We start from the raw sequence: 113,280 nt of genomic DNA, 5'->3' as shown, positions 1-113,280 counted from the left end.
GTTAGCGTCAAGCCCGGCGACTGGCAACTGGCGCGAACTGGCGCATTTGCGCCCGCGCGACCGGCAACGAGAAAGCCCGCCTGCCCCGCCCGGCACCACACGACCCGGCGCGGCACAAGGCTTCGAACAAGAGACTCCTCATGAACGCACTCGAACACCAGCTCCAATACCCGTTCGGCGACACCATGCCTGAGCCCGGCACCAGACAGGAAGTCGCCCCCGGTGTCTACTGGCTGCGCATGCCGCTGCCGTTCGCGCTCGACCATATCAACCTGTGGCTGCTGCGCGACCGCGTGGACGGGCGCGACGGCTGGACCATCATCGACTGCGGCATTACCAACGACACCATCAAGGCGCACTGGGAAACCATCTTCGCCAACGAGCTGGAAGGGCTGCCGGTGGTGCGCGTTCTGGTGACCCACAGCCACCCTGACCATGTCGGCCTGGCGCACTGGCTGTGCAAGCGCTTCGGCGTGCGGTTGTGGATGAGCCTGGGCGACTACATGAGCGCGCGCGTGATGGGCACCGGCACCGGCGCCGGTTCCAGCGCCGGCGGCGAGGCGGCCGCCGCGCACTTCGCGCTGCATGGCCTGACCGATCCCGACAGCCAGGAAAAGCTGCGCGCGCGCAAGACCTACTACCCGTCGCTGGTGCCCGACCTGCCGGCGCAGTACCGCCGCCTGATGGAAGGCGACACGGTGCGGATCGGCACCGACGCGGCCACCTCGGGCTGGCGCGTGATCACCGGCTTCGGCCATTCGCCCGAGCACGTGGCGCTGTACAACGAAGCGACCAACGTGCTGGTGTCCGGCGACATGGTGTTGCCGCGCATCTCGACCAATGTCAGCGTGTTCGACATGGAGCCGGAAGGCAATTCGCTGCAGCTCTATCTCGACTCGCTCGGCCGCTACGAGCCGCTGCCGCAGGACGTGCTGATCCTGCCTTCGCACGGCCGTCCGTTCCGCAACCTGCATACCCGCATCATGCAGTTGCGCGAGCACCACGCCGACCGCCTGGCCGAAACGCTGGAGGCCTGTCGCGAGAAGCCGTGCTGCGCGCACGATATCGTCAGCGTGATCTTCAAGCGCCAGTTCGACATCCACCAGATGACCTTCGCCATGGGCGAGTCGCTGGCGCACCTGCACTGCCTGTGGCACCGCGGCGAACTGGTGCGGCAGCTGGATGACGACGGCGTGTACCGCTTCCGCGCGGGCTGATATTTGCCGACTGAAAACGCCTGCTAGTTGGCGGCCGCCAGTGCCGCCATGTAGCGCACGCCGTCCACCGCGCGGCTGCCATACCACGACAGCATCTCGCCGTCGACCAGCAGCACCGGCTTGCCGAGCTGGCGCTCGAGCGCGTCGGCGTGGTCTTCGGTGAAGCGATAGGGCTCGGTCGACAACAGCACCAATTCGAGCTCGCGCACCAGCGCATCGCTCCAGCGGAAAGTGGGATAGCGTTCGCCGGGTGCATTGGGGCGGCTGCAGTCGCCGCCCGCGCACGCCTGCACGAGGCCCGCGTCGCCCGGCCAGGTCTGCCAGTTGGCCAGCGCCAGCATGCGGCTGATATAGGTGTCGCGCGACACCGTCATCCACGGATCCTGCCAGATCGCGTACAGCACGCGGCGCGCCGGCCAGGCACGCGCGCGGATGGCCTCCAGCTCGGCCCGCAAGGCCGCGCACAGCGATTCGGCCTCGGTATGGCGGCCAAAAATGCCGCCCAGCAGCCGGTACAGCGGCAGGTTGTCTTCCGGCGCGCACGGATGCGTGACGATCACGTTGGGCACGAAGGCGCGGATCTCGTCGACGGTCTCGCGCCGGTTCTCGTCGATATTGACCACCACGTGCGTGGGCGCCAGCTCGCGCAGCCGCGCCACCCTGACGTCCTTGGTGCCGCCGACCTTGGGCACCGCGCGCACGGCCGGTTCCGGATGGATGCAGAAGCCGGTGCGCGCCACCATCTGCGCCCCCAGCCCGAGCGCGAACAGCAGTTCGGTCACCGACGGCACCAGCGAGGCGATGCGCACCTCGCCGCATGCGGCAGCGTGCTGCTGGCCGATGGCATCGGTCCACATCGTCAGGGCTCCTCGCTTTCCCCGCGCCGCGGCTTGCGCGGCGCGCCGGTCGCCAGCATGTCGTACAGCCAGCGCGGCATCACATGCATCAGCGCCGCCACCACGCCCATCTGCCACGGGATCACGCGGAAGCGCCGGCCGCCGGCGATCACGCGCGCGGCCTTGCGCGCGAACACGTCGGCATCGGTCAGGAACGGCATCCGGTACGGGTTCTTCGCGGTCATCGGCGTGCGGATATAGCCCGGCGCGATCGTGACCACGCGGATGCCAAGCGGGCGCTGCTCCAGCCGCAGGCTTTCCAGCAGCTTGATCACGGCCGACTTCGATGCGCTGTACGCACCGGCACCCGGCAGCCCGCGCACGCCGGCAACGCTGGCGATACCGACCAGCGTGCCGCGCCGGCCGCCGGGGCCGGGTTCGCGCTGCTGCATCGCGTGCAGGAACGGCTGGAACGTGGTCAGCACGCCGAACCAGTTGGTGTCCATCACCTGCTGGAACGCATCCAGGTCCTCGCGTTCGCTGGCGACGGTGCCGACCGAGACGCCGGCATTGGCGATCACCACGTCGGGACAGCCGAAATGGCCGAGGAAGTCTTCCGCCGCGCGCGCCATCGCGTCGGCATCGCGCACATCCGCGCCATAGATGCGCACCGCGCCGGGGTTGGGCAGCGTCGCCACGAATTCGCGCAGCGCATCCTCGCGCCGGGCTACCAGGCCGAGGATGGCGCCCTGCGACGCGTATTCGCGCGCCAGCGCCTGTCCGAGCCCGCTGGAGGCGCCGGTAAGAAAGACTTTGAGGGGACGCATGGAGGCAGTCGCAAATGAAAAAACGGCTGGTACAGCATACCAGCCGTTTGGCAATCCACAGGCCCTGGCAATCCTGCCTGTGTGCCCCCTCTCCCGCAAGCGGGAGAGGGGAGAAAACCGGCGGCTCAAGAAAGGCCGCCAGTCACATTTACATCTTCTTCGCCTTCACCTGCTCCACCAGGTAATCCATCGCCTGGATCGCGCCCTGCTTGTTGCCGGTGATTGACGGCGAGGTCACGTACTTGCCCTGCACCACCACGGTCGGCACGCCGTCGATCTTGTAGGCGTCGGCGATCTTGTTGGCGCGTTGCGCGTTGGTGGTCACCGTGAACGAGTTATACGCGTCCAGGAAGGCCTTGCGGTCGATGCCGTTCTTGGCCATGAAGTCGGCGATCTCGTTGCTGTCGAGCAGGCGCTTGCGCTCGGTGTGGATGGCGTTGAAAACCTTCATGTTCATGGCGTCGAGCTTGCCGATGGCTTCGAGCGCATAGAAGATCTTGGTGTGCGGCAGCAGGTCGTCGCGGAAGGCGACCGGCACGCGCTTGAACACGACATTGTTGCCCTGCTTCTTGACCCAGGCTTCCAGGTCGGGCTCGAAGTCGAAGCAGTGCGGGCAGCCGTACCAGAAGAACTCGGTGACCTCGATCTTGCCCGGGGTGACCGGCTGCGGGGCCTTCAGGACCTGGTATTCCTTGCCCTCGGTGGGCGCAGCCTGGGACGGCGCGGACATCAGCAGGCCGCCCACGGCGGCGAACATGGCGAACAGTGCGGCGAGTTTCTTCATCTTGGTGCGGCCTTGCGGTTGGGTCGATGAGCATATGACCGCGGCGGCGGCGTCCGGTTCAGCCCGGGCGCCGGCCGCGGCGGTGACAAGGGTGTTGCGTTGGTTACGGCGTATTTATGACGCTTTCGTGGCCGGGTGTGCCCCGCCCAGGCGCATAACGCCTGAGCCGGGTCTCCAGCTGACTGTCACTGCTTGGTGAAGCGGATCACGGACGCCTCGAAGCCCTGCGACTGCAGCCGATCGCGCGTCTTGTTCATGTCTTCGATGCGGTTGTACGGGCCCATGCGCACGCGGTACATCTTGACGCCGTTGACGTCGCGCTCGGTGATCCGGGCCTCGAAGCCCTGCATCGCCAGGTTGGCCTTCTGGCGGTCGGCGTCGTCAGCCGAGCGGAATGCGCCCACCTGCAGCAGGTAGCCCACCTTGTTGGCGTCGGCCTGGGCGATCTCGGCGATCGGGTCGGACACCGGCTTCTCGGCCGGCTTGGTGGCGACAGGCTTGTCGGCCGGCTTTTCAACCGGCTTTTCAACGGGCTTCTCCGCCGGGCGGGTGACCGCCACGGGGGGCTGGCCGTTCTGGTGCCCGTTCTGCAACCCAGGCTGGCTCGGCTGGGTGCTCGGCTTGGGCTCCGGCTCGGGCGCCTGGCCCACCGGCTTGGCCGGCGTCTTGCTCCACAGCGGCTTGTTCGGGTCGGTTGGGCCCTGGTCGGCACGCTGCGCCGGCGGCGGCAGCTGGCTGGCGACATTGCCCGGCTCGCTCGGCCGCGGCGCGCTCTTCTGCTGGAACGGCGTCGGCGACTTGGTGATGTAGAGGGCGACCACCACGGCGATGGCCAGCCCGACGATCAGCCCGAGCACAAGGCCCAGGAACGTCCCGCCGCGCTGCTGGCTGCGGCGGGCCTTGCGCGCATCGCGCTTGCGTTGCTGTTGCATGAAGTCCTCTTAGGTGATGCCGGGATTATAGGGCCACCGCCGGGCGGCCCTGTAGGTCCCGCTGAGCGCCCCGCTGAGCGTCCGGCTGAACGCCCTGTCGAGCGTCCGACTGAACGCCCATCGATTACATGCGGCGCGGTGCCGACACGCCGATCACCGCCAGGCCGTTGCGCAGCACCTGGCGCGTCGCGGCCAGCAGCGCCAGCCGGGCGCGCTTGACCGCCTCGTCGTCGACCAGCACGCGGTCGGCATTGTAGAAGGCGTGGAAATCGCCGGCCAGGTCGCGCAGGTAGAAGGCGACCGCATGCGGCGCCAGCTCGGAGGCAGCGGCCGACAGCATGTCGGGGAACTCGGCCAGGCGGCGGCCCAGGGCCTGCGCCTGGGCGCCGGCCTCGGGGCCGGTCACGGCAGACAGGTCGGCGCCGGCCAGTTCGGGCAGGCGGCCTTCCCAGTCGGCGCCACCCCACGACTCGAAGATCGAGCAGATGCGGGCGTGGGCGTATTGCACGTAGTACACCGGGTTCTCGTCATTCTGCTTGAGCGCCAGGTCGACGTCGAACACGAACTCGGTATCGGCCTTGCGCGACAGCAGGAAGAAGCGCACCGCGTCGCGGCCGCGGGTGAAGTGCGCGGGCCAGTCGGCAACGCCGGCTTCCAGGCAGCCGCGGATGGTCTCGCAGGTGTCATCCTGGCCGTTGGACCATTCGATCAGGTCGCGCACGGTGACGTACGAGCCGGCGCGCTTGGAGATCTTGACCTCCTCGCCGTTCTTCATCACGGTGACCATCTTGTGCAGCACGTAGTCGGGGTAGCCCTTGGGGATATCCATGTCCAGGCCCTGCAGGCCGGCGCGCACGCGCGCGATGGTGCCGTGGTGGTCGCTGCCCTGCACGTTGATGACCTTGGTAAAGCCGCGCTCCCACTTGGTGGTGTGGTAGGCCACGTCCGGCACGAAGTACGTGTAGGTGCCGTCGGTCTTCTTCATGACGCGGTCCTTGTCGTCGCCTTCGTCGGTGGTACGCAGCCACAGCGCGCCTTCGCTCTCGTAGGTCTTGCCCTTGGCGACCAGCGACTGCACCGCGGCTTCCACGCGGCCGTCGCTGTACAGCGACGACTCCAGGTAGTAGCGGTCGAACTTGACGCCGAAGGCCTGCAGGTCGATGTCCTGCTCGTTGCGCAGGTAGGTCACGGCGAACTTGCGGATCGAATCGATATCCTCGACGTTGCCCGACGCGGTCACCGGCTCGCCGTCGGAGGCGCTGACGGTCTTTCCGGCGAGGAAGTCGGCGGCGATGTCGGCGATGTAGTCGCCGTTGTAGGCCGACTCGGGCCAGCTGGCATCGCCCGGCTTCAGGCCGCGCGCGCGCGCCTGCACCGACAGAGCCAGGGTCTGGATCTGCACGCCGGCGTCGTTGTAGTAGAACTCGCGGTGGACATGGAAGCCCTGCCACGACAGCAGGTTGGCGAGCGCGTCGCCCAGCGCCGCCTGGCGGCCGTGGCCCACGTGCAGCGGCCCGGTCGGGTTGGCCGAGACGAACTCGACCAGCACCTGGCCATGCACGCCGCGCTCGCGCGCGCCGTAGTGGTCGCCCTCGGCCAGCACCGCGCGCAGCACGTCGGCCTTGGCGGCGGCGGTCAGGCGCAGGTTGATGAAGCCGGGACCGGCGATCTCCATGGCCTCGACCAGGCCCTGCGCGCGCGCATCGGCCTGCACCGCGGCGACGATGCGCTGCGCCAGCTCGCGCGGATTGCTCTTGAGCGCGCGCGCGACCTGCATGGCGACGTTGCAGGCGAGGTCGCCGTGGGCGGCCGCCTTGGGCCGCTCGAAAGTGACGGCGGGCAGGGCGGCATCGGCCGGGGCGAGCGCACGCACGGCATCGGTGAACGCGGCGGCGAGATTGGAGGTCTGAACAGGCAGCATGGATGTCGGAAGCCCTGTGGGCAAGTATTCAGGCGCCGCGTAAATGCGGCACCAGCGTGCGGCACCAACGCCCGAAGCGGCATGTGACGGCAAAGGTACGCCGCGCCGCTCAACAGGCATTGAAACAGGCATTGGAATCGGGAACGCGGAATTTTATCAGGTGCTATGCTGACATCATGCGCGAAGATGGCCCCGGGCCACAATCCATGCGGCGTCCCGCGCCGGGGAACGCCGTGCCCTGCATGTCCGGAAAAGGAAACCACACCATGCTGATCACCTTCAAATCCCACGCTGCGCAAGACCTGATCATGATGAAGGATCTGGCCATCACGCTGCTGGGCATCATCGGCAAGCGTCTCGGGGAACGAGGGGTGATCACCGTCGAAGAACTGCCACGCGCGATTCAGAAGCTGGAAGCGGCAGTGGCCGACGCACGCCGCAGCCATCCGGCCGACACGGCCGTGGAAGGCAAGTCCGAAGCCGACGAGGACGAGGACGAGCCGCTGCACCTGGGGCAGCGCGCCTATCCTTTCCTGGACATGCTGCGCGCCTCGCAGCGGGAAGGGACCAACGTCCTGTGGGGCGTGTAGCCCGAAGGCAGGTCAGCCCCGGGCGCGCCGCGGCATGCGCGGCGCGCACAAAAAAACGCCCGGCACCGAGTTGGGTTGCCGGGCTTCCGGACGAGGGCGCCGGAAAGGGGGGAATGCTTTCCGGGGCCCCGCTGCGCGGGGCCCGGTGCCGCCAGGCCTACTCTTCTTCGTGGTGGCGGCCGTTGGCCAGCAGCAGACCGAGCAGCGCACCGATGGCAGCGGCGATCGCCACTGCCTTGAGCGGCGATTCGACGACCCGCTGGCGCGAGTGTTCGACCGCACCGTCCATCCGTTCGCGGGCGCGCATCATGCCGTCGGTGGTCTGGTCGCGCAGCCGGTGCGCCATCTCGCTGGCACGGTCGCGCAGCCGCTGGCCGGCACGCAGGCTCTCGGCCGAGCCTTCGCGCGCCAGCACTTCGATGGTGTGCTCCAGCTGGGCGATCAGCCCCTTGACCTCGCCGGAAAGCGGGGCGGCGGCGTCGCGGGAGTCGCGCGCGGCGTGCTTGATATGGCGGATGGCGCTGTCGGCACTATCGGACAAGTGATTCAGTTCCTTCCGGACTTTGGGGTTCTGGGTCAACATGGGGTCTCCTCAGATTGCGATTGGCACAGGAGCCGGCGCCGGCCGGCGCTATCGCCTGCGGACCAGTCCCATCACCGCGGCCACCAGTGCCACGACCAGGAAGATGAAGAACAGGATCTTGGCGATTTCCACGGCGCCGGCAGCGATACCGCCGAAGCCGAAGATCGCCGCGATCAGGGCGATGACAAAAAATACGAGTGCATAGTGCAGCATGGCTAGGCTCCCGAAGATGGCTGACCGGGCCGGCACAGGCCCGGGGCCCAAGTGAAGACTTGCGCCACAAGGTGCAAGCTCATAGCCTCATCGTAGGAAGACAGCCGCCGCGCCAATACCGACAGCGAGCCGATTCCGCTGTCAGCCGAGTCCTACACCATGGCAGTACGGGTGCGGCACGTCCGACGCATCAAGGTTGACCCATGCGGATCGATGTGATTCCATGAGCGCTCCCTGGCGCCGCACGGGCAAGCAGCGCACCCCAACCACAGGAAATCTGCCCCCATGTTCAAGCAGTCATTTCTTCCTCATACGCTGTTGCTCGCGGGCGGCATCGTGCTGACGCTGGCGGTGCTGGTGGCGTCGGAGACCGGCAATATCCGCCTGCGCGAGAGTTATACCGACGTGATCCGCTCGCAGCGCGTGCAGACCGAGCTGGCCGCGCTCAACGGCGAGCTGGTCAACGCCGAGGCTGGCCAGCGCGGCTTCCTGCTGACGGGCAAGGAAAGCTACCTCGAGCCCTACTACAAGGGGCTGCCGCGCATCGCCGAGCTGATGGCGCAGATCCGCGCGGACTATGCCAACGACCCGGAGGGGCTGAAGATGTTCGGCGACACCTCCAAGCTGATCAACAGCAAGCTCAACGAGATGGCGCTGACGCTGGTCTACGGCAAGCGCGACCTGGAAGTGGCGCTGGACCTGGTCCGCACCGACTACGGCAAGCAAACCATGGACAACGCGCGCCGCGGGCTCGACCAGTTGCAGGCGCGCGAGGCGGGCTCGGTCTCGCACCGGCTGGAAGGCGCCGAGAACGATGTGCAGCTGTCGCGCTATGGCATCGGCCTGCTGACCGCGATCAACATCATTCTTCTGCTCGCGGTCGGCGTGGGCCACGCCAAGCGCCTGTCCATGGCCGAGGCGGTGCGCGCCCAGCTGGAAGAGGAAAGCGCCAAGCTGGACCGCAAGGTGCGTGCGCGCACGCGCCAGCTGTCGGCGCTGGCGGGCCACCTCCAGCGCGTCACCGAAGACGAGAAGACCCGGCTGGCGCGCGAGCTGCACGACGAGCTGGGCGCGATCCTGACCGCCATCAAGCTCGACCTGCACTGGGTGCGGCGCCAGATCCAGGAGGCGCATCCGCAAGGCGCCGATCGCCTCACGCGTGTGATGCTGCACGTCGACCAGGGCATCCAGATCAAGCGCCGCCTGATCGAGGACCTGCGCCCCACCGTGCTGCTCAACCTCGGCCTGCGCGCCGCGGTGTGCCAGCTGGTGGAGGAAGTCGGCGCGCGCAACGGCTGGGAAACCGACGTCAGCGTGCCCGAGGACCTGCCGGCGCTGCGCGACGAAGCCGCGATCGCGCTGTACCGGATCGTGCAGGAGTCGCTGACCAACGCCAGCAAATACTCCGAGGCCAAGCGCGTCGAGGTCTGCCTGGCGTGCCGCGGCGAGCTGCTGACGCTGACCGTGCGCGACGACGGCAAGGGCCTGCCGCCTGACTTCGACGCCGGCAGCACCGCCGGCCACCACGGCCTGCTGGGCATGGAGCAGCGCGTCACCGCGCTGGGCGGCAGCATGCAGATCGACTCGTCGGCACACGCGGGCGTGCGCATCCACATCGAGGTGCCGCTGACGGCATCGGTGCTGGCGCCGGCGGAAGAGCCCGAAGGCGAGGAGCCTGCGCGCGCCTGATGCGTGCTGCCTGAGGGGTGCTGTGCTGGCCTGAGGGGGGCCTGGAGGATCAGGACGACATCGCAGCGTGTTCCTCGATCACGCGGAACACCTGTTCCAGCTCCAGCGACTTGTCGAAGAAATAATCGGCGCCCGCCGCGGCGCACTGGCTGCGGTACATCTGCACCTGGGCGTGGTTGGTATAGACAATGCGCACGGTGTCGGTGCCTTTGCGCTGCATTGCACGCAGCACGTTGATGCCGTTGCCCTGGCGCAGCTGCAGGTCGACGATCGCGACGTCGTACTTGCCGGCATCAAGCAGGCGCAGGGCCATGGCTTCGGTGTCGGCCCAGTCCACATTCTCGATAAACGGGAAATCCTTCAGATATTCGAGCAGCATGCCTCGCAGGACCGCCGAGTCTTCGATCAGCAGTATGCTCAGCGCCCGGTAGGAAGTGTTCGAAGCCTGCTCCGACATGTTCTGGTTTGCGGGCCCGGTCCGGTGCGATCCGACCGCAGGCCGCGATGCGGCCCGCGGCGTGCCGCTACTCGACCAGGCCGTTCTTGATGGCGTAGTAAGTCAGGTCCGCGTTGGTCTTCATGCCCATTTTCTCCAGGATGCGGGAACGATAGGTACTGACGGTCTTGACGCTGAGAAACAACTCGTCGGCGATCACCGACACCGACTGCCCGCGCGAGAGCTTGCAGAAGATCTGGAACTCGCGCTCGGACAGCATCTGGTGCACCGGCTGCTCGGTCGGCTTGTCGAGCCCGCCGATCAGGAGGTCGGCCACCGTGGCGCTGACATAGCGACGTCCCTGCGCCACCGTGCGGATGGCCTTGACGAGATCATCGGGCGCGCTTTCCTTGGTCAGGTAGCCGGAAGCGCCGGCGCGGATCAGGTTGATGGCGTACTGGTCCTCGGGGTAAGTGGACAGGATCAGCACCGGCAAATCAGGCTTGCGTTGCCGGATCAGCTTGAGCACGTCGATGCCGTTGCGGTCTGGCATCGAGATATCCAGTACCAGCACATCGAATTCGGCGTCGCGCAGCTGAGCCATGACTTCGTCGCCGCTGGCGGCTTCGCCAGTGACCTGGATATCGGGCTCGTCGGAAATGAACTGTCGCAGCCCGGCACGCACAATCTCGTGATCGTCAGCGATCAGGACGCGGATCATGTGGGGCTCCACGGGTTGAACGGACCGGCACATTGCCCGGTGCAGTCGGGTGCAGGCGGAACCGCTTGCGTTGCTGTCATTGTAGTGCCGGCCGGGCGCGCGGGCTGTCGGTGTCAGGCTGACATGACGCGCGGCCACAACGCGTAGAGCGCACATGGAGGGTCCCGTGGCTCAACGGTACGAGGCATGGCGTACAAAAGCAAAGCGGGACGGCCTGGAGTCCGTCCCGCTTTGCTGCGGCGCGTCAGGCCCTGTGAATCTCGGGGCCTGCGCGCCAGTGCCGGCTGGCGGCGAGCTTACTGCACCTTGGCGCCCGCCTCGGCGCCCGCGCCGACGCTGGCATCTGCCTTGGACTTCTTGGCCGACTTGGTGGTGTGCTTGTCGTGCTTGGCCTTGCTGCCGGCTTCGGCCTTGGCATCGGCCGACTTGCTGGCACCCTTCTCGACCGCCGCGCCGGCGGTGGACAGCCCCTTGTCAGCTGCAGTGCCCGCTGCCGACATGCCCTTGTCGGTTGCCGCGCCCGCGGTCGACAGGCCCTTCTCGGCGGCGCTGGTGGCGCCGGTGGCCGCGCTACCCGCGGTATTCAACGCACCCTGCGTAGCGGCAGAGGGCGCCGGGGCGGTTACCGATGCGCCGACGTCGGCCTTAGCGCCGGCGCCCACACCAGTACCTTGTGCCATGGCCAGCGAGGAAGCGGCGGCGATCGACAGGGCGGACAGGGAGAGCAGCAGTTTCTTCATGGACAGACTCCTTTCAGGATGCCCCGCGGCGAAACATTCGTCGCGGTGTTCACGCGCTGGTGTTTGCGTGAATCGAGCCCTCAGTCTAGGGAGCGCACCGGCGCCGGTCTGTGAGGGATTGAAAGGCTCTGTAAGGAGTTGTGAGGCGCCGGATACGCCGCCGCAGCCGGGTCGGCAAGCCCTCGTGCAAGGAAATTCCCTGTGGCATCAACGGGCTGGCGGCAGGGTCGCGCGGCTTTGGCCGGCGCCCTGCCGTCGCAACCCGTTACAGGTTGGGCGCGAGCGCGCGCTCCAGCGTGGCGCGCTCTTCATGCCGGCGCGACACCATGTCGTCGAGCTGGTCCTGGCCGATCTTGCCGATGGTGAAGTAGGTCGACTCGGGATGCGCCAGGTAGAAGCCGCTGACCGAAGCGGCCGGCGTCATCGCCAGCGACTCGGTGATGCCCATGCCGATCTCGGCCGCGTCGAGGAACTGGAACATCGGGCCCTTGACGGTGTGCTCGGGGCAGGCGGGATAGCCGGGCGCCGGGCGTATGCCGCGGTACGACTCGGCGATCAGTTGTTCGTTGGAGAGCTGCTCGGCCGCGTCGTAGCCCCACAGGTCCTTGCGCACGCGCTCGTGCAGGCATTCGGCGAAGGCTTCGGCGAGGCGGTCGGCCAGCGCCTTCAGCATGATCGCGCTGTAGTCGTCGTGGTCGGCCTCGAACTGGGCTTCCTTCTTGTCGACGCCCAGGCCCGCGGTGACGGCGAACATGCCGACGTAGTCGGCGATGCCGCTGTCCCTGGGCGCGACAAAGTCCGCCAGGCAGCGGTTGGGCCGGCGCACGCCATCGACCACCGGGCGCTCGCTCTGCTGGCGCACGTTGTGCCAGGTCAGCGCGACCTTGCTGCGGGTCTCGTCGGTGTAGATCTCGATATCGTCGTCGTTGACGGTATTGGCCGGCAGCAGCGCGATCACGCCGTTGGCGCTCAGCCAGCGGCCCTGGATCAGGCGCGACAGCATCGCCTTGCCGTCCGAGAACACCTTGCGCGCCGACTCGCCCACGATCTCGTCATTGAGGATGTCGGGGAATTTGCCGGCGAGGTCCCAGGTCTGGAAGAACGGGCCCCAGTCGATGTAGTTGGCCAGCTCCGCCAGGTCGTAGTTGCGGAACACGCGGCGGCCGACGAACTTCGGCCTCGGCGGCACGTAGCCGTTCCAGTCGATCGGCGTCTTGTTGGCGCGCGCCTGCGCCAATGTCACCATCGGTGTCGCCTTCTTGTTGGCGTGCTGGGTGCGGATGCGGTCGTAGTCGGTCTTCAGCTCGTCCAGGTACTTAGCCGCCCCTTCATCGGACAGCAGGCTCGACGCCACGCTGACCGAGCGCGAGGCGTCCGGCACGTACACCACCGGCCCTTCGTAGTTGGGCGCGATCTTCACCGCGGTATGCACGCGCGAAGTGGTGGCGCCGCCGATCAGCAGCGGGATCTTCTTCACGCGGAAGTAGTCGTCGCGCTGCATCTCCGACGCGACGTAGGCCATTTCTTCCAGCGACGGCGTGATCAGCCCCGACAGGCCGACGATGTCCGCGCCCTCGACCTTGGCCTTCGCCAGGATCTCGTTGCACGGCACCATCACGCCCATGTTGACCACTTCGAAGTTATTGCACTGGAGCACCACCGACACGATGTTCTTGCCGATGTCGTGCACATCGCCCTTCACGGTGGCGATCACGATCTTGCCGCGCGCGCGCACATCGCCGCCGGCCTCGGCCAGCAGGCGCTTTTCTTCCTCGATGAAGGGCAGCAGGTGCGCTACCGCCTGCTTCATCACGCGCGCGCTCTTGACCACCTGCGGCAGGAACATCTTGCCGGCGCCGAACAGGTCGCCGACGATGTTCATGCCATCCATCAGCGGGCCTTCGATCACCTCGATCGGGCGGCCGCCGCGCGCTTCTACCTGCTGGCGGACTTCCTCGGTGTCTTCGACGATAAAGGTGGTGATGCCATGCACCAGCGCGTGCGCCAGGCGTTCGCCCACCGGCACCGGCTGCTCGGGCGTGCCGCGCCAGGCCAGGTTTTCTTCCTTCTTCGCGCCGCCGCCCTTGTAGCGGTCGGCGATTTCCAGCAGACGATCGGTGGAATCCTCGCGGCGGTTCAGCACCACGTCTTCCACGCGCTCGCGCAACTCGGGATCGAGCTGGTCATACACGCCGAGCTGCCCGGCGTTGACGATGCCCATGTCCATGCCCGCGCCGATCGCGTGATACAGGAACACGGTGTGGATCGCCTCGCGCACCACGTCGTTGCCGCGGAACGAGAACGACACGTTGGAGACGCCGCCGCTGACCTTGGCGTACGGCAGGTTCTGCTTGATCCAGCGCGTGGCCTCAATGAAGTCCACCGCGTAATTGTTGTGCTCCTCGATGCCGGTCGCGACCGCGAAGATGTTCGGGTCGAAGATGATGTCTTCCGGCGGGAAGCCGACTTCATTGACCAGGATGTCGTAGCTGCGCTTGCAGATCTCGGTCTTGCGCGCGAAGGTATCGGCCTGGCCCTTCTCGTCGAAGGCCATCACCACGCTGGCCGCGCCGTAGCGGCGGATCAGCTCGGCGTGGTGGCGGAACTGCTCCTCGCCTTCCTTCAGCGAGATCGAGTTCACCACCGGCTTGCCCTGCACGCACTGCAGGCCGGCCTCGATCACGTCCCACTTGGACGAGTCGAGCATGATCGGCACGCGCGCGATGTCCGGTTCGGAGGCGATCAGGTTCAGGAAGCGAACCATGGCGGCCTTCGAGTCCAGCATGGCCTCGTCCATGTTGATGTCGATGATCTGCGCGCCGTTCTCGACCTGCTGGCGGGCCACCGCCAGCGCCTCGTCGAACTGGCCGTTCAGGATCATCCGCGCGAAGGCCTTGGAGCCGGTCACGTTGGTGCGCTCGCCGACGTTGACGAACAGCGTGTCGTCGTCGATGGTAAAGGGCTCGAGGCCGGACAGGCGCATCGGGCGCGGGGGCAGTTTGTTCTCGCTCATGTTCTCGGGCTCCGGCTCAGGCGGCGTCGCGGTACTGGCCGGGCCAGGTGCGGGGTTTCTTGTCGGCCACGCGCTGGGCGATGGCGGCGATGTGCTCGGGCGTGGTGCCGCAGCAGCCGCCCACCAGGTTCACCAGCCCGGAAGCGGCGAACTCCTCCACCAGCGATGACGTGACTTCCGGCGTTTCGTCGAAACCCGTATCGCTCATGGGGTTCGGCAAACCCGCGTTCGGGTAGCACGACACCGCGGCGTCGCAGATCTTGGCCAGCTCGGCGATATACGGGCGCATCAGCGTGGCGCCCAGCGCGCAGTTCAGGCCGAAGGTGACCGGCCGGGCGTGGCGCAGGCTGTTCCAGAATGCCTCCACGGTCTGTCCGGACAGGATGCGGCCCGAGGCATCGGTCACGGTGCCGGAGATCATCACCGGCACGCGTTCGCCGGTGTCCTCGAACAGCTGGTCGATCGCGAACAGCGCGGCCTTGGCATTGAGCGTGTCGAAGATGGTCTCGACCAGGAACACGTCGGCACCGCCTTCGAGCAGCGCCTTGCCCTGCTCGTAGTAGGACTGGCGCAGCTCCTCGAAGGTGACGTTGCGCGCGCCGGGGTCGTTCACGTCGGGCGAGATGCTGGCGGTCTTGGGCGTCGGGCCGAAGGCACCGGCGACGAAGCGCGGCTTGTCGGGCGTGCTGTACTTGTCGCAGGCGGCGCGCGCCAGGCGCGCGGCCTCGACGTTCATCTCGTACGCCAGCTCCGCCATCTTGTAGTCTTCCTGCGCCACGCGGGTGGCGCCGAACGTATTGGTCTCGATCAGGTCGGCACCCGCGGCAAGGTATTGCTCGTGGATCTCGCTGATGACCTGCGGGCGCGTCAGCAGCAGCAGTTCGTTGTTGCCCTTCACGTCCACCTTGTGTTCGGCGAAGCGCTCGCCGCGGTAGTCGGCCTCGGTCAGCTTGTAGCGCTGGATCATGGTGCCCATGGCGCCATCCAGGATCAGGATGCGTTCTTGCAGCAGCCGGGGCAGTTCGGCGGCCCGGGTATAGGGGCGCGGTGCAGCCGCGCGGGATTCAGGGGCACTCATGGCGGGGAACTCTGGAAAGGCGGCCGGCGCGATCTCGATCGGCGGCGGGCGCTGCTGTGGCCGATGGCCAAAGAAGTGCGATTTTATCAGGTGTATCAAGGCCTTGCGGTTGCCTGTCGGGTCGATGGCCGCCTACACTGAGAGGCGTAACCGTCACCATTCCGGCCATTCCGCGTCCTTTGTCCCCGCCGACCATGCAACACCTGTCCCCTGCCGACGCCAACGACTTGCTGGCGCAATCGCCCGACACGCTGTTCATCGACTGCCGCAGCGAGATGGAATACCTCTTCGTCGGCCATCCCAGGGGTGCGCATAACGTCCCCTGGAACGACGGCCCGGACTGGGAGGTCAATCCGCATTTCGTACAGATGGTGAAGAAGCTGGCCGGGCATGTGTCGGCGCGGCCGGTACTGCTGATCTGCCGCAGCGGCAACCGTTCGACGGCGGCGGCTCGGGCGCTGGAGGGCGCGGGCTTTGCCAACGTCTACAACGTGTTGCACGGTTTCGAGGGCGACCTCGACGGCCAGCGCCACCGCAATACGCTCAACGGCTGGCGCCACGACGGGTTGCCCTGGGAGCAGTACTGAACAGCCAGCCACGCAATAAAAACGCCCGCCGAGGCGGGCGCGATGCCAATGCCGCCGGCCGCGGCCGGCGGCCATGGAAAGCCGCTCAGTGCATGACCAGAGGATGCGTCATCACGTTATCAAACTTGGCGAGGAAGTCATCGACCTCTTCGACGGATGGCTCGCTCTCGATCAGGCGCTTGACGTCAGCGCGAAAGCTTTCAGCCAGATGCCCGCCAAGGAAAATCTCGCGCTTCAGGTTCTTGTCGACGATTTCATAGCCGCCGAATTCGAGCGGCGCTTGCTCGACATCCGCACCGAACTCGACGATGCAGTAATTGTCGCTGTTGTAGATCATTTGCATGGCACACCTCCTGGGCGTCATGGTTGGGCGGCATGCCCTTGTGATTCTTGCCTCGTCGATGTTGCCGTGAGGGGGGCGCCGCGGCTTTACCTTCAAACTTGGGGTGACCCGCGCGAAATCAAGGCGTTACAGGATTTAGCCGGTCACTGCGTTGCCACGTCATTGCTGCCTGCATAGATTGGGCATCGTCCTTTGCAACAAGTTTCTTGAGCCAGGCGCATCAGTGTGTTGCCTGTCACGGAACGTCGCACTGGCCGCCGCACGCCGCATTGCCAAGGAACGCGTCCAGCGCCGCGTGGAAGCGTTCGGGCTGCTCCACGTGCACCAGGTGCGCCGCCTGCGGCATCACTTCCAGCCGGGCGCCTCGGATGGCGGCCGCAATGCTCTGCGCCATCGCCACGGTCGCGCCCTGATCGTTCTCTCCTGCTACTACCAGCGTAGGACAATGGATGCGGGAAAGCGCGCCGGCGAGATCGAAAGCCATGATTGCCTCGGCCACGCCCACGTAGCCGCGCACCGGCGTGGCCACCAGCATGGCGTGGATGCGCGCGACCTCATCGGGATGCGCGGCGCGGAATTCCGGCGTCAGCCAGCGCTCCAGCGTGGCATGGGCCATTCCGACCATGCCATGGGCCTCGGCCTGGCCGATGCGGTTGTGCCACATCGGGTGGGCTTCCATCGGGGTCTGGCTGTTGGTGGCGACCAGCGCCAGCGACAGCAGCCGTTCCGGATGGCGCAGCCCCAGCGTCTGCCCGATCATGCCGCCGACCGAAATTCCGCAGAAATGGGCCTGCGGGATTTCCAGCGAGTCCATCACCGCGATCACGTCGTCGGCCAGCCGCGTCATGGTATAGGGCCCGAGCGGCGCCTCGCTGCCGCCATGCCCGCGCAGGTCGGGGCGCACCACGCGGTAGCGCGACGCCAGGTGGGCGGCGGTCTGGTCCCACAGCGCATGGCTGGCGGCCAGTGCATGGGCCAGGACCACCCAAGGTCCGTCGGTGCCGTCGATGCGCACGTAAAGCTCGGCGCCGTCGGCATGGACGCGGTGCGTTTCGGCGGGTGGCGTGGCAACAGTCATGGCTGGGCTCCTGTCAGTAAGAATGCGCCAAACGCGGTGGCGTTGACCCGGGCGAGGCATTTTTTAACGATTGTTGACATTCGCCCGGGCGGTTACCGGTGCTCGACGCGGGCCGCGGCCCGCGGCTATTGCCCGCCGTTGCCGCGGTACACGAGCTCGATCTGGGTGCCGTCGGGCTCGGTCTGGCGCAGCCGCACCGGCATCCAGCCCAGCGATTCCGCGAGCCATAGCTCGACCCGGCGACGGTCATTGGCACGGCGCGGCAGCCGCACGAAGTGCTTCGCACGTATCACGCCATTGCCCGTGTCGAATTCCTCTTCTCCAACATACTGCACTTGCATCGGTTCCACATTGCGCGTATCCGCCACTTGGAACGTTTCCGTCACACCGGGCGTGACATAGCGTTGCGGATTACCACGCACCAGGCCGACCAGCTGGAGGAAGACACTGAAGCGATCCTGGGCGCCGGGCGGGAATGGCGACTGCGCGCCGTTGCGAAGCGTGGCAATGCCGGCGGCGGTGTCGAAGCGTGATGACTCGGCCTTGTTGCGCCGGTGCTCTTCGTAGCGTTCCGGCAACAGTCCCTGTTCGGACAGCGCCCCGCCGCTCTGGAACGCGAAGCGGAACCACAGCACCCGCGTTTCCACCGCGAGGCGGTAGCGGCGCCCGTCGTGCTCCCAGCGGATCAGGCCATCGGGGTTCTGCACACCGTTGACGAAGCTGGCGTAGTGATACGTGGCGGGCGGCGGCGCGCTGTAGACGACGCCGTCGACACCGCCCTGCGGACCGCCGGAAGGCGCCGGCGCGGGCGCGGCAGGTGGTACCGGCGCCGCTCCGGTGCCGCCGGGACCCGTCGCCATCTCGGCCGGGCCTTGCGGGCTGGTCGCCAACGGCGGGGCCGGCGGTTCAGGTTCGGGCTGGGGCGCCGGGACCGGCGCCGCGGGCTTCTGGCGCGGCTGCGGCGCGGGGCGCGGCCGCGGCGGGGCCGTTGGCTTGGGCGGCGGCAGCAGGATCGCCTCCAGCGAAGGTGTGTTGCTGACGTCGAGCGGGATCAGCGGCCCCGGCATGCGCAGGAATCCCACCACGGCGAGCACGTGCACCAGCACCACCAGCGCGACCACGATCACCCAGCGCCGGCGGCGCCAGACGGGGGAATCCGCGCCCGGGCGGGCGCGAGGACTAGGGCTGGCCGGTTTCTCCGGCCGGGGTGGCGGCACCAAGGTAGCCGAGTTCCGATGAGAGCTGTTGGGCGATATCGCGTACGCGACGATCCATCGTACCGCCCCATTCTGCATCGAACAGGCTCTGCGCGCCCAGTACGATTAACCCCATGGCGAGGTGGCCGTTGGCATCGAACACCGGCATCGAGAACGCATTGATGCCGGGCAGCACACCGCCGAGCGTGCGCGCGGCGCCATGCACGCGGACTTCGGCGCAGATCGCGTCGTATTCGGCCAGCGACGCCGGCATGTCCGGCACGGCGCCGTTGCCGCGCGCGCCCAGCTCGCGCTCGATCAGCGGCAGGGTCTGCTTGCGCGGCAGGTAGGCGCCGTAGAGCCGCCCGGTTGCGGAGTTGAGCATCGGCATCACGTCGCCCAGGCGCAGGCTCACGGTGACCGGGTGGCTGGATTCCTCCCAGTGCACGATGGTCGGGCCGTGGTTGCCCCACACGGCGATGCCGGCGGTCAGGTCCATCTCGTCGCGCAGCTGCGACAGGATCGGCCGCGCCTTCTTCACCGGATCGAGCCGGTTGAGGCCGGCCAGGCCCAGCTGCAGCGCGAACGGGCCCAGGTCGTAGCGGCCGCTGACCGGGTCTTGCGCCACCGCGCCCAGCCGCATGAAGCTGACCAGGTAGCGGTGCGCCTTGGCCGGGTTCATGCCGGCAGCGGCGGCGAGGTCGCGCAGCATCATTGCGCGCGGCGACGCCGCGAGAGCCTGGAGCAGCTTGAAGCCCACTTCGATGGACTGGATGCCGGAGCGCAGCTTGGCGTCGTCTTCTTCGTTTTCAGCAATGCGTGACATGGCCGGCGGCAGGAGGATCGGCGCCCGGAGACCGGGCAAGTTCGTAGGTGAATTTACTATAGCGAAATCGATTTACCAATTTTTAAGCCATCGGTAGACTTCCTTCGCAACAGACCCGGCGGCGCACGTGTCGATGCCTGCCAAGCCGGGCCCCTTTTTAACACGGAGACTACCGATGCGCCCCCTGCGTCCCTTCTTTGGGCGTCGCCATGCCCATTTCATGTTCGCCGCCATGGCAGCCGCCGGCGCCCTGTTCACCGCCAGCGCGCCCGCGCACGCCGATGACTGGCCCGCCCAGCCGATCCGCTGGGTCGTGCCTTACCCGGCCGGCGGCGGCACGGACGTGGTGGCACGCACCGTCGCGCAGGCAATCACGCCGGGGCTGGGCAAGCAAGTGGTGATCGACAACCGCCCGGGTGCGGCCACCATCGTCGGCGCCGATGCCGTCGCGCACGCCAAGCCCGATGGCTACACCGTGCTGACCGCCGACACCGCCACGCTCGCCGCCAATCCGTCGCTGTACAAGAAGCTGCCGTACAACCCCGAGAAGGACTTCGTCTATATCGGCCAGCTGGCGCGTTTCCCGCTGGTGCTGGTAGCCACCCCCAAGTTCCCGGCACACACGCTGAAGGAAGTCATCGAGTACGCGCAGAAGAACCCCGGCAAGGTCAACTTCGCCTCGCCCGGTGCAGGCAGCCCGCACCACCTGGCCATGGAGCTGTTCATGGACCAGGCCAAGGTCAAGATGACGCACGTGCCCTACAAGGGCGCGGCGCCGGCGGTGCAGGACCTGCTTGCCGGCCAGGTCGACCTGATGTTCCTGGACCTGGCCTCGGGCCAGCAGAACGTGAGCGCCGGCAAGCTGCGCGCGCTGGGCGTAGCCACGCCCAGGCGGCTGGCCGTGCTGCCCGGCGTGCCGACAGTGGCCGAAGGCGGCGTGAGCAACTTCGAGGCCTACGCCTGGCAGGGCATGGTGGCGCCGGCGGGCACGCCCAAGGCAGTGGTCACGCGGCTGAACGCCGAGCTGGTCAAGGCGCTGAAGTCGCCCGAGGTGCAGAAGAGGCTGGAAGGCGTCGGGGTCGAGGCGGTGTCGAGCACGCCTGAAGAATTCGCAGCCTACGCGCGCGCCGAAGCCGACCGCTGGGGCAGGCTGATCAAGGCCAAGGGCATCACGGTCGACTAAGCCCTCCGCACAGGGGCGCGCAGCGCGGCGCGGTAGACTAGCGGGCGCTGCGTCCGCCGCGCGGACGCCCCGCTTTCTACCGCATCGCATCTCATGAAACTCGCAACCCTGAAGGACGGTTCGCGCGACGGCCAGCTGGCGGTCGTGTCGCGCGACCTGAAGCAAGCCCACTTCGCCACCGACATCGCCGGCAAGCTGCAGACCGTGCTGGATGACTGGCACTTCTACGCGCCGCAGCTGCAGGACCTGTACGAGGCGCTCAACGCCGGCCGCGCGCGCCATCCGTTCGCATTCCATCCCAAGGACTGCATGGCGCCGCTGCCGCGCGCCTACCAGTGGGCCGATGGCTCGGCCTACGTCAACCACGTCGAGCTGGTGCGCAAGGCGCGCGGCGCCGAAATGCCGCCCGAGTTCTGGACCGACCCGCTGATGTACCAGGGCGGATCGGACGACTTCCTCGGCCCGCAGGACGACATCGTGTGCGCCAGCGAAGCCTTCGGCATCGACTTCGAGGCCGAGGTCGCGGTCATCACCGGCGACGTGAAGATGGGCGCCACGCCCGAGCAGGCCGGCGACGCCATCCGCCTGGTGCTGCTGGCCAACGACGTCTCGCTGCGCAACCTGATCCCGGCCGAGCTGGGCAAGGGCTTCGGCTTCTTCCAGAGCAAGCCGGCCACCGCCTTCTCGCCGGTCGCCGTCACGCCCGACGAGCTGGGCGAAGCCTGGCGCGAGCGCAAGGTGCACCTGCCAATGACGGTGCACTGGAACAGCAAGAAGGTGGGCCAGCCCGACTGCGGCACCGACATGGTGTTCGACTTCGGCCAGCTGATCGCGCATGTCTGCAAGACGCGCAACGTGCGCGCCGGCAGCATCGTCGGCTCGGGCACGATTTCCAATGTCGACCGCAAGAAGGGCTACTGCTGCATCGCCGAGAAACGCATGCTGGAGACCATCGACGATGGCAAGCCGAGTACCGAATTCATGAAGTTCGGCGACGCGGTCAAGATCGAGATGTTCGACGCGCAGGGACATTCGGTGTTCGGCGCGATCGACCAGCTGGTGGCCGCGCCCTGAGCCGGCCGCGCCTGTCGGCAACGGTCCGCCGGATGTGCATATAATTTACCGACCGATCGGTTGGTAAATCCACGATGCACCCGGCGCGGCTGCGCCACTTACCTGACAGGCCACCCATGACTGCCCCCAACGACGCGTCTTCCACTGAACTTTCCGAACGCTACGCGCGCTACCGCGCACTGACGCTGCGCCGCCACGGCCCGATCCTCGAGATCATCATGGGCGCGGCGCAGTCGGCCAACCAGAAGCTGGCCACCGCAGACGCCAGCATGCACCGCGAGCTGGCCGAGATCTGGCGCGACGTCTCCGCCGATCCCGACATCCGCGTGGCGCTGATCCGCGGCGAAGGCAAGGGCTTCTCCGCGGGCGGCGACCTGGCGCTGGTGGAAGACATGGCCAACGATTTCGAGACCCGCACGCGCGTGTGGCACGAAGCGCGCGATCTGGTCTACAACGTCATCAACTGCGACAAGCCGGTGGTCTCGGCGATGCACGGCCCGGCCGTTGGCGCCGGTCTGGTGGCGGGGCTGCTGGCCGATATCTCGATCGCCGCGAAGACCGCGCGCATCGTCGACGGCCATACCCGGCTGGGCGTAGCGGCGGGCGACCATGCCGCGATCGTGTGGCCGCTGCTGTGCGGAATGGCCAAGGCCAAGTACTATCTGATGCTGTGCGAGTCGGTCAGCGGCGAAGAGGCCGAGCGGATCGGCCTGGTCTCGCTGGCGGTGGAAGAGGACGAACTGGTGACGCGCGCCTTCGAGGTGGCCAACCGGCTGGCGGCGGGGTCGCAGACAGCGATCCGCTGGACCAAGTACGCCCTCAACAACTGGCTGCGCATGGCCGGTCCCGCTTTCGATACCTCGCTGGCGCTCGAATTCATGGGCTTTGCCGGTCCCGACGTGCACGAAGGCATGGCGAGCCTGCGCCAGAAGCGGCCGCCACAATTCAGGTAACGACGACGCAGCCGCGCGGCCCGCATCCGGGCGCGGGGCTGCGCCGCACACGGAGCACGCGATCATGTTCGGACAGATTCCCGATTTCACCAACGGCTTCGACTTCATGCGCCGACTGTGGGGTGGCAGCGCCGGCATACCCGGCGGCCTGATGCCCGGGCTGCAGGCGATGACGCCGCCGATGGACCTGGACGACCTCGACAAGCGCATCGCCGACCTCAAGGCGGTGGAAAGCTGGCTGCAGTTGAACACCAACCTGCTGCGCACCACGATCCAGGGCCTGGAGGTGCAGCGCGCCACGCTGGTGGCGCTGCAGACCTTCGGCAACGCGCTCTCGCCCGACGCCATGCAGTCGGCAATGGAAAACGTGGCGCGTGCCGCCAATGCGCCCAGCGCGGCGCCGCCGCAGCGCGCTGGCGCCGACACCGGTACTGGCACCAGAGGGCTGCACGAAGAAGCGCACGCGGCGCAGCCTGGCGCCGAGCCGGAGCCGGCTCCCGAGCCGTCGGCCGAGGCAGCGCCAGACGCGGCACCCGAGGCCGCACCCAAGGCCGCGCTGTGGTGGGACCTGCTGCAGCATCAGTTCAACCAGATCGCCAGCAGTGCCGCCGCGGCCAGCATCGCGCCGTTCAACATGGGCGCCTTCGGTGCCGGCGGCATGCCGGCACAGCCGGGTGCCGCGCCGGACGCCGGTGCCATGCCCGCCGCCAAGGCCACGCCACGCAAGACCGCAGGCAACGGCAACGGCGCCAGGGCGAGTGCCACGGCAAAGAGCGGCGCCACGAGCGCGGCCAAGTCCGGGGCCAAATCCGCGGCCAAGCCCGCTGCGAAGAAGCCTGCGGCAAAGAAGCCCGCTGCCGGCAAGACGGCCGGCGCCACGCCCAACGGCAACAACGCAGGCAAGGACGGCAACGGCGGCAACGAATGACGGATCACCGCACCGCCTGACCTGTCGCTACGCCGCGCCCTCGCCATGCACCGCGATCCCTTGCCAGGACACCAGCCCGCCCCGCACAACGGCCGTAGCATCCCTGGCGCCCCTAACGGCCCCAATCCCGCCGCCACCGCACTGATCATGATGGGCGGCGGCGCGCGCGCCGCCTACCAGGCCGGCGTGCTGTGCGGGCTGGCGCGCATCGCCGCGCGACACGGCAAGGGGCATGGCGGGCTGCCGTTCGGCATCATCGCCGGCACCTCGGCTGGCGCGATCAACGGTGCCGGGCTGGCCGTCCAGGCCAGCGATTTCCAGGCCGCCACGCAAAGCCTGGGCGCGCTGTGGCACGGCATCCATGCCGACGACGTCTACCGCACCGATGTGCTGCGCGTGGGCGTGTCAGGGGCGCGCTGGCTGTCGACGCTGGCGCTGGGCTGGGCCACGCAGCGCAAGGCGCCGCGCGCGCTGTTCGACAACACGCCGCTGGGCAGCATGCTGGGCGAGCTGTTCGATCCCACGCGGGTGCAGGACAGCCTGGACAGCGGCGCGCTGCAAGCGTTCGCGGTCACCGCCCTGTCCTACAGCACCGGCCGCCACGTCACCTTCTACCAGTCGCACCACCGCATCCATCCGTGGCACCGCAGCCAGCGCATCGCGGTGCCGGCGCCGATCACGGTGGACCACCTGCTGGCCTCTGCGTCGATACCGTTCCTGTTCCCGTCGGTTCCGCTCGAGATCGACGGCCATCACGAGTGGTTCGGCGACGGCACCATGCGGCAGATGTCGCCGCTGTCGCCGGCGATCCACCTGGGCGCGTCACGCATCCTGGCGATCGGCGCGGCCTCGCGCCAGCGCTCGGGCTGGTTCGACACCGTGCCCGCCGGCGGCTACCCGTCGCTGGCGCAAGTGGGCGGCCAGGCGCTGGCCAGCATCTTCCTGGACGGCCTCAATGCCGACCTGGAGCGGCTGCTGCATATCAACCGTCTGCTGGCGCGCATGCCCGAGATCGCCGGCGACCGCGAAGGCTGGCGCCCGGTGCAGGTCATGACGATCGCGCCCAGCGAGCCGATCGAGGCGCTCGCCGCCGAACACCAGAAGCAGCTGCCGCGCACCGTGCGCGCGCTGCTGGCGCCGCTGGGCGGTACCGAGGCGCGCGGGGCCGCCTTCGCCAGCTACCTGCTGTTCGAGCCCGAGTTCACGCGGGCGCTGATGGCGCTGGGCGAGCGCGACGCCGAAGCGCAGGCCGCCGAACTGGCTGCGTTCCTGTACGGCATAGTGCCGGGTACCGCACCCGCCGCCATGCCGGAGAGCGCGGTCTCGCCCTGAGCGTCCGGCCCGCCAGGCGGCGTGGCTGGCACCTGGGCCGCCCGGCGCGCCGCTGATCGCCCGCAATATGCAGTTGGCTGCGCCAGACCTTCGCAAAAGTCGTTGCATTTGTCCCCATGCGCCCTAAAAAAGGAGAAGAGAATAATTCGCATCTGGTAGAATCTGCCCGTAATTTCAAAGGCTTACCATGCTCTACCCCGAACTGTTCAAATCGTTGGAAGCCGTCCGCTGGCACATGGACAAGGACATCCCCTGGGATAGCTTCGACGCCAGCCTGCTGACGGACGACCAGGCCAGGACCATTCGCATGAACGCGATCACGGAATGGTCCGCCCTGCCGGCGACCGAGATGTTCCTGCGCGACAACCGCCACGATTCCGACTTTTCGGCGTTCATGAGCATCTGGTTCTTCGAGGAGCAGAAGCACTCGCTGGTGCTGATGGAGTACCTGCGCCGCTTCCGCCCGGACCTGGTGCCGACCGAGGAAGAACTGCATGCCGTGCGCTTCGAGTTCGACCCGGCCCCGCCGCTGGAAACGCTGATGCTGCATTTCTGCGGCGAGATCCGCCTGAACCACTGGTACCGCCGCGCCGCCGAATGGCACTCGGAACCGGTGATCAAGCATATCTACCGCACCCTGTCGCAGGATGAAGCCCGCCACGGCGGCGCGTACCTGCGCTACATGAAGAAGTACCTGGCGCAATTCGGCGACAACGCGCGCGCCGCGTTCGCCAAGATCGGCGTGCTGATGGCATCGGCGCGCCGCACCGAAAAGCCGCTGCACCCGACCAACCTGCACGTCAACAAGGCGCTGTTCCCCAACGACACCGTGCAGTCGCGCCTGCCCGATCCGGACTGGCTGGAAAAATGGCTGGACGAGCAGATCCGCTTCGACGAAGGCTGGGAGAAGAAGGTCATCGAACGGATCCTGCACAATATGTCGCTGCTGTTCGAACGCACCTTTGAATCGGTGCAGGACCTGAACCGCTACCGCAAGGAACTGAACGCCCGCCTGCCCGGCGCCGGCGGCGCCCAGCCGGCACAGGCCTGATCCGGCGGCTCGCTGCCAGCCCCCGACAAAAACCCCGCTGCGGCGGGGTTTTTTTATTGATGCGCCAATGCCGCCAATTCCCGGATATCCGGTAGTCCGCACCGGCACCTGCCAGATTTCCGGGAAGGCCGGGTGGTATCCGGTTACTACATCGCAGGAAAATCCCCCGTTTATCCGGACGCACACACTCGCATTGGCCGTATTGCCAGTCGTGGCGCGCCATTTCGAAACTTCTTAATTCCGAAATAAAATACTTAAATCACTTGGCGCGATTATATTTCTAGCTTCATGTGTTATTGACGGGCCTTTAGTTATTAGCGCAAATCATTTTATAATGGACTGTAATTCCGATAACATCCCCCGAAAATCCGCCAGTCGCGGCTGGCGATTATCCACAGCGCTGCCCGGCCTCGCCGGCAGGGTGCCACAGGAATCCCCGGCGCGCCCTCGCCGCGCTCCCGCAATGTACGGGCATGAGGCCAGCGACGACGGCGCGCGGCAACGTCCTGGCAGGGGTAAAGATTGCGTCACATCGTGGCCGACGTCAGCCTGCTGTACCTGGGCGGCCGCGCCGGGGCGGCCCATGTCGACGCGGTACGCGAGGCACTGGTCTCGGTCATGCGCGGCATTGCCGCCGCCACGGTGCCGCTGCCCGCCAACGACGCGGCAGTGGCGTTGGTCGGGTAAGCAGCGCTGAACGGACGGCGAACCCCAGCGGACGGGGTACCATTCGGACAAGCGTGCCGGCGCCGCCAGCGCCGGCCTCCACCATCCGATCCCTGACCCATGTCCGTACCCGCCTTCGAATCCAAGCTGACTCCCGCCGACAACCCCGCCGAACTGGCTGCGCGCATCGCCGCGCTGCCGCGCCCGCTGGTGTTCACCAACGGCGTCTTCGATATCCTGCACCGCGGCCATGCCACCTACCTGGCGCAGGCGCGCGCGCTGGGCGCGAGCCTGGTGGTCGGCGTCAACAGCGATGCCTCGGTCAAGATGCTCGGCAAGGGCGACGATCGCCCGCTTAACCATGAATCCGACCGCATGGCGCTGCTGGCCGCGCTGGCGTCGGTCGACCTGGTGGCGATGTTCCGCGAGCAGACGCCGGTCGAGCTGATCCGGCTGGTGCGCCCCGACATCTACGTCAAGGGCGGCGACTATGACATCGATACGCTGGAGGAAACCCGGCTGGTGCGCAGCTGGGGCGGCCAGGCCTATGCCATCCCCTTCCTGCACGACCGCTCCACCACCAAGCTGCTGACCAAGGTGCGTCAGGCCGGCTGAGCCGTGCGCTCAGCCCTGGCGCCGGGCCACCGGCAAGGTGCCGCGCGGCGCGGCGTCGGCCGCAGACGGTGCAGCCGGCGGCAGCAGCTGCATGCGCTCGGCGCGCACCTGCTGCCCGAGCCGGTGCGGCTCGCGCGGCGTGCCGAACCATCCGCCCAACGGATTCGCGCCAAACAGGCCCGCCAGCGCGGCCACGAGCAAGACGTTGGCGAGCAACAGCGACAGCAGGGCGATGCGCAGCGGGGCGGACATGGAACGGCTGTGGAAGCGTGCGGGACGGCGTGGTGAGGGCGATGGCCGCTAGGCCTCGGCCGACGCCATCGCATGCAGGCCGAGCAGCACCAGATTATCGTGCATCTCGAAGGGCACCGCGAGCGCGCCGGCCAGCGCGCTGCGTGCGCCGCCAGACAGCAGGCAGCGCGTCGGCCCGCGTTCGCCGAGCGCGCGCCAGGTGCGTTCGATCGCGCCCGCCTGCGCGGCCAGGCAGCCGGCGGCAATGGCATCGTGGGTGTTGTCGGCCCAGCGCAGGTGCGCGCGGGCCACGGTGCCGGCCTCTTCCACCTGATCCACCTCCAGTGCCGGCAGCTGCGCGGTATTGCGCGCCAGCGTGCCCAGCATCAGCGCCAGCCCCGGCAGGATCAGGCCGCCCTCGAAGCGCGCGCGGCCATCCGCGCCGACGGTGACGATATCGAGCGTGGTCGCGGTGCCAGCGGTCACGACCAGCAGCGTGTCATGCGGCAGCCAGCGGTGCGCGCCGATGGCGCCGACCCAGCGGTCGACACCCAGCTGCGTGGGCTCGCGGTAGCCGTTGGCCAGGTTGCCATGCGCCGCGCTGCTGCGCACCCACTGCACCGTCGCACAGCCGCCGAAGGCGTCGGCCAGCGCCGCATCCACGGCGGCGGCGATCACCGGGCCGGCGACGTTGGTGATCCAGACCGCCGGCATGGGGCCGCTGCCGCGCAGCGCGCGCAGGTCGGCGGCCAGGGTCTTCAGCGCGTGTTCATCGGCATGCGCGACCGCGCCGCCATGCTGCCACGGCGTGGGCAAACCCGTCCCGGCCGGCAGCGGCGCGCCGGCCTCGCACCACGCCCACTTCAGGCGCGTGTTGCCGATGTCGATCAGCAGCTGCGGCACGCTCATGCGCCATCCTCCTGGCCCGGCGCGGGACGCAGCGACAGCTCGCCGCTGGCAATGGGCTCCAGTCCTGCTGGCGTTTCCAGCAGCAGCTGGCCGGCCTCGTCGACGCCGCGCGCCATGCCCTCTGCGATCACCTTGCCGTCGTGCAGCAGCCGCACCGGCTGGTCGCGGTAGGCATCGGCGGCGGACCAGCGCCGCGCCATCGGCCCGAAGCCATGGGCCAGGAACGCGGTGCGCATCGATGCCAGCCGCTCCAGCACCGCGGCCAGCACGCGCGCTGCGTCGCGGCTTGCGTCGAAGCCCGGCACGGCCTCGGCCACGCCGGCCAGCTCGCGGCCCAGCGCGGCTTCCATCTGCGCATCGCGCACCAGGTTCAGGCCGATGCCGATGACGGCCCAGATCCGGTTCTGCCCGGCGCGCACCGATTCGATCAGGATCCCGGCCAGCTTGCGGCCGTCGATCTGCAGGTCATTCGGCCATTTCAGGCGGACGCGGGCGCCCAGGCGCGCTTCGACATCGCCGAGCGCCTCGGCCAGCGCCAGCCCCACCGCCAGGCTCAGGCCGGTGAGTTGTGCCGGCGCCAGCGCGAGCGGCAGCGCCACCGAGAAGGTCATGCCCGCCTGTCCCTGCCACGGCCGTCCCAGGCGCCCGCGCCCGGCGGTCTGGCGGTAGGCCAGGCGCAGGCGGCCGGCATCCGACCAGGGTGCGTGGCGGCACGCGGCGGTCAGGTCGGCATTGGTCGAGCCGGTTTCTTCGACCAGTTCCAGCGTCCAGTCGTGCAGTGCCGGCGACAGCGCGGCACGCAGGGCGGCGGGGTCGATGCGCCAGGGAGCGGACGGGCCCGGTGCGGGCGGAAGAGAGCTGTCAGGGGCGTCTGGCATGGGAAGCTGCGCTGGTGGCAATCGGCGATGCAAAGGTGGTGCAAAGGTGGTGCAAAGGTGGTGCAAAGGTGGTGCAAAGGTGGTGCAAAGGTGGTGCAAAGGTGGTGCAAAGACTGGCAGGCATGGCGCCTGCCCGACTGCCGCATTGTAGCCGCGTCGCGCGCTTGCTCCGTGCCCGCCCCTGCCGTGCATGGCCGCGGTCGCGCCAGCCGGGCGGGTGGCTTAGAATCGGGACTCGGCCATCACATCGCTAGCCCTTGGAACGCCAGACGACGCCAGACTTCCATATCACGCGCGGGGACGGGACCGTCAGCGTCGCGCTGCGTGGCGACTGGACCGCGCTCGCGCTGGCCGGCTGCCACCAGGCACGCCATCTGCGCGCGCAGTTGCACGACCTGGCGCAGGAGCCGGAGCACGCGCAATGGTCGCTGGCCGAGGTGCAGCGGCTGGACCATATCGGCGGACAGCTGCTGTGGCAGGCGTGGGACGGCAAGATGCCGCAGCAGATCGAGGCCAGCGAGGGCCAGCGCCGTGTGTTCGAGCGCATCGCGGCGGTGCAGGACGAAGGCTGGAAGAAGCACATGGTGGACCGCTTCAACCCGGTGACGCTGTTTGGCGCCAACGTGCTGTCATTCGGCGTGCAGTTGTCCATCGGCATCACCATGCTCGGGCAGCTGGCGTTCGACCTGCTGCGCTTCGCGCGCATGCCGCAGCGCGGCCCCTGGCGCGAGGTCTCGGCCAACATCTACAACGTCGGCTACAAGGCGCTTGGCATCACCGCGCTGGTCGGGTTCCTGATCGGCATCGTGCTGTCGTACCTCTCGGCGAACCAGCTGCGCGTGTTCGGCGCCAGCACGTTTATCGTCAATATCCTCGGCATGGCGGTGATCCGCGAGCTCGGGCCGGTGCTGGCGGCGATCCTGATCGCGGGCCGGTCTGGCTCGGCCATCACCGCGCAGATCGGCGTGATGCGCGTCACCGAGGAACTCGATGCCATGCGCGTGATGGGAATCTCGCACGGCTTCCGGCTGATCATGCCGCGCGTGATCGCACTGGCCGTTTCGATGCCGCTGCTGGTGGCGTGGACCGACGTGATGGCGCTGGCCGGCGGCATGGTGGCAGCGCGCATGCAGCTCGGCATCAGCGCCGCGTTCTTCCTGCGCGAGCTGCCCGACGCGGTGCCGGTGGCCAACCTGTGGCTGGGGCTGGGCAAGGGCGTGGCGTTCGGCATCCTGATCGCGCTGACGGCGTGCCACTTCGGGCTGCGTATCAAGCCCAACACGCAAAGCCTGGGCGAAGGCACCACGGCGTCGGTGGTGACCTCCATCACCATCGTGATCCTGGCCGATGCGGTGTTTGCCATCCTGTTCAAGGACGTGGGGATATGAGCGCGCCAACGGAAGCGGCAGCGCCACCCGCGCCGGCGCAGCGTACCGCGGTGATCGAGGTGCGCAACCTGGTCAAGCGCTTCGGCAAGGCTGTGGTGCACGACCACGTCGACCTGGACGTATGGCGCGGCGAGGTGCTGTCGATCGTGGGCGGCTCGGGCAGCGGCAAGACCGTGCTGCTGCGCCAGATCGTGGGGCTGGAGCGGCCGACCTCTGGCTGCATCAAGGTGTTCGGCGAAGACCCGGCCAAATTGCGCCCGGCGCAGCTGCAGGCGCTGCGCAACCGCTGGGGACTGCAGTTCCAGCGCGGTGCGCTGTTCTCGGCGCTGTCGGTGATCGACAATATCGCGCTGCCGCTGCGCGAGCTGCGCGCGCTGCCGGACAATCTGATCTGCCGGGCAGCGCTGCTCAAGCTGCAGCTGGTGGGCCTGTCGGCGCGCGATGCGGACAAGATGCCGTCGGACCTGTCCGGCGGCATGATCAAGCGCGTGGCGCTGGCACGCGCGCTGTCACTGGAGCCGGAACTGCTGTTCCTGGACGAGCCCACCGCCGGACTGGACCCAATGGCGTCGGACGACTACGTCGCGCTGATCCGGGAACTTCGGCGCGAGCTGGGCCTCACGGTAGTGATGATCACGCACGACCTCGACACGCTGGTGGCGCTGTCCGACCGCGTCGCGGTGCTGGCCGACCACAAGGTCATCGTCGCCGCGCCGATCCCTGAAGTGGTCAAGGTGGACCACCCCTTCGTCCGCGAATATTTCCTGGGCGAACGCGCCCAGCGCGCCTTGCAGGCGCTGCCGCAGGCACGGCAACCCGCGGCGCCCCCCGGAGAAGCATGATGGAAAACAAGTCATACGCGTTCCTTGCCGGCGTGTTCACCATCGGCCTGGCCGTGCTGGTGCTGTTCGCGCTGTTCTGGTTCAGCAGCGACCACGCCGTGCGCGTGCCATACGACCTGATCACGCGTTCCACCGTCAACGGGCTCGGGCCGCAGGCGGACGTCAAGTACCGTGGGCTGGCGGTTGGCAAGGTAGAGTCGATCAAGTTCGATCCGCAGGTGCCGGGCCAGATCATCGTGCGCATCAGCGTCAACCAGGACACGCCGATCACGCGCACCACCTACGCCACGCTGGGCTTCCAGGGCGTGACCGGCATCGCCTACGTGCAGCTGGACGACACTGCCGCGCATGCAGGCGCCGAAGCCTCGCCGCCGCTTCGCACCTCGCCCAAGGCGGTGGCCCGCATCGCCATGCGCCCGGGCTTCTTCGAAGAGCTGGAAAAGCGCGGCGATACGCTGCTGACGCAGGCCGAAACGCTGATGGCCTCGCTCAACGACATGTTCCAGACCGCCAACCGCAATGAACTGATGGCCGCGATCCGCTCGGTGCGCAAGACCGCCGAGGATTACTCGAAGCTGTCGGACTCGCTGGCGCCGGCCGCCAGCCGCCTGCCGCGCGTGGCCGAGAACCTCAACGCCACGCTGGAATCGACGCGGCGCCTGACGCAGGAGCTGGCCAGCCCCAACGGCACGGTGCTGCGCACGGTCGACAGTGTCGGGCAGGACCTGCAGGGTGCGGCGGCGTCGGTGCAGACCGCGGCCGGCAACTTCAACCAGGAAACCTTGCCGCAGCTCAACGGTCTGGCGCGTGATGCCCGCCAGACCGCGCGCAGCTTCGAGCGTGCCGCCGGCCAGTTCAACGACAGCCCGACCAGCGTGCTGTTCGGTGCGCCGGCGCCCGCGCCGGGGCCAGGCGAGCCGGGCTTCAGCACGCCCTGATGTCACCGACGACGCGACGACGAAATAACGACGCCCCATCGCCATGCCAGAGAACGACAACTGCCGAGGCCTCGCCGTGATCCCTGCCACCGAGAATTCACGCCGGACCCGCCGCACCCGCACTGCCGCCACGCTGCTTGCGTTGGCCGGCGCCGCGCTGGTGCTGTCCGGCTGCGCGCTGTCGCGCGGCACGCCGACCGTCACGTATGACCTGGGGCCGTCCGCCGCCCTGGCCGGCACGGCGGGCAACGCTGCCAGCGCTGCGCCCGCGCCGCTGCCCAGGCTGCGCGTATCGCAGACCGACGGCCCCGACTGGCTCGAAGGCAATGCGCTCTACTATCGCCTGCTGTACGCGCAGGCGCAGCGGCTGCAACCCTATGCCACGCAGCGCTGGGTGATGTCGCCGACGCGCCTGTTCGACGAGCGCCTGCGCGAGTCGGTGTCGGCGCGCGGCGGGTTGGCCTGGTCCGGCGACACCAGCGTGCCGGGGCTGAAGGTCGACCTGCTGGCATTCGAGCAGGTATTCGACAGCGCCACCACCAGCCAGGGCGTAGTGCGGCTGCGCGCGACAGTGTTCCACCGCGGCCAGCTCGGCCAGCAGACCTTCGAGGTGCGCCGGCCCGCGCCCAGCGCCGACGGCGCCGGCGGGGTCAGGGCGCTGGCCGAAGCCAGCGACGCCGCCATCGCCGCGCTGCTCGACTGGACCGCCACGCTACCGCTAAAGTAAGACAGACAAGGAGATTTGCCATGGAGCCGGCTGCCCCGCCGCCCTCCGCACCGCCCCCGGCCCCAGCCACGCAACCGGTGGCGCAACCGGCGGCGGTATCGACCATGACCGAACCCTCCGGCCCGCAGTATTCGCCGCTGGCCCGCGTGGGGCTGCTTTGCTTCACGCTGCTGGTGGTGTATGCCAGCCTCTACCCGTTCTCCGGCTGGGTCGACAACGGCATCTCGCCGTTCGCCTTTGTCTCCGCGCCCAAGCCGCGCTATATCACCGACTTCGACCTGCTGACCAATATCATCGGCTATGTCCCTTTCGGGGCGCTGGTCGTGCTGTCGCTGCATCCGCGCATGTCGGGCGGGCGCGCGACGCTGGTGGCGCTGTGCGCCGGCGCCTTGCTGTCGGCCTGCATGGAAGCCTTCCAGACCTGGCTGCCGAACCGGATCTCGTCCAACATCGACCTGATCACCAACGCGCTGGGAGCGCTGCTGGGCGGCGCGGTGGTGGCGCCGTTCACGCATGCGCTGATCGACGACGGCCGGCTCACGCGGCTGCGCCATGCCTGGTTCGAGCCGCATGCCAGCTTTGCCATCATCCTGCTGATGCTGTGGCCGTTCGCGCAGATCTTCCCGCAGGAGCACCTGTTCGGCATGGGCGGCATCGTGCGCGAATGGCTGACCGATCCCGAATCCTGGCCGATGCAGGTGCTGCAGATGCTGTTCCCGCAGCTGGAGGCGTGGCAGGTCCACATCGGCCTGCGGCCCGAGGACATGCAGAGCGTGCAACTGCTGGAATCGCTGGTGACCGCCAGCAGCTGGGTCGGCACCGGCTTGTTTGCCTCGATCGCCATGCGCCGCAACGCGCCGATGCTGCGCATCCTGGCCGGCATGCTGGCTGCCGCGCTGCTGATCAAGGCCACCGCGGCTGAATTGCAGTTCCCCGCCGACAGCGCCTTCAACTGGCTGTCCGAAGGCGGCCGCTTCGCGCTGCTGACCAGCTCGCTGGTGCTGGCGCTGCTGCTGTACCTGCCGCGCTGGGTGCGCGCGGTGCTGGCAATGGTGGCGCTGCTCGCGCTGGTGGTGCTGACCAACGTGCTGCCGTCGAATCCTTACGCGTGGATTTCCGAGCAGGGCTGGCGCATGGGACGCTTCATCCACTTCAACAGCCTGGCGCAATGGCTGGGGTGGCTATGGCCGTTCCTGGCGTTCTGCTATGTGATCTGGCGCTTCGAGCAGGTCAGCCTGCGCCGCCATGCCATGAAGAAGGCCGCGGCGCGCCGCGAGTCAACGGCTGCCGGTACGCAGGAACCGTGACGAAGCCCCGCGCCGTCAGTTGCCGGCGCGGATGGCGATGCCCTCGGCGGTGAGCCGATCCCGGATGCGGCGCGCGAAGGCCAGCGCATGGGCACCGTCGCCGTGCAGGCAGACGGTCTCGGCCTGGATCGGCACCCAGGTGCCGTCGATCGCGCGCACGCGCTTTTCGCGCACCATGGTCAGCGTCTGGTTCAGCGCGACTTCCTCGTCCTCGTGCAGCGCGCCGGGCGTCCCGCGCCTGACCAGCGTGCCGTCGGGGTTGTAGCCGCGGTCGGCAAACACCTCCTGCTTGACGCGCAGTCCGGCCTCCCTGGCGATGTCGATCATGTGGCTGCCGGCCAGGCCGAAGAACACCAGGTCGGCATCGAAATCCCGCACCGCGCGCACGATGGCGCGCGCCAGCGCCGGGTCGCGCACGGCCTGGTTGTAGAGCGCGCCGTGCGGCTTGACGTGGTGCAGCTCGCCGCCCTGCGCGCGCACGATCGCCTCGAGCGCGCCGATCTGGTACAGCATGTCGGCATAGACCTCCTCGGGGTCGCGCCGCATCTCGGTGCGGCCGAAGTTCTCGCGGTCCGGATAGCTCGGATGCGCGCCGATGGCGACCCCATGCTCCAGCGCCCATTTCACCGTTTGCATCATGGTGGCGGCGTCGCCCGCGTGCCAGCCGCATGCCACGTTGGCGGAGCTGATCAGCGCCAGCAGCGCCTCGTCGTTGCCGCAGCCTTCGCCGAGGTCGGCGTTCAGGTCGATCTGCATTGCCATTCTCCTGAGCGGTGCGGTGAGGGTCCGCGGTGCCGCTCCTGTCGAGGTGTACAAGTACGCGCGGCCGGCTCAGGCCGCAGCTCGGGTCAGCGTGCGCCGGCGCGCGGCGATGGCCATGCCGTCGCCCTGCCATTGCAGCGCCTGGTCGATCTGGCGCAGGTAGCGGTCCAGCTCAGTCTGCGCGGCGGCGGCCTGTGCCAGCGTCACCGGCACGAAGCGCACGGCCGCGCCCAGCGGCACCTGCGCCAGCCGCCACAGGTCGGCGCCGATCACCACGCCGATCTTGGGATAGCCGCCGGTGGTCTGCGCATCGGCCATCAGCGCGATCGGCTGCCCGGCCGGCGGCACCTGCATCACGCCCGGCACCACGCCGTGCGAAAGCAGGTCGGCGCTGCGCTCGGCGCGGCGCGCCAGCGCGGGGCCATTCAGTCGCAAGCCCATGCGGTTGCTGTTGGGCGTGACGATCCAGTCGGACTGCCACAGGGCCTGCTGCGATTCCTTCTCGAAGTCTTCATACTCCGGCCCGGGCAGCATGCGCACCGCCGTGGCCTTGCCGTCGAGGTCGGCCGGCAACGCCCACGCCGGCGCCTGCACGCCAATCCAGTCGCCATCGGCTGGCAACCCCGCGCGCCCCACCGGCAACCGGTCGCCCTCCTGCAGCGCGCGACCGTCCAGCCCGCCAAAGGCGGCCTTCAGGTCGGTACTGCGCGAACCCATCACCGGCTCGACATCGATGCCGCCCGCCACGCACAAATAGGCATGCGTACCGCCACGCGCCGGCGGCAGCACCAGGATCTCGCCCGCGTGCACGTCGAAGGCATGCCAGGACCAGACCGGCGTCCCATCCAGCGTTGCGCCACACTCCGCGCCAGCCAGGGCAACGCGCATGTCCGCATGGAAGCGAACCGCGGCGCGTCCCAGCGTGAATTCAATGGCAGCGCACTCCGGCGCATTGCCCAGCAGCCGGTTGCCGACCGCCACGGCCAGCGTATCCATCGCCCCGCAACTGCCCACGCCGATACGGCGGAAGCCGGTACGGCCCAGGTCCTGCACCGAGGCGAGCGCGCCAGGTCGGATGATTTCGATCACGCGATGATTTCCTCGGCGACAAAGCGCACGGTATCGCCGGGCGCCAACAGGGACGGCGGATCGCGATCCGCGACGAAGAGTGCGATATCGGTGTGGCCGATCAGCTGCCAGCCGCCCGGCAACACTGCCGGATAGATGCCAGTCTGCTCGCCGCCGATGCCGACCGACCCGGCCGGCACCGCCACCCGCGGCTCGCGTCGGCGCGGCGTGGCCAGCTCGGGCACCAGCCCGCCCAGATAGGCAAAGCCAGGCTGGAAACCCAGGAAATAGACCACGTACTCGCCGGCGGCATGACGGTGCGCCACTTCACGCGGCGACAGCCCGGTATGCGCGGCCACATCGGCCAGGTCCGGCCCATGCCCGCCGCCGTAGCGCACCGGGATCTCGACCACCTTGCCGGTGGTGTTGCGCGCCTCGTTCGAGGCCCAGGCCTGCTTCAGGCTGCGCTCCAGCACCTCGACATCGGCACTGCCGTCGAAGATCACCGTCAGGTTGTTCATGCCCGGCACCACGTCGACCACGCCGCGCCATCCTTCGGCCCGCGCCGCCATCGCCCAGATACGGCGCTGGACCTCCAGCGATGCGGGGGGCGCCACGCTGTAGAGCAGCGCTTGTTCGGCGAGGCGGTGAATGGTGCAGGGGCTCATGGGATTCCTGGTAGCGCACTTTTTACCAGTGTAGGCTGGCAGCCGGGGGAATGCGATGCGGAAAACAGGCCTGCAAAGCAAAACGGCCGGGACTAGTCCCGGCCGCCTTGAAAACTCATGAACCTGATGCGGATCAGGCAAACCCCGCCTGATGCGCCTGCTGGTCTGCGTGGTACGAACTGCGCACCATCGCGCCCACGGCAGCGTGGGTGAAGCCCATCTTGTAAGCCTCTTCCTCGAACATCTTGAACGTATCCGGATGCACGTAGCGCAGCACCGGCAGGTGATGGTTCGACGGCGCCAGGTACTGGCCGATGGTCAGCATGTCGATGTCATGCGCGCGCATGTCGCGCATGACTTCCAGGATTTCCTCGTCGGTCTCGCCCAGGCCCACCATCAGGCCGGACTTGGTCGGCACGTCGGGGTTGCGGCGCTTGAATTCCTGCAGCAGCTTGAGCGAGTGCGCGTAGTCCGCGCCCGGTCGGGCCTGCTTGTACAGGCGCGGCACGGTTTCCATGTTGTGGTTCATCACGTCAGGCGGGCAGGCCTGCAGGATGTCCAGCGCCTTGTCCAGGCGGCCGCGGAAGTCGGGCACCAGCACTTCGATGCGGGTGTCGGGCGACAACTCGCGCGTCTGCGAGATGCAGTCGACATAGTGCTGGGCACCGCCGTCGCGCAGGTCGTCGCGGTCGACGCTGGTGATCACCACGTAGTTCAGCTTGAGCTGGGAAATGGTGCGTGCCAGGTTGCCGGGCTCGTTCACGTCCAGCGGATCCGGGCGGCCATGGCCGACGTCGCAGAACGGGCAGCGTCGCGTGCACTTGTCGCCCATGATCATGAAGGTCGCCGTGCCCTTGCCGAAGCATTCGCCGATATTTGGGCAGCTGGCTTCCTCGCACACCGTCACCAGGTTGTTGGCGCGCAGGATGTCCTTGATCTCGTAGAAACGCGAATTGCCGGTGGCGGCCTTCACGCGGATCCAGTCCGGCTTCTTGAGCTTTTCAGCCGGCACGATCTTGATGGGGATGCGTGCGGTCTTGTCGGCCGACTTCTGCTTGCGGGTCGGGTCGTACGCCTCCGCGGGGGACTGCGGGACTTCGCTGGAAGATGCGATCGGGGCGATCAGGGCGTCGCTCATACATTTCTCCGCACGCGCTCAGCGTGCATTTCGCTTTTGACTAGGAGGCCAGGGCCGGGTCGGCATTCACGTCGGCGGCTTCAGCCGCCAGCACGCGGGATTCGTGCGCTGCCAGCACTTCGCACAATGCAGCCGCCAGGCGCTGTGCGATGTCAGGTTGTCTTGCCGCGGTCACGGGCAACGGCGCGCCATCGGCATCCGCCACCGGGCAGGTGGCGCCCGCGGTAGCCATGTCGACCGTTTCCAGTCCGGCATAGCCGCAGGGGTTGATGCGCAGGAACGGCGACAGGTCCATCTGCACGTTGAGGCTGACGCCGTGGTAGCTGCAGCCGTTGCGGATCTTGAGGCCGAGCGCGGCAATCTTGGCGCCCTGGTGCGGCCCGTCGGACAGGTAGATGCCGGGGGCGCCGGGCTTGCGTTCGGCTGCGAGATTATACGCCGCGAGCGTGTCCAGCACTGCCTGCTCGATGGCATGAACCAGCTCGCGCACCATCAGGTGGCGGCGGCGCAAATCGAGCAACAGGTAAGCCACCACCTGGCCTGGACCGTGATAGGTGATCTGGCCGCCACGATCGATCTGCACCACGGGGATGTTGTCATCAGGCGACAGCAGGTGTGCGGGATCGCCCGCCTGGCCCAGCGTGTAGACCGGCGGGTGCTCGACCAGCCAGATCTGGTCAGGCGTCTCGGGGGAGCGTGCGGCGGTGAAAGCGCGCATCGCGTCGAAACACGGCTGATAGTTCTCGCGGCCGCGTTCGATGATCTGAATCGGATGCATGGCGAGAGTGTAACGAAAAGGGCCGGCTTGTGCCGGCCCTGCCCTGCCCTGCCCCGCCACTGTCAGCCTTGCGGTGCGGGGGAATCGTCGGCTGCGTCACGCGACCAGGCCAGGCGCAAGTGCGCGCGGCGCCGGTGTGACGCGGACAATGCCCCATCCGCTTCCACGTCGGCTTCAGGATGCGGCGGCCTGGTCCTGGTTAGGTGTCCATTCTGTGCCTCGAACCAGCCGGCGCAGGCTGCGGTACACCAGGTGCGGCACGTCGGCCAGCGCCAGCGCCGGACGGCGTGCTTCGGCGATCAGCGCCAGGCGTACCGGTTCCTGCGCGCGCGGGTCGATGCTGACCACCACCTCGTCGCCGGAGCGGAGCAACAGGCTGCCGCCACAACGCAGCCAGTAGTCCTCCGAATCGCCTTCGCGCGTCAGCCATACGTCCATGCCATTGGCTTTCTCGACATGCAGGCGCTGGGCGGCGTGTACCGACAGTGCGGTGACTTCGCCAGGATTCAGGGTGAACACGGTCGTTGTGAGCACGGTTTTCATCGAAGTTCTCCGTTCAGCCGGCCGGGGGCACTTGCGCCACGCTGTCGCTTATGGGCAACGAATCCACGAAAACTGGCCCGGCAAGGGGACCAGGCCAGTTAAATCCTGTGGAATACGCCGTTAAGTGAATCGCGACAGCGGGGGCCGGTGAAGGAATATTAGTGATTGCCCGGACACTATCAAAACGATATATTTTCTTTGTTCTTGTTAGTCAAACTCACATACACCCGACTTCACCGGAGGCAGCCATGGCCTGGAAGAGCGCCTGGGAAAAGGACCTGCCACGCGGCTGGCATCGCGAACTGCCGCGCCTGCCGGCACTGACCGCCCTGCGTGCGTTCGAGGCGGCGGCGCGCCATGAGAGCTTTTCGCGCGCGGCGACGGAGTTGTTTGTCACCCACGGCGCGGTCAGCCACCAGATCCGCGCGCTGGAAGACGAGCTCGGCCTGCCGCTGTTCGAGCGCCACGGCAAGCGCGTGGCGCTGACCCCTGCGGGCCGCGTCTACGCGGAGCGCGTGCGCGACGCGCTGCTGCAGATCGCCGATGCCACGCGCGTGCTGCAGGCCGGCAACCGCGACAAGCGGCTGACCATCAGCACCATGCCCTCGTTCGCCGCGCGCTGGCTCACACCGCGCATCGGCAGCTTTATCGAGCGCCATCCGGAGCTGGATGTCGAGTTGCTGTCGTCGAACACGCTGGTCAACTTTGCCCACGAGGAGGTCGATATCGCGCTGCGCATGGGCAGCGGCGACTATCCCGGCCTGTACGTGGAAAAGCTGCTCGACGACGTCTTCTTCCCGATGTGCAGCCCCGGCTTCAATGGCGGCCGGCTGCCGCAGAAGCCCGAGGAGATGGCCGGCCTGCCGCTGCTGCGCGGCGAGGGCGATCCGTGGAAGCCGTGGTTCGAGGCCGCCGGGCTGGACTGGCCCGAGCCGCGCAAGGGCCTGCTGATGGAAGATTCGTCGCTGCTGCTGCAGGCCGCGTCGGAGGGCCAGGGCATCGCGCTGATCCGCTCCTCGCTGGCCTACAACGACCTGCTGGCGGGGCGCGTGGTGCGGCTGTTCGATGTCAGCATCCCGTGTCCGTGGCTGCTGTACTTCGTGTGCGCGCCGGGGTCGCTGAACCTGCCCAAGGTGCAAGCCTTCCGCAGCTGGCTGATGCCGGAGATCGAGCGCTTCCGCGAGGTGCTGGCGCAGTGGGAGTGAGCTAGTCTCCGGCTTCGTCGGATTCGTTGGTTTCGCCAGCCTCGTCGGCGGGCGCTTCCGGCGCAGGCGCCGGGCGCCGTCCCGCGCGCGGGTGCGCCTTGTCGTAGACCCGCGCCAGGTGCTGGAAATCCAGTGCGGTATAGATCTGCGTGGTCGAAATGCTGGCATGCCCGAGCATCTCCTGCACCGCGCGCAGGTCGCCCGACGACTGCAGCACGTGCGTGGCGAACGAATGCCGCAGCATATGCGGATGCACGTCGGCCGGCACGCCGGCGCCCAGCGCCTGCTGCTTGAGCCGCAGCTGCACCGTGCGCATCGACAGCCGCTGCCCGCGCGGCCCCAGGAACAACGCGTGCGCATCTTCGGGCGCCGCGCCCGGACGCAGCAGCGTGTCGCGCACCGCGATCCAGGCGCGCAGCGCCTCGATGGCCTTGCTGCCGACCGGCACCGTGCGCCGGCGCGCGCCCTTGCCGGTCACCGTCACTTCCGCGCCAGCCAGGTCGAGCCAGCCGCTGGACCGGTAGCCGTCAACGTCGGCATAGCGCAGGTCCAGCTGCACCAGCTCCGACAGCCTCAGCCCGCTGGAATAGAACAGTTCATATACCGCACGGTCGCGCAGGGCCTGGCCATCCGTGCCGGCGGTGTGGGCAACCAGCGCCACCGCATGCTCGACCGACAGCGCCTTGGGCAGCGCATGGCCGGAGCGCGGCGCGCGCACGCCTTCGACCGGATTGACCGTCACGCCATGGCCATGCCGCGCCGCCCACTGGTAGAAGCCGCGCCACGCCGACAGCGTGCGGGCGATGCTGGTGCCGACCAGCCCGCTGCCGTGCAGCCGGGCGGCAAAGTTGCGGATATGGTGTGTCTGCAGCGCCAGCAACGCGACGCCGGGCGCGTAGCGCGCGGCATGCGCCTGCAGCACGCGCAGGTCGCGGCTATAGCTGGCAAGCGTATGGTCGGCCAGCTTGCGGCTGCCGCGCAGCCAGTCGAGATAGCGTACCACCAGCGGATCGGCCGGCGGATCGGCCGGCACGGACGCGCCGTCATCCGCCGGCGCGGGAGCGGGCTGGCGCGGCGGCCGGCGTGCGCTCACGGCATCGGCCTCAGTCGCGCAGGCGGTTCAGCGCGGCCCCGGCGACTTCGCCGATCTGCGCCAGGTAGGCGGTGCCCATGCCTTCATGGAAGCGGCGCGGGTCGGGTGATCCCAGCACCAGCAGGCCGAACGCGGCGCCCTGCACATCGGTGCCGGCCTCGGCAGCGCGCACCGGCACGCGCAGCGCCACCATCGCCAGCGAGACGATATCGTCGCGCTCCAGCAGCGCCGCCGCCTCGAAGCCGCCGTTGGCGCCGCAATACGGTGCGCGCAGGCCTTCGGCAAACAGGCGCATATCTTCGCTGGCGCCCTGCGCGACTTCCATGTGGGCGTACTGTCCGGACACGCTCCACAGCCTGAGCGCCACGGCCGGCACGTCGAACACCTGCTGCAGGCCGTCCTGCACGGCGTACGGCAGCGCGTGCGAATCGGCCTCGGCCAGCAGCCGCAGCTGCCAGTCGTGCAGGCGCTGCTGGGTGCGGTCGTTGTCGTGGCCATGGCGCACCAGGTCGGCCAGGCGCAGCTCCAGGCCCTTGTTCTTCTCGCGCAGGATTTCCATCTGGCGCTCCTGCAGCGACACGGCGCGGTGGCTGTGCGGGCTGGTCAGCTGCACGGCGGCCAGCAGCTCGGCGTGCTCTTCGAAGAATTCGGGGTGGCTCTGCAGGTAGGCGGCAACGTCTTGGGCGTTCATGGGGCTTGGACCGGTAGAGGAAGATTGGGTGGCAGTTTAGCAAAGGGGGGCGTCGCCCCCCCTTCCTGTGCCGCCCGCGCTACGTCTGGATCAACCGCTTCTGGCGCGAAATGCTCAGCAGGATACCGATGCCCGCCCCCAGCGTCACCAGCGCGGTGCCGCCATAACTCATCAGCGGCAGCGGCACGCCCACCACCGGCAGGATCCCGCTGACCATGCCCATGTTGACGAACGCATAGGTAAAGAAGATCAGCGTGATCGACCCCGCCAGCAGCCGCGAGAACAGCGTCGGCGCATTGGCTGCAATGAACAGGCCACGGAAGATCAGCAGCAGGTACAGCACCAGCAGCAGCGCATTGCCGATCAGGCCGAACTCCTCCGAGTAGACCGCGAAGATGAAGTCGGTGTGCTTCTCGGGAATGAATTCAAGATGGGTCTGCGTGCCCTTCAGGAAGCCCTTGCCCTCGACCCCGCCCGAGCCGATCGCGATGATCGACTGGATGGTGTGGAAGCCCTTGCCGAGCGGGTCGCTGGTCGGGTCAAGCAGCGTGCACACGCGGTGCTGCTGATAATCGTGCAGCACCGGCCAGTTTACGCCCGGCGCGCAAATGTCGTTCTGGAACGTGATCAGCAGCGTGATCGCCACCACCAGCAGGCCCATCAGCGGCAGGATCAGCTTCCACGACAGTCCGGCGAAGTAGATCACGTACAGGCCCGCCGCCATCACCAGCAGCGCGGTGCCCAGGTCAGGCTGCTTGGCGATCAGGCCGACCGGGATCAGCAGCAGCCCCAGCGCCACGATGAAGTCGAACCACCTGATCACGCCCTCGCGCTTCTGGAAGTACCACGCCAGCATCAGCGGCATCGAGATCTTCATGATCTCCGACGGCTGGATCACCATGCCGACATAGAGCCAGCGGCGCGCGCCCTTGCGGATCAGGCCAAACATGGCCACCGCGATCAGCAGCGCCACGCCGATCGTGTAGATCGGCACCGCCACGCGCATCAGCGTCTGCGTGGGCAGGTAGGCAATCACGAACATCACCACGTACGACAGCAGGATGTTGCGCAGCTGGTCTTCGACGCGGCCCGGCATGTCGATGGCGGCCGAGTACAGCGCGACGATGCCGGTGGCGAACAGCAGGAAGACGATCAGCGAAAGCGGCTTGTCAAAACCGGTCAGCGCGGTCTTGATCAGGGAGATGACGCGGCGGCGATCCATGCGCGTCTCCTTCAGCGGGTGGCGTCGGCACCGCTGGCCGCCTTGGCGGACACGGGCTTGACGCGAGGTTTGGGCGCGGGCGCCCTGGCGGGCTGCACGGCGGGGGCGGAGGCCGGCTGCGGCGCGGGCTTGCTATGGCCAAGGGCCTGCAGCATGCGCTGGTCCAGCGTCTCCACGGCCGAAGCTGGCGCGATTGCCCCGGCGTTCAGCGCGGCGGCGATGGCCTCCGGCGTCACCGGCTGCGCGCCGGAGGCCGCGGCCACGGCGCTGGCGGCGGCGCCGCTGGCGGGGGCGGCACCGGACGACATCACCGTGGCGCTGGCAATGCTGGCGGTCTGGCCGGTGGTGAACACGCTCGGCGTATCCACCGGCGGGCGGCCCGCCACGCGCTCGCCGGCCGGCGGCGCCATCGCCTCCAGCTCGGCCGGCCACTTGCCGGTCAGGTAGTAGTCCATCAGCTTGCGCGCGATCGGCGCGGCCACCGCGGCGCCGAAGCCGGCGTTCTCGACGATCAGCGCGATCGCGATCTTCGGCTGGTCAGCCGGCGCGAACGCGGTGTACAGCGAGTGGTCGCGCTTGTGCTCGGCCAGCGCATGGTGGTTGTACTTCTCGCCCTTGGACAGGCTGTAGGTCTGCGCCGTGCCGGTCTTGCCGGCCGATTCGTACGAGGCGCCGGCGAACACGCGCGCCGCGGTGCCGGAGTGCGTCACCGCCACCATGGCGCGCTTGATCACGTCGATGTCGGCCTGCTTGAGCGGGATCGTGTAGCTTTCCTTGGGCACCGTCAGCGTGCGCTTGCGTGTGACCGCGTCCTCGACCGCCTTGACCAGGTGAGGCTTCATCACCTTGCCGTTGTTGACGATCACCGAGGTGGCCTGCGCCAGCTGCAGGATGGTGAAGCTGTTGTAGCCCTGGCCGATGCCCAGCGAGATGGTCTCGCCGTCATACCACTTCTGCTGCTCGGGCTTGCGGTAGGCCTTGCGCTTCCACTCGGTCGACGGCAGGATGCCGCGGCTTTCGCCCTCGATGTCGATGCCGGTGATCTGGCCGAAGCCCAGCGGCTTCATGAAGTCATGGATGCCGTTGACGCCCATGTCGCGCGCCAGCGCGTAGTAGTAGGTGTCGCACGAATGCACGATCGACGCCTGCATGTCGACCCAGCCGTGCCCGCCCGGCTTGTCGTCGCGGAAGGTGTGGTTGCCCAGCGTGAAGAAGCCCGGATCCGACATGCCCCAGGCCGCGGTGCGCTTGCCCGTGGTCAGCGCCGCCAGCGCCATGAACGGCTTGTAGGTCGAGCCCGGCGGATACGTGCCGCGCAGCGGGCGGTTCAGCAGCGGCTTGTCGGGCGAGCCGTTGAGCTCGTTCCAGGTATTGGTATCGATGCCCTCGACGAACAGGTTGGGATCGAAGGTCGGCTTGGAAACGAACGCCAGGATATCGCCGGTGGCCGGCTCGATCGCCACCAGCGCGCCGCGACGGTCGCCATAGAGCGCCTCGGCCAGCTGCTGCAGGCGGATGTCCAGCGACAGGATCAGGTTGTTGCCCGGCGTGGCGGGCGAGGTCGACAGCGTGCGGATCGGGCGCCCGCCGGCGCTGACTTCCACTTCCTCGAAGCCGGTCAGGCCGTGCAGCTCGGTCTCGTAGCTCTGCTCCAGGCCGATCTTGCCGATGTAGTTGCTGCCCTTGTAGTTGTCGGCGTCCTTGCGCGGATCGTATTTGGCGCTGTCGGCGTCGTTGGCCTCGTCCATGGCCTCGATCCGCTCCTGGTCGCGCTGCGAGATGCGGCCCAGGTAGCCGATCACGTGCGAGGCCGACTCGCCCAGCGGGTACTGGCGGAACAACCGCGCGCGCACGTCCACGCCGGGGTAGCGGAAGCGCTGCGCGGAGAAGCGCGCCACTTCCGCATCGGTCAGCTGGCTGCGGATCGGCAGGCTTTCAAAGCTGCGCGACTCTTCCATCAGCCGCTTGAAGCGGCGCCGGTCGCGCGGCTGGATTTCCACCAGCCCCGACAGGCCCTCGATGGTGTTGTCCAGCGTATCGGTCAGCTTGGACGGCGTGATCTCCAGCGTGTAGGCCGAATAGTTGCGCGCCAGCACGATCCCGTTACGGTCCATGATGATGCCGCGATTGGGCTCGATCGGCGCCACCGAGATGCGGTTGTCCTCGGCCTTGGCCGAGTACTGGTCATGCTTGTACCACTGCAGCCACAAAAAGCGCGTGAACAGCAGGCCAAAGCAGATCACCGTGAACAGGGCCGCGGCCGCCACGCGGATGCGGAAGCGGCCGATTTCCAGTTCGACGTTGCGGATTTCGGTCATGGTACTGCGCGGGGCCTGTTAGGGATGAGTGGCGTCAAATCCGGGCGTCAGATCGGACGCGTCTCGTCGACATCGCTCGAACGGCGCTGCGGCGCCAGCAGCAGGCTGGTCGCCAGCGGCCACAGCAGCGCCTCGATCGCCGGCGCCAGCAGCAGCTGCCAGCCGGGCAGCGGCGCGCCCATCGCCAGGCGGATCAGCACCGGCACCGCGTGCGCGATGAACAGCAGCGGCAGCACGTGCAGCGCCTGGGTGTAGACCGTGAACCACAGCACGCGGCGGTGGATGGTGATGGCAAAGTAGGCCAGCAGCGTATAGGCCAGCGCATGCTCGCCCAGCAGGCGCGCGTCATGCACGTCCATCAGCAGGCCGAGCGCAAAGGCCACGCCCATGCCCACCTTGCGCGGCTGGTGGATGTTCCAGAACACCAGCACCAGCGCCACCATGTCGGGGATCCACAGCGTATCGCCCCACGGCATCAGGTTGAACAGGAACGCCAGCACGAAGCTGAGCGCGATAAACGCGGGATTGACCGGCCGCAGCAGGTATTGGGGGTTGGTCACCGTTGGCCCTCCTTGGCGTCCCTGGCCTCTTTGGCGGAAGGTGCCTTGGCCGCCGCGGCGCTGGCCGCGGCCGCGCGCGCGGCGGCGGACTTCGCGCCCTTGACCGGCGCCTCGGGCCTGGACTCGACGGTCTCGCGCGGCGGGATGGCAGAGTCGTAACGCACTACCAGCAGCTGACGGTGCGCGCGCACGCCGGCCACCGGCTCGCAGTAGATGCGCGAGAACGCGGTGTCGGCCTTGCGCTCGATATGGACGATCTTCGCCACCGGCAGCCCCGGCGGGTAGGTCCCGTCCAGCCCCGACGTCACCAGCAGGTCGCCCTGCTGCAGGTCGGCGGCGGCGGCCATGAAGCGCAGGTCCAGCTGGCCCGCGCGCGCGCCGCCGAAGGCCACGCTGCGCAGGCCGTTGCGCACCACCTGCACGGGGATCGCCTGGTCCTTGTCGGTCAGCAGCGTCACCTCGGACTGGAACGGCGACACGCGCGTGACCTGGCCCACCACGCCGCGCTCGTCGATCACGGGGTAGCCCGCGCGCAGGCCTTGCTGGCTGCCCTTGTCGATCACGATGCGCTGGCTGTAGGGGTCGCGCGCGTCATAGAGGATCTCGGCCGCCGTCACCGGCGTGGCCGATTGCCGGGCCAGCCCCAGCAGCTTGCGCAACTGGTTGTTCTCGGCCTCGAGCTGCGCCTGCCGCACCGAGGCCTCGGCCTGCTGCACGGCGTTCTCGCGCAGCTCGCGGTTCTCGGAGGCGAGGATGGCCGAAGACTGCGCGTAGTCGAACGCGGTGCGCAGCGCGTCGCGCGGCACCAGCACCAGGCGCTCGACCGGCATCAGCACGGTGGCGGCCACCTGCCGGCCCACGCTGAGCGCGTTGAAACGGGCGTCGACCACCAGCAGCGCCAGGGCGATGCCCACGTAGAGCACCAGCCTGGCGACAGCCGAGGAGCCTTGCTTGAAGAGCGGCGGAGGAGAGTAATCCATTTACCCGAACGCAGGCCGGTGCACGCATGCGAATGCCGCAAACACCGCGCCGCCCGCGGTGCCGCGCCCGGAGGGGGCACGGCGCCGCAGGGCGGCGGGCGTTGCCGGGGCGATCCCCCGGCCGATGCGGCGCCGCGACACAGCCCTGATCCAACGATCCGGCAGGCCGCGCATCGCCACGTGCAGTTCCTGGTGCTTACTCGTAGGAGAAGATGCTGCCCAACTTGTCCATGCGTTCCAGCGCCATGCCGGAGCCGCGCACCACGCAGGTCAGCGGGTCTTCGGCGACCAGCACCGGCAGGCCGGTTTCCTCGGCCAGCAGGCGGTCCAGGTCGCGCAGCAGCGCGCCGCCGCCGGTCAGCATCATGCCGCGCTCGGCGATGTCGGCGCCCAGTTCGGGCGGGGTCTGTTCCAGCGCGATCTTCACCGCCGACACGATCTGGTTCAGCGGATCGGTCAGGGCTTCCAGGATTTCGTTGGACGAAACGGTAAAGGCGCGCGGGATGCCCTCGGACAGGTTGCGGCCCTTGACTTCCATCTCGCGGACTTCGGAGCCCGGGAAGGCCGAGCCGATTTCCTTCTTGATCGCTTCGGCGGTCTGCTCGCCGATCAGCATGCCGTAGTTGCGGCGGATGTAGTTGACGATGGCCTCGTCGAACTTGTCGCCGCCGACGCGCACCGATCCCTTGTAGACCATGCCGCCCAGCGAGATGATGCCCACCTCGGTGGTGCCGCCGCCGATGTCCACCACCATCGAGCCCGACGGCTCCGACACCGGCAGGCCGGCGCCGATCGCGGCCGACATCGGCTCCTCGATCAGGTACACCTGGCTGGCACCGGCGCCCAGGGCCGATTCACGGATGGCGCGACGCTCGACCTGGGTCGAGCCGCACGGCACGCAGATGATGATGCGCGGGCTCGGACGCAGCAGCTTGCTGTCGTGCACCATCTTGATGAATTGCTTGAGCATCTGCTCGGTGACGGTGAAGTCGGCGATCACGCCGTCCTTCATCGGACGGATCGCTTCGATGTTGCCCGGCACCTTGCCCAGCATCTGCTTGGCTTCCTTGCCCACCGCCGTGATCGTCTTCTTGGCGTTGGGACCGCCTTCCTGGCGGATCGCGACGACCGAGGGCTCGTCCAGCACGATGCCCTTGTCGCGCATGTAGATCAGCGTGTTGGCGGTGCCGAGGTCGATCGCCAGGTCGTTGGAGAAGTAGCTGCGGAGAAATCCGAACATCAGGAATCCTGTCTGTGATGGTGTTCGCGGGTAGGCGAAGCGGCCGGCGCCGCGGGCGGCCCGGCCACGAAGTACTTGGGTGTTGAATACGGAACGGTTCTCGGCTTCCCGGCCCGCCCACGCTCCGGCGCAGGTGCCCGGCCGGGGTGCTGGATTGGAGTCGGGGTCGGCGCCGCTGCCGGCATGCCGCGCGGGCCAGCCCTACGGGAACCTTTGATTAGGCCTCGCGAAAAAGTTCGCGACAATGCGCACGAAAATGTGCAGGCACCGGCGCGTCAGGACCCGTTGAATTCGGGCTGTCGTGGCCGGTGGCAAAGGCCTAATCAGAGGACCCAGGTTCGCCCTTCGGGCACCTTCGGCCGCCAGGCACGGCGGGCCAGCCGGGGACCGGCTTGCGGCAAAGTGACGAAGGCGTTGCCAAAGGTCGGGAGCACGCAATGATACCTTATAATTCCTGCTGCTTCGGGCGTTTACGGCCTGAAAAACCCTGTAATTCCGACGACTCCGTTGCGCCGTTGCAGCGCTCCGGAGACGCCTTGTCCGACCGCGCGACGTCACCGCCGCACGGCCGGCCGCCGGCCGCTGCCGGCACCTCCGCATCCGAGCATCCGAACCACCACGCCATGGCCCTCGACCTATCCGACGTCAAGCGCATCGCCCACCTGGCCCGCATCGAAACCAGCGATGCCGAGGCCGAACAGACGCTTGCGCAGCTGAACAACTTTTTCTCGCTGGTCGAGCAGATGCAGGCGGTCGACACCACCGGCATCGAACCGCTGGCGCACCCGCTGTCGGCCGTCCGCGACATGGTGCAGCGCCTGCGCGACGACGCGGTCACCGAGAACGACCGCCGCGACGATTACCAGCGTCCCGCCCCGGCCACCGAGAACGGGCTGTACCTGGTGCCCAAGGTCATCGAGTGACCTGCGCCGGCCGCGCGCGTTGCCGAACCTGGCGAACCTCGCAGGGCCTTGCCGCGCCTGCCGCCCCAGCCAGTACGCCACCCCGAATGCCAACCCGACTGTCATGCCCTTTTCCGCTGATTCCGTAACCTCCCTGCGCCAGCTCGCCGACGCCCTGGCCGCGCGCACCGTCTCCGCCGAGGAACTCGCGCGCGAGTACCTGTCCCGCATCGAACAGGCCGCCGCGCTCAACGCCTTTATCCACGTCGACCCCGAGCGCACCCTGGCGCAGGCGCGCGCCGCCGACGAGCGCCGCGCGCGCGGCGAAGCCGCGCCGCTGACCGGCGTGCCGGTCGCGCACAAGGACGTGTTCGTCACCCGCGGCTGGCGCGCCACCGCCGGCTCGAAGATGCTGGGCAGCTACGAAAGCCCGTTCGACGCCACCGTGGTCGAACGCATGGCCGCCGCCGGCATGGTCACGCTGGGCAAGACCAACATGGACGAATTCGCGATGGGCTCGTCCAACGAGAACTCGCATTTCGGCCCGGTGCAGAACCCGTGGGACACCAGCCGCGTGCCCGGCGGCTCGTCGGGCGGCTCGGCCGCTGCCGTCGCCGCCGGCCTGGCGCCCGCCGCCACCGGCACCGACACCGGCGGCTCGATCCGCCAGCCGGCGTCGTTCTCGGGCATCACTGGCATCAAGCCGACCTACGGCCGCGTCTCGCGCTACGGCATGATCGCCTTCGCCTCGTCGCTGGACCAGGGCGGCCCGATGGCGCATTCGGCCGAGGACTGCGCGCTGCTGCTCAACGCCATGGCCGGCTTCGACCCCAGGGACTCGACCAGCATCCCGCCGGAGCAAGGCGGCGTGGACGAGGACTACACCCGCCTGCTGGGCCAGCCGCGCGCCGGCGCCAGCGCCGAGCGCCCGCTGGCGGGCCTGCGCATCGGCCTGCCGAAGGAGTACTTCGGCAAGGGCCTGTCGGCCGACGTCGAGCAGGCCGTGCGCGCCGCGCTGGCCGAGTATGAAAAGCTGGGCGCCACGCTGGTCGAGGTGACGCTGCCCAAGACCGAGCTGTCGATCCCGGTGTACTACGTGATCGCGCCGGCGGAGGCTTCGTCGAACCTGTCGCGCTTCGACGGCGTGCGCTACGGCCACCGCGCCGCCGAGTACCGCGACCTGCTCGACATGTACAAGAAGACCCGCGCCGAAGGCTTCGGCGCCGAGGTCAAGCGCCGCATCATGGTCGGCACGTACGTGCTGTCGCATGGCTACTACGACGCCTACTACCTGCAGGCGCAGAAGATCCGCCGCATCATCGCCGACGACTTCCAGCGCGCCTTCGCCCAGTGCGACGTGATCATGGGTCCGGTGGCGCCGACGGTGGCCTGGAAGCTGGGTGAGAAGACCTCGGACCCGGTGCAGATGTACCTGGCCGATATCTTCACGCTGTCGACCAGCCTGGCCGGCCTGCCCGGCATGAGCGTGCCGTGCGGCTTCGGCGATGGCAACATGCCGGTCGGCCTGCAACTGATCGGCAACTACTTCGACGAAGCGCGCCTGCTGCAGACCGCGCATGCGTTCCAGCAGGCGACCGACTGGCACCTGCGTCGCCCCGCCAAGGCCTGAACCATGACCCCGAACTTCCTCCGGCTGCTCGCCGCCCTGGTATTCGCCACGCTGGTGGCGGGCTGCATCCAGCTGCCGATCATCGGCAAGCCCACGCCCATCGCCAGCCGCGACATCGACCTGGCCGGCGACTGCCGCCGCACCGAGGAAGACGGCTTCCGCGAGGACGCCCAGCTGCGCGTCTCCGACAACACCGTGCAGCAGCTGTCGTGGAAGCTGTGGGTAGGCCGGCGCGGCTCCTGCACCTTCAACCTGGCGGACTTCCGCCAGGTTCAGAAGAAGCCGCATATCGAGCTGCGCGCCAACGACGGCAGCGGCTGCAAGCTGATGGTCTGGCAGGACCCGCGCCGCGTCACGCTGGCGCATGCCAACTGCCAGCAGCGCTGCACGCCCGGCATCTATGAACAGGCCTGGCCCGTGATGTTCGAGCCCGGCAGCGGCGGCTGCGCCGCCACGCGCTGATACCGCGACCGCCATGCCGCGCACACCCGCTTTCCGGCCCCAACCCGACAGCGCCATCCGCGCCGCGCGCCGCACTGCGGCAGCGGTGCTGGCGTTCGGCCTGGTTGCATGGTGGGGCGGCGCCGCGGCGCATACACCCGACCTGCCGGCGCCGGCGCTGGTGCAGCCGCCGCTGCTGTCGCCGGCCGGCGCGCTGGCGCCCGGCACGGTGACGCGCCAGGGAGCCGCGCCGGCAACGGCAGCCCCGAGCTCGGCTCCTGTGCCCGCGCAACGCGTGCTGCTGCGCGGCGACGCGGCCACGCCGGCGCTGACCGCCTACTGGTTCGTGCCGCGCGAAGGCGCCACGCCGCGTGCGCTGCCGGTAGTGGTGGCGCTGCATGGCTGCGGCGGCCTGCTGTCCCCGCACGATCCCATGGGCACTGTGGCCGCGGATTACGGCGCCGACGCCTCGGCGCTGCTGCAGCAGCGCTACCGCGAGTACGCCCAGTGGCTGACCGCGCGCGGCTACGCCGTGCTGATGCCGGACAGCTTCAGCGCCCGCGGCAAGCCGCATGGGATCTGCACCGAGCCGATCGACAACCGCGGCATCGACGACCGCACGCGCCGCGCCGATGCGCTGGCCGCATTGCGCTGGCTCGGCAGCCAGCCGGGCGTCGACCCCGCGCGCATCGTGCTGCTGGGCTGGTCCAACGGCGCGCAGGCGGTGCTGGCCACCGTCGACGCCAGCCGCCCGTGGCCGGCCGGCACGCCGCAGGTGGAACGCGCCGTTGCGTTCTATCCCGGCTGCAAGCGCGCGGTGCGCCAGCACGATTACCGGCTGCGCACGCCCATGCTGCTGATGATCGGCGGCGCAGACGACTGGACGCCCGCGACGCGCTGCGCCATGCTGCAGTCCGCCGTGCTGGCGCGCCAGCCCAACGCGCGCTTCCGGCTCGAGATCTTCCCCGGTGCCCATCACGGCTTTGACGGCACCAGCGAGCTGCATGTCCGCCACGACGTGCCCGCTGCCGGCAACGGCGGCGTCGTGCGCAAGGCGCGTGCGGTTACCGTCGGCGGCGACGCGGTGGCGCGCGCCGCGGCGCTCGCGCAGCTCGATTCCTGGCTCGCCAGCCCCGACCCTTGAGACCTCACCGAGACCGCACCGAGGCCACACCGGGGCCCGCAGCCAGACAGACCGAACCCGGGGCGGCACGCCGCCCCGCCGCAACAGACAGAACGAAAGAACCGAACAGGAATACCGCCATGCAATGGGAAGTGGTGATCGGCCTCGAAACACACGCGCAGCTTTCGACGGCCTCCAAGATTTTTTCCGGTACCTCCACCGCCTTCGGGGCCGAGGCCAATACGCAGGCCTCGCCGGTGGACCTGGCGCTGCCGGGCGTGCTGCCGGTGCTCAACAAGGGCGCAGTCGAGCGCGCCATCCAGTTCGGCCTGGCGATCGGCGCCACCATCGCTGCGCGCAGCATCTTCGCGCGCAAGAATTACTTCTACCCCGACCTGCCCAAGGGCTACCAGATCAGCCAGTATGAGATCCCCGTGGTCCAGGGCGGCACCATCACCATCCAGGTCGAAGGCAAGAAGGGCGAGGTCTACGAGAAGACCGTCAATCTCACGCGCGCGCACCTGGAAGAAGACGCGGGCAAGTCGCTGCACGAGGACTTTGCCGGCATGACCGGCATCGACTTGAATCGCGCCGGCACGCCGCTGCTCGAGATCGTCACCGAGCCCGACATGCGCAGCGCCGCCGAAGCGGTGGCCTATGCCAAGGCGCTGCACTCGCTGGTGGTGTGGCTGGGCATCTGCGACGGCAACATGCAGGAAGGCAGCTTCCGCTGCGACGCCAACGTGTCGGTGCGCCCGGTCGGACAGAAGGAATTCGGCACGCGCCGCGAGATCAAGAACCTGAACTCGTTCCGCTTCCTGCAGCAGGCCATCGAATACGAAGTGCAGTGGCAGATCGCCGAGATCGAGGACGGCCGCAAGATCCAGCAGGCCACCGTGCTGTTCGATCCGGACACCGGCGAGACCCGCGCGATGCGCACCAAGGAAGACGCGCACGATTACCGCTACTTCCCCGACCCGGACCTGATGCCGCTGGAGATCGAGCCGGCCTGGATCGAGCGCGTGCGCAATGCGCTGCCCGAGCTGCCGGCCGCGATGCAGGCGCGCTTCGTGTCGCAATACGGCCTGTCGGCGTACGACGCGACCACGCTGACCGCGACCAAGGCATTCGCTGCCTACTACGAGGCCGTGGTCACCGATGCCGGCGCCGCCAACGCCAAACCCGCCGCCAACTGGCTGATGGGCGACGTGTCGTCGCAGCTGAACCGCGAAGGCATCGCCATCGACGACGCACCGGTCAAGCCGGCGCAGCTGGCCAGGCTGCTGGCGCGCATCGCCGACGGCACGGTGTCGAACAACACCGCCAAGAAGGACGTGTTCCCGGCCATGTGGGCGGGCGAGCATGACGGCGATGCCGATGCCATCATCGCCGCCAAGGGCCTGAAGCAGATGTCGGACAGCGGCGAGCTGGAAAAGATCATCGACGACGTGCTGGCCGCCAATGCCAAGTCGGTGGAGGAATTCCGCTCGGGCAAGGAAAAGGCGTTCAACGCGCTGGTCGGCCAGGCGATGAAGGCGACCAAGGGCAAGGCCAATCCTGCGCAGGTCAACGAGCTGCTGCGCAAGAAGCTGGGCTGAGGCCCGAGGCTTTCGAGCACTCTCGGTTTGCTCCCTCTCCCGCTTGCGGGAGAGGGGCCGGGGGTGAGGGCCGGAGGGCCAAAGGCTGACGCCCGCGGGTTAAAACCGCAGGCCCCGCTTGTTGTGGTACCTAGCTAGCCCAACGCTCTCCCTATGAGGGGAAAGGGAGAACAACTTGCCTGGGCTAGCTCGGGCGGCTCTGGGGCACCCAAAACCGCCCTCCTCTTTATGGTGATTGGCAGTTCTTGCCTACATCCCCGCCCTTCCCTTCACCGTCTCCTCCAGCAGCGACCTCAGCTTCGCCAGCGCTCCGGGGTCTCCGCGTGCCGCGGAGCGCGCGTACCAGATCTTCGCCTGCTCGATATCCCGGTCGACCACGCCCGGCTCGCCGTGCTCATAGAAGCTGCCGACGATGTACTGCGCGCCACCATCGCCGGCACTCGCCGCACGGCGGTACCACGCAAACGCCTGCGCATAGTCGCGCGGCACGCCACGCCCGGTGAAGTAATTCGTCGCCAGCTCCATCTGCGCCTGCACGTGGCCGCCTTGCGCCGCGCGCTCATACCAGCGGTTCGCCTCTTCCAGCGATTTCGGCACCAGATCGCCGCGCTCGTAAAGATCACCCCAGGTGTATTGCGCATGGGTCATGCCGTTGTCGGCCGCCTTGCGCAGCCACACCAAGGCCTCTTGCGGCCGCGCGGCTGTGCCCTCGCCGCGCAGCAGCATCATCGCGTAATTGAATTGCGCGAGGCGGTTGCCCTGGTGCGCGGCGCTGGAGAAACCCTGCAAGGCCTGGTCGAAGCGGCCCGACTCGTAGGCGGCAACAGCGTCGCGTGTCTGCGCCTGCGCGGGAGCGGGCGGCTGGGGTGCGGCGGCAGCGGGCGGCAGGCACAGCCATGCGCAGAGGATGCCGGCCAGCACGGCGGCATGCGGGAAACGGGCTTTCGACATGGCGGACTCCGGGCGCGGCGCCTTCTTCGTTCCAGTGTAGGAGTCAGCGAGGGTGCCCGGTAGGCGGCAAACTATCGGCTCGAATAATCAAAAGCCAACAAAATTTTGATCAATCATTAGTCGCATCGATAAATCCACGGAAGATCATATCCATCCTGCGCGGTGCAGCCGCCGCCACAACAGTCCGCATGCCACCGCCGTCACGCCTATCACCGCCGGATAGGCGTAGTGGAATTGCAGCTCCGGCATGAAATCGAAGTTCATTCCGTACAAGCTGAACACCACCGTCGGGATCGCCAGGATCGCGCCCCAGCCGGCAAGCCGCTTGACCACCTCGTTCTGGCCCACCGTCACCAGCGCGAGGTTGACCTGCACCGCGGTGGTCAGCATTTCGCGGATCACGTCGAGCGTGCGCACCAGCCGGCTGGCGTGGTCCTCGATGTCGCGGAAGTAGGCGCGCAGTTCCTTCGGCACCAGTTCCTCGTGCAGCCGGATCAGCTGGCTGCACATGTCCTCCACCGGGCTGACCGCATTGCGCAGGCGCAGCACCTGGCGCTTGACCCGGTACAGGTTCTCGATCGCCTCGCGGTCGAACTCGTCGCGGAAGATGCCCTGCTCCAGGTCCTCCAGCGTGTCTTCCAGACGCGTGACGATCGGCATGTAGTGGTCGACGATGAAATCCATCAGCGCGTACAGCACATAACCCGGTCCGTTGGACAGGCCTCGCGGATCGCTTTCGCAGCGCTCGCGCACCGGGGTGTAGGCGCTGCTTGCGCCGTGGCGCACCGAGACCACGTAGTTGGGACCGACGAACAGGTGCGTCTCGCCGACCACCACTTCATCTTCGGCCAGTTGTGCCGTGTTGAGCACGACGAAGACCGAATCGCCGTAGGCCTCGAGCTTGGGCCGCTGGTGCGCATCGAGCGCGTCTTCCACCGCGAGGTCATGCAGGCCGAAGGCGAGCTGCACCTGGCGCAGCAGGGTCAGGTCTGGCTCATGCAGCCCGAGCCAGACAAAGGTGCCGGGCACGCCCAGCACCGCGGGGATCTCTTCCATGCCGACCGTGCCGAGCCGCTTGCCCTGCCGGTAGGCCACGCAATTGACGATGGCGCCCATGGAACCTCCTCTGCCAGATGGCGCAATCGTAACAAGGCTTTGCAAATTGCTACGGCGGTGCATGCCAGCGCTGCGTGCCACCCGTCACTCGGCGTCATCATCGCGAGCCGCGTGACGCACAACATCTTCGCAGATGGAACGCGCAGGGCACCTGATGCGGCTCGATCTCACGGAACGCGCCAATTGTTACAGTTACTGAGTAAGAGAACGTTAGAATGTGGCATTTCCACGGTCACCCGGCTATGTCCCAGAAGAAATCGCCACGTTTCGAGCTGCGCAGTGGCAACGTCGACGCCCTCCTTCTCGCCCTCCAGACCGCCGATATGGCAGCGCTGCGGGATGACCTCCTCTCCCGGTTCGAAGCCACTCCCGATTTCTTCTCCAACGACGTGATCGCACTGGACCTGCGCGCGCTCGAGGACGATCGCGAAGTCGCGCTCGGCACGGTGATCGAGACCCTTGCCACGCTCAAGGCACGCGCCATCGGCGTGGTGGCCCGCGCGGGCCAGCGCGAATGGGCCGAGCGCTTCGGCCTGCCGCTGCTCGACAGCCAGAGCCGCCGCGGCAGTGGGGCCGATCGTGGCGCCGAGGCCAGGGCCGCCGCCGAGGCGGAGCAGGCAGCCGCACAAGCCGCGGAACAAGCCGCCGCGCAAGCCGCTGCCGAGCAGGCCGCGCGCGAGGACGCCATCCGCGCCGCGGCGCAGGCCGCCACCGACGCCGCGGTCGCCGCCGCGGTGCGCCAGCACCAGACCCTGCTGATCGACAAGCCGCTGCGCTCGGGCCAGCAGGTCTACGCGCACGGCGACGTGGTGATCCTCGACGTGGTCAGCTATGGCGCCGAGGTCATCGCCGAAGGCAATATCCACATCTATGCCCCGCTGCGCGGCCGCGCGCTGGCGGGCGTCAAGGGCAACACCGGCGCGCGCATCTTCAGCACGTGCATGGAGCCCGAACTCATTTCCATCGCCGGCATCTACCGCACCGCGGAGCAGACGCTCCCGGCCGATGTGCTCGGCAAGACGGCCCAGGTGCGCCTGGCCGAAGAAAAACTGATCCTCGAGGCGCTGCGGCTCAAGTAACCGCACCGGCATCGGGGACCCCAATCAAGCAGCGCAAGCTTCAACCTAATTACTGGACCAAAGAGCCATGGCAAAAATCATCGTTGTGACCTCCGGCAAGGGAGGCGTCGGCAAGACCACCACCAGCGCCAGCTTTGCCGCCGGCCTGGCCCTGCGCGGCCACAAGACTGCCGTGATCGACTTCGACGTCGGCCTGCGCAACCTCGACCTGATCATGGGTTGCGAGCGCCGCGTGGTGTACGACCTGATCAACGTGGTGCAGGGCGAAGCCAACCTGCGTCAGGCGCTGATCAAGGACAAGAAGTGCGAGAACCTGTTCATCCTGCCGGCCTCGCAGACGCGCGACAAGGACGCGCTGACCAAGGAAGGCGTGGAGAAGGTCATCAACGGCCTGATCGAGATGGACTTCGAGTACATCGTTTGCGATTCGCCCGCGGGCATCGAGTCGGGTGCGCTGATGGCGATGTACTTTGCCGACGAGGCACTGATCGTCACCAACCCCGAAGTGTCGTCGGTGCGCGATTCGGACCGCATCCTCGGCATCTTGTCGTCCAAGACCAAGCGCGCCAGTGAGGGCGGCGACCCGATCAAGGAACACCTGCTGATCACCCGCTACAACCCCAAGCGCGTGCACGGCGGCGAGATGCTGTCGCTGACCGACATCCAGGAAATCCTGCGCATCAAGCTGATCGGCGTGGTGCCGGAATCGGAAGCCGTGCTGCACGCATCGAACCAGGGCACGCCCGCCATCCATCTGGAAGGCAGCGACGTGGCCGACGCCTATGGCGACGTGGTGGACCGCTTCCTCGGCAAGGACAAGCCGATGCGCTTCACCGACTACCAGAAGCCGGGGCTGTTCTCCCGCATCTTCGGCAACAAATAAACGGTCCGGAGGCACATCCCAATGTCGATCCTTTCCTTCCTGCTGGGGGAGAAGAAAAAGTCCGCGTCGGTCGCCAAGGAGCGGCTGCAGATCATCCTCGCCCACGAGCGCACCGGCCATTCCGCCCCCGCCGACTACCTGCCCGCGCTGCAGCGCGAGCTGGTGGCGGTGATTTCCAAGTACGTCAAGATCAGCGACCAGGACCTGCGCGTCAGCCTCGAGCGCCAGGACAACCTGGAAGTGCTCGAAGTCAAGATCGAGATCCCGCAAGGCTGATCGCGGCCGGCCCGCGACCGGTCGCGCCGGTCGCCCTAGCCCGCTCTCCATCTGTCCCGCTACAGGCCAGGGCGCAATGTCTGCGCCCTGGCCTGTCGTCTTTTGCGCTCCGCCGTAACGCGCCAGCCCAGTGACCAGGCCGCGTGGCGCCAGTTGCGCATCGCACCAAAGCTGGAATTTGTAGCGGCGCGACAACGGATTCGCACCAAAATCCTGCTTGAAAGCCGGGCCTGGCGGACATTTGTGTCCTTAGTGCTTACGTTTTGTTAAATTTTCGCCGGCGTTTACACGAAACGTAGACCTTCGTCCCTGCCGTGATCCGGCGGAGAACAGTACAAGACAGAAAAGGAGCACCATGAAGAAATCGGCCATCGTCCTCGCAGCCGGCAGCCTGTTGGCAGGTTCGGCATTCGCCCAGTCGTCCGTCACCCTGTACGGTATCGTTGACCAGAGCATTCGCTTCCAGACGAACTCGAGCGCCAACAACGACAACCTGTGGGAACTGACCAACGGCGCAGTGACCAACAGCCGCTGGGGCATCAAGGGCAGCGAAGCCCTGGGCAACAACCTGAAGGCGATCTTCCAGCTGGAAAACGGCTTCGATCCGGACACCGGCCGTGCCAACCAGGGTGGCCGCCTGTTCGGCCGTCAAGCCTATGTGGGCCTGTCGGGCGACTTCGGCACGATCAAGCTGGGCCGCCAGTACACCGAAGGCTTTAATTTCTTCGGCGACTACGATCCGCTGACCATCGGCAACTACACCAACAACGCCTGGCCGTTCTTCCTGACCAACTTCCGCAACGACAACGTCGTCAGCTACGGCGGCAAGTTCGGCGGCCTGGACGTTGGCGCCAGCTACGGCTTCGGCGAGCAGCCGGGCAGCATGAGCCAGAACCAGTACTGGGGCGCGCGCGCTGCTTACACCTACGGTCCGTTCGGCATCGGCGGCGTGTACCAGGAAGTCCGCAACACCACCGGCCAGAAGCAGCAGATGTGGGGCGCTGCCGGTAAGTACTCGATCGGCCCGGCAAAGATCTTCCTGGGCTACATCGGCGGCCAGGACCGCACTGGCTCGGTCGACGCTTCGCTGAACTTCACCGGTGGCGCGACGCAGAACCCGGTCCCGGCTGGCGGCAACTTCGCGGCTAACCCGCGCAAGGACACCATCGGCTACATCGGCATGACCTACCAGGCCACCCCGGCCCTGGCCCTGACCGGCGTGTTCTACGGCGACTACGTCGAGAACGTCAACGGCGTGAACGACAACAACGGCCGCCGCTACACCGGCGTGCTGCTGGCCGAGTACTCGCTGTCCAAGCGCACCCAGGTCTATGGCACCGTGGACTTCAACAAGGTCTCGGGCGGCACCATCACCGAAATGCCGGGCCGCAACAACCAGACCGGCGCTGCCGTCGGTATCCGCCACATCTTCTGATCGTCACCCGATCAGCAGTCCCTGGCGAAAGGCACCTTCGGGTGCCTTTTTTCATGGGCGCGCGCTGCCCTCATGCTGCAGCGCGCTCGATCCGTTCCAGCCGGTAGCCATGCGTGTAGACCGGCGTCAGCCGCAGCGCCTGCGACGCCTGCAGGCCGAGCTTGCTGCGCACGCGCGACACATGGGTATCGATGGTGCGCGACAGCGACGAGATCTCGCGCCCCCAGACCGCGGCGGTGATATGGTCGCGCGTGACAATGCGGCCTTCGTTGCGGAACAACAGCACGGCGAGGTCGAACTCCTTGGGCGTCAGGCAGACGGGATGCCCGTTGCACGTGGCCGTGCGCATGGCGCAGTCGAAGGCGTATTCGCCCAGCCGCAGCGGCGCGTGCGGCGATTGCACCGGGGGGTAGGCGCGCCGCAGCAGGCTTTCCACGCGGGCCGACAGTTCGGCGGGACGCACCGGCTTGACCATGTAGTCGTCGGCGCCGGCGGCGAGCGCGCTGATGATGTCCTGCTCGGCATCGCGCCCGCTGAGAAACATCACCGGCACGCGCCGGTCGAGATGCGTGCGCACCCATGCCAGCACCTCGCGCCCGGACAGGTCCGGCATCGACCAGTCGAGCAGCAACAGGTCGAAGCACGCGTTGCGCAGCGCCAGCAGCAGCTTGCGGCTTTCGGTGAAGGTCACGCATTCATGCCCGCCGCCGGCGATGATCCGGCGGATCATTGCCGCATCGGCGGGCGCGTCTTCTAGCGATGCAATCTTCTTTCCCATATGTGGTCTCCGGCGACGTTTGCCGGCCATGCAGCGCACCGTGGCTGCCGGCCGTAGCGGCTCATTTAAGACCGCGCGACCGGCGGGACGAATAGGAAAGACCTCAATTCGGGCTTTCAACAATCTTTTACTTCTTGCTTCAGCACCGTGCCCATAACATGGCTTCGCCGGGGTGCCGGGCAGCCGGTGCCGTGTGGCACAGCCATGTTTGCATCAGCGTTCCCGCATTCGCGCATTCCCGCATTCCTATTCCCTGCCCGCATTCTTTGCCGGCGGCACCGCCCCGGCAGGAGCCATGACCGTGAAGATTGCCTCGCTGCAGGCCGATCCGACCCTCGCCATCCGCATCGAACAGACCCTGCGCCTGAACGGCCACCAGTGCCGGCGCTACCTCAATGGCCGCACGCTGCTGGGCGCGCTGCACGCCGAGCCGTTCGACTTGCTCATCCTCGATTGCGAAACGCCGGGAATCCCGGCGCTGGACGTGCTGGCGTGGGTGCGGCGCTCGCTGGGCCATGACCTGCCGGTGATGCTGACCGGCGGCTCGAATGAAGTGGACTTTGTCGCGGCCTGCTTTGCGCAGGGCGCCGACAGCTACCTGCCGGGGCCGCTGCGGCTGGGCGAGCTGGCTGCGCGCGTGCAGGCGCTGCTGCGGCAAGCGCGGCTGTCCACGCAAGCCTGCGACGTGGCGCATGGCGCGTTCCGCTTCGCCCCCTCCGAGCGGCGTGCCTGGGTGCATGGCAGACCGGTGCCGCTGGCGCCGAAGGAGTTCGACCTGGCCGTGCTGCTGTTCCGGAATCTCGGCAGCGTGGTACCGCGCCAGACCATGGTCGACGAGGTGTGGCGCTACCACATCGAGCCGACCTCGCGCACGGTCGACAGCCATCTGTCGCGCGTACGCACCAAGCTGTCGCTGTGGCCGCACAACGGCGTGCGGCTGTCGTCGGTCTATGGGCTGGGGTGCCGGCTCGATACCGCCTGAGCCGGCCGTGGCCGGATCAGTCCGCCTTGATGCTCGCTTCCTTGACGATGCGTGCGTTCTCCGCGTACTCCTCGCGGATCGCCTTGCCGAATTGCGCCGCGGTGCCGCCGGTCGGCACCTCGCCGCCCTTGAGCAGGCGCTCGTGGACTTCCGGTTCGGCGAGTGCCTTGTTCAGCTCGGCATTCAGGCGGTCGATGATCGCCGTGGGAGTCTTGCCCGGCGCGAAGATGCCGAAGGTCGAAGTCAGGTTGGCCTTGGGGTAGCCCAGCTCCGCCAGCGTCGGCACCTGCGGCAGGCTTTCCAGGCGCCTGGGCGCGCCGACCGCCAGCGCGCGCAGGCGGCCGGCCTGCATATGCTGGGTCAGCGCCGGGCTGGCGTTGGTGCTCATCACCTCGAACTGGCCACCGAGCGCATCGTTCATCTGCTGGCCAGCGCCCTTGTACGGGATCAGCGTGATGTCGGCCTTCGACTTCTGCCTGATTTGTTCCAGCACTACATGGCCGACCGTACCCAGTCCCGAAGTCGCCCAGCGCACCGAGCCCGGCCTGGCAAGGGCGTGGCCGACCACGTCGGCGAAGCCCTTGCCGCTGAAGCCATTGGTGGCGATCACCAGCACCGGCGAGTACATCACGCTCATCACCGGTGCCACGTCCTTCTGCGGATCGTAGTTGACATGGCCGACATGCGGGTTCAGCGTCAGCGGGCTGGTCGAGGCGAAGCCGAGCGTATAGCCGTCCGGCGCCGCCTTGGCGACGGTGTCGATGCCAATGCTGCCGCCGGCGCCGGCCTTGTTCTCGACCACCACCGAGGTGCCCATCTGCGCCGACAGGCGCTCGCCGAGCGCGCGCGCCACGGTGTCGCTGATGCCGCCGGTGGGATAGGCGACGATCAGCCGGATCGGGCGGCTGGGGTAGTTGTCGGCGGCGGCTGCAGGCAGAGCGGCGGCCAGCAGGCCGGCGGCAACGGTGGCTGCCAGCAGGGTCGGGCGGAAGGGGAAGTCCATGGTGTCGGGAATACGGGGAGAGAGTCCGGGGCGCGCCTTCGCCGGGCAGAGCTGCCAGCCGGCGCGCGACAGCCGCAATCTTAGCCGATCGGTTGCGCGCTCAACAATGCTCAGCGCACCAGCGGGCGCTCCGGTACCCAGGAGACAAAGAGTTCGTTGGCGCGGTCATAGAGCCGCCAGACCGTGCCGCAGTCGCGGCAGGCAAAGGTCAGCATGCTGAACGGGACGCCCGCGGCGCTCTGGCTGACCAGCGGCGCGGTATTTCGCAGCGCCAGGCAAGCAGGCGGCTCACGCCGGCGTGGATCGGCGGCAAGCTCCAGGCAGCGTTCGCAGGCCGGCGTCGCGTTGGACGGCGTCGGGACAGGTTGGGAGGTGACCGGAGTCATCGGGGGCTGCGGGAGCATCGTGGGCACGGCGGACTTCATGCCCGCCATGATGCCGCAAAACGCCGGTTGGCAGCAGTCCGCCGCGGCCGCGGCGGTGCCCATGCACTCAGTTTGCCGCGCGCTGCCCCAGCCAGACACTCGCCAGCACCAGCAACGCCCCGACCGCCTGCACCGCGGTCAGCGCCTGCCCCAGCACCAGGAAGCCAAGCACGGTGGCGCTGACCGGGCTCAACAGGCCCAGCGCCGACACCGCCGACGACGGCATGCGCCCCACCCCGCGGAACCACAGCGCATAGGTCACGCCAGCGCCGACGATGCTCAGCCAGCCATAGCCCAGCCAGTTGGCCAGCGTGAAATGCCCGGGCAGCGGCTCCAGCGCCAGTGCGAACGGCAGCAGGAACAGGCCACCCGCGCACAGCTGCCACGCGGTCAGCACCAGCGGCGATTGCGGGGAGTGCGGCGGCTGCCAGCGCCGCGTCAGCACCGTGCCCACCGCCATCGATGCCGCACCCGCGGCCGCCGCGGCCACGCCGATGGCGTCGAGCCGCGCCGCCGGCCCCAGCACCAGCAGCGCCACCCCCAGCAACCCGCCCACGCCTGCCAGCCAGGCCGTGGTGCGGGGGCGCGCGCCCAGCCAGGCCCAGGCCAGCACCACCACGATCAGCGGCTGAATCGCGCCAACGGTGGCGGCCACGCCGCCGGGCAAGCGGTACGCGGCGATAAACAGCATCGCCTGGAAGAAGCCGATATTGAGCACGCCCAGCACCGCCGCCCGCCACCACCAACTGCCCGCAGGCAAGGTGCGGCCCCAGGCCAGCATCAGCAGCCCGGCCGGCAGCGCGCGGATCACGCCGGACAGCAGCGGCTGGCCCGGCGGCAGCCACTGGCTGGTGACGAGGTAGGTGCTGCCCCAGATCGCTGGCGCCAGGCCGGTGAGCAGGATGTCCCGCAGCGGCAGCCCGCCGGATGCGGGATACGCCGGAGCCGCAGAAGTTACGCCGGCAGAAGCGGTGGTAGAACCATTCGTCTTCATTTCAAGTTTCTTGATATCAAGATAAATCCACTTTACGAAGCAGATCGTTTGATGTCAAGATACTTCCGTCCCTGCCTGAATATGCCGATGCCAGCCCGCCGCAAACCCCAGCCACCCATCCCCGACGACTTGCCAGACCATGTCGACACCATCCTCGCCCAATGGGCGCGCGAACGCCCTGACCTGGATGCCTCGCCGATGGGCCTGATTGGCCGCGTGGGCCGGCTCAACCGGCATACCGGCAAGTCGATCGAGTCCGCGCTGGCGGAAACGGCGCTGCAGCCGTGGGAATTCGATGTCCTGGCGACGCTGCGGCGCTCCGGCCCGCCGTTTGCGCTGTCGCCGGGCGCGCTGATCGGCTCGCTGATGATCACGTCCGGCACCATGACCAACCGGCTCGATCACCTGGAGCGCGCGGGCCTGGTGCGCCGCCGCCCCAACCCGGACGACCGGCGCGGCCTGCTGGTGGAACTGACCGACGCCGGGCGCGAGCGCATCGATCATGCGGTGGCAGTACACGTCGAGAACGAGCACCGCCTGGTGGAGGCACTCAACACCACGGAACGAGCCCAGCTGGCCACATTGCTGCGGCGCTGGCTGCGCCAGTTCGAACCGCCGCCTGGCGACGGCGAGACCAGCGACGCCTGAGTTCTGGCTGCCCCGGAGCCCCCGGGAAGCCAGCCGTGTCAGGCGTGAGCGCGCTCGCGCAGGTCCGGCAGGAACACCGTCAGCAGCCCCAGCAGCGGCAGGTAGGCACAGTACTCATACACCGCGCGGATGCCATGCGTATCCGCCATCCCGCCCAGCACCGCGGCGCCAATGCCGCCCATGCCGAAGGCAAAGCCGAAGAACAGCCCCGACACCATGCCGACCTTGCCGGGGATCAGTTCCTGCGCGAACACCAGGATCGCCGAGAACGCCGAGGCCAGGATAAAGCCGATGATGAAGGTCAGCACCGTGGTCCAGGCCAGGCCCACGTGCGGCAGCAGCAGCGTGAACGGCGCCACGCCAAGGATCGATGCCCAGATCACGCGCTTGCGCCCGATGCGGTCGCCGATCGGACCGCCGAGGATGGTGCCCGCCGCCACCGCGAACAGGAACAGGAACAGGTGCAGCTGGGCGTTCTGCTGCGCCAGCCCGAAGCGCTCCATCAGGTAGAAGGTGTAGTACGAGGTCAGGCTGGCCATGTAGAAGTACTTGGAGAACACCAGCACCATCAGCACCAGCAACGCCCGCATCACCACGCGCGTCGGCACCGGGCTGGCCGCGGCGCCAGCGGCCTTGCGCTTGCGCGCGCCCTGCGCCAGCTGGCGCGCATACCAGCCGCCGATGCGCCACAGCACCACGATGCCCACCAGCGCCGCCAGCGAGAACCACGCCAGGCTGGCCTGCTGGTGCACGATCAGCGCCGCCAGCAGCGGCCCCATGGCACTCCCGCCGTTGCCGCCGACCTGGAAGATCGATTGCGCCAGCCCGTGCCGGCCTCCCGACGCCATGCGCGCGACGCGCGACGACTCGGGATGGAAGATCGACGAGCCGGTGCCGACCAGCGCCGCCGCCACCAGCAGCACGCCGTAGGTCGGCGCCACCGACAGCAGCAGCAGGCCGCCGAGCGTGAAGGCCATCGCCACCGCCAGCGAATGCGGCCTGGGATGCTTGTCGGTGTACAGGCCGACCACCGGCTGCAGCAGCGAGGCGGTGACCTGGTACGTCATGGTCAGCAGCCCGATCTGCGTGAAGCTCAGGTTAAAGCCACCCTTGAGCATCGGGTAGATCGCCAGGATCAACGACTGGATCATGTCGTTGAGGAAGTGGGCGAAGCTGATCGCCGACAGCACGCGGAAGCCGGTGCGTTCGGCCTGCGCCGGCGTGGTGGACGTGCTGGAAGCGGAGGCGCCGGACGGCGCGGAGTCGATGGTTGTGCTCATTGGCGGCTCTCGACAAACGGAAAGCGGCCAGCGGGGGCGCTGGCCAGACAGGACTGCGAGCCTGGATGCTAGCTGGCGCGCACGCGCCTGTCCTGCGAGAATGGGTCCGCAACCTTGGAGAAAAGGACATGCCGCGCGCCCCTCGTGCCCCCGACGACACCGCCCCGTCCGGTTCCACGGCCCGGCGGCGTGTCCGCGGTCTGCCGCTGCCCTCCGCCGCCACGCCGGGGGACACCTACAGCGATCCCCCGCGCTACGTCCGCTACGACCGCAGCCCGATGCCGGTCGCCGCGATGGCCGCGGACTACCTGCCCGGCGAAATGACCAGGCGGCACCAGCACCCGCATGCGCAGCTGATCCACGCAGTGCACGGCGTCATGGTGGTGGCCACCGACGAAGGCCAGTGGATCGTGCCGCCCACGCGCGGCATGTGGATGCCGGGCGGCACCATGCACTGGATCCGCATGGTCGGCCACGTGCAGATGCGCACCGCTTATATCCGACCGGATGCCGCGCCGGGCCTGCCGCAGCGCTGCACCGTGCTCGGCATCTCGCCACTGCTACGCGAGCTGATCCTGGCCGCGATTGATATCCCCCTGCCCTATGAACCGGATACGCGCGATGCGCGTTTGATGCGGCTGCTGCTCGATGAAGTCCTGCTGGTGCCATCGCTGCCGCTGCACCTGCCGCGCCCGATGGACGCGGGCCTGCGCCAGATCTGCGACGCGATCGTGCAAACACCGGACACCGCGCTGACACTGGCGGACTGGGGCGAAAAACTGGGTGTGGATCCCAAGACCATCCAGCGCCGCTTTGCGCGCGAGACTGGCATGACCTTCGGGCAATGGCGCCAGCAGGCGCGACTGCTGGCGGCGCTGGAAAAGCTGGCCGCGGGCAGCAAGGTGGTCGACGTGGCGCTGGACCTGGGCTACGACAGCCCCAGCGCGTTCGCGACGATGTTCAGGCGGCAATTCGGCGTGCCGCCGAGCGCGTTCTTCCGGTAGGAAACCGACCACTGGCGGCCGTCGTGAGGGCTCCCCTCTCCCGCGAAGTGGGAGAGGGATGGGGGTGAGGGCCGGAGCCTCCACGAACTGGGTCTCATCGTGCTTGCCATACGCACGCCCTCACCCCCGGCCCCTCTCCCGCGCGCGGGAGAGGGGGGAAAACCTTCTCCGCTCAACGCCCCAGATACCGCTCCACCAGCCGCGTCCAGTACGCCGCCCCCACTGTCAGGTTCTCGTCGTTGAAGTCGTAGCCCGCGTTGTGCAGCAGCGGCTGGTTGGCACCATTGCCCAGCCGCACGAAGCAGCCCGGACGCTGCTGCAGGTAATACGCAAAGTCCTCGCTGCCCGTGATGCGCGCGGCCTGCGACACCACCTTGTCGGCGCCGACCAGTTCCTCCGCCACCTGGCGCGCAAACTCGGTCTCGCGCTCGCTGTTCACCAGCACCGGATAACCGCGCACGTAGTCGACCTCCGCCACCGCGCCATAGCCCTCGGCCTGCGAAATCGCCAGCTGGCGGATGCGGTTTTCCAGCGAAGCGCGCACATCGGGGCTGAACGAACGCACGCTGATCTCCATGCGCGCGCTGTCCGGGATCACATTGGGTGCGTGGCCGGCGTGCAGCGTGCCGATGCTCACCACCGCAGCCTCGTTCGGGTCCACGAAGCGCGACACCACCGATTGCAGCGCCATCACCAGGCTGCCGGCCACCAGGATCGGATCGACCGACTGGTGCGGACGCGCCGCATGACCGCCCTTGCCTCGGATGGTGATGGTGACGGTGTCGCACGCCGCCATGAACGGGCCCGAGCGGAACAGGAAGGTGCCCTGCTCCACGCCCGGATGGTTGTGCAGGCCGAAGATCGCGTCGCACGGGAAGCGCTCGAACAGCCCGTCGGCCAGCATGCGCTCGGCGCCACCGCCCGCGCCGATTTCCTCGGCCGGCTGGAAGATCAGGTGGACAGTGCCGTCGAAGTTGCGCGTACGCGCCAGCTGCCGGGCCGCGCCGAGCAGGATCGCGGTGTGGCCATCGTGGCCGCAGGCATGCATGCGGCCGGCATTGGCGCTGGCGTAAGGCAGGCCTGTGCGCTCGTGGATCGGCAGCGCGTCCATGTCGGCGCGGATGCCGATACTGCGCGTGCCCTCGCCACATTGCAGCGTCCCGACCACGCCGGTCCCGCCCACGCCACGCGTGACCGTGAAGCCCCACGCTTCCAGCAGGCTGGCAACCAGGCCGGAAGTACGGACCTCGTCAAAAGCTAGTTCGGGATTCTGGTGAATGTTGCGCCGGATCGCTTCAAGTTCGGCGCGGCTGTCCAGGGTGTCGGCCAGCCCGCAGTAGCGGCGCTTGAGTGTGGTACCGAGGTAGGACTCGATCTCGGGGGCGTGCTCTGACATGACGTTTGCTCTCTGGCGAAACTGTATAACCAGTATTTCACGCAGAAAACGCAAGCGAAATGCCAAGTGTGTGATTTCGTGTAAATCGATGCGATCCGGTCGTTTTCGGCACCGGAACCGTTGCGCGCACGGCACGCTTTGTATGGAAACCCAACGCTTTGTGTGAAAGCGTTTCGACGGGGAACCATTGAAACGGGCGCTTTTTACCTGGGTTGAAGCATTGCGCAACGCACGGCGGCGTCACGGCGTCACCTTGTCGAGTGACGCCGCCCCCTGTCCGGATTGCGCCGGGAGTTTTGATCAGCGCTCGCCGTAGGCGACCACGCGCTGGCTCTGCACGCCGAGCCCTTCCACGCCCAGGCGCATGGTGTCGCCCGCCTTCAGGAAGCGCGGCGGCTTGAAGCCCATGCCCACGCCCGGCGGCGTGCCGGTCGCGATCAGGTCGCCTGGCAGCAGTGTCATGAAGCGGCTGACATAGCTGACCACGGTCGCCACGTCGAAGACCATGGTCGCGGTGCTGCCGCGCTGCACGCGCTCGCCGTTGACCTCCAGCCACAGGCCCAGCGCCTGCGGGTCCGCCACTTCATCGCGCGTCACCAGCCACGGGCCGGCCGGGCAGAAGGTGTCGCAGCCCTTGCCCTTGTCCCAGGTACCGCCGCGCTCGATCTGGAACTCGCGCTCGGACACGTCGTTGACCACGCAGTAGCCGGCCACGTGGTTCAGTGCCTCTTCGCGCGAGACATTGCGCGCGACCGTGCCGATGACCACGCCAAGCTCCACCTCCCAGTCAGTCTTCTCCGAGCCGAACGGCAGCATCACGTCATCGTCCGGCCCGTTCAGCGAGCTGTTGGCCTTCAGGAACACGATCGGCTCGGCCGGCAGCGGCATGCCGGCCTCGGCGGCGTGATCGGCATAGTTCAGGCCAATCGCCACGATCTTGCCGATACCCGTCCAGGGCACCCCGAAACGCGCGCCTTCGATGACAGGCAGCGCCGCCACGTCCACCTGCGCCAAGCGCGCAAGCGCCGCGGGCGCCAGCTCGCCCGGGCCGATCTCGCCCACCACGCCGCTCAGGTCGCGCACGCGGCCCTCCGCATCGATCACGCCAGGGCGCTCGGCGCCGGGATTGCCTACTCGAACCAGTTTCATTTTCGTTGTCTTCCTTGGGATTATTCAGGCGGAATGCTTCAGGCCGGCGTCGCGCGCCCCGGCCTCGGCCAGCGAAGCCGCCACCACGGCGAGCACCTCGGTCGCGGTGTTTTCGGAATGCCGGCGCAGCACCTGCGCCAGGCGCGGCCTGCCAGGCTCGCGCAGCGCGGCCATGATTTCCTCATGTTCCTCATGCGACTCCTGCCAACGCAGGATATCGGCATTGGCGGCGCCGCGCGCGCGGTGGACCTTGCTCATCAGCGTGGCGTAGACGCCGGCCAGCACCGGGTTGGCCGCGCCGTCGATGATGAGCTGGTGGATTTCCTGGTTGATGCGGAAATAGTCGGTGCGCCGCCCCGCGGCATGCGCGTCGATCATGGCCTGGTGGCGCCGCTCCAGCTTTGCCATGGCGGCGTCGCCCAGCCGCTGCGCCGCCAGCTCGCCGGCCAGCGCCTCGAGCCCGTGCAGGGTCTCGAAGGTGGCGCGCAACTCCTCCAGGTCGAGCGGCGCCACGCGGTAGCCGATGTATTGCCGGTGCAGCACCAGTCCCTCGGAGACCAGCACCTTGAGCGCCTCGCGCAGCGGCGTCTTGGAGACGTCGAAGGTCTCGCAGAAGGCGCGTTCGTCGATGCGGGCGCCGGGCGGCAACTCGCCCTCTTCGATCATGGTGCGCAGCCGGGCAGCGATGCCGGCGGACATGCCGAGGGTGCGCAGGCGCGTAGTTGGGGAAAGCGTTTGTGTCACAGACGTCACCAGATTGGGGAAATGCACCACGAGAAGGCTATCACATCCCAAAATTGTGCATCCGCAACATCGTAAAATCAATAACTTACGAGCGTTGTAATTACAGATTACGTATCTTATACTCCGACCTGTTGCGCGACACCCATTAAAACCGCCCACCCAAGGACCGAGACAAGGAGACGCCGCCATGCAAACGACAAGCCAGGCGACGGTGTTGACGGAGGCCAAGACCTCCGTGCGCTGGAAGATTTTTTTGATGATGCTGTTCCTCATCGCGATCAACTACATCGATCGCGCCTCGCTTTCGGTGGCCATGCCGCTGATCGCGAAGGAGTTCGACCTCAGTCCCACCATGCAGGGCCTGATTCTCAGTTCGTTCTTCTGGACCTACGCGCTGATGCAGGTGCCGGGCGGCATGCTGGCCGACAAGTACAAGCCCCGCATCGTGATCGCCTGCGCCACCGTGTTCTGGGGGCTCGCCCAGACCATCGCGGCGTTCACCACCAATGCCATGTCACTGATGCTGACCCGGCTCGGCCTGGGCGCCGCCGAAGCGCCGATCTACCCGGCCGGCGGCAAGCTCAATGCGATCTGGATGACGCAGAACGAACGCGGCCGCGGCGCCACGCTGCTTGACGGCGGCGCGCCGCTGGGCGCGGCGCTCGGCGCGATCATCATCACGTGGCTGATCGCCTCGCTGGGCTCGTGGCGCCTGGCCTTTATCGTGGCCGGCGTGGGCACCGTGCTGGCCGGCTTCATGGCCTGGTACTACGTACGCAATTCCCCGCGCGAGCACCGCGGCGTGAACGAAATGGAAGCGCGCTACATCGAGGAAGCGCAGGCCAACGAGCATCGCGCCGAACCGGCCAACCTGTCGGGCCGCTCGCTCGATTTCTTCAAGTACCGCTCGGTGTGGTGCATGGCGATCGGCTGGATGTGCTTCAACACCGTGTTCTACGGCCTGCTGACGTGGATGCCCAACTACCTGAACAAGGTCCACGGCTTCGACATCAAGCAGATGGGCGGCGCCAGCTTCATCATCTTCTTCAGCGGCTTTATCGGCGAACTGATCGGCGGCTGGATCGCCGACAAGTGGAAAGAGGCGGGCGGCCGTCCCAACGTGGTGATGCGCACGCTGTTCGGCATTGCCGCGGTGGTGGCCACGGCGTCGATCTTCTCGGTGGCCTATGTCAGCGACCCGATCATCGTGGTGGTGCTGCTGTCGTCCACGCTGTTCTTCCTGCGCTGGTGCGGCCTGTTCTGGTGTGTCCCGTCGATGCTCGGCACCCGCAACAAGGTCGGCTTCCTGGGCGGCGTGATGAACCTGGGCGGCAATATCGGCGGCATCACCGTGCCCATCATCGTCGGCATGATCGTGCAGTTCACCGGCTCGTACTTCCTGGCACTGATGTTCTTCGCCGCTGCTGGCGTGGGCCTGCTGCTGGCCTCGACCGCCATCGACTACGAGACCAAGATTCCGGTCTGATCCTGATCCTCGCGGATCGAATCATCGAATTCCAAGACGAACGGGGGACCGGCAACGTCCGTCCCCGCATCCACTCCCAAGACCACACATGACCAAGCAAATCCGACTCGGCATGCTCACGCCGTCTTCCAACACGGCGCTCGAGCCCATCACCAGCGCGATGGTTGCCGGCCTGCCCAACGTCAGCGCGCATTTCTCGCGCTTCACCGTGACCGAGATCTCGCTGCGCGACCAGGCGCTGGGGCAGTTCAACCTCGACAAGATCCTGGCAGCCGCCAGCCTGCTGGCCGATGCGCGCGTCGACGTCATCGCCTGGAACGGCACCTCGTCCGGCTGGCTCGGCTTCGACAAGGATGAAGCGCTGTGCAGGCAGATCACCGAGGCGACCGGCATCCCGGCCACCACGTCGGTGCTGGCGCTCAACGAAATCCTGGAAAAGACCGGTGCGCGCAACTTCGGCCTGGCCACGCCGTACCTGCACGACGTGCAGCAGCGCATCATCGCCAACTATGAACGCAGCGGCTTTCACTGCGTGGCGGAAAGCCACCTCGACCTGCACGTGAACTACAGCTTTGCCGAGGTCGAAGCGGACACCATCCGCGAGATGGTGCGCGGCCTCGCCCAGCACGGCCCGCAGGCGATCACCACGTTCTGCACCAACCTGCGTGCGGCGCACCTGGCCGAGGAGCTTGAAGCCGAGACGGGGATCCCGCTGTACGACACCATTTCGACGGTGGTGTGGAAATCGCTGCGCCTGTGCGGCGTGGATACGCGCGAGCTGAAAGGGTGGGGGCGGTTGTTCCGGGAAGTGGAGTGATCGGTTAGACCACCACACCCTGCGGCGCGATGACAATACTCGCACCGAAGGTTTTCTCCCCTCTCCCGCTGGCGGGAGAGGGGCAAGGGGGGAGGGCCGGCGCATGGCAAGCACGACGCCGCCTCACTCCGGAGACACGCTTACCCCCACCCCCGGTCTTTCTCCATAAATGGGAGAGGGGAGCGCCCCATCGCACGGCGAGACGCTGTGCAAATCTGCAATCCCCCTCCGCACGCCCGCGCATTGCCGCACCGAACCCGCGATCCTAGACTGCTCGCACGGCCCCACGATGGCGTGGCGGCCAGCCAACCCCAAACAGGATCGCGATGAAGCTCTACTACTCCCCAGGTGCATGCTCGATGTCCGTCCACATCGCGCTGCGCGAAGCCGGCCTGCCCGTCACGCTGGCCCGTGTCGACCTCCAGCATCACAAGCTGGCGCAGCCCGAGCACGGCAGCGACGATTACTACGCCATCAACCCGCGCGGGTACGTGCCGCTGCTGCAGCTCGACGACGGCTCACGCCATACCGAAGTGGCATCGCTGCTGCAGTACATCGCCGATCTCGTGCCCGAACGCAACCTGCTGCCGGCTGCCGGCACGCGTGAGCGGCTGGAAGCCAACGGCTGGCTGACGCTGGTCTCCACGGAACTGCACAAGGTATTCAGCCCGTGGCTGTGGCACAAGGATACCGCGCCGGACACGCAGGCGGCATGCAAGGCCAAACTGCAGGCGCGCTTCGCCGAACTCGACCGCCATCTGCAAACGCGCCAATACCTGATGGGCGAGCGCTACACCGTGGCCGATGCGTACTGCTTCACCATCCTTGGCTGGGCGCGCATGCTGATGATGCCGCTGAGCGCGTACCCGTCGCTGCAGCAATACCTGTCGCGCGTGGCCGCACGGCCCGCGGTGCAGGACGCGATGCGCGCCGAAGGGCTGGTGCGCGACTGAGCCGACCGGCGCAGGGCGCTGCTCAGCGCTGCGCGCCGAGCAGCGATTCGATCTTCGCCACCAGTTCCTTGTCGTCCGGCCTGGTGCGGCTGTCATAGCTGGCCACCACCTTGCCGTCGCGGCCGATCAGGTATTTGTAGAAGTTCCACTTTGGCGTGGTGCCGGTCTGTCTGGCCAGCAGCGCGTACATCGGGTTGGCGTCGCTGCCGCGCACGTGCGACTTGCCCAGCATCGGGAACTTGACACCGTAGGTGTTGTAGCAGAAGTCTGCGATCTGCTTCTCCGAGCCCGGCTCCTGCGAGAAATCGTTGGACGGGAATCCCAGCACCACCAGGCCGCGCGCATTGTATTTGGCGTGCAGCGCTTCGAGGCCTTCATATTGCGGCGTGAAGCCGCAATAGCTGGCCGTGTTGACTACCAGCACCACCTTGCCGGCGTACTGGCACAGGTTCTGCGGCGCTTCGTCCTGCAGGCGCGGGAAGGTGAAGTTGAGCGATGCCGGGCAAGCGCCGGCCGGCGTCGTGGCAGCGGGCGCCGCCGGCTTGTCGGCGGCGCGGGCAGGCGAGGGCAGCAGTGCCGACGCGGCGAGCGCCACGGCGGCGAAGGCAAGGGAATAGCTATTCAGGGAACGACGGAACATGGCGACGGGGCTCCAGGGGGCGGCTCGCTGCATCGGGTACGCGTAGTCTACGCCGATGACGTGTCCGCTGCCGCCCGCCGCTTCAGTCCATCGCCAGCGTGGCCGCGTGCTCGGTGACGCTGCCGCGCAGCTCCAGGTCCGGCATGCTGCGCACGATCAGCAGCGCCAGCACCGACGCGGCCGCACCGACCGCAAAGATCAGGTGGAAGCCCGACTCGACGCCGCCCGCCAGCACGTGCTGCACCGCCGGCGACAACTGCGCCAGGGCTTCGCTGCCATGGCGCAGCGCGCCGAGGTCGAGCGCCTGCGTCACGCTCGAAGCCGCCAGCGCATGGCGGAATTCCAGCGTCAGCAGCGTACCCGCCAGCGCCCCGCCCAGCGCGCTGCCGAGCGAGCGCAGCACCAGCAGCGCGCCGGTACCGGCGCCGGTATCGCGGCGCTCCAGCACGTTCTGCACGCTCATCAGCGTGGCCACCATGGTGATGCCCAGGCCAACGCCGGCCAGCGCCATCGCCATCAGCACAACACCCAGCGGCACCGCCGGCGTCACCAGCGCCAGCACGATCAGGCCGAGCGCGCCGGCGACATAGCCCGCCGTCAGGATGCCGCGCATACGGCCCACGCGCGGCGCGACCCAGGCCACGATAAAGTTGCCCGCCACCGTCGCCAGCAGGAACGGCATCACCAGCAGGCCGGAGGTCGAGGCATCGGCGCCTCGCACCAGCTGGAAGTGCAGCGGCAGCGCAAAGATGCACAGGAAGATATTGAGCGCCGACAGCGCCGATGCCGCCACGCCCATCACATAGGCGCGGTTGGCAAACAGCCGCGGCGGCAGCATCGGGTCGGCGGCGCGGCGCTCCTGCCACGCCAGCAGCGCCACCGCCACGGCCGCGGCGACGAGCAGTGCAGCCAGCTCCGGCGACAGCCAGTCATAGACATCGCCACCCCAGCTCATCGCCAGCAGGAAAGCGACAATGGCCACCGCCAGCAGCAGCGCGCCCAGCCAGTCCACGCGCGCGCTACCGCCGCGCGGCGGCAGCAGCGCCAGGCCGCGATAGCACATCACCATCGCCAGCAGGCCCAGCGGCACGTTGACCCAGAACAGCCAGCGCCACGACATGTGGTCCGACACCCAGCCGCCCACCAGCGGCCCCGCGATCGAAGCCACCGCCCACACCGTGGCCAGGTAGCCCTGGTAACGCCCGCGCTGGCGCGGCGCGACCACGTCGGCGATGGCCGCCTGCGCCAGCGACATCAGCCCGCCGCCGCCCACGCCCTGCAGCGCGCGGAACAGGATCAGCTGCCCCAGCGTCTGCGCGAGCGCGCACGCCACCGAGGCGCCGATGAACAGCGTGATCGCCACCATCAGCAGGCGGCGCCGCCCGAAACTGTCGGAAAGCTTGCCGTACAGCGGCGTAGTCACCGTCGACACGATCAGGTACGCGGTCACGATCCACGACAGGTGGCCAAACCCGTTCAGGTCATTGGCGATGGCAGGCACCGCCGGGATCACCACGGTCTGGTCCAGCGCCGCCAGCAGGATGCACAGCACGATGCCGCCGATCACACGCATGATGGCGCGATGGTCATGGACGGGCGTTGGAATGGCTTGGGCGGCGGATGCGGACGACGACATTGCAGACACGGGTACGCGGCAAAGTGCCGCGAGACAAACATGGAGAAGGGGAATTGGCGGCCGGAAGGTCCGCCAGGAACGGCAGGGAGCCGCCGCGGAGTGACCGTAATTCAGTAACCGCATAATTATATGCGGTAAGCGCATATCGCGCTGAGGGGAGACTACGGGGGTGTCGTCAAACCCCTACGGCTTTCTCCCCTCTCCCGCCCGCGGGAGAGGGGCCGGGGGAGAGGCCCGGCGCATCAATTCGCCACCACCAGCCCGATCAATGCCTAATGCCCACCCCCATGGATGTAATGCTCCAGCTGCTCGATGATGAACTGCTGCTCGGAGATGATGTCCTTCACCAGGTCACCGATCGACAGCATGCCGACCAGCTCCTCGTTCTCCATCACCGGCAGGTGGCGCAGCCGGTGCTTGGTCATCAGCGCCATGCACTCATCGGTGCTCTGGCCGGCGCTGACATAGATCACCGAGGTGGTCATGATGTCGCGCACCAGCGTCTCGCGCGAAGTGCGCTGCATCAGGATCACCTTGCGCGCATAGTCGCGCTCGCTCAGGATGCCCATGATGTCCCCGTGCTCGATCACCAGCAGGGCGCCGATCCCTTTCTCGGCCATCAGCTGCAGCGCGGCATAGACCGTCGCCGTCGGCGGGATGCTGTAGATGGCCTGAGTCGGCTTGGATTCCAGAACCTGGCGTGCAGTTTTCATCACCAACTCCTCTTCCGTCGAGAAATCATGCGGCTGGCGCTACCTGCCTTGCGGCCAATGGAAACAGAGTAGCAAAGGAATGCGCCAGCTTACAGGGTGACTTACGCGAATCTTTGTAAGCAACGTTGTGGCGCAACCACTACTGCCGAAACTCCTTATTCCGTCATCAGCCGTACCTTCACCTTCTTGCCCTTCACCTTGCCCGCATTGAGCCGCTTCACCGCCTCGCGCCCGATGCTGCGCTCCACCGCGATATAGGTCGACATCTCCAGCACATTGATCTTGCCGATCTGCTCCTTGGTGAAGCCGGCCTCGCCAGTCAGCGCGCCCAGGATGTCGCCGGGGCGGATCTTTTCCTTGCGGCCGCCAAGCATCTGCAGCGTCACCATTGGCGGCAACAGCCGCTCGCTGCTCGCGGGCGTCAGCTCGGCCAGCGCATGCCATTCGAATTCACCGCCGTGGTGCTGTTCGAGGTTACCCACGCGCCCCATCTCGTCCATGCTGACCAGGCTGAACGCCCAGCCCTCCTGGTCCGCGCGACCGGTGCGGCCGATGCGGTGCACATGCACCTCGGGATCGGGCGTGATCTCGACATTGATCACCGCTTCCAGCTGCGCGATATCGAGCCCGCGCGCGGCCACGTCGGTGGCAACCAGCACCGAGCAGCTGCGGTTGGCGAACTGCACCAGCACCTGGTCGCGATCGCGCTGCTCCAGGTCGCCATGCAGGGCCAGTGCCTGGTAGCCCTGCGCGCGCAGCAGCTCCACCAGCTCGCGGCAGCGCGCCTTGGTATTGCAGAACGCCAGGGTGCTGGCCGGGCGGAAATGGTCGAGCAGCCGCCCCACCGCGCCCAGGCGCTCGCCTTCTTCCACTTCATAGAAGCGCTGGCGGATGGTGGTGTTGTCGTGCGTCGCTTCCAGCTTCAGCGATTGCGGCTTGCGCAGGAATTTGTGGGCAAGCTTGTCGATGCCTTCGGGATACGTCGCCGAGAACAGCAACGTCTGGCGCTCTTTCGGGCAACGGCTGGCGACGTACGCGATATCGTCGAAGAAGCCCATGTCGAGCATGCGGTCGGCTTCGTCGAGCACCAGCGTGTTGATCGCCGCCAGGTCCAGGCTGCCGCGATCGATATGATCGAGAATGCGGCCCGGTGTGCCCACCACGATATGCGCGCCGTGAATAAGACTGTCCACCTGCGGGCGCATCGGCGAGCCGCCGCACAACGACAGCACCTTGATGTTTTCTTCGGCGCGCGCGAGGCGGCGGATTTCCTGCGTCACCTGGTCGGCCAGCTCGCGCGTGGGGCACAGCACCATGGCCTGCACGTCGAAGCGGCGCGGATCGAGCCGGTTCAGCAGCGCCAGCGCGAACGCCGCGGTCTTGCCGCTGCCGGTCTTGGCCTGCGCCACCAGGTCGTGGCCAGCCAAAGTGATCGGCAGGCTGGCCGCCTGGATCGGCGTCATCTCGTCATAGCCGAGCTGCGCCAGCGTGGCGAGCATGGCGGACGACAGCGGAAGGGTGGAAAAAGCGGGGCCGGCTTGCGGCTGCGGGGGTGCTTGGACAGGGGTCGAGTTCATGCGGGATTATAGCGATCCGGCGTCAGGCATCCGCGTCGGCGGGCGGCGTCCAGCCCAGCCGCTCCAGCAGCGCCTGCGCGGCGGCCGGCGCGCGTTCCTTGGCGCCGTTGATGAAAAAGACAAAGACCTCGCGCTTGCGTGCGGCCGGCTTGCGGTCTTCGAGCACGGGCAGGTCGGCCGGCTGCGCGCCCCGCGCCCACGACTGCGCGCGTTCGGCCCATTCGTCGAGCGCCTTGGGACCATAGCCGGTCTTCAGCTTCTCGCTGCTTTCCATCAGGCGCGCGTAGACAAAATCCGCGGTCAGGTCCGCCATCGACGGGAATTTCGGCGAATCGGTGAACACCGTGGCGGCCTTGTACTTGCGCGCGAGCTTCAGGTAGTCCGGCGACATGAAGCTGTCATGCCGCACCTCGAGCACATGGCGCAGTTTCACCCCTTCGACGGAAGCCGGCAGCAGTTGCAGGAAACCCTCGAAATCCTCCGCATCGAACTGCTTGGTCGGCGCGAACTGCCATACCAGTGGACCGAGCTTGGAGCCCAGTTCGGCAACGCCGCTGTCGATAAAGCGTTCGATCGACTCGGCCGATTCCGCCAGCACGCGCCGGTTGGTGGCAAAGCGCGACGCCTTCACTGCGAACACGAAATCGTCCGGCGTTTCATCACGCCACTTGATAAACGACGAACGTTTCTGCGTGCCGTGATAAGTGCTGTTGATTTCGATCGCGCTGAGGTGCCGGCTGGCATAGGCCAGTTCGCGCGCTTGTGGCAGCTTTGCCGGATAGAAATTGTCGCGCCATGCTGCGAAATTCCAGCCGCCGATGCCGACCCGGAACAGGCCGCCGGACTTGCGCCGCGCTGCTGGCGGCGCAGTCCGCGCAGAGGCTGGCCCAGCTGCTGGCGTAGGTGCGGACTTGGCCGCGGTGCGTGCTGCCATGACGCGATCTCCCGGGACGCGAGAATGCAAGTCTAGCGGGAAACCGCGGCCAGCGGGCGCCATGCCGAACCGGGCAGGGCGCCGGAAACGAAGAAGCCGGAAGCAGGCTTGCGCCTGCTTCCGGCTGGTCCCCCGACAACCTGGTCCGCTAATCCGGTCCGCTAATCCGGTCCGCTAATCCGGTCCGCTAATCCGGTCCGCTAATCCGGTCCGCTAATCCGGTCCGCTAACCCGGCCCGCTCAGAACGACAGGTTCTGGATCACGTCGGCGGTATTCACATCGACCTGCTGCGTCACCACCGCACCGCTGTTGCTGGTGGCCTGCACGCTGTACTTGCCGCCCGCGGCGCCATCGGGCTGCAGCGGAATCGGCAGCGTAGCCTGGTAAGTGCCGATCACCGGCGCGGCCACCGGCAGCGCCGGCTCGGTCGCGTACAGGCTGTAGGCACCGGTATCGGTGGCCGCGGCGGTCGCGGCGATCTCGAAGGTGCCGCCATTGACCAGTTGCAACGCGCGCAGCGTTGCTTCAGCCGAAGCCGGCGAAACCGTGCCCGAGACGCGGCGGTATGTGGAAGTTGGCAGCGACATCGGCGATGCCGAATTCGAGATCACCGTGCTGCTGCGCGCCACCACCGGCACGCTGCGCACGATGCCCGTGCCGCGGCCATTGGCGGCGCCTGGCACCACCACCACGTCGACCGTGCCGGCGGTGCTGCTCTGCTCGATCGGCGACAGCGTGAAGTTGCCGTTGGCATCCGCCACCGTAGCCTTCACCACCACGCCGTTGCGCTCGGCATAGACGCGCGCGCCAGGCGCCGACGCGACCACGCCGGTGACCGCGCCACTGACCACCGTGGGGATCGCCGTCACCACCGGCTTCAGGCCGTAGGTGCCATTGCCGCGCGTCACCACCGACTTGCACGCATCGAAATCCAGCACCAGGTCGGTCAGCGTGCCGGACGCGACCGAGAACGAGCGGTTGATCTTGATGCCGGACTGCACCGCGCTGGGCGTATCCAGCGGCTGCTCGGTACCGCCGGTCGGCACCACCGAGTTGGCCAGCGCGCCGGAACCGCCCCCGCGGTTCGCATCGAGCACCAGCCGTACCTGTTGATAGTTGCCGGCCGACAGCACGGTCTGGCCCAGCGTGGTCAGCACGCCGTTGGTCAGCGACAGCAGGTCGATCCTGCGCGCAGGCACCACGTCGATATCGACCCAGCCGCCGGCGCCGGGCTCGGCGTTGGCGTTGCTGTGCACACGCACCTTGTTGACGGTCACGAAGACATGGTCATAGCCGCAGGCGGGCGCATCGGTCATCGAGACCTGCAGCGTCCCCTGGCCACCACCGGAATCATCGCCGCCGCCGCCACCGCAGGCGGCCAGCGCGAGGGCGCCGCTCAGTGCCAGGATGCGCAGCGGCGTGGATGTGTGAGAAAGGTTCAGCACGGTGTCTCTCCGCTTGTTGTTGTGGGGTGATCGGAGAATATGTTGCGAAACGCTTAACCGGTGTAAGCCTTTGTAAAGCGTTGTAAAGAATCTTCGCCTCACACGCTGCATGGCGCCCGAAACATCCACCAAATGGACGCGTTGCGTCGTCAACTTCAGCGAATCGTCGAACGCCTCGCATTGCTGCCTCAAGTCGGCAACGGGCGCTCCGTATACAGCGGGGTGGAAATCCCACGCAATCAACGCTTCCAACGATTCCCTACGAAGGAACTCCCCAGATGTTCACTACCCTCCGCGCCCGGATCATGGCCCTGTGCGTGGCCATTGTCGTGGCCGCGCTCGCCATCAATACGGCGCTGAACCAGTTCGTCGCCAACCGCTATAACGAAGACGCCATCGACAGCAGCCTGGCCGCCGTGCAGAGCGGCCACGCCAGCGCCATCGCCGAGTGGGTGGCCTCGCACAGCCAGATGATCGATTCGCTGCAGGACGCCGTGCTGCAGCCCGAACTCGACGCTGCGCTCAGGCAGATTGCCGACGCCGGCCGCTTTGCCAACGTCTATGTCGGCTATGCCGACAAGACCGCTAAATTTTCCAGGCCCGAAGGCATCCCGCCCGACTATGACCCCACCGGCCGCCCGTGGTACAAGCAGGCCGCCGCCGCCGGCAAGCCGGTGGTTACGCCGCCCTATGTCGATGCGGGCACCGGCAAGCTGGTAGTAGCCTTCGCCGTGCCGGTGGTCCGCGACGGCGGCGTCAAGGCCGTGGTCTCGGGCGATGTCGCCATGGACACCGTGGTCGCCAACGTCAAGGCGATCCATCCCACGCCGGCGAGCTTCGGCATGCTGGTCGCCAAAACGGGCGAGATCGTCGCGCATACCGACGACAAGCTCACACTTAAGCCCGTCACCGACCTCATCCCCACGCTGACCGCGGACAAGCTCGGCACGCTCGCCGGCGCGAAAACCCCGCTTCAGGCCGATATCGGCGGCAGCGCCAAGCTGCTCGGCGCGCGCGCTATCCCCGGCACCGACTGGATGGTCATCGTCGCGCTCGACCAGGCCGAGGCCACCGCCGGCATGCGCTCGGTGCTGATTGCCTCGGTGATCGCGCTGGTGCTGATCGCGGCCGTTGCTGCCATCGTGGTGTGGGGCGTGGCAACTATGTCGCTGCGCGGCCTCGGCACCGTGCGCGACGCTATGGACGCCATCGGCTCCGGCGACGGCGACCTGACCCAGCGCCTGCCCGCGCACGGCAACGACGAAGTCGCGCAGATCGCGCGTGCCTTCAACACCTTTGCCGACAAGCTCTGCACCACCATGCGCCAGATCCGCGATGCCAGCGAATCCGTGCGCGCCGCGTCCGACGAGATCGCCGCCGGCAATATCGACCTGTCGCGCCGCACCGAATCCGCCGCCGCCAGCCTGGAGCAGACCGCGGCGTCGATGGAAGAGATCACCGCGACCGTCAGCCAGTCGGCCAGCTCGGCGCAGCATGCTAACGAATCGATCACCACCGCCTCGCGCGTGGCCGCCGACGGCGGCGTGGTGATCGGCGAAGTCATCGCCACCATGGGCCAGATCGAGAACGCTTCGGTCAAGGTCTCCGACATCATCGGTGTGATCGAAGGCATCGCCTTCCAAACTAATATCCTGGCGCTGAACGCCGCGGTGGAAGCGGCGCGCGCGGGTGACCAGGGACGGGGCTTTGCCGTGGTGGCCGGCGAAGTGCGCGCGCTGGCCCAGCGCAGTGCGCAGGCGGCCAAGGAGATCAAGACGCTGATCGAATCCACGGTGGGCAGCGTCACCTCCGGCTCTGGACAGGTCCGGCGCGCCGGCGAGACGATGGACGAGATCGTCAGCAACGTGTCCAAGGTGACCGGGATTATTAACGAGATTACTCACGCAGCGATGGAACAGACACGTGATATTCAAGAAGTGAATAAGGCGGTAAGCCAGCTCGACGAGATGGTCCAGCAGAACGCGGCGCTGGTGGAGCAGTCGACCGCTGCCGCATCGGCATTGCAGACCCAGGCGGGCAGCCTGGCGGGGGCGGTAGGTCAGTTCAGGCTGGGGTAAGGAAGGTGGCCGCGCGAAGGCTGGCCACACGCCACCTTCGCGCCAGTCAGGCGGCCGCCGTACGTTTGCGGCGGCCGCCAATCGCCCCGGATGCCGCCGCCCCCAGGATCCGCCGGAACGTCGGGCATTCCATATGGCTCGGCGCCGGGCACGCGGCCGCGTGCCGCAAGCCATCCCGCATCGCCGTCAGCTTGCGGATGGTCCGGTCCAGCTCATCAGCCTTGGCGACGAGCAGCTTCCGGTCGATCTTCGGCCCGCCTTCCGGCGAGAACATCCGGGCGATGTCATCCAGCGAGAATCCCGCCGCCCGACCCAGCGCGATCAGTGCCAGGCGTTCGAGCACACCGGCGTCGTATACGCGCCGCATGCCGCGCCGGCCGATCGGGGCGATCAGGCCCTTTTCCTCATAGAAGCGCAGCGTCGACGCAGGCACGCCCGCCTGCTGCGCCACTTCGGCGATATCCAGGCTTGCCACAGCTTGACCTCAAGTTGACTTGAACTGGCACAGTGTAGCTTCTATGCCGTGAAGGCGACCAAGGAGAAGCAGCCATGGGTGACAAGCAAGCAGAGCGCAGCAATGGCGGCGATCAGGCCGCACTGTGGAACGGCCCGTCCGGCCAGGCCTGGGTAGCGCAGCAGGCGCTGCTCGACCGGATGCTCCAGCCGCTGGAAGCGCTGCTCGTCAGCGCGGTCGATGCCGGCACGGTGCAGCATGTCCTCGACGTAGGATGCGGCGCGGGCGCGACGACGCTGGCACTCGCGCGGATCATCGGTGCGCGCGGGCATTGCACGGGAATCGACATCTCCGGCCCGCTGGTGGACGTTGCGCGGTCGCGCGCGCAACGGGAAGGCGTTCCGGCCGCCTTTGTCCATGCGGATGCGCAAACCCATGCCTTCGCGCCGGGCAGCTTCGACGTCATCGTGTCGCGCCTTGGCGTGATGTTCTTCACCGACCCGGTCGCGGCCTTTGCCAACCTGCGGCGTGCTGCGACGGCCGGCGCCATGTTGCATTGCATCGCATGGCGCGGTGCGGCGGAAAACCCGTTCATGACCACCGCCGAGCGCGCAGCTGCGGCACTGTTGCCGAACCTGCCGCCACGGCAACCCGGTGGCCCCGGCCAGTTCGCGTTCGGCGATCGCCAGTTAGTGCGGTCCATCCTCGAGGACAGCGGCTGGACCGCCATCGACATCACGCCGATCGACGTGGCATGCGCGCTGCCAGCGCGCGCGCTGGAAGACTATTTCACGAACCTGGGCCCCGTCGGCCTGGCACTACGGGACGAAGACGCAGGCACGCGTGCCCGGGTTGTCGAAGTCGTCGGCAACGCCTTCAGGCCTTATGTGCATGGCCAGACCGTGCACTTCACCGCTGCCTGCTGGATGATTACCGCGCGGGCGCCTGCCGGCTCGAAGGCAGAGGAGACAGGCTGTCATGGCTGACGCCGGGGTCACGGGCTTGCCGCGCTCCACCATGAGGAATGTTTGTGTTCCGTGCGCTAACGTACGGAGCATCTGTTGCACAGGGCGAGAATAGGAACCCTTCGGCGCCATCGCGCACCGCATCCCGCTACCGCGGGGTATTTGCATGGCAAGGCTTCCCGGCCGACTGGCCGCCTACGTCGCACTCAGCCTTCTGCTCGCCCCCGGTGCGCAGGCTTCGGATATTGCCTGCCATCCCGCGGCGGCTCCGCAGGCGGCCCGCTGCGACGGCCAGCCGGCCACAGCGAACACATGCAGGCATGCGGACAAGCCGCCGAGCGGCGCCGCCCTGATCTGCGACTACACGATGCTCCGCGGCACATATGAACGCGTCTACGCCGAGCAGTTGCAGCTCCTGCGCACCGGGGAAATTGGCCCGGATGATATCGCCGCGTGGCGAAGATTGCGCGATGCCTGCACCTCGGTGCCGTGCCTGGACAGGGTCTTTGCCAACTGGCGTGACTACGCGAGCCAGAAGCTTGCTCCCCCCGCTGCCCAGGCGCCCCCGGTGCCCGCCAAAGCCGCGAGCAATGCCAGGAAGACCAAACCGGACGCTGGCATGCAGACGGCGGTGCGTCAGCCTCCGCCCGTCGCGAAGCCGGTGCCGCGGGAGAAGCAGCAGGAGAGGCAGCAGGAAAAGCAGCGGGACACCCAGCGCGCCACGGCGCGGCCTGCGTCACCCGCCGCTTCGCAGCCGTTGGCGGAGGCCATGTTGCCTGCAGAAAGCCGGGAGCACCCTGTCGCCCCTGTCGTGAAGAACAGGCCGCTCCCGGATACCGTCCCACCACCTGCGCCGCAGCCTCCGCCTGAGTTCGTGGCCGAAAGGAAAGTCAACGACCGCCCCATCGCTCCGGCCACGACCGATCGGCCGCTCCCGGATGCCGCCCCCCTTGCCGCGCCGCAGCCTCCGCACCGGGCCGTGACTGAAAGAGAAACCCCAGAGCGCCCCGTCGCCCCGGTAGCGATCAATCAACCGCCTCCCGGCCCTGCCACCCGATGGACCCCCATCTACCCCATAGAGGGATCCTTGCCTGGCAGATGGGAACCACTTGGCGCGCTGGCATGGTTGAGCCTGTGCGGCGTGTGCGTGGTCCGGTGGTGCCGGAGGAAGCGGGTTGAATGGCTGCCGGATGCCGCGCGCCGGCGCGAGCGGGCGCGGACCGCGACGCGGATCGTGCTGGTATCGGCGGGACTGATCGCCGTGAACAGCATCGTACTGTTCTGGATCCTGGCGTAGCGCCGGCCGTTGCCGCTGCGCTCAGGCCGGGACACCGTCCCACGCCTGCCTGGCTGCCGTCTTCCACCAGCAGGCCAGCAGGCTCGCCAACAGCCGCAGGCCACTGAGCGGATGCATCATGCAGTGCCGCACCTGCTCGCTGCGGCTTTCGCCATAGAGGCACCACGTGCAGAAGTGCTCGCAGTTGTTGGTCAGCAGCCGGTAACGGTCTTCGCCCAGGCGCGAGCGCGCGCGCCTGACGGATTCGGCGACACCGTAGCGCGCCATCGGCGCGGCCAGCACCGTAATGCCGTGCCCGGCGGCAAATGCATCCAGGCTCAGTTCTTCCACCGGGCCACGCTGCTGACGGTGGCAATAGCCAGCGTAGTGGACGACCTTGCCATCGCCGACGTAGATGCCGTGGTGCGCGTAACCGTGGCGCGGCGTCACAAGGTGCGCGCCGAGCGGCGGCTCGACGTCGGCGGCGAACGGCAATGGCGAGGACAGTGAGGCTTCGGCTGGCAGGTAGCAAGCAAACCGTGCCGTCGCCATCCCTGTTGTGTTGCAGAGCCTCATTGCCGTCTCCCCTGTTGCCGGCCGCTACCGGCGGCCCTGCCCGGTAACTGCATGGGGCATGCCAGTCGCACCACGGCGGGGAGCCAGGTGCAGCAGGGAACGCGTGGAGCCTCCGGATGCGAACGCAGGAAGACAAAGCCGGCTGGGGCGCAGGCTGTAGACCGCCGCAACCGCAGCATTGGGCTTCATGAAATGATCAAGCGCCGGGGAGGCCTTTGATCAAATGAGCAAACCGCGCAGAAAGCCATCGCAAGGGCAGTGCGCCGCGCTCAAGATGCAGTCCGCGGTGCGCCAGTGCCCGGGACACATCGCTGCCGTACCGTGTGCGACCGCACCGAACATCCGCCACAGAGCCGCAGAATAGGAGCCCATCGACGCCCCGTTTGCGCCGCCTCCCTCGGCATGCCCCCGGGGCGACAGGATGAAAAGGCTTCCGGCCCATCTGGCCGCCTGCATCTCGATCAACCTTCTGCTCACCGCTGGTGCGCAGGCGTCGGATATCGCCTGCAAGAACGCGCTGCGTCAGCCAGCCGCCCGCTGCGACGATCTGTTCGCCTCAGGAAGCCCATGCAGGGAAAACCGGCAAGCAAGCGCCGCCACCCTGATCTGCGACTACGCGATGCTCTATCGCAATCACGAACGCATTCATGCACAGCAGCAGCGGCTGCTGCGCGCCGGGGCAATCGGTCAGGACGACGTCATCGCATGGCGACGGCGCCGGGATGCCTGCACGTCGGTGGCATGCCTGGACAGCGTGTTCGCCAGCTGGCGCCCGCACAGCAGCCGCAAGCCGGCGCCTCGCGCCACCGCGCCGCAATCCAGCGGGCCCGAGGCGCCTGTGCGCGACATTGCGAAGCACGAGCCGCAAGCGGCACCAAGGATGGCGCCCCAGCCAGCGCGACCGAGCCAACCGCAGCCCGCTCCGCCGGTCATCGCGCCGCAGCCGCTGCCTGGCGCCGTAACCGAGTCGGAAATTGTGGAAGATCGCCTCCCCAGTGTCGCGATCGAGCGTCCGCCGCCGGCTTCCATACCGCTGCGTACATCGCCGACTCGCGTGCAGGCGCCGCGGCAAACCGGATGGGAATCGCTTGGCACGCTGGCGTGGCTGGGCATGTGCGGCGCGGGGATTTGCTGCTGGTCCCGCAGGACGCGGGGGGAATGGCTGCCGGGCGCGCACCACCTGCGCGAGCGCCTGCGCGACGCGTCGGCCATGGCGCTGACGGTCTGGGGGCTGTCGATGCTGAATGCCGTGCTGTTCCTGTGCATCCTGGCGACAGGAGCACCCGCGTCATGAGGCCAGGCCGCCGCCACGCAATGCAACGCCGGGCGGGGCTTCCGGCATCAGTTCATCCACCCCGCTGACTCACTCCGGCAACGGGTATTTCCGGGCATTCATCTCCATCTTGGCGCGCACCGCGGCATCAAGGTCGACACCGAGCGCCGTCACCAGCTGCGTCAGGTAGATGGTGATATCGGCCAGCTCCTGCTCCACGTGCTCGCGCTTGTGCGTCGACATGACCTGACGCGACTCATCCTCGGTTTGCCACTGGAAGATCTCGACCAGCTCGGCCACCTCCACGCTCAGCGCCATCGCCAGGTTCTTGGGGCTGTGGTACTTGCCCCAGTTGCGGGCCGCGCCAAAGGCATAGGCGGCTTGCTGGAGGTTCTGGATGTCGATCAATGGCATGGCGGGATGGCGTTGGCGCTTCATGGCGGGCGGCCCTGCGACGTCGGCGCATCCGACAGCGGGGGCGAAACCCGCAATTTAAGCACGACCACGCCCGCTCGACAGCCCGCCATGCCGCGCTTACGCTACACAGGTGCATCGATCGTCGCAGCGGAGGTCTCCATGCGCCCGACTCCCGGCCTGGCATTCGCCACCCTTGCCGGCACCGTTGCCTACCTGGCCATCGCAATTGCAGGCTGGGGCGGCATCGACGCCTTTTTCGCGCATCCCGCACGCGTGGCCCTGACCATCGTGCTGTTTGCACTGGCCGTGGCCGCGCTGTTCTCCGGCGGCAACATCAGCAGCGGCATGCGCGAAGACCGCGGCAACCGCTGGGTGCTGGGCGCGTTCGGCGTGCTCGGGCTGCTCGCGGCGTACCTGCCGGCCTATACCGACCGCATCGGCTTCTGGACGCTGGATGGCGATACCGTGCGCTGGATTGGCGTGCTGCTGTTTGCCGGCGGCGGCGTGCTACGGCTGTGGCCGGTGTTTGTGCTCGGACACCGGTTCAGCGGACTGGTGGCGATCCAGCCCGGGCATACGCTGGTGACGACCGGCATCTACGGCGTGATCCGGCATCCGAGCTACCTCGGTTTCGTGGTCAGCTCGCTGGGATGGGTGCTCGGATTCCGCTCAGGAGTTGGGGTGGTGCTGACGCTGCTGATGGTGCCGGTACTGCTGGCGCGCATCCGGGCGGAGGAAGCGCTGTTGCTCGACCAGTTTGGCGACGAGTACGCGGCGTACCGCGCCAGGACATGGCGGTTGTTGCCGGGCCTCTACTGATCACCGCGCGCGGAGCCGGGCCACGCCGAAGGCAACGCGCATGCGCCAGCGCGCCTGGCGCCTGTTGAGCTGACAGGCAGGCCGCGCGCGGCCTTCATCGCTCTCTTTGTAACGTCGCTTCTCAGCCAGGTAGCGAAAGGCCCCGACACCGGGCCACGGCTACGGTCGCATCTCAATTACGACGTGGCGTCCGTAGGCTACTTTCCGCGCTGAGTTGGCGCGACAGTAACAAGCGGACTTTAGGGCGAATGTAGGACGCTTCCTAAGCCTTATCGAAATTTACATCTCGTTGGGTAGCGTCAACAGAATTTCAGCGAAGCTGTAGCATGGACGAGGATAGAAATGAACCTTGACCCAAGTCATTTTTATATCCACGGCGATATGGATAAGAGGACGATCTGATGTGGTGGACGCAGGACCGGCAATGAAACGCAGCACACACTGGATACGCCACCTGTCACTGGTTGGGGCGGAAGGCGAATCGGAGACGGCTGGTCCTCTGGCGCGCGGGATGGATTGCGTTTGCTCAGCGGGACATGCTGCCCTTCACCGCATGACTGATCCATTCGTGGACGAGATTGGCAATGAGCAAATTGTTGCTGTCCATCACCGGCGCGGGCAATCCCTGATGCATGGGTCAGCCTCGGCATGACCCGCGTCCGCCGCGGCCGGACAGGTATCATCGTGCCAATCCGCAGTCCGTTGCGGCATCTCTTCAATGGGACGCCACCTCCATGTCCGCACCTGTAAAGCTCGCTGAAATCCTCACACTCGCCGAAGTCCAGGACCGGACCGACACCGGGACGTTCGCGCGCGGCATGGCCTATTTCCATGACGGTGTCGTGTCTCGACTTGAGGAACACGAAGGTGCCATTCGCGCCAGCGTACGCGGAACCCACCGTTACCGTGTCGAGCTGACCGTCGCTGGCGATGGCGAACTCGCCTATGCATGCAACTGTCCGGTAGGCGATCAAGGTGTTTTCTGCAAGCACGCGGTGGCCGTTACACTCGCCTGGCTCGAAAACACTGGCGAAGAGGTGTTCCATGCCGAGGAGGCCACTCAGGAGAAGCCGCGCAAGAAGCGAAAGACCTATGAGGAAGTGATTCGCGAGTACGTGGCGACGCTGGACAAGGACGCGCTTCAGGAACTGCTGCTGGAAGCCGTCGAACTTGACCGGACCTTACGCGACAAGTTGCTGTTCGCCGCGCGCTCGGCGCAGGCGTCCGATCTTCCGAGCATGAGAACTGCCGTGCGGCAGGTCACGCGCATCTCCCGGCCGCTGGACTGGACGGAGGCTGGCGATTACGGCGACAGCCTGATGTCGCTGGCCGAGACGTTGCGCCAGAGGCTCACTGGGTCGCACGCTGCGCAAGTGGTCGAACTCACCGAGCTGGCAATTGCCGGCGCGGAAATGAGCCTTGAGCAGATTGACGATTCCGGCGGGGGCGTGATGCCTGGCATCCTGGAGCTGGCGTCTGTTCATCTCGACGCATGCCGGGAGACCCGCCCCGACCCTGCGAAGCTTGCGGAGCGGCTCTTCCGCCTGCAGACAGAAGGGCAATGGGATACTTTTTACAATGTGTTGCCCGCATACGCAGAACCTCTGGGCAAGAGCGGGCTGCGTCGCTACCGTCAACTCGTCAGCGAGGCCTGGGAAGCCATCGCCTCGCTTGCCCCGGGCAATGAGTCTCGCCAGTCATTCGACTCACGCCGCCTGAATCTCGAGCACGCAATGCAAACCCTGGCCGAGCTTGACGGCGACATTGATGCACTCATCCGAATTCGCTCCAAGGACCTGTCGAGTCCGTATCGCTTTCTTCAGATAGCAGAACTTTGCGTGAAGCATGGCCGTCCGGACGAGGGTCTCGCGTGGGCCGAGCGAGGCCTTCGTGAATCAGGCAGGAATGTCGACGCGCGCCTGCTCGACTTTTGCATCGACGCGTATCTGCGTCGCGGCGAGTTCGACCAGGCCGCTACGTTCGCATGGCGCCGCTTCGAGATGCATCCTACGGCAGGTACGTTCCCCGCCTTGATGAAGGTTGCTACGGCCATCGGTCGGCATGATGAGACCCGGGAGCGCGCAATCGAGCTCCTTTGGGCGCTTATCAAGGAAGAGGAGTCGAGCAAGAAATCCAAACGCTTTGCCTGGCAGACGCCCACGCGCGCCGAACTGGTCAAGCTTTTCCTCTCCGAAGAGAAGAACGATGTTGCCTGGGACGTCTTCGTCGGCGGCCCGGTGGCTACGCAACTATGGCCCCACATGGCAGCCGTCCGCGCCGGAACGCATCCCCATGACGCGATTGCCCTCTATCGGCGGCTGCTGCCGGTCGCTGTCGAGAGCGGCACGGGCAAGGCGCGCTATGACGAAGCATTTGAAACCGTGCGTGCCATTGGAAGCCTGCGAGCAAAGCTGGGCGAGCGCGCAGAGTTCACCAGAGAACTAGAGGAGATCCGCGCCACCTATCGCGCGAAGCGCAACTTCATCAAGTTGCTCACCAAATTGCCCTGAGTTAAACGTATCCGCATGATATTGAGCGGATTCTGGTCCGCCCTGCTGACGGGAAGGTGGCTCGTAGTGGTTACGGTTCCGCTCTATCTGGTGACATATGCCGTTAGAAAATCTAGCGGTCAATTATCTGGAGGGCCCAGCAGTGAAACACAGCCGGCGTCCTGCCCGCGACAGTTCAGTGGAATCACGTGGCGAGCCCGTCCAAGTAGTAGCCTGAGTCGTTCTCGAAGCAAACCTCACCACAGATTCAGAACTTTCGGCTTGAATCCCTAACAACCTTACGTCGAAATGGTCGCGCGCAATCTCGCGCACGAGGCGATACCTTGGAGACCATATGCGAAATAGCAGCCAGTCCAACGACAAGCCGGAAGCTACGCCATGATGCGCAGAATTGCCGTCATTGGCGATGCACTACTAAACGGCGGAAGACTACTGCCGTATGGTGGCTCTCCTTGCACCTTTGGTGACTCGGGTCACCAAGTGGTTCTGATTGGTGGCCAGGCCTACTGCGAAGCCTGCAAGAGCACCGGCACCATCGCAAAGGCCGGTGGGCCGCGCCGTATGAGGTTCATGGGTGAAGTCGCGCTAGACGGTGATGTAGTGATGTGCAAATGCCCGTCGCCGCCGAGGATTGTCGCCACACTTTCCGGCAACGCCTGGTATGAGGACATGGGCACGGGCGATGGGGTAACCCGTCCGCTGGATCCGGGCCTGGCGGAATCGGTAGCAAGGGGGCTATCGACTTCGACGACGTTCGACGAGCTCGTGATTGCAGTTGGTCCGCACGGGCCACTTGCGGACTACCCATACTTTGTCGAGACGTCAGACGGCCGGCGGCTGTTCGGCCATACAGACGAACAGGGGCATCTACCCCGTGTAGCAACGATAGAAGCCGGGACGCTCACGGTCTATTGGGGAGATGAGGCCTTGGCCAAGCACCTGGGAGACGGGAATGCCTAACAAAAAGAGGCAAATTCCAACCAATAGCAAGGCCGACTCCAAGGTCGAGGTACCGCTGAGGGCAATCACGTTTGCCGAACTATGGGCCGCATACCCGGCAGGCACGCCGTACGTCGATCCCAAGACAGGCGACGTGCCGCCCGGCTTCGAGAATCAATGCGCAATTCGCATGAGCGTGACCTTGCACAAAGTAGGCGTTGAGATGCAGTCCTTCCGCGGCAAGGGGCAGATTCGCCTGGACGGCAAGCGCACCGCAGTGCTGGCGTCCGAATTGGCAGATTGGCTGCGCCTGAAGCCGCTGGCTGGCATCGGAGCACCGGAGGACATAACAGGCGCCGATTGGCAAAAGAGGATCAAGGGGCGGACAGGTATTGTTGCCTTCAAGAACTACTGGAGGCGGGATGGCGAATCCGCCGCGCGTGTCAGTGGCGGTCATGTCGATCTCTGGAACGGATTGAGGATGACAATCAGTAGTGCTGGAGGCCTGGCCTCAAATGTTGGGCGCTTTGTCTTCGGCATTAACTCGAATTTCCTCTATTCCGACCTGGGAAAATCTACGGAAATCTTGTTTTGGGAAATCAAATGAGACGGATCTTTACGGCCGCAGCGTTCTGGCTAGCTGGCTTCGCAACCACTTGGGCAGCTTGCTGGGTGGGTAGTCGCATGAGCTTTCGCCTCGGGCTTGGTTGGAACTTCCAAAACCTGGAGGGCTGTTGGGATGCTAGTGTCTGCGTAGTGCCCGCGTGGTACACAGGCTTGCTCTACTTCTATTTTTTGGGGCCTTCAATCATGTTTGCTGCAATTGGCTGGAAGGCAAGCGGCACCTCGGGAAGGCACCGCCTCCGACTATTGGGCTGGCCCGTAGTGGCCACCGCATCGCTCTATCTAGCGACCTATGCGGTCGGGTAATGCTGCAAGCCCGCCAATCAGAACAATGAAAATAGGACCGGCAATGGAACGCAGCAGACGCTGGATACGCCTTGGCCTGGCACTGCTTGGTGCCGTGCTGCTTGGCGACGCAGTCGCGCTGATGGGGATGGGGCTGTTCAGCCTCGGCATCACGTTGCCAGGGTGCATTGGCATCGCCTTCCTGTTGCTCGCGTTGTGCTGGGATGGCGTGGCACGGTGGCGAAAGGCCGGTCGGCGGCGCCAGTTGCTTTGGCGCGCCGGGTGGATTGCGTTTGCTGCGTGGCTGGTCACTGTCGGGGTGTTCTTTCATGGCATCCGCAGCGGCATGGGGGTCTCTGTGCCGGCGGGGTCATCGGTGAATGCGATCATCATTCTTGGCTCTGGTACGCCTAACTGCGAGGCATCGCCGACGTTGATTGCGCGGCTGGATCAGGGCTTGGTGCAGGCGCAGCGGTGGCCGGACGCCAAGATTGTTGTAAGCGGCGGGCAGGACTTCGGGCTGCGGTGTGTTGAGGCGGACATCATGGCTGATTACCTCGTAGCGCGTGGGGTGGCATCGGACAGGGTCATTCGCGAGGGGCGGAGTACGAGTACCGAGGAGAACCTGTTGTTCAGCCGGCGGTTGCTGGAGGGACAGGGCATCGATGCCGGGAAGACGATTGTGGTGGTGACCAGCGATTTCCACGTGCGGCGGGCAGTGGGAATCGCGCGCAAGGCAGGGTTCAGCGAGGCCTTCGGCGTGGGAGCCGGGACGCCTTTGTACCTTCGCTTCAATGCGTGGCTGCGGGAGTACTTCGCGGCAATCAGTAGTTGGGTCTTGAGGGAGTACTGAGGCTTCAGCTTGTGGCACTTCTCCGTGCCAAAACCAGAACGGCGCGAGACCAGTCGGCTCGCGCCGTTTTGCTTTCAGGCCCACGTTGCGTGGGCCTGTCTCTCGTCGGACAAACGCCTGCAGGCGGTCGGCGCTCTGGTCGATCTGGCGTAGAAAGGAGAACAGCCGTTAGGGGTGCAATGCCTCTGCGCTGGCCTTCAGGAAATCCACAAACGCCCGCAACGGCGCCGGCAAGTGCCTTCGCCCCGGATAGTAAAGAAACGGTCCTGAGAACTTCTGCCACCAAGGCTCAAGAATCGGCTCCAGCGCCCCGCTTTCGAGATACGGCCGCAGCTTCCCCTCGAAGATGTGGATCACCCCAACGCCAGCCAGCGCCGTACTGATCGCCAGGTCGATAGACGCGGCAGGCCGGATCAGCAACCGGTGCGGCGGATCCAACCGCAACTCCTCCCCATTACGCTCGAACACCCACGGTGGCGTGGCGCCACCGGCGAACTGCCCGCGCAGGCAGACGTGCGAGAGCAAATCGCGCGGGTGCTCCGGCCTGCCGTGCCGGTCGAGATAGCCAGGCGTTGCCGCCGTCGCGAAGCATTGCACGCGCGGCCCGATCGGGATGGCGACCATGTCCTGCTCAAGCCGCTCTTCGTAGCGGATGCCCGCGTCGCAGCCGATGGCCAGCACGTCGACAAATCCATCCTCGACCACGACCTCTACGCGGATGTCGGGGTAGGCGTCCAGAAACGGCTGCAGGATGTCTGGCAACACCGTCCACGCGGCGCTCGATGGCACGTTCAGCTTGAGCGTGCCGGACGGCTTGTCGCGGAAGGCGTTCAGGACGTCCAGCGCGGACTCCATCTCGCTGAACAGCGGCGTGAGCCGCTCGAGCAGGCGCAGCCCCGCTTCGGTCGGGGCGACGCTGCGTGTGGTGCGGTTAAGCAGGCGCAAGCCCAGCTTCGCCTCCAGGCGGCGCACGGCGATGCTCAGGCTTGACGCCGAAACGCCCCCGATCCGCGCCGCATCCCGAAAGCCCCCGGCGCGGGCCACCGACACGAACGCGGCCAGATCATTGAATTCCATGTCAGTGTTCAAAATTTGAAACAACCCATTCAATCTAGGCCGGATTATCAAACACTGCAACGCCAAACATACTGGCGCCACCTGTTCAGCCAAACCGAATCAAGGAGAGCGCCATGTCCCCCACGTCCCAACCGCACCGTCCCGCCACCACCTACACGCTTGCCGGCCGCACCGTGAACCGCATGGGCTACGGCGCCATGCAGCTGGCCGGGCCCGGCGTGTTCGGACCGCCGAAGGATCGAGCCGCAGCCCTCGCCGTGCTGCGCGCAGCCGTCGCGTCCGGCGTCAACCACATCGATACGAGTGATTTCTACGGCCCGCACATCACCAACCAGCTCATCCGCGAAGCCCTCCATCCTTACCCGGATGACCTGGTGATCGTCACCAAGGTAGGCGCCCGCCGCGGCGAAGACGCCTCGTGGCTGCCGGCGCTTGAGCCGGAGGCCATCCGGCAAGCGGTCCATGACAACCTGCGCAATCTGGGTGTGGAGGTGCTGGATGTCGTCAACCTGCGGCTCATGGGGGATATCCATGCGCCGACGGAAGGCTCGATCGAAAGGGAAGTCACTGCGCTGGCCGAGCTGCAAAGGCAGGGGCTGGTCCGCCACATCGGGCTGAGCAACGTGACATCGGCGCAGGTGGCGCAGGCGCGGAAGATTGCGCCGATTGTCTGTGTGCAGAACCAGTACAACCTGGTGCAGCGTGGCGATGATGCGCTGGTGGATGAACTGGCGGAGCAGGGGATTGCGTTCGTGCCGTTCTTTCCGCTTGGCGGGTTCACGCCGATTCAGTCGGCGGGGTTGTCAAAGGTGGCGGCAGGGATCGGGGCCACGGCGATGCAGGTGGCGCTGGCCTGGTTGCTGCATCGGGCGCCGAATGTGTTGTTGATTCCGGGGACTTCGTCGGTGGGGCATTTGAGGGAGAACTTGAAGGCGGGGGAGATTGTGTTGACGGATGCTGTGCTTGCGGAGCTGGATGCGATTGGCGGAGCAATGCGCGGGCATGCGGTTGCGTGAGTCCCTTGCAGCGATCAGCGGCCGGATCTTGAGGGAGTATTGAGGCTTCAGCTTGGGCACTTCATTGTGCCAGAATCAGAACGGCGCGAGGCCAGTTGGCTCGCGCCGTTTTGCTTTCAGGCCCGCGTGGCGCGGGCCTGCCCTTCGTCAGACAAGTGCCTGCAGGCGGTCGGCGCTTTCGATCAGCTGTTGCCTGAGCGGCGAAAGCAAGGGCGTGGAGGCCGATGCATTCGGGGATGCTGTCGCTCTGCAGGTCCAGCAAGGTCAGGGCGGACTGAAGGCCGGCGCTGACGCGCAGGATGTCGTCAGTGACTTCGAGGATGTGTCCCGGTAAATGTCGACTGCATCATAGGCAGGTTGCCAACTTGGCCTTCCGTTGTGCGCCGTGACAGCAGAGTTCCCGAGCACCCACTCATAGGTGGGGTCAGGAAAGTCGTTGCAATTCTATAAACTCCGGCATAGTTGTCATCATAATGGGATGTGACCCATATCAAATGAATTGCAGCGTTCAAATTCCTTCTATCGATGTCAAAGATCGGAGCGACCAAACACTGCCCGTCGTTCGACAGGAGGTGGGATATCGGCCACCCAAGGACGATCAATCAAAAGAAGGGGAAAGCCTTGGCATTGAACACTGAGAACGCGAACGCTTCGATTGAAGCGCTTACACATATCTCTGAACTTACGGGGGCGAAGGTTCGCATTTTTCTTTCCGAAGTTGCAGAGGGCGTGTCGAGCTACCGGAGTATGCACAGTTTGACGCAACAAGTTGAGCACCAGTACCACGGCCGCTTCCTTATTGAACTCATACAAAACGCTCATGATGCACTGTCCGAGCACCCCGGCTCCAACCGCATCGATATCGTCTTTGATCCGGAAGATTCGCCCCATGGCTCGCTGCTCGTGGCCAATGACGGCGAGCCCTTCTCCCCCTCAAACTTCGAACGGTTATCACAGCTTGGTCAGAGCGATAAGGATCCGCAATCCAGCATCGGCAACAAGGGCATCGGATTTCGAAGCGTACTAGAAATCTCCAGCTGCCCGGAAATTTACTCCAGAAGCTCGGCAGGAAGCTCTTCTTTCGATGGCTACTGCTTCGCGTTTCGTCCGGACGTAGTGGCGTCACTCAGCGAACCCATCTTGCACTTAGCGAAGGACGGCTCAGTTCCGGTGTGGCCTGTTTCCGGTAAGCCGATCATCAGTGACTGGTCCGATGAAATGCTGGCGAAGTTCCGCGGGCGAGTGCAAAGGAAAGGGATGGACTGGCTCAAGGGGGAGGCCCGCTTCCTTTCTCCTTATCTGCTTCCCGTACCGCTTGCACGGATTGATAGCGCGCGGGTAACTTATCTGGAATCGCAGGGATTTTCGACCGTAGTTCGCTTACCCCTCAAATCTGAGGAGGTACGCAACTATGTACTCGAACGGATGCAGAAATTGTCAGCCGACACCGTTCTATTTCTCGAGAAAATCGGCACGCTTCGCATTGCGTCGACAAGTCAGGACGAACGAACTTTTTCCCGAGCTTCAGAAGATTTTCCCCAGGACTTGGGCGGCATACGCGTAGTCGTAGCCGATGGCGGCACTAAGAGGGTTTATGGCGTTTGGAGTCGAAACTTGCATGTGGCCAGTGCTCCAGACGCTTTCCGCAGAGCAGTCGCAGCACTCCCAGGGCGGTGGCCCGAGATCACTGATATTTCTGTGTCTGTCGCCGTCCGCCTCGGCGATAAGCCAGAAACGGGCAGGTTCAGCATTTATCTACCAACGCTGGTGACCACCGGTAGCGCTGTTCACATTAACGCCCCTTTTTTTGGGGACATGAGCAGAACGTCCATTCCATTCGATGACGCCTACAACCGACAACTCTTAGAAGCCGCCGTGGACCTCTCGCTGGAGGTTGTTAGGAGCAGACTCGCGGGCAAGGGAGAAACTGAAGCTTGCGCCATATTGGATTTTCTGGCGCCCATGGGTTCCGGCGCAGCAAGCGATCGATGGATTGAACTGATAACCGATGCAGAATTGCGTGCGTCGGCCTCTTTGTGCGACGAGCATCTCATTCTGGCTGAAGGCGATGCCTGGACGCCATTGAATCTCACATCGCTGATCCCCACGCCGACGACAGTTATTCTTCTCACAGAGGAAGTCCTGCGGCGACACGCGACCTTTAACATTTTTCATAAATGCTTCAACTCGCGTGCTCAGCAGATTAAGGATCTAGCAGGAAAGCGATTCTCAGAGACAGGCGCCTACCCTCTGGCCTCGGACCTCGCGGCAACCATCGCTGCGGCGGCGGCGGAGATAAAGGTATCGCGCGGCGACTGGAACGCGTTCTGGCGCGACGTAGCCGCATTGCTGCCAGAAGGTCAGGCAGAACTGGCAGAGCATGCAGTATTGCTGGGAAGCGATGGCACGTTGCATCGTGCTGGGCAAACAACCAAGGTGTTCTTTCTACCCAAACAGGGCACACAGGATGACGGTGACGTCGGCAGCGACGGGCCCGGAACGGAGGTTCCAGCATCGTTACAGCGCTTTGTTGCATTCCTAAGCGAGGAGATTCAACTCTACGATCCGAATCGGCTGACGATGCAAACTCCTGTCAGAAATTACCTTGGCCAGGGGCTTGTGTCGCAGTTCCGTGTCGAGACTATCTTCTCAGAAGTGCTTCAGCAACTACTGCCTAACTTGCCCGAGCCAATCGACGGGGAACATTCCGCAAGGTGCTGTGACATTCTTGGATGGGCCCTGCGCCTGATGGGGAATGTGGTAACCCGTAGGCGAGGAGCGGATGCAACTCTCAAACTGCTGCAGGCAATTCCGGTGCCTTGCGAGGGCGGCTGGTTCCCTATGAAGGAAGCCAGCTTTTCCGAGGGCTGGCCGGACACAGTTGGGAGCACACTAAAGGTTTATCTCAACAGCCTCAAGACCACTAGGGCCGATGCCGCCACAAAGCGCCTACTTTTGCCGCCTAGTCACCCTGCCTGGGGGGATGTTGGCGCTCCGGAGATGTCGCTGCTGATCGCCGGTGGCGTCCTTAACGGCCTGCGCCTCATCGAAACTAGGCCCAACACCTGGTCCAGCGACTTCCGCGCCTCTGTAAATGAGTTTCGGCTGCCAGGCCCACCTCCCTGCATGGCCAAGGATCAATGGTCTGCATTTTCCGCCACTGCACGCAGCGAAGTGAAGGTGCCATTCACAACGCCCCAGCCCTACCAGGTCGGAAGCGTCTGGACCTTCCCAGGGATGGCTGAATTCGACGCCTTGGATGGAAACGCGCGCCAAGCACTCAGCGAATTGGCGCTGCAGAGCTTGCCGGACTGGGCCATGGGCCTTCAGAAGCTGGTTCTTTCCAAGCAAGGAGGGCAGTGGAGTAGGCTGGAAGTGACGAGTCCTCTCATGCACTTTCTGAAGTCTGCAAGATGGCTCTCGATCAAGGAAGCCAAAGGCACCACCTGGTCACGCCCCTCCGAGAGATGGTTCGTTCCCGCAGACACACTTGCGGGACGAGCTAGGCACTATGCTCACCTCAAGGCATTGCCAGCGACCATGGCCCGATACATTGCTCAGTCGCCGCATCGCGCTGACGTCCTACGTATGCTCGGGATGCAATTCTTCGATCCGCATACGACTACGAATGATTCTAGCCTTCTCGAAGCCTTAACGGCAGCAGTAGGTCGAGATGATGTCTCGGACTCAAATGTCTTGCTTGGACAGTTGCGGGACGCCTGGCAGCGGTTCCGCCCGCCCACTGGGCATCCTCAAATGCCTCGACTGGCGGTGCGGCGGCGCGATAAGCAACTTTCCACAATTGAACCCACCATTGAGTCGCCGGCCTTCGTTCCCGACTCAGGCGCCTATACCACGGAGTTGGAGGAGTTTGACTTTCCGGTCGTCACCATCGGCCCAGCCGATGCCAAAGATCTGCGCGACTGGTTCGGATCTGCCTATGGTGCTCGAATTCAACTGACCTCGGCGTTATCGCTTGTGCCGCATGTTGACGGCATGGCGTGGACAGGTGTCGGGGCAACCTCCCTCACAGACAGCGAGTTAGGTTGGATGGTACGTCCGCTCTTGGTTATGGCCGCACAAGGTCGCGGTCTTCATTCGGCGGCATTCAAAGAGCGCGTGGAGACACTCCGGGCTGCCCGAATTGATTGGGTTCCAAGCCTTAGTGTTGGAGTAATGCGCGGAGAGACAAAGCTCGCGACAACGCAGCTTGCGGCCTTCTGGGAGCCTCTACGCAAGACTCTGGTAGTCACTGAGCACTGTCGGACCCACCCAGAGGAGTTGAGCAACGCGCTGGCCCAGGCGCTCGAACGAGATGATTTCAGGGTTTCGCTTCGCCTTCTCCTGCGCCCGCTGGGTGGGGTCGAGAGTGCCCCAGAGGATCTCGCAGCATTCCTTGAACCTCTGGACATCTCGCCGGAGCAGGTTCATCAAGTCCTCGAGCACCTACGCGGCGATATCGGCCATATGAGTCGGCTCATATCCCTCCTCGTGGCTGTGCTTTCGCCGGAGGCGGACTTGTTGAAACTGCAGGACGCAAGCACGGAGGAAGAACTAACTTCCGCTCTCGCAATACTGGAATTGCCCGGGATTGATATTCCGCGCACCCTCCAGATTGCCCGGGACAGTCAAGACACTTTCGAGTTCGGACTTGCTGTCTCATCCGCCTTCGGAGAATTAGCCTCGCTTGCTCGGTGGAACGCTGTTCTGGACACGCTTCACCAACCTAAACTTATCAATCGAAATTGGCAGTTTCAACTACACGCTGGGCTGGAGGAAGCCGCAGCTCTGATCAAGCGCGTCATCGCGCATGCTATCCGACAAGGGGTCGTGGGGACGTATGCGGAACTGTACAACGAGTACCAGAGGCTAATAAGCAAAGTGGACTTTGGTCTTTCCAAGTGGACTGTCAGTTTCAACGATGCAATGCAATTGACTAAGGACTTGGTGGCGCGTTGGTTGAACGATCCTGCGGTGATATCCAGCGTCCAGAATGCGAAATCGGCAGAAAACCTCCGGGAGAAACTGTCGATAGCGGGTCTTCCGCTTGATGTGGACCCCGACGAATGCGGCCGCAGGAACCATGCTTTGCTCGATACTGTTGCCCAGAGCGTGGATCGTTTGCGGCTCGCGGCATGGCTCAGGTCCGACCCAAAGAATACAAACCAAGACTGGCGACCTCTTATCGATCAATACCGCTTGGCGGGAGCCCCAGATCTTTCGCGTGACGCGTTCACGCGGGATTGGTCTGAAGCTCATGTGTTAGCCATTCTAAAGGACGGCGTATCTCACGCGTCGACGCCGGACTTCGAGGCAGCCTTGGCTTCGTCACCGGATTTGGCATCCCTGCAAGCGGCATGCCATCTATCCGACGAAGATGTGTCAAGTGCTCGGAACCGTCTCGAGGCAATCAAGGCTGAGCGCAATCGTCGTCGCAGCGTGGTGAAGGTTTGCGGGGAAGAGTTTGATAGTTCGGATGATAACCTGAATCAACTCTGGGCTTTTCTGTCAGCGCGCATCACTGACGAGCAGCTTGCCAGTTCGATGCCCCTTAACCTCGCAAAGCCAACTATCCTTTCCTCCGTCAAGACCAGACAGAGAACTCGACATGATGGACCGACCTTCCCTTCGCGCCGGGCACAGCGACAGCCGATGGCTATCGAGGAATTGATTGGGTTGGCCGGCGAAATTCATGTTTTTAGAATGTTGCGTCAACAATATGGAGAGGATGCTGTGCCAGCTTCGGCATGGGTTTCCGAGAATAGCCGGCACGTGTATGAGTTCAATCAATGCGACGATGGTCGCGGCTGCGATTTCCAGTTTACGGCGAAAGGAAAGCAGTTCCGGGTCGAGGTCAAGGCCTCGGCAGGGGACGATGAGATTTTTACACTGGGCTCATCCGAAATCCGCCTGGCGCTTGAGATCGGCACCAAGGGGAAACGGAAACGGGAAATTTTCCTTCTAGTTCACGTTAAGAACGCGCTGTCCGCACAACCGTCCGCCGTCGTACTACCAAATCCATATGACCCGAAGTATGCAGGGATGTTTCGTGTCGAGGAGGCCGGCGCGCGCGTGCGGTACCGCACGCGAACCTGAAGAAGCGTCATCCACTCAGTGCTAGAGGGGTACCCAGCATTCCATGACGCGCGCGCGGATTTGGAGCGGCGGTTGGGGTCGGGGGGCGCTTTCGTACCTTCGCTTCAGCGGCTGTGGAGTATTAAGGCCTGGGCGTGTAGCACTTCACCGTGCCAGAACCAGAACGACGCGAGGCCAGTTGGCCCGCGCCGTTTTGCTTTCAGGCCCGCATTGCGCGGGCTTGCCCTTCGTCAGACAAGTGCCTGCAGGCGGTCGGAGCTTTCGATGAGCTGTTGCCTGAGCGGCGAAAGCAGGGCGTGGAGGCCGATGCATTCGGGGATGCTGTCGCTCTGCAGGTCCAGCAAGGTCAGGGCGGACTGAAGGCCGGCGCTGACGCGCAGGATGTCGTCAGTGACTTCGAGGATGTGGTCCTCTAGGGTGACGGCCTTGCTGGGTGGGGGCGGGGCGGCTTTGGCTTGGCGGCGGAACTGAGCGCGGTCGGTTTTGGCCAGGTTTTCGGCAAGTTGGGCTTGTTTTTGGGCGAGAGTGAGCTCTTGGGGAGCCGGGGTGGTGCTAGTCATTGCGACCTCCGTATATGTGGGATAGAGGCCCGCTGTCCGCTGTCAACCGGGGTGGGCGGGCACGAAGCAGGATTGACAGACCGGCCACATACAAACCGGCGAGCCATTTGGCTCCCCTGCCAAGGCCCGCCCGGAGGACGTGCGAAGGCGCACGGACGAGAGGATACCGCTATCTGCTTCGTCCGCTTTATATGGGACAGGCTGTCAAACCTGGTCAGCCATTGCGTTGGCGACACTGTCAGTCTCGCCGGACAGCCCTCACAAGACAATGCGGCAAAGTCTCAAGTTCTACTTGTAGTAGAAGAAACGCATCCGTCGCTCCACATCTACACGCTCTTCAATGGCACGGTGCTTCGTATCACAGCGGCTAGTCGTTCGCCCGTTGCATTCGCCTTTTCTGTGGATGCGAGCTCACACTCCCAGACAACAAGCACCGTCCAGCCCGCCTCCCTTAGTGACAATGAAACGCGCTTGTCGCGAGCGACGTTTCGCTCAAACTTCTCGATCCAAAACGATGTATTGGACTTGGGAATCGTCGCAATCTTGCATCCCACATGCCGATGCCAAAAGCACCCGTGTACAAACACCACCGTCCTATAGCGGGGTAACACCAGATCAGGCTTTCCAGGTAGGCCAGCCCCGTGCAGCCGATAGCGCAGACCGAGTCGATGCAGAACTTTTCGCAATGCTAGTTCCGGTTGGGTGTCCTTACCCCTGATTCGGGACATTCTGTCCGAGCGGTCAGCGGGCGAGAGGAAATCGACCATCGTGCCTGCACCTTAGCTGTCTAAACGCCACCGTACCGAGCCTTATCAATCTCGTAGAAAGGCAAACCTCTGATGACCTCACCCGGGATGTCATAGGATTTGTACATGCAATGGTGGTTCGGCAGGGTCTTCACCCTGTCAGACAATTCACCCAAATCCGAAGTGAATCCCAATGCCCCCAGTTCTGCCGGCGTGGTATTAGGAACCTTGTGAATGAACCATGTCAGCAATGGCTCCCTGTAGTCAGTAGCGCCTGCCTTGAAATGCCTCAAATACTGCGATGCAAGGATCACGCCGGTGCCGAACTCCCGCCCCTGCAGAAGCAATTTGCGAAGAACGTCAAATTCGTACCGCATGATGTTATCGGCTTCGTCGACGAGCAAGTATGAGTCAATGACACGAAGCTGTGGACTATTGCCCAAGAACGGGCGTTTCGGTGTTCGAAGCATGTTCTCGTAGAACATATTCAACATAACCGCAACGAGCATGTTCTTGCTTCTATCATCTTGGCCCATTGCATCAAGGGATATCACGACAATGCCGTCGAGGAACTCATCGAACGGCATTGTCTTGCCGGGTTGCTTCTCGAACACCTCCATATCGACGAGATCGTCGATGATGGCCATTGGCGAATCTGCCTTGCCGCTAAGCAACGCGCGATACTCCGCATGAATGTCATAGATGGTCGGCGGACGGCCCTGAGCGAGCCTTGTCTCATAAGCGTTGCGGACTGCTCCCTTTAGCTTGTCACGCTGTACTGGCCCGATGCCGGAGTAGACCTTATCGAGTACGTCCGCAAAGAATCGAAACCGGTCCAACCACGGCGCCACGGACTCCCCCAGGGAGGCGGTGTCAAATAAGTTCAGTGGCAGACGATATGGCCGGACCACCCGCGCGCCTGTAGCCTCCACAAACTCAGGGCTGCTGTAGTCGCGCTTGTAATCAAAAATTAGGAATCTTGGCTTGACGTCACGGTTCTGCTTTTGGGCAGAAGCAATCTGAAAGATGAGCGATTTCAGCAACTGCGTCTTGCCGGTACCTAGATCGCCAACTACGCCAATGTTAAGTTGATTAAGTCGCGTATCGGAAATGTTTAGGGAAAGCGACCGCGCTTCAAAGCCATCGACTGTGGTTCCCACTGATAGAATGACGCCAGTACTCGCCTCTTCCGGCAAGGCCGCCATTGGAATTATATCTCTTGATGGTGGGATACCCGACCTTTGGTCGTTGATGCCCACCGGGGCATCAACTGAGGTGTCTGGATGTAGCGTAGCTTCATCGCTGGATAGCCTGCAATCTCCACCTTGGAGGTGTGCAGTCCGAGGGCTCGCTTCCTGAACGAGCGCTTCCACGATTGCATCCGAATCGGCTGGCGGCAAGAGCTGCCAGTTGCCGATCTTCCGACGTACTGAGTCATAGAATCCCTGAGCATCGCCAGCCACAATGCATCCGGCATCCTCGGGGCAAAGGTACACGCTTTCGGCAAAGCCGTCGCCATCCTGATCGCGGGCATCGCTCTGCGGCGACCCGTCGACCACGATCAGCCGCCCTGACTCGTCGATGCTGATAGAAGGAGCTGAACTCAGGATCGCAGAAGCAATACGCTCATGGTAGTCAGCCCATCGCGCTGCTTGCTTCGTAACTAGCTCCTGCTGGCTGTACACCCTCAGTCCGAACCCAATCATGGACAGCAGCAAATGCTGGTAGGCAAGCTTCCATGCCAACGAACTTGTCGCGCGCTCCTGAACTGCCTGAAGTAACGTTGAAAGCGACCTGGCTTGGGCAAGGGCTTCTTTTGCATCCCCCGAACTGAAAGTATTGGCTTGATTCCGACATTTTACCTCCACGGGAGTAAGGCGAAATCGGATTTGGCTTCCACAGATATGGATACCGACCACCAGAAGGTCCGGGCGCAATAGCGAGGCATCCTTGCGCTCCCTGCCAAGGGATCGAGCCATATCACCGAGGTATCCACGGAAAGGATCCACAGGGATGATAATCGCAATCGAGGCGTCGTCCGGCGATCCAGACAGCACTGGTAATAGGCTGTTCGCGTTACCCGATAAGCGGAACTGGTCCTGCAAGAGCCTGACAGCGAGGAACAAGCCAAGATCACCGGTTGCGCCAGTATTGTCGCCCGATAGGCCGCGCACTGTGGGTATTCCCCTTCGTGCCACCTCGAGCAAGATTTGCTCAATCTGCTCGTCGCTTAGAGCCTTGCAACCAGGTAGTGCCCCTAAAACTTTGCCTAGAGCTTCTCGATCGGATCCCCTAATTCGGGACAGCAAGTAATAGCCACTGGTGTCGCCTGCGCGATGTGAGTAGGAGGGCAGATCGTAATCCCACAAGTACGTGCCTTTGATCCAGCCACCTAAGAAGCATGCTGGATCGATCGCTGACGAGGAAACCGCTACAAAACCCGCCCTTTTTTCCTCGAGCATGTCCGACACCGCGTGAACGTTCGGCGCAAACTGCAGGCCAATCTTTCCACCCTTGGTGCCTTCAAGGGCTGTAACACAATTGACAATTTTGTCCGCAAACATATCCCCGGACGGAGGCATTGGTAGGCCTTGACGCGACTCGCTTAGAAAGGCCCCATGTAGCTGACGCCTGACCCTGTGCCTGATCAGCGCTCCGACTCCCAATGGGGAGCGCACTTCCACGTTCGTGCAATCGGGTTGTATGGAGTCCAATTGAGCAACAATGCCCAAATCGGGCTTGGTCTCCGGGGGTTGGCCTTCGAACCAGCGGACATGATTACCAGTATCCTCCGACAGGTTCGCAATTGCAGCCTGATCAGGACGGGAGCTCGGTGGCCTCGTGTCGAAAACCTCCAAAATCCGCGGCCCGACACTCTGCGCTAGAGCAGCCTTCTCTCCATTTCCAAATCGCTTTGCACACCACGTCGCAAGACCCTCATTGCAGGCGTCCGAAGCGCCCCCTGCACTTGATACGACGAGGCTAACCGCAGGTTTGGCGGCGAGTAGGTCAGAGACATCGTCAAGCGCGCGCGCAACCTGAGCCGGGCTGAAGCCACTCGAAATTCCCCCAACTACCAACCCGAAGGCGCTATCGAATGGTGCTTGGCGCGATTTCGTTGCTATTTCATCTAAACGCGAGCCATTCCAGAGTACTGCCCAATAATCGGAGTTGCACTCTACGGAAAGGAAATCGACTTTATCAATACCTGCTGGCCCACTGGGCGCCTGTAGTGACATGGTCAGTAGATCTGGCACGCAATCGGGGTCGAGGATGCTAGCCGCTGGGCAAGGGCGAGGGTCCTCGCCCTCAAGTTCCTCGTAAAGAACCTGCTGAGCAAGACAGTGCCAAGCAAGCCGCAACGGATGCATCGGCGAGAGGATGAAGGCATCCGGAATCCGTGCAAGTGTTCGACCACCTGCCTCTCGGGAGCAAACAGCAATAGCATCCACCCAACAAGCAACATCAGGGTCAGCGGCTAGCCATGCTGTATAAGCGTCCAGATATGACTCTACGATTGAGCGAAAGCTCGGATCGCGCGCAAGCCATTTACCCAAAGGCGCTGACTCGAGCAGGCCCGCATGGTCACTGGTTTCCCTGATTCGAGCTGCAATGGTCTCGCGAGCATCGACGAAGCTCTGGGGAGCCCGAAATAATGAAGCTTCCGGTCGCGGATCGTGAAGGAAGCGCGCCTGCGATAGTATTGGCCCATGCGCAGTACTCCAGTCTGGTGACGTCCAGTGTGAGGCATAGTCATCGGCGAGAACCATCGGGATAAAGGACCTACCTACGTTCCTCTCGTCGAGTATCCAAGCCTGAAGACTTGATACGCGCGCATGTCGATCGAGCTGAACGACAGCCTTTGTGTCAAATTTCTCAAGATGACGCCGATTGAGCTTAATGAGCCGCTCAAACTCGCTCCGACATCCTTCTTCCTTGACGTCTTCGCATGAAATGTAGACGGTGCATGTCTCTATCGCGTCGCGGCCTGCAGGGCGAAAAGCAATTTCTAGCTGAGAGTTACCATCGGCCTCTATCTCTACCTGATATTGCCCGTCCCTCACGAGATGAAGCCGCAACGGCTGCCTAGCCCCATTAAGCTGTTCCGTTGCATCATCTGGCACACCCGCCGCCTGATCAACGCTCGTACCTGGCGAGACGAGAAGAAGGAGCTCGTAACGACCAGAACCAGGAAGGGAGAGTGCGGTTTCCCAATCGGGACCGGCATTGCTCTTTCGCGGCTTCTTCGGTGGTGCGAGTTTGCTAGCCATCCTGCAGGCAACGATGATCCCTGGAGCCCAGCTAGCTAAGGAGATGACGCGAGCCGTAGCAGCCTTTCGCCCGTTCGCGACTACCTTGTAAAGTATGGGCGATCGTTGGCCAACAGACGGCGGCGTGTCATGGTGAATGAACTTCTCTTCAACTAAGATAGAGACGGCGGATTTCCCATGTGATCCACCTGTCAGTTCGACTTGAACCGGCTCGCCCTCCACTACAGCACCGACAAATATCGATAGCTCAACGTCATCCTTGACAATGGCGGGCATTCCGCGAGCAACAGGCAAGATGGCGTTGGTACAGGAGATCGATAGATCCCCAGCAGCCTCATCGGGCTCGTCGGCGAGCAGCTCAGCCCAGCATTCCGTTGTAAGCGTCGACCACCAGAGCGGCGGACACGCAATCTCTATCGAGTCCAACGGCAGGTAGAAGGCCTGTGTAGCACGTTCGAAGGCTGTAGGGATTTCACATTTCGCCTGAACATGAGCAAGGAAGGCCCAGAGCGCCGGCTTAGTCGATTCATTGGCATTGGCCGCAATTCGCTCGATGCAGGATTTAAAACCATCAGTCACCTCTTCGGCGACTCGCTCCAGAATCCCAAGTTGCAGTTTCGCGGAAATGCCCCCGTCCTCCATAGAAGGCGTTCCGCAGGCTAAAGCCAGCGCGGATCCCGCTGACAATCCATGCATATTGCCGCTGATAGAGTAAATGCGCGACAATAAGCGCCAGACCGCCGTTCGGCTCCCCTCCTCCGGATCAACCTCATCGATTGCCGCTGCCGCTTTCTCAACGATAAGTCGTGCTTCTTCGACCTGACTCTCAGCGAATCCGGCATCATGCAACCCATCAGTAACGAGTTGCTGAACGAACCCATCTGCCCACCACTCCTCGAACGTCGCGTGACCTGTGTTGCTAGAGGCGTTCATACCGAACTCCTCCGTGGTCGACGCAACGGACATGTTGTTGTGCTGGCCTGGTGGCATAAGGGCCAGGAAACTCGGGCTATTCGGGTCGTTGCGAATATGCAGTAAGTGGCTCTCATCACACTTACCCGACACTCCGATATCCGGATTCCGCCCTGCTAGGCTGCCATGCGGAAGCTGAAGCAGTACAGGTAGGATTGCCTCTGTACCGTCTTGCACCGACCCGACGCTTATGCCCCCTTCTCGAACGAGTTCGTCATAGACCGAATCGAGGAAGCTAAGAGGCGGACCATGAAAAATAAAGCGAGACTCGAGTTTGGCATTCGTACGCCCCTTGACTGAATCTTCCACCTTGCCCCGAATGAGGCTGGCTAGCTTATTTACTAGTCGATTCATTTCTCTTTGCTCGTAGCCTGATTGACCGGGAACGGGGGCAACAACAGCATTCCACTCTCAGCGTCCGGACTATCAAGCACGAGGCCGAGCATTCTAAGTTGGTGCCCAAGATCATTTCTGGCAATATCATGACGATCGACAACGATGCCATAGGCCGCCAAATGTTGCCCTAGCCGATGGATCGATCGTGGGCCGCCCATACCTGCTAGGGCACAATGGACGAAGGCCAGTACCGCTACCGGGCCAAGGGAAACAACCCACGGGCTAGACGGGCTATTGCCCTTTTTCTTTAGCACATACCCTTGGTCATAGCCTCGCAGGAGCTGGGCAGCGGTCAGTCGCTGGCCAAGAACATGGCGGGCGAATTCGTGAAGATTGTCACCAATGCCCTTTTTGCAGCTCAGTGCGCGCGTCTCCCGCTCTCGTAGGTCTGCAAGAGTTGCTTGGATGTTCGCGTCCATTAGGGCGACCCGATTTTTGCGAACATGCTCACATAGCTGCGCCACCCCCTTGCTCGATGAAATTTCGCCCAAGTACGATTCACCAAGCTCCATAAGGGACCACAAGAGAGCATTGATTCCTAGGCGAGCCGCCAGATAGCCGGAGGCTCGATCCTTGAGTCCGTTCAGCGCTTTGCCACCGTAAGTCATGTATTGGGGGCCGTCCGGGTACATTGCAACCCTCGCGGCACTCTCATCGGAAGGACCGTCCCCCGCAAGGGAATCAGACAAGCACCGCCATATCCGCGCCTGGACATCACATAGCCATGTCACGTGGGCAACCGCGGCAAGCCGGAGGACAGCCTCCAGAAGGCTTGTCCATTGCCGGCGAGTCATCGCGCCCTTCGCGCCTAGGACTGAACGCAAATCCCTGGTAAATTGCCTCGCGGGAATGAATCGCACACGATTGATGTCCTCGACGGCTAAGGTTGCTACATCGGATGGTGGCACTTCAGCAAGCGCCCACGTCGAGGAAGTGTCCCAAGAGCAGGTCTCCTGCTCAAGCCAGCGAGCAAAGACGTCGTCGTCTTCACCCACGGTCAGAGCCTCGAATAGCTCTTTCCATAACGCAAGCGCTGCCTCAGAGTCCTTGGAGCCCAGCCAAATCATCCGTCGAACCAAACTCCCCGCCGGCCAGGAGTTATTGGCTAGCCGTGCTGATCCGGAAAAGAGGGCAGCCGATGGCACAAGTGGAGTGACCTGAAGAAATCGCTTGGAGGACTGTTTCGGTAGCTTGGGGCTTTCCAATACACCATGCAGGACCGTATTCCAACTGTCGACACTTAGCGTCGCACCATCTGGAGCGGGTAGCCCCTTGTCGCGCAGCCTTTGTAATCTTCGTTCCAAGTCTCGTCCCGCCTGTGGAACTCTGCCCTCGCTTACGGACTCGAACCCAATGGTTCTATAGAGCGATGCAAGTAATACCTCTGAGCTCGCGTATTCTGGCGCAGGACTAATCGATAGTGCGGAGTCCCTGTACTTTGGATGAGAGGTCTTCCATGGAGCTTGTTTAAAAGCCGCGAGAGTCATTCCCTTGCTCCTTCCAAAGCAACAAAGCCATTCCCCCATGCTGTCCCTATTTCGGCCCCATCCGCGCCTATTCGAATTCTGGCGTCGACGAGGATCTCAGAATCTCGGACTATCGGGCCAGACAGCCTTGCCTTAGTCGTATCAAGCAACGCAACGACCGTGCGTGGTAGCGAGGCCTGCGAAAGCCCTCGCTCGAGCTCCTTCACAGCCTTGAACAAGTCATAAGTCAACGCAATCGGCTGCATTGATTGTCCAGCGCCGACCTCAAGAAAGCAAATTGGTGAACGCGGGCGTCCATTAGTGGACAATCGAAGCGCCCTCACTTGCCGCACCGGTACGACGAGCGTCGCTTGTCGTTGCTCAGGTGGTAACGGTTGCCCAAATGTGGTCGAAAGTGAGACCTCGAATTCTTGGCCTTTGTTCAGAAGGCCTTTTACCTGCTTGGCCACTTCGAAGAGGTACCGCCCATTTGCATCCTCTTCCACTACACGCTGAAAGGCTTCTAGGATACGAGAATCTGGCACTACTGCAGAGCGAGTGCAAATGCTGCGTCTGGTGAGACGACATGCGAAGTCGCGGAGTATGCGTTGGATCCGGCTGGCTGCGGCTGGGTTTCTTCTTCGAGTGGTTGGGGATGAAAGCAAATTGTCGGCCCTAGCCAGGCGGCGCAACAGGTCGAGCTCTGTCGATGACAGCACTTGGTACTTCCTGACGAACTCAATCCCATCGGCCAGTGATCGACTAAACCTTGTGTCTAGCTCTCCAAGTACGACCTTGTTTCGCCCGCTAACAGCAACTTCAATATCGGGACTCGCCAGAGCGGGGTCCAGCAGGTCAACGAGGCTTTCCAGCAATGATGCGATAGGCGCTGGAAGGTAGGGGTCCTTGCGTTCCCCTATGAAATGTTGGAGCCCAAGCAGAACCCGCGTCTCGCTAGCTGATTTGTCTAACCCCAGATCCTTGATACCTTCCCGAAGGGTAACCGCAGCCTCTGGATTCCAGCGATGAAAAAGCGCGTGCTGGTAGCTGAGGGTTGCGAGATGGAACATAGCCGTGAGTTGCTGCCGGCGCGGCACCTTAGCCGACTGGCCAGCTATGTCCTGCTCTATCAATTGTGCCGCCCACTGGCACGGGTCACGTTGCTGGCCAGTACCTGCGGGGCGGTGCCCAGCCAACAAATACGAAATTAGTGAAAATAGGTCCCGGAAGCTCCATCGCTTGCCGCTTGCAAGCTCATACCAACGGAAAATCTGTAAGAGAGCTTTGCGACTCGCCTCACGAGCTAGAAGAGCTTGACTGTTGCAGAAGGGACAGGCTTCGCCGGCGGGACACGAGCCAGAGGTTGACCAATATTCTGGCTTCGTCGCGTACTCGATCAACAACGCAGCTGGAGAAGGCAGGTCATCATAGGGGCAAATCAGCAGCGACTCTGCATCCATCGGCCAGACTGCGATAGATGGGAAACCCTTCAGCGGCCAACAGGATGGGGAGTCCGACGAAAGGCTTACGGCACGAGTAATAACTTCGAGCAGAGCCCGTGCACTACCGATGTCATGATCAATGGCATGAATCAGGGCATCGTCAAGGACACCGCGATTGACGCAACAGAGATAGTAGTGCTCGTCAGGTCTGTCGAGGATTGCCAGCAGCTCGTCGATTAGCAGTTCCGGTGCAGACTGCCCTTCATGCCCCGCTGTGGCCGAAGCATCCTGAACGATCGACAGCTCGAGAGATCGCGGAGTCCGCGCAAGGGAACCGGCGTCGACGCGAACAACCCTGGCAACAGCTTGCCCTCGTGAAGGATGAAAAGCTTTGGATAGTTTTTCAATTAGCCTCCCCCCCGCGGCAAGCCCCCGATCCAGACAGTTTACAGTATGCTCGATCGCCTCTGTCTTACCGTTACCTGGCCCCCCAACTAGCAGTAAGATCCGAGGCGTATCCAATGCGTTAGTGGACACCCGCTCAGCCCATGACTCAAGGCGCCCTATCAGATTGGTCCGCAAAAGCTCTTTGCCGGGGCGACCGCTATGAGAATCGAAAAGGCGCTTGACGCCTCCCGCATGATTCCCGGCCCACTCGATCAAATCTTTCGGAAACTGAGGGCCTGCCGTCGACGTATCCACCATCCCACCCCCTAATTAGGCTACTGCAGCAAATAGTTCACTCTGCTGATCCCTTTTCACTCGACCTTTTTGGGTTGTGCCAGCCATTACCTCTTCGAGAGCGGCAATTACCGCCAGCCCAATCGCTTCAGCGAGCAACGGTGGGACGGCGTTACCCACCTGGGTATACCGTGGGCATTCTTTTGTACGCATCGCCCCGCCCGTCGTAAATTTACCTCGAAACTTAAACCAATCAGGAAAACTCTGAAGACGCGCACTTTCTCGAACGGTAAGAATTCGCGGCTCGGAATAGTGCAGTACGTCGTCTGGCAACGTCGTGATAGTTGGTGCTGGCTCCCATGCAGACATCGGATAAATCCGGTGCTTCTTGAGCCCGAACCTCGCGCGACTTTCCTCATTCATCCGAACGCCTCGTTCACACACCTTCAGAATCTGCTCAAATCGTTGCCGCACTTCTTCGCTATGCCGTGCCAAGCGCATGCTATCCATGGCATCGTCCCGGCAATTTTTGTGCATTGACCGCTGGTAGA

The 113,280-nt window shown here is 65.5% G+C and carries 102 protein-coding genes (1 of these 102 cut by a window edge); 44 read left to right on the top strand and 58 right to left on the bottom strand.

The genetic code is table 11. The annotated features are described in order from the left end of the window. The first annotated feature begins 140 nt into the window (after window positions 1-140). On the top strand, window positions 141-1,217 hold the full coding sequence (locus tag J8I82_RS19415) for an MBL fold metallo-hydrolase (protein WP_209760374.1): 1,077 nt from the start codon (window positions 141-143) through the stop codon (window positions 1,215-1,217). A 23-nt stretch (window positions 1,218-1,240) separates the two neighbouring features. Here the strand turns inward: J8I82_RS19415 and J8I82_RS19410 are convergent, their stop codons facing one another. From J8I82_RS19410 to argS, 5 genes are all read right to left on the bottom strand, one after another. Continuing rightward, entirely contained in the window at window positions 1,241-2,074 is an 834-nt protein-coding gene (locus J8I82_RS19410; RefSeq protein ID WP_209760372.1) for a helical backbone metal receptor, read from the bottom strand. 2 nt (window positions 2,075-2,076) lie between these two features. Beyond that, a complete protein-coding gene (locus J8I82_RS19405; RefSeq protein ID WP_209760369.1) occupies window positions 2,077-2,880 on the bottom strand; it encodes an SDR family oxidoreductase in 804 nt (267 codons plus the stop codon). Between the two features lie 148 nt (window positions 2,881-3,028). Then, a complete protein-coding gene (locus tag J8I82_RS19400; RefSeq protein ID WP_209760367.1) occupies window positions 3,029-3,664 on the bottom strand; it encodes a thiol:disulfide interchange protein DsbA/DsbL in 636 nt (211 codons plus the stop codon). Between the two features lie 185 nt (window positions 3,665-3,849). Then, window positions 3,850-4,596 carry an SPOR domain-containing protein gene (locus J8I82_RS19395; protein WP_209760365.1) on the bottom strand — a complete coding sequence of 249 codons (747 nt, stop codon included), beginning with the start codon at window positions 4,594-4,596 and terminating at the stop codon, window positions 3,850-3,852. 124 nt (window positions 4,597-4,720) lie between these two features. After that, window positions 4,721-6,517 (bottom strand): arginine--tRNA ligase, encoded by a 1,797-nt coding sequence (gene argS, locus J8I82_RS19390; RefSeq protein ID WP_209760363.1) that lies wholly within the window; start codon window positions 6,515-6,517, stop codon window positions 4,721-4,723. 266 nt (window positions 6,518-6,783) lie between these two features. Between argS and J8I82_RS19385 the strand changes: the two genes are divergently transcribed. Then, on the top strand, window positions 6,784-7,107 hold the full coding sequence (locus J8I82_RS19385) for a DUF1840 domain-containing protein (RefSeq protein WP_209760361.1): 324 nt from the start codon (window positions 6,784-6,786) through the stop codon (window positions 7,105-7,107). A 157-nt stretch (window positions 7,108-7,264) separates the two neighbouring features. Here the strand turns inward: J8I82_RS19385 and J8I82_RS19380 are convergent, their stop codons facing one another. Both J8I82_RS19380 and J8I82_RS19375 read right to left on the bottom strand, forming a co-directional pair. Beyond that, a complete protein-coding gene (locus J8I82_RS19380) occupies window positions 7,265-7,690 on the bottom strand; it encodes a DUF883 family protein (RefSeq protein WP_209760359.1) in 426 nt (141 codons plus the stop codon). A 48-nt stretch (window positions 7,691-7,738) separates the two neighbouring features. Beyond that, entirely contained in the window at window positions 7,739-7,903 is a 165-nt protein-coding gene (locus J8I82_RS19375) for a DUF1328 domain-containing protein (protein WP_029047756.1), read from the bottom strand. 285 nt (window positions 7,904-8,188) lie between these two features. On the opposite strand from J8I82_RS19375, the gene J8I82_RS19370 reads away from it, so the two are divergent. After that, window positions 8,189-9,592 carry a sensor histidine kinase gene (locus J8I82_RS19370; protein ID WP_209760357.1) on the top strand — a complete coding sequence of 468 codons (1,404 nt, stop codon included), beginning with the start codon at window positions 8,189-8,191 and terminating at the stop codon, window positions 9,590-9,592. Between the two features lie 49 nt (window positions 9,593-9,641). Here J8I82_RS19370 and J8I82_RS19365 read toward each other — a convergent pair whose 3' ends face one another. The 5 genes from J8I82_RS19365 to J8I82_RS19345 form a co-directional block, all read right to left on the bottom strand. Beyond that, window positions 9,642-10,049: a response regulator gene (locus tag J8I82_RS19365; protein WP_209760355.1), complete on the bottom strand. Its 408-nt coding sequence runs from the start codon at window positions 10,047-10,049 to the stop codon at window positions 9,642-9,644. A 67-nt stretch (window positions 10,050-10,116) separates the two neighbouring features. After that, window positions 10,117-10,749, bottom strand: a complete 633-nt coding sequence (locus tag J8I82_RS19360; RefSeq protein ID WP_209760353.1) for a response regulator — start codon at window positions 10,747-10,749, stop codon at window positions 10,117-10,119. Window positions 10,750-11,045: 296 nt separating this feature from the next. Then, complete coding sequence (locus J8I82_RS19355; RefSeq protein WP_209760351.1) at window positions 11,046-11,489, bottom strand: hypothetical protein; 444 nt, start codon at window positions 11,487-11,489, stop codon at window positions 11,046-11,048. A gap of 265 nt (window positions 11,490-11,754) precedes the next feature. Beyond that, the gene (gene metH / locus J8I82_RS19350; RefSeq protein ID WP_209760349.1) at window positions 11,755-14,502 is read right to left on the bottom strand and encodes a methionine synthase; all 2,748 of its coding nucleotides are present in this window, start codon (window positions 14,500-14,502) and stop codon (window positions 11,755-11,757) included. Window positions 14,503-14,518: 16 nt separating this feature from the next. After that, window positions 14,519-15,580 carry a homocysteine S-methyltransferase family protein gene (locus J8I82_RS19345; RefSeq protein ID WP_209760337.1) on the bottom strand — a complete coding sequence of 354 codons (1,062 nt, stop codon included), beginning with the start codon at window positions 15,578-15,580 and terminating at the stop codon, window positions 14,519-14,521. 194 nt (window positions 15,581-15,774) lie between these two features. Between J8I82_RS19345 and J8I82_RS19340 the strand changes: the two genes are divergently transcribed. Next, window positions 15,775-16,167 carry a rhodanese-like domain-containing protein gene (locus J8I82_RS19340; RefSeq protein ID WP_209760335.1) on the top strand — a complete coding sequence of 131 codons (393 nt, stop codon included), beginning with the start codon at window positions 15,775-15,777 and terminating at the stop codon, window positions 16,165-16,167. Between the two features lie 85 nt (window positions 16,168-16,252). Here the strand turns inward: J8I82_RS19340 and J8I82_RS19335 are convergent, their stop codons facing one another. The 4 genes from J8I82_RS19335 to J8I82_RS19320 all read right to left on the bottom strand — a co-directional run bounded on the left by J8I82_RS19335 (window position 16,253) and on the right by J8I82_RS19320 (window position 19,601). Continuing rightward, a complete protein-coding gene (locus tag J8I82_RS19335; RefSeq protein WP_133094997.1) occupies window positions 16,253-16,510 on the bottom strand; it encodes a BTH_I0359 family protein in 258 nt (85 codons plus the stop codon). A 235-nt stretch (window positions 16,511-16,745) separates the two neighbouring features. Then, window positions 16,746-17,588 carry an alpha/beta fold hydrolase gene (locus J8I82_RS19330; RefSeq protein ID WP_209760333.1) on the bottom strand — a complete coding sequence of 281 codons (843 nt, stop codon included), beginning with the start codon at window positions 17,586-17,588 and terminating at the stop codon, window positions 16,746-16,748. Window positions 17,589-17,713: 125 nt separating this feature from the next. Then, window positions 17,714-18,709: a DUF3108 domain-containing protein gene (locus J8I82_RS19325; RefSeq protein ID WP_284183096.1), complete on the bottom strand. Its 996-nt coding sequence runs from the start codon at window positions 18,707-18,709 to the stop codon at window positions 17,714-17,716. 58 nt (window positions 18,710-18,767) lie between these two features. Further along, window positions 18,768-19,601, bottom strand: coding sequence for an IclR family transcriptional regulator (locus J8I82_RS19320; RefSeq protein ID WP_209760405.1), 834 nt, complete (start codon window positions 19,599-19,601; stop codon window positions 18,768-18,770). 184 nt (window positions 19,602-19,785) lie between these two features. Here J8I82_RS19320 and J8I82_RS19315 point away from each other — a divergent pair, with 184 nt between their 5' ends. The 8 genes from J8I82_RS19315 to rfaE2 all read left to right on the top strand — a co-directional run bounded on the left by J8I82_RS19315 (window position 19,786) and on the right by rfaE2 (window position 27,412). Then, the gene (locus J8I82_RS19315; RefSeq protein WP_209760331.1) at window positions 19,786-20,793 is read left to right on the top strand and encodes a Bug family tripartite tricarboxylate transporter substrate binding protein; all 1,008 of its coding nucleotides are present in this window, start codon (window positions 19,786-19,788) and stop codon (window positions 20,791-20,793) included. A gap of 93 nt (window positions 20,794-20,886) precedes the next feature. After that, the gene (locus tag J8I82_RS19310) at window positions 20,887-21,867 is read left to right on the top strand and encodes a fumarylacetoacetate hydrolase family protein (protein ID WP_209760329.1); all 981 of its coding nucleotides are present in this window, start codon (window positions 20,887-20,889) and stop codon (window positions 21,865-21,867) included. Between the two features lie 116 nt (window positions 21,868-21,983). Continuing rightward, window positions 21,984-22,820 (top strand): enoyl-CoA hydratase/isomerase family protein, encoded by an 837-nt coding sequence (locus tag J8I82_RS19305; RefSeq protein WP_209760327.1) that lies wholly within the window; start codon window positions 21,984-21,986, stop codon window positions 22,818-22,820. 64 nt (window positions 22,821-22,884) lie between these two features. Further along, the gene (locus J8I82_RS19300; protein ID WP_209760325.1) at window positions 22,885-23,748 is read left to right on the top strand and encodes a PhaM family polyhydroxyalkanoate granule multifunctional regulatory protein; all 864 of its coding nucleotides are present in this window, start codon (window positions 22,885-22,887) and stop codon (window positions 23,746-23,748) included. 45 nt (window positions 23,749-23,793) lie between these two features. Continuing rightward, on the top strand, window positions 23,794-25,080 hold the full coding sequence (locus J8I82_RS19295; RefSeq protein WP_431831559.1) for a patatin-like phospholipase family protein: 1,287 nt from the start codon (window positions 23,794-23,796) through the stop codon (window positions 25,078-25,080). A 187-nt stretch (window positions 25,081-25,267) separates the two neighbouring features. Beyond that, the gene (locus J8I82_RS19290) at window positions 25,268-26,131 is read left to right on the top strand and encodes a ferritin family protein (RefSeq protein ID WP_209760323.1); all 864 of its coding nucleotides are present in this window, start codon (window positions 25,268-25,270) and stop codon (window positions 26,129-26,131) included. Between the two features lie 522 nt (window positions 26,132-26,653). Continuing rightward, complete coding sequence (locus tag J8I82_RS19285) at window positions 26,654-26,818, top strand: hypothetical protein (protein WP_209760321.1); 165 nt, start codon at window positions 26,654-26,656, stop codon at window positions 26,816-26,818. A gap of 99 nt (window positions 26,819-26,917) precedes the next feature. Beyond that, entirely contained in the window at window positions 26,918-27,412 is a 495-nt protein-coding gene (gene rfaE2, locus J8I82_RS19280) for a D-glycero-beta-D-manno-heptose 1-phosphate adenylyltransferase (RefSeq protein ID WP_063239901.1), read from the top strand. A gap of 9 nt (window positions 27,413-27,421) precedes the next feature. On the opposite strand, the gene J8I82_RS19275 is transcribed toward rfaE2, so the two are convergent. From J8I82_RS19275 to J8I82_RS19265, 3 genes are read right to left on the bottom strand one after another with little or no spacing between them, the layout of a single operon-like run. Beyond that, the gene (locus tag J8I82_RS19275; protein WP_209760319.1) at window positions 27,422-27,664 is read right to left on the bottom strand and encodes a hypothetical protein; all 243 of its coding nucleotides are present in this window, start codon (window positions 27,662-27,664) and stop codon (window positions 27,422-27,424) included. Between the two features lie 48 nt (window positions 27,665-27,712). Further along, window positions 27,713-28,552 (bottom strand): type III pantothenate kinase, encoded by an 840-nt coding sequence (locus J8I82_RS19270; RefSeq protein ID WP_209760317.1) that lies wholly within the window; start codon window positions 28,550-28,552, stop codon window positions 27,713-27,715. Further along, on the bottom strand, window positions 28,549-29,430 hold the full coding sequence (locus tag J8I82_RS19265; protein ID WP_209760315.1) for a biotin--[acetyl-CoA-carboxylase] ligase: 882 nt from the start codon (window positions 29,428-29,430) through the stop codon (window positions 28,549-28,551). Before J8I82_RS19265 ends, J8I82_RS19270 begins: the two co-directional genes overlap by 4 nt. A 257-nt stretch (window positions 29,431-29,687) precedes the next feature. On the opposite strand from J8I82_RS19265, the gene J8I82_RS19260 reads away from it, so the two are divergent. Genes J8I82_RS19260 through J8I82_RS19240 form a run of 5 tightly spaced genes read left to right on the top strand, consistent with a single transcriptional unit; the run spans window position 29,688 to window position 34,632 of the window. Beyond that, window positions 29,688-30,818, top strand: a complete 1,131-nt coding sequence (locus J8I82_RS19260; protein WP_209760313.1) for an MlaE family ABC transporter permease — start codon at window positions 29,688-29,690, stop codon at window positions 30,816-30,818. Next, a complete protein-coding gene (locus J8I82_RS19255) occupies window positions 30,815-31,660 on the top strand; it encodes an ABC transporter ATP-binding protein (RefSeq protein WP_209760311.1) in 846 nt (281 codons plus the stop codon). The genes J8I82_RS19260 and J8I82_RS19255 overlap by 4 nt, the downstream gene beginning before the upstream one ends. Beyond that, window positions 31,657-32,598, top strand: a complete 942-nt coding sequence (locus J8I82_RS19250; protein ID WP_209760309.1) for an MlaD family protein — start codon at window positions 31,657-31,659, stop codon at window positions 32,596-32,598. The genes J8I82_RS19255 and J8I82_RS19250 overlap by 4 nt, the downstream gene beginning before the upstream one ends. Window positions 32,599-32,641: 43 nt before the next feature. Then, window positions 32,642-33,325: an ABC-type transport auxiliary lipoprotein family protein gene (locus tag J8I82_RS19245; RefSeq protein ID WP_209760307.1), complete on the top strand. Its 684-nt coding sequence runs from the start codon at window positions 32,642-32,644 to the stop codon at window positions 33,323-33,325. Window positions 33,326-33,345: 20 nt separating this feature from the next. Further along, window positions 33,346-34,632 (top strand): VanZ family protein, encoded by a 1,287-nt coding sequence (locus tag J8I82_RS19240; RefSeq protein ID WP_209760305.1) that lies wholly within the window; start codon window positions 33,346-33,348, stop codon window positions 34,630-34,632. Between the two features lie 15 nt (window positions 34,633-34,647). Here the strand turns inward: J8I82_RS19240 and pxpA are convergent, their stop codons facing one another. The 6 genes from pxpA to J8I82_RS19210 all read right to left on the bottom strand — a co-directional run bounded on the left by pxpA (window position 34,648) and on the right by J8I82_RS19210 (window position 39,589). Next, window positions 34,648-35,388 (bottom strand): 5-oxoprolinase subunit PxpA, encoded by a 741-nt coding sequence (gene pxpA, locus J8I82_RS19235; protein ID WP_209760303.1) that lies wholly within the window; start codon window positions 35,386-35,388, stop codon window positions 34,648-34,650. Window positions 35,389-35,463: 75 nt separating this feature from the next. Further along, window positions 35,464-36,483 (bottom strand): 5-oxoprolinase subunit C family protein, encoded by a 1,020-nt coding sequence (locus J8I82_RS19230; RefSeq protein ID WP_209760301.1) that lies wholly within the window; start codon window positions 36,481-36,483, stop codon window positions 35,464-35,466. After that, a complete protein-coding gene (pxpB, locus tag J8I82_RS19225; protein ID WP_209760299.1) occupies window positions 36,480-37,130 on the bottom strand; it encodes a 5-oxoprolinase subunit PxpB in 651 nt (216 codons plus the stop codon). The genes J8I82_RS19230 and pxpB overlap by 4 nt, the downstream gene beginning before the upstream one ends. Window positions 37,131-37,263: 133 nt before the next feature. Continuing rightward, window positions 37,264-38,268, bottom strand: a complete 1,005-nt coding sequence (gene lipA / locus J8I82_RS19220; protein ID WP_209760297.1) for a lipoyl synthase — start codon at window positions 38,266-38,268, stop codon at window positions 37,264-37,266. 40 nt (window positions 38,269-38,308) lie between these two features. Beyond that, window positions 38,309-39,046 carry a lipoyl(octanoyl) transferase LipB gene (lipB, locus tag J8I82_RS19215; RefSeq protein ID WP_209760295.1) on the bottom strand — a complete coding sequence of 246 codons (738 nt, stop codon included), beginning with the start codon at window positions 39,044-39,046 and terminating at the stop codon, window positions 38,309-38,311. 174 nt (window positions 39,047-39,220) lie between these two features. Beyond that, window positions 39,221-39,589 (bottom strand): DUF2917 domain-containing protein, encoded by a 369-nt coding sequence (locus J8I82_RS19210; protein ID WP_029047785.1) that lies wholly within the window; start codon window positions 39,587-39,589, stop codon window positions 39,221-39,223. Window positions 39,590-39,837: 248 nt separating this feature from the next. Here J8I82_RS19210 and J8I82_RS19205 point away from each other — a divergent pair, with 248 nt between their 5' ends. Next, window positions 39,838-40,794, top strand: a complete 957-nt coding sequence (locus tag J8I82_RS19205) for a transcriptional regulator GcvA (protein WP_209760293.1) — start codon at window positions 39,838-39,840, stop codon at window positions 40,792-40,794. A 1-nt stretch (window position 40,795) separates the two neighbouring features. On the opposite strand, the gene J8I82_RS19200 is transcribed toward J8I82_RS19205, so the two are convergent. The 7 genes from J8I82_RS19200 to J8I82_RS19170 form a co-directional block, all read right to left on the bottom strand. Next, window positions 40,796-41,887: a tyrosine recombinase XerC gene (locus tag J8I82_RS19200; protein ID WP_431831558.1), complete on the bottom strand. Its 1,092-nt coding sequence runs from the start codon at window positions 41,885-41,887 to the stop codon at window positions 40,796-40,798. 10 nt (window positions 41,888-41,897) lie between these two features. Next, complete coding sequence (locus J8I82_RS19195) at window positions 41,898-42,578, bottom strand: DUF484 family protein (RefSeq protein WP_209760291.1); 681 nt, start codon at window positions 42,576-42,578, stop codon at window positions 41,898-41,900. Between the two features lie 79 nt (window positions 42,579-42,657). After that, on the bottom strand, window positions 42,658-43,800 hold the full coding sequence (gene rodA, locus J8I82_RS19190) for a rod shape-determining protein RodA (protein ID WP_209760289.1): 1,143 nt from the start codon (window positions 43,798-43,800) through the stop codon (window positions 42,658-42,660). Between the two features lie 11 nt (window positions 43,801-43,811). Then, the gene (gene mrdA, locus J8I82_RS19185; protein ID WP_209760287.1) at window positions 43,812-46,118 is read right to left on the bottom strand and encodes a penicillin-binding protein 2; all 2,307 of its coding nucleotides are present in this window, start codon (window positions 46,116-46,118) and stop codon (window positions 43,812-43,814) included. Between the two features lie 47 nt (window positions 46,119-46,165). Further along, a complete protein-coding gene (mreD, locus tag J8I82_RS19180; protein ID WP_209760285.1) occupies window positions 46,166-46,678 on the bottom strand; it encodes a rod shape-determining protein MreD in 513 nt (170 codons plus the stop codon). Continuing rightward, window positions 46,675-47,658: a rod shape-determining protein MreC gene (gene mreC / locus J8I82_RS19175; protein WP_209760283.1), complete on the bottom strand. Its 984-nt coding sequence runs from the start codon at window positions 47,656-47,658 to the stop codon at window positions 46,675-46,677. Before mreC ends, mreD begins: the two co-directional genes overlap by 4 nt. A gap of 196 nt (window positions 47,659-47,854) precedes the next feature. Then, the gene (locus J8I82_RS19170) at window positions 47,855-48,898 is read right to left on the bottom strand and encodes a rod shape-determining protein (RefSeq protein ID WP_008648066.1); all 1,044 of its coding nucleotides are present in this window, start codon (window positions 48,896-48,898) and stop codon (window positions 47,855-47,857) included. A 623-nt stretch (window positions 48,899-49,521) separates the two neighbouring features. Here J8I82_RS19170 and gatC point away from each other — a divergent pair. The 5 genes from gatC to gatB all read left to right on the top strand — a co-directional run bounded on the left by gatC (window position 49,522) and on the right by gatB (window position 54,592). Further along, a complete protein-coding gene (gene gatC / locus J8I82_RS19165; RefSeq protein WP_029047793.1) occupies window positions 49,522-49,821 on the top strand; it encodes an Asp-tRNA(Asn)/Glu-tRNA(Gln) amidotransferase subunit GatC in 300 nt (99 codons plus the stop codon). A 103-nt stretch (window positions 49,822-49,924) separates the two neighbouring features. Next, window positions 49,925-51,430 (top strand): Asp-tRNA(Asn)/Glu-tRNA(Gln) amidotransferase subunit GatA, encoded by a 1,506-nt coding sequence (gene gatA / locus J8I82_RS19160; protein WP_209760281.1) that lies wholly within the window; start codon window positions 49,925-49,927, stop codon window positions 51,428-51,430. Window positions 51,431-51,433: 3 nt separating this feature from the next. Next, on the top strand, window positions 51,434-51,892 hold the full coding sequence (locus tag J8I82_RS19155; protein ID WP_209760279.1) for a hypothetical protein: 459 nt from the start codon (window positions 51,434-51,436) through the stop codon (window positions 51,890-51,892). Between the two features lie 13 nt (window positions 51,893-51,905). Next, window positions 51,906-53,015, top strand: a complete 1,110-nt coding sequence (locus J8I82_RS19150; protein WP_209760277.1) for a dienelactone hydrolase family protein — start codon at window positions 51,906-51,908, stop codon at window positions 53,013-53,015. Window positions 53,016-53,134: 119 nt separating this feature from the next. Next, window positions 53,135-54,592: an Asp-tRNA(Asn)/Glu-tRNA(Gln) amidotransferase subunit GatB gene (gene gatB, locus J8I82_RS19145; RefSeq protein WP_209760275.1), complete on the top strand. Its 1,458-nt coding sequence runs from the start codon at window positions 53,135-53,137 to the stop codon at window positions 54,590-54,592. Window positions 54,593-54,841: 249 nt separating this feature from the next. Here gatB and J8I82_RS19140 read toward each other — a convergent pair whose 3' ends face one another. Beyond that, window positions 54,842-55,543: a tetratricopeptide repeat protein gene (locus tag J8I82_RS19140; RefSeq protein WP_209760273.1), complete on the bottom strand. Its 702-nt coding sequence runs from the start codon at window positions 55,541-55,543 to the stop codon at window positions 54,842-54,844. Between the two features lie 144 nt (window positions 55,544-55,687). After that, the gene (locus J8I82_RS19135) at window positions 55,688-56,659 is read right to left on the bottom strand and encodes a magnesium and cobalt transport protein CorA (protein ID WP_209760270.1); all 972 of its coding nucleotides are present in this window, start codon (window positions 56,657-56,659) and stop codon (window positions 55,688-55,690) included. A 242-nt stretch (window positions 56,660-56,901) separates the two neighbouring features. Here J8I82_RS19135 and minC point away from each other — a divergent pair, with 242 nt between their 5' ends. The 4 genes from minC to J8I82_RS19115 all read left to right on the top strand — a co-directional run bounded on the left by minC (window position 56,902) and on the right by J8I82_RS19115 (window position 60,332). Further along, the gene (gene minC / locus J8I82_RS19130) at window positions 56,902-57,738 is read left to right on the top strand and encodes a septum site-determining protein MinC (RefSeq protein ID WP_209760268.1); all 837 of its coding nucleotides are present in this window, start codon (window positions 56,902-56,904) and stop codon (window positions 57,736-57,738) included. Window positions 57,739-57,805: 67 nt separating this feature from the next. Then, entirely contained in the window at window positions 57,806-58,621 is an 816-nt protein-coding gene (gene minD / locus J8I82_RS19125; RefSeq protein WP_029047801.1) for a septum site-determining protein MinD, read from the top strand. Window positions 58,622-58,642: 21 nt separating this feature from the next. After that, window positions 58,643-58,897 carry a cell division topological specificity factor MinE gene (gene minE, locus J8I82_RS19120; RefSeq protein ID WP_006164360.1) on the top strand — a complete coding sequence of 85 codons (255 nt, stop codon included), beginning with the start codon at window positions 58,643-58,645 and terminating at the stop codon, window positions 58,895-58,897. 355 nt (window positions 58,898-59,252) lie between these two features. Beyond that, window positions 59,253-60,332: a porin gene (locus J8I82_RS19115; protein ID WP_209760267.1), complete on the top strand. Its 1,080-nt coding sequence runs from the start codon at window positions 59,253-59,255 to the stop codon at window positions 60,330-60,332. Window positions 60,333-60,402: 70 nt separating this feature from the next. On the opposite strand, the gene J8I82_RS19110 is transcribed toward J8I82_RS19115, so the two are convergent. Then, entirely contained in the window at window positions 60,403-61,110 is a 708-nt protein-coding gene (locus tag J8I82_RS19110) for a response regulator transcription factor (RefSeq protein ID WP_209760265.1), read from the bottom strand. Window positions 61,111-61,411: 301 nt separating this feature from the next. On the opposite strand from J8I82_RS19110, the gene J8I82_RS19105 reads away from it, so the two are divergent. Further along, window positions 61,412-62,092 carry a response regulator transcription factor gene (locus J8I82_RS19105; protein WP_209760402.1) on the top strand — a complete coding sequence of 227 codons (681 nt, stop codon included), beginning with the start codon at window positions 61,412-61,414 and terminating at the stop codon, window positions 62,090-62,092. 16 nt (window positions 62,093-62,108) lie between these two features. On the opposite strand, the gene J8I82_RS19100 is transcribed toward J8I82_RS19105, so the two are convergent. The 3 genes from J8I82_RS19100 to J8I82_RS19090 all read right to left on the bottom strand — a co-directional run bounded on the left by J8I82_RS19100 (window position 62,109) and on the right by J8I82_RS19090 (window position 64,514). Further along, window positions 62,109-63,095, bottom strand: a complete 987-nt coding sequence (locus J8I82_RS19100; protein ID WP_209760263.1) for a Bug family tripartite tricarboxylate transporter substrate binding protein — start codon at window positions 63,093-63,095, stop codon at window positions 62,109-62,111. Between the two features lie 110 nt (window positions 63,096-63,205). After that, window positions 63,206-63,481: a hypothetical protein gene (locus J8I82_RS19095; RefSeq protein ID WP_245179889.1), complete on the bottom strand. Its 276-nt coding sequence runs from the start codon at window positions 63,479-63,481 to the stop codon at window positions 63,206-63,208. Window positions 63,482-63,587: 106 nt separating this feature from the next. After that, complete coding sequence (locus tag J8I82_RS19090; RefSeq protein WP_245179888.1) at window positions 63,588-64,514, bottom strand: EamA family transporter; 927 nt, start codon at window positions 64,512-64,514, stop codon at window positions 63,588-63,590. A gap of 87 nt (window positions 64,515-64,601) precedes the next feature. On the opposite strand from J8I82_RS19090, the gene J8I82_RS19085 reads away from it, so the two are divergent. Then, a complete protein-coding gene (locus J8I82_RS19085; protein ID WP_280907599.1) occupies window positions 64,602-65,162 on the top strand; it encodes a MarR family winged helix-turn-helix transcriptional regulator in 561 nt (186 codons plus the stop codon). A 38-nt stretch (window positions 65,163-65,200) separates the two neighbouring features. Here J8I82_RS19085 and J8I82_RS19080 read toward each other — a convergent pair whose 3' ends face one another. Next, window positions 65,201-66,442: an MFS transporter gene (locus J8I82_RS19080; RefSeq protein WP_209760261.1), complete on the bottom strand. Its 1,242-nt coding sequence runs from the start codon at window positions 66,440-66,442 to the stop codon at window positions 65,201-65,203. Between the two features lie 128 nt (window positions 66,443-66,570). Here J8I82_RS19080 and J8I82_RS19075 point away from each other — a divergent pair, with 128 nt between their 5' ends. Beyond that, a complete protein-coding gene (locus J8I82_RS19075; RefSeq protein ID WP_209760259.1) occupies window positions 66,571-67,446 on the top strand; it encodes an AraC family transcriptional regulator in 876 nt (291 codons plus the stop codon). A gap of 172 nt (window positions 67,447-67,618) precedes the next feature. Here the strand turns inward: J8I82_RS19075 and J8I82_RS19070 are convergent, their stop codons facing one another. The 3 genes from J8I82_RS19070 to J8I82_RS19060 all read right to left on the bottom strand — a co-directional run bounded on the left by J8I82_RS19070 (window position 67,619) and on the right by J8I82_RS19060 (window position 70,735). After that, window positions 67,619-68,842, bottom strand: a complete 1,224-nt coding sequence (locus tag J8I82_RS19070) for a M20 aminoacylase family protein (protein WP_209760256.1) — start codon at window positions 68,840-68,842, stop codon at window positions 67,619-67,621. Window positions 68,843-69,142: 300 nt separating this feature from the next. Further along, window positions 69,143-69,991 carry a fumarylacetoacetate hydrolase family protein gene (locus tag J8I82_RS19065; RefSeq protein ID WP_209760254.1) on the bottom strand — a complete coding sequence of 283 codons (849 nt, stop codon included), beginning with the start codon at window positions 69,989-69,991 and terminating at the stop codon, window positions 69,143-69,145. A 24-nt stretch (window positions 69,992-70,015) separates the two neighbouring features. Further along, window positions 70,016-70,735, bottom strand: a complete 720-nt coding sequence (locus J8I82_RS19060; RefSeq protein ID WP_209760252.1) for a GntR family transcriptional regulator — start codon at window positions 70,733-70,735, stop codon at window positions 70,016-70,018. 187 nt (window positions 70,736-70,922) lie between these two features. On the opposite strand from J8I82_RS19060, the gene J8I82_RS19055 reads away from it, so the two are divergent. The 3 genes from J8I82_RS19055 (at window position 70,923) to gstA (ending at window position 73,991) form a co-directional block, all read left to right on the top strand. Next, window positions 70,923-72,221: an MFS transporter gene (locus J8I82_RS19055; protein WP_029047812.1), complete on the top strand. Its 1,299-nt coding sequence runs from the start codon at window positions 70,923-70,925 to the stop codon at window positions 72,219-72,221. An 88-nt stretch (window positions 72,222-72,309) separates the two neighbouring features. Next, entirely contained in the window at window positions 72,310-73,038 is a 729-nt protein-coding gene (locus J8I82_RS19050; RefSeq protein ID WP_209760250.1) for a maleate cis-trans isomerase family protein, read from the top strand. Window positions 73,039-73,364: 326 nt separating this feature from the next. Next, on the top strand, window positions 73,365-73,991 hold the full coding sequence (gene gstA / locus J8I82_RS19045; RefSeq protein ID WP_209760248.1) for a glutathione transferase GstA: 627 nt from the start codon (window positions 73,365-73,367) through the stop codon (window positions 73,989-73,991). A gap of 22 nt (window positions 73,992-74,013) precedes the next feature. Here the strand turns inward: gstA and J8I82_RS19040 are convergent, their stop codons facing one another. The 6 genes from J8I82_RS19040 to J8I82_RS19015 form a co-directional block, all read right to left on the bottom strand. Further along, window positions 74,014-74,631 (bottom strand): glutathione peroxidase, encoded by a 618-nt coding sequence (locus J8I82_RS19040; RefSeq protein ID WP_209760246.1) that lies wholly within the window; start codon window positions 74,629-74,631, stop codon window positions 74,014-74,016. A gap of 82 nt (window positions 74,632-74,713) precedes the next feature. Beyond that, window positions 74,714-76,267: an MDR family MFS transporter gene (locus tag J8I82_RS19035; RefSeq protein ID WP_209760244.1), complete on the bottom strand. Its 1,554-nt coding sequence runs from the start codon at window positions 76,265-76,267 to the stop codon at window positions 74,714-74,716. A 272-nt stretch (window positions 76,268-76,539) separates the two neighbouring features. After that, window positions 76,540-76,980, bottom strand: a complete 441-nt coding sequence (locus J8I82_RS19030; protein ID WP_209760242.1) for a CBS domain-containing protein — start codon at window positions 76,978-76,980, stop codon at window positions 76,540-76,542. A gap of 155 nt (window positions 76,981-77,135) precedes the next feature. Continuing rightward, window positions 77,136-78,557: an ATP-dependent RNA helicase DbpA gene (dbpA, locus tag J8I82_RS19025; protein WP_209760240.1), complete on the bottom strand. Its 1,422-nt coding sequence runs from the start codon at window positions 78,555-78,557 to the stop codon at window positions 77,136-77,138. A gap of 22 nt (window positions 78,558-78,579) precedes the next feature. Beyond that, window positions 78,580-79,491, bottom strand: coding sequence for a DUF72 domain-containing protein (locus J8I82_RS19020; RefSeq protein ID WP_209760238.1), 912 nt, complete (start codon window positions 79,489-79,491; stop codon window positions 78,580-78,582). Between the two features lie 240 nt (window positions 79,492-79,731). Continuing rightward, window positions 79,732-80,937, bottom strand: a complete 1,206-nt coding sequence (locus tag J8I82_RS19015; protein WP_284183093.1) for a DUF4382 domain-containing protein — start codon at window positions 80,935-80,937, stop codon at window positions 79,732-79,734. 278 nt (window positions 80,938-81,215) lie between these two features. Here J8I82_RS19015 and J8I82_RS19010 point away from each other — a divergent pair, with 278 nt between their 5' ends. Further along, window positions 81,216-83,015 (top strand): methyl-accepting chemotaxis protein, encoded by a 1,800-nt coding sequence (locus J8I82_RS19010; RefSeq protein WP_209760233.1) that lies wholly within the window; start codon window positions 81,216-81,218, stop codon window positions 83,013-83,015. A 46-nt stretch (window positions 83,016-83,061) separates the two neighbouring features. On the opposite strand, the gene J8I82_RS19005 is transcribed toward J8I82_RS19010, so the two are convergent. Then, window positions 83,062-83,490: a helix-turn-helix domain-containing protein gene (locus tag J8I82_RS19005; protein ID WP_209760231.1), complete on the bottom strand. Its 429-nt coding sequence runs from the start codon at window positions 83,488-83,490 to the stop codon at window positions 83,062-83,064. Between the two features lie 74 nt (window positions 83,491-83,564). Here J8I82_RS19005 and J8I82_RS19000 point away from each other — a divergent pair, with 74 nt between their 5' ends. Further along, entirely contained in the window at window positions 83,565-84,455 is an 891-nt protein-coding gene (locus tag J8I82_RS19000) for a class I SAM-dependent methyltransferase (protein ID WP_209760229.1), read from the top strand. Between the two features lie 145 nt (window positions 84,456-84,600). Next, window positions 84,601-85,731 carry a hypothetical protein gene (locus tag J8I82_RS18995; RefSeq protein ID WP_209760227.1) on the top strand — a complete coding sequence of 377 codons (1,131 nt, stop codon included), beginning with the start codon at window positions 84,601-84,603 and terminating at the stop codon, window positions 85,729-85,731. 21 nt (window positions 85,732-85,752) lie between these two features. On the opposite strand, the gene J8I82_RS18990 is transcribed toward J8I82_RS18995, so the two are convergent. Then, on the bottom strand, window positions 85,753-86,286 hold the full coding sequence (locus J8I82_RS18990; RefSeq protein ID WP_245179887.1) for a lecithin retinol acyltransferase family protein: 534 nt from the start codon (window positions 86,284-86,286) through the stop codon (window positions 85,753-85,755). 421 nt (window positions 86,287-86,707) lie between these two features. Here J8I82_RS18990 and J8I82_RS18985 point away from each other — a divergent pair, with 421 nt between their 5' ends. Then, on the top strand, window positions 86,708-87,580 hold the full coding sequence (locus tag J8I82_RS18985) for a hypothetical protein (protein WP_209760225.1): 873 nt from the start codon (window positions 86,708-86,710) through the stop codon (window positions 87,578-87,580). 69 nt (window positions 87,581-87,649) lie between these two features. Here the strand turns inward: J8I82_RS18985 and J8I82_RS18980 are convergent, their stop codons facing one another. Beyond that, on the bottom strand, window positions 87,650-87,973 hold the full coding sequence (locus tag J8I82_RS18980; protein ID WP_209760392.1) for a nucleotide pyrophosphohydrolase: 324 nt from the start codon (window positions 87,971-87,973) through the stop codon (window positions 87,650-87,652). A 162-nt stretch (window positions 87,974-88,135) separates the two neighbouring features. Between J8I82_RS18980 and J8I82_RS18975 the strand changes: the two genes are divergently transcribed. The 5 genes from J8I82_RS18975 (at window position 88,136) to J8I82_RS18955 (ending at window position 94,006) form a co-directional block, all read left to right on the top strand. After that, window positions 88,136-88,795 carry a methyltransferase family protein gene (locus J8I82_RS18975; RefSeq protein ID WP_209760223.1) on the top strand — a complete coding sequence of 220 codons (660 nt, stop codon included), beginning with the start codon at window positions 88,136-88,138 and terminating at the stop codon, window positions 88,793-88,795. 734 nt (window positions 88,796-89,529) lie between these two features. Beyond that, window positions 89,530-91,305 carry an SWIM zinc finger family protein gene (locus J8I82_RS18970; protein ID WP_209760221.1) on the top strand — a complete coding sequence of 592 codons (1,776 nt, stop codon included), beginning with the start codon at window positions 89,530-89,532 and terminating at the stop codon, window positions 91,303-91,305. 378 nt (window positions 91,306-91,683) lie between these two features. After that, window positions 91,684-92,265 (top strand): PAAR domain-containing protein, encoded by a 582-nt coding sequence (locus tag J8I82_RS18965; protein WP_209760219.1) that lies wholly within the window; start codon window positions 91,684-91,686, stop codon window positions 92,263-92,265. Next, a complete protein-coding gene (locus J8I82_RS18960; protein ID WP_209760217.1) occupies window positions 92,258-92,851 on the top strand; it encodes a type VI secretion system amidase effector protein Tae4 in 594 nt (197 codons plus the stop codon). Before J8I82_RS18965 ends, J8I82_RS18960 begins: the two co-directional genes overlap by 8 nt. Before the next feature lie 366 nt (window positions 92,852-93,217). Continuing rightward, window positions 93,218-94,006, top strand: coding sequence for a YdcF family protein (locus J8I82_RS18955; RefSeq protein WP_245179886.1), 789 nt, complete (start codon window positions 93,218-93,220; stop codon window positions 94,004-94,006). A 168-nt stretch (window positions 94,007-94,174) separates the two neighbouring features. On the opposite strand, the gene J8I82_RS18950 is transcribed toward J8I82_RS18955, so the two are convergent. Beyond that, complete coding sequence (locus tag J8I82_RS18950) at window positions 94,175-95,083, bottom strand: LysR family transcriptional regulator (protein ID WP_209760213.1); 909 nt, start codon at window positions 95,081-95,083, stop codon at window positions 94,175-94,177. Between the two features lie 113 nt (window positions 95,084-95,196). Here J8I82_RS18950 and J8I82_RS18945 point away from each other — a divergent pair, with 113 nt between their 5' ends. Further along, the gene (locus tag J8I82_RS18945) at window positions 95,197-96,099 is read left to right on the top strand and encodes an aldo/keto reductase family oxidoreductase (protein WP_209760211.1); all 903 of its coding nucleotides are present in this window, start codon (window positions 95,197-95,199) and stop codon (window positions 96,097-96,099) included. A 621-nt stretch (window positions 96,100-96,720) separates the two neighbouring features. Beyond that, window positions 96,721-102,195, top strand: coding sequence for a sacsin N-terminal ATP-binding-like domain-containing protein (locus J8I82_RS18935; RefSeq protein ID WP_209760209.1), 5,475 nt, complete (start codon window positions 96,721-96,723; stop codon window positions 102,193-102,195). Window positions 102,196-102,425: 230 nt separating this feature from the next. Here J8I82_RS18935 and J8I82_RS18930 read toward each other — a convergent pair whose 3' ends face one another. The 6 genes from J8I82_RS18930 to J8I82_RS18905 all read right to left on the bottom strand — a co-directional run. Next, window positions 102,426-102,755: a DUF1484 domain-containing protein gene (locus tag J8I82_RS18930; RefSeq protein ID WP_209760207.1), complete on the bottom strand. Its 330-nt coding sequence runs from the start codon at window positions 102,753-102,755 to the stop codon at window positions 102,426-102,428. Between the two features lie 326 nt (window positions 102,756-103,081). After that, window positions 103,082-103,522: a very short patch repair endonuclease gene (locus J8I82_RS18925; RefSeq protein ID WP_209760205.1), complete on the bottom strand. Its 441-nt coding sequence runs from the start codon at window positions 103,520-103,522 to the stop codon at window positions 103,082-103,084. 20 nt (window positions 103,523-103,542) lie between these two features. Continuing rightward, window positions 103,543-109,098, bottom strand: coding sequence for an ATP-binding protein (locus J8I82_RS18920; RefSeq protein ID WP_209760203.1), 5,556 nt, complete (start codon window positions 109,096-109,098; stop codon window positions 103,543-103,545). After that, entirely contained in the window at window positions 109,095-110,444 is a 1,350-nt protein-coding gene (locus tag J8I82_RS18915) for a hypothetical protein (RefSeq protein ID WP_245179885.1), read from the bottom strand. Before J8I82_RS18915 ends, J8I82_RS18920 begins: the two co-directional genes overlap by 4 nt. 179 nt (window positions 110,445-110,623) lie before the next feature. Further along, window positions 110,624-112,753, bottom strand: coding sequence for a hypothetical protein (locus J8I82_RS18910; protein WP_209760199.1), 2,130 nt, complete (start codon window positions 112,751-112,753; stop codon window positions 110,624-110,626). A gap of 12 nt (window positions 112,754-112,765) precedes the next feature. Further along, window positions 112,766-113,280 carry the 3' end of a DNA cytosine methyltransferase gene (locus J8I82_RS18905; protein WP_209760197.1) on the bottom strand. It continues 826 nt past the right edge of the window, so only the last 515 of its 1,341 coding nucleotides appear in the window; its start codon lies beyond the right edge, outside the window — the gene reads right to left on this strand; it ends in the stop codon at window positions 112,766-112,768.

The sequence above is a fragment of the Cupriavidus consociatus genome (genome assembly GCF_017814975.1).
Lineage (GTDB): Bacteria > Pseudomonadota > Gammaproteobacteria > Burkholderiales > Burkholderiaceae > Cupriavidus > Cupriavidus consociatus.
This window is presented reverse-complemented; position numbering and strand designations above follow the sequence as displayed.

Excerpts from the sequence above, each read along its gene's own strand:
- J8I82_RS19010 (WP_209760233.1), top strand. The coding sequence starts at position 81,216 with ATGTTCACTACCCTCCGCGCCCGGATCATGGCCCTGTGCGTGGCCATT.
- metH (WP_209760349.1), bottom strand. The coding sequence starts at position 14,502 with ATGAGCGAGAACAAACTGCCCCCGCGCCCGATGCGCCTGTCCGGCCTC.
- gatB (WP_209760275.1), top strand. The coding sequence starts at position 53,135 with ATGCAATGGGAAGTGGTGATCGGCCTCGAAACACACGCGCAGCTTTCG.
- pxpA (WP_209760303.1), bottom strand. The coding sequence starts at position 35,388 with ATGCAGATCGACCTGAACGCCGACCTCGGCGAAGGCTGCGGCAACGAC.
- J8I82_RS19395 (WP_209760365.1), bottom strand. The coding sequence starts at position 4,596 with ATGCAACAGCAACGCAAGCGCGATGCGCGCAAGGCCCGCCGCAGCCAG.
- J8I82_RS19360 (WP_209760353.1), bottom strand. The coding sequence starts at position 10,749 with ATGATCCGCGTCCTGATCGCTGACGATCACGAGATTGTGCGTGCCGGG.
- J8I82_RS19250 (WP_209760309.1), top strand. The coding sequence starts at position 31,657 with ATGATGGAAAACAAGTCATACGCGTTCCTTGCCGGCGTGTTCACCATC.
- J8I82_RS19000 (WP_209760229.1), top strand. The coding sequence starts at position 83,565 with ATGGGTGACAAGCAAGCAGAGCGCAGCAATGGCGGCGATCAGGCCGCA.
- J8I82_RS19195 (WP_209760291.1), bottom strand. The coding sequence starts at position 42,578 with ATGAACGCCCAAGACGTTGCCGCCTACCTGCAGAGCCACCCCGAATTC.
- J8I82_RS19080 (WP_209760261.1), bottom strand. The coding sequence starts at position 66,442 with ATGAGCACAACCATCGACTCCGCGCCGTCCGGCGCCTCCGCTTCCAGC.
- J8I82_RS19415 (WP_209760374.1), top strand. The coding sequence starts at position 141 with ATGAACGCACTCGAACACCAGCTCCAATACCCGTTCGGCGACACCATG.
- minD (WP_029047801.1), top strand. The coding sequence starts at position 57,806 with ATGGCAAAAATCATCGTTGTGACCTCCGGCAAGGGAGGCGTCGGCAAG.
- J8I82_RS19210 (WP_029047785.1), bottom strand. The coding sequence starts at position 39,589 with ATGAAAACCGTGCTCACAACGACCGTGTTCACCCTGAATCCTGGCGAA.
- J8I82_RS19205 (WP_209760293.1), top strand. The coding sequence starts at position 39,838 with ATGGCCTGGAAGAGCGCCTGGGAAAAGGACCTGCCACGCGGCTGGCAT.
- J8I82_RS19270 (WP_209760317.1), bottom strand. The coding sequence starts at position 28,552 with ATGAGCGTGCCGCAGCTGCTGATCGACATCGGCAACACGCGCCTGAAG.
- J8I82_RS19385 (WP_209760361.1), top strand. The coding sequence starts at position 6,784 with ATGCTGATCACCTTCAAATCCCACGCTGCGCAAGACCTGATCATGATG.
- J8I82_RS19065 (WP_209760254.1), bottom strand. The coding sequence starts at position 69,991 with ATGAAACTGGTTCGAGTAGGCAATCCCGGCGCCGAGCGCCCTGGCGTG.
- J8I82_RS18980 (WP_209760392.1), bottom strand. The coding sequence starts at position 87,973 with ATGCCATTGATCGACATCCAGAACCTCCAGCAAGCCGCCTATGCCTTT.
- J8I82_RS19405 (WP_209760369.1), bottom strand. The coding sequence starts at position 2,880 with ATGCGTCCCCTCAAAGTCTTTCTTACCGGCGCCTCCAGCGGGCTCGGA.
- J8I82_RS19380 (WP_209760359.1), bottom strand. The coding sequence starts at position 7,690 with ATGTTGACCCAGAACCCCAAAGTCCGGAAGGAACTGAATCACTTGTCC.
- gstA (WP_209760248.1), top strand. The coding sequence starts at position 73,365 with ATGAAGCTCTACTACTCCCCAGGTGCATGCTCGATGTCCGTCCACATC.
- J8I82_RS19085 (WP_280907599.1), top strand. The coding sequence starts at position 64,602 with ATGCCAGCCCGCCGCAAACCCCAGCCACCCATCCCCGACGACTTGCCA.
- J8I82_RS18990 (WP_245179887.1), bottom strand. The coding sequence starts at position 86,286 with ATGAGGCTCTGCAACACAACAGGGATGGCGACGGCACGGTTTGCTTGC.
- J8I82_RS18945 (WP_209760211.1), top strand. The coding sequence starts at position 95,197 with ATGTCCCCCACGTCCCAACCGCACCGTCCCGCCACCACCTACACGCTT.
- minC (WP_209760268.1), top strand. The coding sequence starts at position 56,902 with ATGTCCCAGAAGAAATCGCCACGTTTCGAGCTGCGCAGTGGCAACGTC.
- J8I82_RS19100 (WP_209760263.1), bottom strand. The coding sequence starts at position 63,095 with ATGGACTTCCCCTTCCGCCCGACCCTGCTGGCAGCCACCGTTGCCGCC.
- J8I82_RS19375 (WP_029047756.1), bottom strand. The coding sequence starts at position 7,903 with ATGCTGCACTATGCACTCGTATTTTTTGTCATCGCCCTGATCGCGGCG.
- rodA (WP_209760289.1), bottom strand. The coding sequence starts at position 43,800 with ATGGATCGCCGCCGCGTCATCTCCCTGATCAAGACCGCGCTGACCGGT.
- J8I82_RS19150 (WP_209760277.1), top strand. The coding sequence starts at position 51,906 with ATGCCGCGCACACCCGCTTTCCGGCCCCAACCCGACAGCGCCATCCGC.
- J8I82_RS18950 (WP_209760213.1), bottom strand. The coding sequence starts at position 95,083 with ATGGAATTCAATGATCTGGCCGCGTTCGTGTCGGTGGCCCGCGCCGGG.
- J8I82_RS19275 (WP_209760319.1), bottom strand. The coding sequence starts at position 27,664 with ATGTCCGCCCCGCTGCGCATCGCCCTGCTGTCGCTGTTGCTCGCCAAC.
- J8I82_RS19020 (WP_209760238.1), bottom strand. The coding sequence starts at position 79,491 with ATGGCAGCACGCACCGCGGCCAAGTCCGCACCTACGCCAGCAGCTGGG.
- J8I82_RS18975 (WP_209760223.1), top strand. The coding sequence starts at position 88,136 with ATGCGCCCGACTCCCGGCCTGGCATTCGCCACCCTTGCCGGCACCGTT.
- J8I82_RS19400 (WP_209760367.1), bottom strand. The coding sequence starts at position 3,664 with ATGAAGAAACTCGCCGCACTGTTCGCCATGTTCGCCGCCGTGGGCGGC.
- J8I82_RS19170 (WP_008648066.1), bottom strand. The coding sequence starts at position 48,898 with ATGTTCGGATTTCTCCGCAGCTACTTCTCCAACGACCTGGCGATCGAC.
- J8I82_RS18965 (WP_209760219.1), top strand. The coding sequence starts at position 91,684 with ATGATGCGCAGAATTGCCGTCATTGGCGATGCACTACTAAACGGCGGA.
- J8I82_RS19330 (WP_209760333.1), bottom strand. The coding sequence starts at position 17,588 with ATGACTGTTGCCACGCCACCCGCCGAAACGCACCGCGTCCATGCCGAC.
- lipB (WP_209760295.1), bottom strand. The coding sequence starts at position 39,046 with ATGCATCCGATTCAGATCATCGAACGCGGCCGCGAGAACTATCAGCCG.
- J8I82_RS18995 (WP_209760227.1), top strand. The coding sequence starts at position 84,601 with ATGGCAAGGCTTCCCGGCCGACTGGCCGCCTACGTCGCACTCAGCCTT.
- J8I82_RS19055 (WP_029047812.1), top strand. The coding sequence starts at position 70,923 with ATGCAAACGACAAGCCAGGCGACGGTGTTGACGGAGGCCAAGACCTCC.
- mreC (WP_209760283.1), bottom strand. The coding sequence starts at position 47,658 with ATGGATTACTCTCCTCCGCCGCTCTTCAAGCAAGGCTCCTCGGCTGTC.
- pxpB (WP_209760299.1), bottom strand. The coding sequence starts at position 37,130 with ATGAGCCCCTGCACCATTCACCGCCTCGCCGAACAAGCGCTGCTCTAC.
- J8I82_RS19310 (WP_209760329.1), top strand. The coding sequence starts at position 20,887 with ATGAAACTCGCAACCCTGAAGGACGGTTCGCGCGACGGCCAGCTGGCG.
- J8I82_RS19095 (WP_245179889.1), bottom strand. The coding sequence starts at position 63,481 with ATGACTCCGGTCACCTCCCAACCTGTCCCGACGCCGTCCAACGCGACG.
- rfaE2 (WP_063239901.1), top strand. The coding sequence starts at position 26,918 with ATGTCCGTACCCGCCTTCGAATCCAAGCTGACTCCCGCCGACAACCCC.
- J8I82_RS19115 (WP_209760267.1), top strand. The coding sequence starts at position 59,253 with ATGAAGAAATCGGCCATCGTCCTCGCAGCCGGCAGCCTGTTGGCAGGT.
- argS (WP_209760363.1), bottom strand. The coding sequence starts at position 6,517 with ATGCTGCCTGTTCAGACCTCCAATCTCGCCGCCGCGTTCACCGATGCC.
- J8I82_RS19370 (WP_209760357.1), top strand. The coding sequence starts at position 8,189 with ATGTTCAAGCAGTCATTTCTTCCTCATACGCTGTTGCTCGCGGGCGGC.
- J8I82_RS19135 (WP_209760270.1), bottom strand. The coding sequence starts at position 56,659 with ATGGGCGCCATCGTCAATTGCGTGGCCTACCGGCAGGGCAAGCGGCTC.
- J8I82_RS19305 (WP_209760327.1), top strand. The coding sequence starts at position 21,984 with ATGACTGCCCCCAACGACGCGTCTTCCACTGAACTTTCCGAACGCTAC.
- J8I82_RS18910 (WP_209760199.1), bottom strand. The coding sequence starts at position 112,753 with ATGGTGGATACGTCGACGGCAGGCCCTCAGTTTCCGAAAGATTTGATC.
- J8I82_RS19335 (WP_133094997.1), bottom strand. The coding sequence starts at position 16,510 with ATGCAAATGATCTACAACAGCGACAATTACTGCATCGTCGAGTTCGGT.
- J8I82_RS19265 (WP_209760315.1), bottom strand. The coding sequence starts at position 29,430 with ATGCCAGACGCCCCTGACAGCTCTCTTCCGCCCGCACCGGGCCCGTCC.
- J8I82_RS19245 (WP_209760307.1), top strand. The coding sequence starts at position 32,642 with ATGCCAGAGAACGACAACTGCCGAGGCCTCGCCGTGATCCCTGCCACC.
- mrdA (WP_209760287.1), bottom strand. The coding sequence starts at position 46,118 with ATGACCGAAATCCGCAACGTCGAACTGGAAATCGGCCGCTTCCGCATC.
- J8I82_RS19030 (WP_209760242.1), bottom strand. The coding sequence starts at position 76,980 with ATGAAAACTGCACGCCAGGTTCTGGAATCCAAGCCGACTCAGGCCATC.
- dbpA (WP_209760240.1), bottom strand. The coding sequence starts at position 78,557 with ATGAACTCGACCCCTGTCCAAGCACCCCCGCAGCCGCAAGCCGGCCCC.
- J8I82_RS19075 (WP_209760259.1), top strand. The coding sequence starts at position 66,571 with ATGCCGCGCGCCCCTCGTGCCCCCGACGACACCGCCCCGTCCGGTTCC.
- J8I82_RS19155 (WP_209760279.1), top strand. The coding sequence starts at position 51,434 with ATGACCCCGAACTTCCTCCGGCTGCTCGCCGCCCTGGTATTCGCCACG.
- J8I82_RS18930 (WP_209760207.1), bottom strand. The coding sequence starts at position 102,755 with ATGACTAGCACCACCCCGGCTCCCCAAGAGCTCACTCTCGCCCAAAAA.
- J8I82_RS19340 (WP_209760335.1), top strand. The coding sequence starts at position 15,775 with ATGCAACACCTGTCCCCTGCCGACGCCAACGACTTGCTGGCGCAATCG.
- J8I82_RS19355 (WP_209760351.1), bottom strand. The coding sequence starts at position 11,489 with ATGAAGAAACTGCTGCTCTCCCTGTCCGCCCTGTCGATCGCCGCCGCT.
- J8I82_RS19410 (WP_209760372.1), bottom strand. The coding sequence starts at position 2,074 with ATGTGGACCGATGCCATCGGCCAGCAGCACGCTGCCGCATGCGGCGAG.
- J8I82_RS18970 (WP_209760221.1), top strand. The coding sequence starts at position 89,530 with ATGTCCGCACCTGTAAAGCTCGCTGAAATCCTCACACTCGCCGAAGTC.
- J8I82_RS19365 (WP_209760355.1), bottom strand. The coding sequence starts at position 10,049 with ATGTCGGAGCAGGCTTCGAACACTTCCTACCGGGCGCTGAGCATACTG.
- J8I82_RS19110 (WP_209760265.1), bottom strand. The coding sequence starts at position 61,110 with ATGGGAAAGAAGATTGCATCGCTAGAAGACGCGCCCGCCGATGCGGCA.
- J8I82_RS19070 (WP_209760256.1), bottom strand. The coding sequence starts at position 68,842 with ATGTCAGAGCACGCCCCCGAGATCGAGTCCTACCTCGGTACCACACTC.
- J8I82_RS19240 (WP_209760305.1), top strand. The coding sequence starts at position 33,346 with ATGGAGCCGGCTGCCCCGCCGCCCTCCGCACCGCCCCCGGCCCCAGCC.
- J8I82_RS19035 (WP_209760244.1), bottom strand. The coding sequence starts at position 76,267 with ATGTCGTCGTCCGCATCCGCCGCCCAAGCCATTCCAACGCCCGTCCAT.
- J8I82_RS19295 (WP_431831559.1), top strand. The coding sequence starts at position 23,794 with ATGCACCGCGATCCCTTGCCAGGACACCAGCCCGCCCCGCACAACGGC.
- J8I82_RS19315 (WP_209760331.1), top strand. The coding sequence starts at position 19,786 with ATGCGCCCCCTGCGTCCCTTCTTTGGGCGTCGCCATGCCCATTTCATG.
- J8I82_RS18920 (WP_209760203.1), bottom strand. The coding sequence starts at position 109,098 with ATGAATCGACTAGTAAATAAGCTAGCCAGCCTCATTCGGGGCAAGGTG.
- J8I82_RS19040 (WP_209760246.1), bottom strand. The coding sequence starts at position 74,631 with ATGTTCCGTCGTTCCCTGAATAGCTATTCCCTTGCCTTCGCCGCCGTG.
- gatA (WP_209760281.1), top strand. The coding sequence starts at position 49,925 with ATGCCCTTTTCCGCTGATTCCGTAACCTCCCTGCGCCAGCTCGCCGAC.
- J8I82_RS19300 (WP_209760325.1), top strand. The coding sequence starts at position 22,885 with ATGTTCGGACAGATTCCCGATTTCACCAACGGCTTCGACTTCATGCGC.
- J8I82_RS19050 (WP_209760250.1), top strand. The coding sequence starts at position 72,310 with ATGACCAAGCAAATCCGACTCGGCATGCTCACGCCGTCTTCCAACACG.
- J8I82_RS18960 (WP_209760217.1), top strand. The coding sequence starts at position 92,258 with ATGCCTAACAAAAAGAGGCAAATTCCAACCAATAGCAAGGCCGACTCC.
- J8I82_RS19255 (WP_209760311.1), top strand. The coding sequence starts at position 30,815 with ATGAGCGCGCCAACGGAAGCGGCAGCGCCACCCGCGCCGGCGCAGCGT.
- J8I82_RS18925 (WP_209760205.1), bottom strand. The coding sequence starts at position 103,522 with ATGGTCGATTTCCTCTCGCCCGCTGACCGCTCGGACAGAATGTCCCGA.
- J8I82_RS18955 (WP_245179886.1), top strand. The coding sequence starts at position 93,218 with ATGGAACGCAGCAGACGCTGGATACGCCTTGGCCTGGCACTGCTTGGT.
- J8I82_RS19290 (WP_209760323.1), top strand. The coding sequence starts at position 25,268 with ATGCTCTACCCCGAACTGTTCAAATCGTTGGAAGCCGTCCGCTGGCAC.
- lipA (WP_209760297.1), bottom strand. The coding sequence starts at position 38,268 with ATGAGCGACGCCCTGATCGCCCCGATCGCATCTTCCAGCGAAGTCCCG.
- gatC (WP_029047793.1), top strand. The coding sequence starts at position 49,522 with ATGGCCCTCGACCTATCCGACGTCAAGCGCATCGCCCACCTGGCCCGC.
- J8I82_RS19140 (WP_209760273.1), bottom strand. The coding sequence starts at position 55,543 with ATGTCGAAAGCCCGTTTCCCGCATGCCGCCGTGCTGGCCGGCATCCTC.
- J8I82_RS18985 (WP_209760225.1), top strand. The coding sequence starts at position 86,708 with ATGAAAAGGCTTCCGGCCCATCTGGCCGCCTGCATCTCGATCAACCTT.
- J8I82_RS19345 (WP_209760337.1), bottom strand. The coding sequence starts at position 15,580 with ATGAGTGCCCCTGAATCCCGCGCGGCTGCACCGCGCCCCTATACCCGG.
- J8I82_RS19090 (WP_245179888.1), bottom strand. The coding sequence starts at position 64,514 with ATGAAGACGAATGGTTCTACCACCGCTTCTGCCGGCGTAACTTCTGCG.
- minE (WP_006164360.1), top strand. The coding sequence starts at position 58,643 with ATGTCGATCCTTTCCTTCCTGCTGGGGGAGAAGAAAAAGTCCGCGTCG.